Here is a 115,343-nt window from a genome sequence, read left to right as displayed (position 1 = left end):
GATTGCAAAAACCCTTAGCTTCAAGCTGGGGGACCGGGTGCTGCTGGTGGTCTGCGCGGGAGACGCCAAGGTAGATAACCGGCGTTATAAGGACCGGTTCGGAGGCAAGGCATCCATGCTGAGCCACGACGAAGCTGCCACGCTGGTGGGCCATGCCGTGGGCGGGGTGTGCCCTTTTGCTGTGAAGGAGGGCGTGGAGATTTATCTGGACGCGTCCATGCACCGCTTTGACACGATTTTTCCGGCGGCGGGCAGCAGCAACAGCGCTGTGGAGATGACCTGTGACGAGCTGGAGAAATACTCCTGCGGAACATGGGTGGATGTGTGCAAGGGCTGGCGGCCCGACGAGCAGTAAGGGCCTATGCTTCGATTTATTCATGCGGCGGATTTTCATCTGGACAGTGCGTTTCACGCACTGTCGCCCCAGCGGGCGGCGGAACGGCGGAGAGAGAGCCGGGAGCTTGGCGCGCGGCTGGCGGAGGAAGCCCTCCGCCGGGGCGCGGATTTGATGCTTCTCTCCGGCGATCTTTTCGATGGGACGAACAGCTTTCGCGAGACGCCGGAGGAGCTGGCCCGGGGCTTGGGCCGCGCGGGAATCAGCGTGTTCATCGCCCCCGGAAACCACGATTTTTACTCCGCCGACAGTCCCTATGCCACGGTTCACTGGCCGGAGAATGTGTACATATTCAAGTCTGGGGAGATAGAGAGCGTAGACCTGCCGGATTTGAACTGCACGGTCCACGGCGCGGCCTTTACCGCCCCGGAGCAGATGGCGGGCCTTTTGACCGGGTTTGCCGCCCCGCAGGACGGGCGAATTCATCTGATGGCGCTCCACGGGGACGTGGAACCGTCGGCCCCGCGTTACAACCCCGTCACGAAGGCGGAGATTGCCGACAGCGGCCTTGCGTATCTTGCGCTGGGGCACGTTCACGTTGCCTCCGGTCCCCAGAAAAGCGGGAAGACCCTGTGGGCTTATCCCGGCTGTCCGGAGGGTAGGGGCTTTGACGAGCTGGGGGACAAGGGCTTTTATTTCGGCACCGTGTCTGACGAGGGGGCGGTGACGCTGGAATTTGTACCATTTGCCCGCCACCGCTACGAAATTCTGACGGTGGACGTGACGGACGGGGATCCCCGGGAGGCGGTGGAAGCCGCCCTGCCAACGTGGACCACCTATGATTTGTACCGCATTCTTTTCACCGGGGAGACGGATGAGCGGGGGATTGACCTGACGGCGCTGGAGACGGTGCTTTCCGGTCGGTTTTACGCGCTGGAGCTGCGGGACGAAACCCGCGTCCGTCAGGACGTTTGGGCCAGAGCGGGAGAGGATTCCCTCCGGGGAGAATTTCTCCGCCGCCTGCGCCAGCGGTATGACGCCGGGGATGAGGAAGAACGGGCGCGCGTCAGCCGCGCGGTCCGGTTCGGCCTTGCGGCGCTGGACCACAGGGATATTTTATAAAGGTATAGCTTTTAAGGATATAAAATGAAAAAGATTTTAATGATCGGCACGGGTGGTACCATCGCCTCTCAGGTGACGGAAAACGGGCTGGCCCCGGAGCTTACCAGCACGCAGCTTTTGGCCCATATTCCCGCCATCTCCGGTATCTGCGAGGTGGAAAGCTTACAGCTTTTGAATCTGGACAGCACGAACATCGCGCCAAACCACTGGTTGGAGATGGTGGGCTGCATCCGGGAGCACTATGAGGACTATGACGGATTTGTGCTCACCCACGGGACGGACACCATGGCCTATTCCGCCGCAGCGCTGAGTTATCTCATTCAAAAAAGTCCCAAGCCCATTGTGTTTACCGGGGCGCAAAAGCCCATCGGCTTTGACGTGACGGATTCCAAGATCAACCTGACGGACGCATTCCGTACGGCGGCGTCGGGTCTGCCGGGCGTATCTCTCGTATTCAACGGGAAAGTGATTCTGGGGACCCGGGCGCAGAAAATCCGCTCCAAGAGCTTTGAGGCCTTTTCCAGCATCAATTATCCGTTTTTGGGGGTCCTGCGGGATGGGGTGCTGCTGCGCTATCTCCATGAGAGTTGCGAGGGCGGGCCGGTATTTTATGATCGGCTGGATACAAAGGTGGGGCTTTTGAAGCTGATTCCCGGCACGGAGCAGGCCTTGCTTGACTATTTGCTGGAGCGCTGTGACGCGCTGATGATCGAGTCCTTCGGTGTGGGCGGACTGCCGGATTACGAGGGCTCGGATTTCTGCGGCAGTCTCTGCCGCTGGACGGAGCGGGGCAAGCTGGTGGTGCTCACCACGCAGGTGCAGAACGAGGGCAGCGATCTTGGGATCTACCATGTGGGCCACCGGCTCAAGGGCGTTCCCGGGGTGCTGGAGGCGTTTGACATGACCACCGAGGCGGTGACGGCCAAGCTGATGTGGATTCTGGGACAGACCAAGGACCCGGCGGAGATTCAGCGCCTGTTTTATACCCCGGTTGCCCACGATATTTTATGGCCTGCGGAGTGCTGAGATGGTATTGATTTCAAAAGAGGACTTTGATGTGGGAAAAATTGCGGACAGCGGCCAGTGCTTCCGGCTGAAACAGCTGGAGGAGGGCCGCTTTCGTGCCGTGGCGGGGAACCGGTGGACGGAGCTTCAGGAGCGGGCCGACGCATGGGCGATGGACTGCTCCGAGGAGGAGTTTGCTGGTTTTTGGCGGGACTATTTCGACCTCAATACCGACTACGCCGCTTTTCGTGCCGCCGTTCCGGAAAAGGACGCGTATCTCACGGCGGCGGCCGCCTTTGGGTCGGGCATCCGCATTCTGCGGCAGGACCCGTGGGAGATGCTGGTGACCTTTATCATCTCTCAGCGGAAGAATATCCCCGCAATTCGGGCCTGCGTGGAGACGCTGTGCCGGCGGTACGGGGAAGACCTTGGACCGGAGTATGGGTTTCCCAGCGCGGCGGCGCTGGCCGCAGCAGGGGAGGAGGGCCTGCGTGCCTGTGCGCTTGGCTATCGTGCAGGCTATGTTCTTGCCGCGGCACGGATGGCGGAATCAGGAACGCTGAACCTTGCGGCACTGGTGGACCTTGACGACGAGGCGCTGCCGGAGATGCTGATGACTGTTCCGGGTGTGGGGGTAAAGGTGGCGAGCTGCGTGGCGTTGTTTGGCTATCACCGCATCGCCGCGTTTCCCCGTGACGTGTGGATTAACCGGGTGGTGCGGGAGCGCTACCGGGGCCGGTTCCCGCTGTACCGCTACAAGGGTTTTGCCGGGGTGATGCAGCAGTACCTCTTCTATTACGCGCGGTGTGGGGATGCGTGTGCAGCGATATAAAGAAACCGGGCGGAAGGATATTTCCTTCCGCCCGGTCTGTATATAAGATGGGTGCGCCCCTTCTCCAAAAATGAGCAGCGCTGATTATGCCCGGTTTGTTCCGCAAATTTGAATGGGCGGCAGACCTGCTTAGAGTCATCACTCCAGCTTTTGGCGGTTTATCAGCTGTGCTTGCTTTTACCGCCGCTGCGCAGGCAGATTTGCTCCGCCAGCACCCGATAGAGCTTCTCCGGCTCCACGGGCTTGTCCAGATGGTCGTCCATTCCAGCGGAGAGGCTGGCCTTTACGTCAAAGTCAAAAGCGTTGGCGGTCATGGCGATGATGGGAACCGTTTTCGCGTCACCCCTGCGGAGATTGCGAATGACCCGCGCGGCGCTCAGCCCGTCCATCACGGGCATCCGGATGTCCATCAGGATTGCGTCGTAATAGTCCCAGCCCCGCCGCATGAACAGGTCAACAGCCTGCTGCCCGTCCTCCGCCCGCTCAACCAGCACGCCCGCCTTGCTTAATAGCTTCGTGGCAATGGTGGCGTTGAGAGGATGGTCTTCACACAGCAAAACGCGCTTGCCCCGCAGCTCCAGAAAGGCGCTGGTTTCTCCCGGGGGCGGGGGCTGGTAGTGTTCCAATACCTCAATGGGCAGCTCCACGGTAATGGACGTGCCCTCGCTCAGCTTGCTGCGGATGGACACGGTTCCGCCCATCAAATGCACTAGATTCTGCACGATGGGCAGACCCAGCCCGCTGCCGGCGTAACGGTTGCTCTGGGAGTTGGGCTCCTGGGAAAACGGCTCGAAGGCATGCTGCTGAAATTCCTCGCTCATGCCCACGCCGTTGTCGCTGACGGTAATCCGGCTGAGGGAAATTCTGTGCTGTTGTTTCATACATTCAATGCGGAATTCAATTTTCCCGTGCTCGGGGGTAAATTTCACGGCGTTGGACAGAAGATTTGTGAAAATCTGCCGCATCCGCACCCGGTCTGCAAAAATGTATTCATTTTTAAAGCCCACAAATTTCGTAGTAATTTGAATGTCCTTCAATTGTGCGGACGGGTAAATCCCAGAAAGCGTGTGCTCAATCAGTTCGGAGGCCAGCACCGGCTCCCTGTGCAGCTCAATTTTCTGTCCCTCAATCCGGCTCATATCCAGCGTGTCGTTGATCAGGCTGAGAAGGTAGTTGCTGGAATCCCGAATGGCGGAGAGATTTTCCCGGGTCTCCTGAGAGAGATCGGGAAGGTCCATGGTCAGGGCGGTCATCCCCAGAATGCCGTTCATGGGGGTGCGCATGTCGTGGCTCATGCGGGAGAGAAAGTCGGTCTTCGCCGTGTTGGCACTCTGAAGGGCCAGATTCTGCTGGCTGATCCGGCGGGTGAATACCGTCAGCACTGCCAGCGCCCCCAACAGCCCGACAAGCGCTGCGAGCACAGCCAGACTTTCGGTCGGATGGCTGCGAAGCAGGTCCAGCGGGCCGTCGTACTGCGGCCTGTCCGTCTGGGCGCGGATAATCAGCTGATCAATTTCGTCGGCGGAGACTCTGCCCAGCGTTTTGCTGAGAACGGAGCTGAGGACACCGTTTCCCCGGGTGATTCCAAAGCAGACGCCATGGCTGTAATTATCCGTAAAAACGGAAACCAAATTTCCGTACCGATACACGCTGAGATAATACTCCGCGATGTAATTGTTTAAAATGGTAACGTCCGCCTTGCCGGAGGAGACTGCTCGGATACAGGCGTCCCAGTCGTCAAAATAGAGAAGCTGCTCCGCAGAGAAATCCCGCAAAAGAAGCCGGTTTGGAGAGCCTAAGCCGTTTACCACGGCCACTGTGCACGACGAAAAATCCACATCGGCATTCTTCTGCTGCACCCAGCAGTAGTTGGCGGTAAAAAATGTGTCGGTCACACTGACGCCGCTTTCCGCCGCATGAAGAAGATTATTGGAGTATCCCGGAAAAATCAGCGGTTCCTCCTGAGTACCGGGCGTTAACGCATCCCGGGAAATTGCTTCGTACTCCACACCCAGCTTTTCACACAGCAGCTCCGCCAGGGCGGGAAAGAAACCCTTATACACGCCGTTTTCCAGCCGTGAGAGATAGCCCTCGTCCTCGGAAAAAGCAAAGCGGAGACTGGCGATCCCCGCCACGTATTCCTCCTCGGCACGGGTCAGCGGCACGCAGACGCGCTCCGGGAACCATTTTTTATAAAGGCTGGACAGAAAAAACGGCTCGTTTATCTCCAATCGCTCCATGGCGCTGTCCAGAAGGGAGAGCGCAGGATCGTCCTGCCGCATGAGAATGTGGTTGGTGGTGTTGTCGAACCGGGCCAGAATTTTCATGTCGTCCGTCAGGTCCATCACATTGGAAATTACCGCATCTGCCATACCCGAATCCAGCATGGCGCGGGCCTCGCCATAGTCGTTGCAGACCAGAAGCCGCTCCTCGTCGATTCCAAATTCCGAAAGCCGACCGGCAATCACATCACGGCGCAGCAGCTCATCCGAAACCGCTACCCGCAGGTCGCCAAAGGCGTTGTAATCGCAATAGTAAAGCTCCTGATTGGAATTCAGAGTCATCAGTGCATGGTAGGTGCTCAAGATCGCGCGGGAGCTCATCCCAGGGGTGGAAGAGGGAATCAGGGGCATGGACACAGGCATCCGGATATCGGCCTTCCCCTCCGCCAGCATGTCCCGGGTGCTCTCCCAGCTATCGGCCGCCACATAGGAAAAGCTCACCCCGGTGTATTGGGACAGCTTGTCCAAGAGCTCCACACCGTAGCCCGTCTCATTGCCGCAAGCGTCGTATTGAAAAAAGCCGTCCAGAGGATAGAATGCTACCTTCAGCGCAGGAAAGCCATTCCCTGCGTTTTCTGTGGCAAGACAGGGAAGGGACCATCCTGCACTCAGAAAAAGCGCGCAAAGGGCAACCAGCGCCCCGCGAAGGAAACGGTTCTTCATACCCTCACTGCCTTTCAATCCGGTTGCGTGAAATACGCATGACTGCGTCTAAAACTGTAAAATTTTACATTATTTTATCATACGACACCGGCAGAAGCAATATGTTTGACAGATTCCGGCTTCATCTGCCCAAAAACGCGAAAAGCCGCCCACCAAAGCCTGCAAGCAGGCCCGGTGGGCGGCAAATGCCTATATGAGTACGGACCTGAAGCTTATTTGCACAGCGCGGCAGTGTCCCGCGCGATCATCAGCTCCTCGTCCGTGGGGATCAACAGCACCTTTACCTGAGAGTCGGCGGCGGAGATCACCTGCTCCTTGCCCCGGCACTTGTTGGCCTCGGCATCCATCTTTACACCCATGAATTCCAGATTGGACCCGATTTCCAGCCGCTGCTCGGCGGAGTTTTCACCCACGCCGGCGGTGAACACGATGGCGTCCACCCCGCCCATGGCGGCGGCGTATGCGCCGATGAGCTTTTTCACGCCATAGTTAAACATGTCGATGGCAAGGGCCGCCTGCTGGTTGCCCTTTTCAGCGGCCTCCTCCAGATCGCGGAAGTCGGAGGACACGCCGGACACGCCCATCACGCCGGACTTCTTGTTGAGAATGTCCAGCATTTCGTCAATCCCCAGCTTGTACTTGTTCATCAGGTACTGGAGGATGCCCGCGTCAATGTCGCCGACCCGGGTGCCCATGGGCAGGCCTGCCACAGGGGTGAAGCCCATGGAGGTGTCCACGCTCTTGCCGCCGTCCACTGCGGTGACGGAGGAGCCGTTTCCAAGATGGCAGGTGATGATTTTCAGCTCGCTGGCGGGCTTGTCCAGCATTTCCGCAGCGCGGGCAGACACATACATATGGGAGGTTCCGTGAAACCCATACCGCCGGACCTTGTCCGTTTTGTAATAGTCATAGGGTAGGGCATAGGTGAACGCCTTGGCGGGCATGGTCTGGTGGAAGGCGGTATCAAACACGGCGGCCATGGGCACGCCGGGCATGGCCTTTTCGCAGGCGCGGATGCCGGTGATGTTGGCAGGATTGTGGAGAGGGGCCAGGGGGATGCAATCCTCCACGGCCTTCATGACCTCCTCGGTGATCACCACGGACTTGTTGAAAGCCTCGCCGCCGTGAACCACGCGATGGCCCACCGCCTGAATTTCCTTCATGGAGCCGATAACGCCGTTCTTCTCGTCCACCAGCGCGCCCAGCACGGCCGCAATGGCCTCGGAATGGGTGGGCATGGCCACGTCTACGGCCTTCAGGGTTTCCTTGCCCTCAATCTGGGGCTTATAGGTGAACTTTCCGTCAAGTCCGATACGCTCGCAAAGGCCCTTGGCCAGAACCACGCCGGTATCCGGGTCCATCAGCTGGTATTTCAGGGAAGAACTTCCTGCGTTAATCACGAGAACATTCATGGTAACTCCTCTTTCCGCGGGCGGCCCTTGCAGACGGCCCTAAAATCATGTAAAATAGGTTTGCCCTTTTTCATAAAATGGCACACTACCTCTTTAGTATAACAAAAAAATCTCAGGATACAACTGCCAATTTAACCGAATTGTCACTTATTTGTAACGGGTTCGAGGTGAAATCTGTGGAAACCGCTGGTATTATTGTGGAGTATAATCCGGTTCATTCCGGGCATGTCTGGCAGATTGACCAGACCCGGCGGGCGCTGGGGGAGGATACGGCGATTGTTTGCTGCATGAGCGGCTGCTGGGTGCAGAGTGCGGCGCCCGCCATTGCCGACAAATGGCTGCGGGCGCGGTTAGCGGTGCTAAGTGGGGCGGATCTGGTTTTGGAGCTGCCTACCATGTGGGCTGTCTCCTCGGCGGAGACGTTTGCCATGGGCGGCGTGAGCCTGCTGGCGGCCACGGGCGTGGTGAAGCATCTGTCTTTCGGCAGCGAGTGCGGGCAGATTGAAAGTCTGCAATCTGTGGCCAAATGTCTGAATTCCGAAGAGTATGCAGCGGAGCTTCGCCGCTTTCTGGACAGGGGACTGCCCTTTGCTGTGTGCCGTCAGGCTGCGGTGACGGCGCTGGCGGGTCCTGAAGTGGGCGGGCTGCTGGCAACGCCCAACAACAATCTGGGGATCGAATATCTGCGGGCGATTCTCCGTCTGGAAGCCGATCTGCGGCCCATGACCGTGCGGCGGGAGGGCGCAGGCTATCACGATGCCACCGCCCCGCAGGGCAGCCGGTTTATCTCCGCCACGCAGGCCCGCCGATGGATGGCCGGAGGAGAATGGGAGAAGGCCGCGCCCTATCTGGTTCCGGGGGAGCGGGCGCTTTTGCAAAGCGCGGAGCTGGCGCTGCCGCCGCTTTCCGCGTCGGCGGAGCGGGCGTTTCTTGCCCGCCTGAGGACCATGACGGCGGCGGATTGGGCAGAGCTGCCCGACAGCGCCCCGGACGAGGGACTTCCCGATCGTTTGGTCCGGGCAGGGAGGCAGGCCCTGTCTCTGGAGGAATTTTACGAGCTTGCAAAGACGAAGCGCTATCCCCACGCCCGGCTGCGGCGGCTGGCCCTGTGGGCCTTTCTGGGCCTGCGGGCGCAGGACCGGCCAAAGACTCCGCCCTATCTGCGGGTGCTGGCGGCGGGAGAACGGGGGCGCGTTCTGCTGCGTAGGATGAGAGAAACCGCCATGTTACCTGTTTTGACGAAACCGGCCCATGCGCGGCGGCTGGAGGAACCCTGCCGCCGGAGCCTTGAACTGGAGGCCCGCTGTACCGATCTGTACGGGCTGTGTCTGCCCCATATTCCTCCCGGTGGACGGGAGTGGAGAGAGGGGCCGGCCATCCTCTGAAAAGGAGATTTTCTATGCGAAAACAAATTCTGTCCGCCCTGGGATTGTCGCTGATGCTGCTGGCGGGCTGTGCCAACGCCACCCCGGGCGGCCCGGCATCCACATCGGCGGATGAATCACTTGGCGCCATGGGGGCAACCAGCGTGCTGTCCTCCTCGTCGGAGATACTGGACTTTGCGCTGGAGAGCGAAAAGAAGAGCGACACACGCGTCGCGGAGGACGGTACCACGCTGGCCTCATACAGCTATGAGCTGCCCGTGCTCCGGGTGATGACGGAGGATGGTCAGGTTCTGGACTCTGCCGCCACAGCGGCGGAGAAGGCCGCGCTGGATGTGGCCGCCGCGTTCAACGGCAATTTTGCAGACTGGCTGGAGAGCACGGATTTTTCCAGTGTGCTTGACTGGGCGGAGGAAGATTACGCCCGTCGGGTGGAAAGCAACATGGACTGGTATAACAATTATGAGGAGGAGTTCACCTATACCTCCTGGCGGACGGATCGGCTGATCAGCATTGGCGGGGCATATTACAGCTATACCGGCGGGGCCCACCCCAATTCCGTTTTCTTGGGTTGGAATTTTGATTTGCAGACCGGGCGTTTTCTTCACCCCGCGGCGCTGGGAGAGGATTCCGAAAAGTTTCAGGCGGCGGTGACGGAGGAAATCATCCGTCAGGCCGACGCGCGGGCCGCCGAGAATGGTTTTGCATCGCCTGCGGAGATGTATTGGGAGGACTATCAGAGCATTGCCGCCCAGTGGCCCGATTATGCCGTGACATTTTCCGACGAGGGCATGACCGTGGTTTTTTCCGCCTATGGAATGGCCAGCTATGCTGCGGGAGAGCAGACCTTTGTCCTTGGCTGGGACTTTTTAGAGCCCTACCTCAGCGAGGACGGCAGACTGCTACTGAATATTTCCACAGATGCGGGCGATTCGGCAAAGGCCGCTTCGTGAGATCGAATGTAAAGCCTGCGCCGCCGGATTTCCGGCGGCGCAGGTTTTGTTTTACATGCATCTTCTAAGGTGTGAACGCGGTCTGCGCACCGACATGGGAATTGTGCGGTGGTATCAAAAGAATGAGCAGAGGTACTTTGTCATTCGGGAAGGTAACCCGCAAAAGACAAACGAAAGTTTGGAATTTGTGACCTGTTCTAGGCCGGGACTGGACCCGGAGGGACGGGAGATTGCCACCCAAAGGGTGGAAGCTCAAAAGATATTTCCTTACATCGGATAAAGAAAGCGGCGCGGGAATTGTCCCGCGCCGTGCTTTTTATTGTCTCAGACAGTTTGAAATGTTTGCTGCGAACCTGTCCAGCCGGTCCTCAATCCCCAGCAGACGAATGGCCGTGCCCGCGTCGTTGGCTGTTTCCAGCAGGCAGAAATCAGGCGGCAGGTAAAAACCCTTATTCATGCACAGGGAGGACACCAGCTGCCGTGCCACAAGGTCCCCGCCGGAGTATCCTGACACCACGATGCCGAAAATCGCCTTATCGGCAAAGGAAGTGGTGCGGTACAGTGCTGTCAGCCGGTTCACGGCGGCGGTGAGATTGGCGGAAAGGGCGTCGTTGTAGTTGGGACATAGGAAAATCACCGCGTCCGCTTTCCGGATGGCGGGATATACCTCCTTCACAATTACGCCGCCGTAAAAGCACTCTCCCCGCTCCCCAAAGTGGAGACAGGCGGGGTAAGGACAGCCCCGACAGTCTGTTACCGTGCCGTTGCGCAGGCCGATTTCCGTGACGGTGCAGGCGTCGCCCAGCCGCTCCCGCACGCTTTGCCAGAGGGCCAGCGTGTTGGATGTGCGGTGACTGGAGGCATGAAGTGCCAGCAGCTTGGGTTTTTCCGATTTCGGAGGGGCGAAGTGCAGAAGCCGCTCCGCCAAATCCCGGATGGCCAGACGGTAGGCCTCCTCCAACGTGCAGTCTGCGTTTTTTGCCTGCACGGTAAAGTTTGAAAGGGACCCCACCGCCTCTACCAGCGGGCGGCCGGGAAAGGCACAGCCCGCGCCGTTTGCCGCCAGCGCCAGCTCCCGGGCGGCGGCTTTGGTATAGAGGTTCCCCGCGCCATCCACCACGATACCGCCCACACATCCCGCAAGAATCCCCGGATGGGTTCGCAGAAAGGCCAGCAGGTCGTAGTACCCGTGGTTCACGCCGCTTTCATCCAACGGTACGGCGAAAAGAAGAAGACGGGTTGGAGGAGGGCCGGAAAGCGAGGTTACAACCTGACAGGGGATGCCCCGCAGTCCCTCCCGCAGGGCAGAAGCATATCGGTAGGAGGCGGTTTGACCGGGGCAGATCAATGTCAGCGCGCTCATAGGATCGCCTTCAGCGTGGCTTCTGTTTCTTTCAGGCGGGAAAACAGTTCATCCGGCAGGTCCACGGACTCCGTTTCCAGCCCCTTGGGGGTGAACCGGTTGCGCACACCGAACCACACGCCCCCAAGGCACACGGACCCGCAGTGCCACTGGCCCCGCAAGGTCAGCAAAAGCTGCATGGCCCCGGAGGACACGGCAGGGGCCACAAAGGGCTTGAAGCCCAAATCCCGGATGCGGAGGTTGGCGGTTTTCACCAGCTCCGTCAGCTCCCGAGAGATTTCGTCATCGTACTTTTTGAGGGAGTTGGCAATGACGAGCCCCTCCCCGTGGGGGCCGAAGCTGCGCCCTTCGGAGAGGAAGGAGAGAAATCGAAGGTCGCTCTGGGCCAGCGCGGCGGCCCGGGCGTTCATTACGCCAAGACCATAGCCCTGCACCTGCTCGGCCAAAAGCCCCATTCCGTCCCACTGTCCGTCAGGGCCGGTGTTGGAGGCCAGATACGCCGCTTTGCACAGGGGGTCCACAGGGTCGGAAAGGACAGCGAACAGCCCGTCAAACCGGGCCTCCCGCGCCTGCCGGGCGAAAGATTCCACCAGCGGTCGGTTGGCGGCAAATTGGGCCATCCGCACGTCCTGCACCTGACTGCCCACCGGGGGAATGGCTTTTGCCGCCGCAAACAAAAACACGTCGCAGTCAAACAGACGCCCGGGCTGCACGGCCTCCACCTTGGGCAGGGCTTCATAGTCCCAAGGCCAGGAAATCTGACCCATCTCGGAAACCCACCGGGCCACGGTGTTTTCATTCAGATCACAGATGCCGATGGTGCCGATACAGTCGCCGCCCAGCAGCTTCAATGCCGTAAGCAGCGTGCCTCCCACATCGCCCACCGCCAGCAGGTGTACCCTCCGGCGGTTGCGCTGGCGCTTTTCCGTCCGGTCTGCCGCCTGCTCCCAGCGGGGGTGGCGGAAGTTGACGGCCTGAAGCTCTCCCGCCTGCAGCCGCCGGGCAATGCCATTGGGAAGGTCCGGGACGGGCGCGTCAATGCGTCGGCTGTCCAGCCACTCCACGCCGTCGGCCTTGGCGGTGAGCTGGCGGGGGTCTGTGACGAGAAAGCCTGCCCGACGGTGCTCCGGTGGGCGGCTGATGAGAAACGTCACGTCCTCCCCCTCCCGGGGCTCGCCGCAGGCGAGGAGGGCCAGACTTTCCATGGATGCGTATTTTTTGCTCTGATAGGTATAGTAAAACATCGTTATCCATCCTCCCCATAGGTGAGCCGCGTCACAGGCATATTGTCCGCCCGGGAATACAGCTTGCCGTCTTCGGAATAAAAGGTCTGGTTATTTTCGTCGCAGTCCACCCAGTAGGTTACACGCCAGATGACGCCGTCTCCTTCCTGCTCCCGATAGAGCAGGGAAGCGGCGGCCAGCGGAATTTCGGAAACATACTGCCCCACGGACAGATGCACGGTCAAGTCCCGCTCGGGCACGGATGAATATCGCTCCTTCGCTGATTCCAGAGCATTGGAATCAGCGTAAATTACCTGCCCGGCCCTGCTGCCTACCGGCAGCAGGGGGCCGAACGCGCTGGGAATGTTTCTGTCCCAAAAGCCGCCCAACTTTGTAACGCGAAAGGTTCTGGAGGAGTTATGGAATTCCACCGTGTCGGGAATGACCACCGTGATCTCCTCCGTTTCCCCGTCCCAGTCAAAGCCGGAGGCGAACGCACGGCTATTTACAAAATTCGGAAGATATTGTAGACCCTCCACGCGCTGTGCGTTCTCAAGCCGGTAATTCAGGCTGTTGTCCCGGAAGTTGAAAAACCCCCAGATTCCGATAGCGACCATCACGGTCATCCAAACAGCCGCCGCCGTTTGCTTTCGCTTCACTGCCGGGGCCCCCTCTCCATCTCCTCCATCCGCAGTAGCAGCCGCAAATCGGTTTCAAGGCACTGGGAGGCGGACAGGTTCATGTCATAGTGCAGGCACCGGCCCTTGTCAGGGGCGAGAGGCAGAATCACGGCCTCGCTGAGCCGGGAAAGCGTCAGGTTCCGGGCGTAGGTGCGGCGGTATTCGCCCTCCAGCGTCAGCAGGATGTCCCGCGCGTTTTCAAGACAGGTGCGGGAGAAGTTGAACACCGCCTCCTGCGCGCAGCCCCGGTAAAACCGGGGATAGACATAGGGGAGAATCATGTTGATGGACGGGGTGAGCTGGGGCCGGTCCTCTCCGCTTTGGGCTACGGTGTCGCCCCCGATGAAGGGGTACATGGTGGACTCCACAAACCATGAGCGCATGTTGGGGACAAAGTACACACAGTCGATGTTCCGCCCCTTGGACAGAATCAAGTCCCGGCCCCTGCCCGATAAAAGTCCCACCAGTACACGGTCGATCTCCAGATTTTCCGCCCGGAACAATGGGTCCAGCGCGTTGATGCGGTTGCCGGTGTGGAGCAGGTCGTCCACCAGAATTACGGGGCGGTGAAACGCCTTGACCGTGCGAATCTGGCTCTCCAGCGGCGCGTACCGGGGGAAGGGGGCGATGGTAAAGGAGCTTAAATCCTGCGCGAACACCTTGTCGGTATGGATGGTTTTGGTGACCGTGTTGGGGATGGCGTTGCCCCGGAGAATTTTTCCGAAGGGGACGCACATGCTTTCTCCCAGCACCCGGGGGTGGGTAGGCTCCGAGGGAACGCCGTTCAGCTCCACAATGCGGCCCACCAGTCGGTGATAAATAACCTCCGCGTTTAAGGACAGTACCAGCACGCCGGGATACAGATTGCAGATGGCTCGCTGGAAATTCTCGTGGGCCTTCCGCACGGCAGAAAGCACCTGCGGGTTGGAGGCAAACGGCTCTTTCAGGGTGGTGGGAATGTTCTGAATCAGCACGGAGGGGGAGCGCATGTCCGTCAGCAGCAGCGGGCCGGCGTCGCTTGGGGGCGCCAGAACAAAACCCTGCCGCTGCAAGAGGTCCAGTGTCCCGGGATCAATTTTCCCTGAGGCGGGCCGCCACACGGCGTATCCGCAGTCGGACACCATGGCGCGGCTCAGCGCCTCGGTCAGCAGCAGCTGGCCCACGTCGTAGGCCGCTCCGCAGGACTTTACGATATACAGCCCCGTCAAAAGGGCGATGCGTCCGGCGGTCCGTTTGCGCACGTAGTCGGCAAGGCCCGCATCCCCCAGCGCATCGTATAAGGTGGCGGTGTTTACCGTCCGCAGGGTCAAAAAGCCCAGCACGCGGGGCCGTGGCCCCTGTAAGCGGAGAATCATCAGAGAATCGCCCCGCTCGGGATGGGTGAACAGGTGTGTTTCGGCTCCCACGGCGGCATACAGTTCCTCCAGCAGGTCGCGGTCGGGCCGTTCCGCGAAGGAGAAATCCAGGTCGCTCGCCCGCAAAACGTGCTTATACTGCGGTTCCCGGAGGTACAGGCTGTTGCGGTAGATATAATCCTGCACCGTGGGGTCCACCAGATTGGAGATGTCCCGGCCAAGGTCGATGTTCTCCCGGATACGGGTGGAGCTGATGTCCTCCAACTGGGTGGGCAGCTCCAATTGTAAAACCTTGCCCTGAATGCAGCTCAGATCCGGGTCGATTTCCAACCCCTCCGCGTCGCTGGAGCGGCGGAAGACAATGTGGTTGAGATGCTGGACAGACCCTTCCACGGGGGCCGTCCGGTAGGACGAGGCGTTGGCCACCACGTCGGACCCCACGGCCAAATACAGCTCTCGGCCGGAAAATACCTCCCGCAGGCGGTTCAGGCTCTGGGGGTCGGCCAGATTGACGGGGATGTCGTGAGGAAAGAGATACACGCCGAACTGATCCGCCACGGACATGGACACAATCTGCCGCCGGACCAGGGAGGGCTGTGCCTTTTTCGACCACGAAAACTCGTCGATGGCAAGATAGACCTCAAAGCCCAAGTCCCGGATGGCCTGCACAATTCCCTTGTGAGACAGGGAGAAAGGGTCAAAGGTGCCGGGAAAAAACGCCGCTGCGGGCGGGGGGGAAAAGCGGAAGGGACCGTCGTCCAGCTCGTGGGCCAGAATGAAGCGGTAAATGTGAGAGAGGGTGGCGGCGGCGTAAAAAAACGTCAGCTCCCGCTCCTGAATTTCGTTCATCAGGAAGAGAATTTTTTTGGACATCAGGACAAACAAGGATTCCTTGTCCTCATAGTCCAAGGCGTCGGAGGCAAACAGTCCGTCTCCCAGAATGTGAAGGGTGGTCTGGCGGACGGATTCCCGGCAGGAGGCAAGGCCCCGCAGCAGCAGGCCCGCCAGCCGGTCCCGCCGGGCGGAGACGGCGTATTGGTCCTCGTTGAAGCGCTGTTGGTATACTGCGTAGTATTCCAGCATGGAGCCGACGGTTCGTAGCGCCGCCGACACCACCCCCGCCAAGGGCGTGGAGAGCAGAAACTCCATCTGGCTCACCAGCTCATCCAACTCACCCGGCGGGAGCCAGAGGGAAAAACGGCCCAGATATTCGGGGATGTATTTCGAACTGTCCGCATCTCCGGTTTCCAGGGATTTAGAAAGCTCTACGGCAATTTCGTTTCGCCTCGCAGGCGTCAATACCGGGGCAAGGCTTAAAAGGGAGGAGCCCGCCGCCTGCCGGACCACCATGTTTTCGCTGACCTTCATTAGGTTTGAAAAATGAGTGGCGATGTGGAGCACGTTCTGGTGGTTGCCCAGTTCCACCTGCTCCAGCAGGTATTCCACGCCCACGGCCTTTAAAATCCATGGAGTGGCGGTTTTCAAATTATCCAGAAATACGCCGCTGACGGCGCTTTGGCGGCTCAAAAAGCTGTCCTGCTCCGCCGTGTCCAGCCCCAGGCGGCGGCCCAGCTGGCTCTGTAAAAACAAAAGGGGCGTGCTTACGCCGCAATCTGTCTCTGCCACGGCGGCGCGGATGCGCACCCGCGCTTCCGCACTATCCGGCAGGGCCTCCAGCAGGTGGCGCAAAAGGCGCATGGCGGAGGCCTTTTGCTTTTCTGCACCGTTTTCCAGCCAGTACAGGGCAAAATCGGAAAACATCCGCAGCTCGTCTCCTCCGCACTGGGACAGGGGGAAGCTCACCACCGTGTCCATAAGAGCAAAGGCAGCCCCCTCCTCCACAGCGCGGGGGTCCGCGTAGTGGCGAAACAGTTCGGCGGCAAAGACACATCGGTCTGCCCCGGAGGCGTGAGACAGCAGGGAATCCACCGTCAGCTTGGCGGCGTAGCGGATTTTGCTGATTTGAGCGGGGGTTAGCCGGTGGTCGGGATAAATCAGGCGGGAGAGATAGTCCTTCCAAAGGACAAGGGGGCGCCGGTCCGCCGGGTCAGGCTCCGCCCCGCCGGGCCGCTCCTTTTTATAGCCGGAGTTGAAGCCTGCCAAAACCCGGCCCAGCAAGGCGGCCGCCCGGCGGCGAACGCCTCCGTCGGGAATCAGCAGCAGGTCGTAGAGAAACTCCAAAGTCTGCTCTTTCTGGGAATGGGACCAATAGGTGAAGTACTCCTCGAAAATCCCGAGATACGCGCCCAGCCTTGCGGCGCTCTGCTCGCTGCGGGCGGATTCCAGAATGTTGGCAAACAGCCGCTCATGCCCCAGCCGGTGCATCAGGCGCAGATTGTGGTCCACTGCCGTCAGCCGCAGGGCCGAGGCCACCTGATCCGGGCGCATCAGCGCCGGGTCGGCTTTGGGCGGCGGCGGGGTGTCGTTTCCTGCAAGGTCCACGTCCGCGCCGAAGGAGCGGACATGGTTTTCAAAATCCAGAAGCTTTGCATAGACGTGGCGATAGCGCTGCTCCTTGGCATAGCTCACGTTGTCAAGCTTGTGAAGAATTACGTCAAAGGCTTCCTGAATGGAATAGATGCGGGCAATTTCCTGTCCGCTTTCATCACGGGACTGCTTCACCCGGAAGTCGGCGTACACCAGCGCCAGAGACTCTGAGGACAGGTTTTCAAGCTCTAAGTCCCATACGGAGTGGTTGGCGGCGATCAGCCCGATGGTCTCCATTCCCCGCTGGGAAAACCACTGGTCGGTATAGTGATAGTGGAGATAGGGCACCCGTTCGCCGGCCTTGCAGCCGAATTTGCCGATGTCGTGGCCCGCAGCCGCGCCGGAGAGCAAGGGCAGGTCCACGGACCCGCCCGCCGCGTGGTAGGGCCGCATAATGCTCATGGCAACATGGTGGACCCCGGCAATGTGCTCCAGCGTGCGAAAGGGCGTCACCTCCCGGCCAAGGCGCATGGCCTCGTATACATACTCACCCCGGAAACGCACCAAAAACTGGCGGTATTCCTCCGCCGTGCCGCTGTGGGAAAGCTCCTCCTCCGTGCAGAAGGCAAAGTCAAACTGGGGGTCGAAGGGAAGGGCTTCCCGCTCCGCGTCCAGAAGGACCTGCAAAATGTTGAGATAGCACAAAGCCCCGTCGCGCTGCTTGGCGGTGTGCTCCATGTCCGGCGAATCGTACAGCAAAGACACCGCCACGCGGTAAGCATAGTCCATCCAGCCCTCTTTTGGGGGAACCGTCAGCCGGTTCAGCAGGGGGAGGGCCAGCGCCAGCACATCTTCGCAGGTCAGCCGCTTTTCGAGGGTGCGCAGAGGGGCAAGCGCCTCGTCCCACTCCCGGGGCAGAATCAGCGCGGCGGCGTCTGCCCCGCTGATGGCCAGCTTGCGCAAAAAGGTCTGCGATGAAAAAGCACGGACTAATTTTTCTGTCAGCGGGTTGATACGCTCCATAAACTTCCTCCGATCCGCCCGTCCGGACGCGCTTGCGACCCGGCGGCGTGGGCGGAAACTTCGCCCATATTGGTTTGATGCTGCCCAAGGCGCAAAGCGCCCACGCGGCATATCATTTAAAAGCGCGTATGAATGTAATCATTTGACTATTATACAGCGATTTTGCCTCGCACAAAAGATAGCGGCGGCTTTTTCTTCACCTTTGGCGGAATTGCTGAATTTTTATGCGTGTTTTATGGAAAACAACAAAATCACACTGCCCCGTCCTTTCCCCGTAGGAATGCTTTTCCCCGGGAGGCATGTGCTCTGCGGGCAATCGGAGAGAAAGAGATAAACGCACAGGTCCCGGGGAAGTAAATTCCCCGGGACCTGTTGGCATCGCCCGCAGGCGATGAACGAAATTCTAAAAAATTGGATTACCAAAAATTTGCTTGCTGTCAGGAGGTGAAATGCTCGTGATTAAAAATGTGGTCCTCGCAGAAGCAGTGGTAACCCGTGCAACGGGAGCAGTACCGGAACTGGAGGTTGGGATACTCCGCGTCCGTCCGGCCGCAGACAGAGCACTTGTGGTGATAGCCCTGCTCCCGTGCCTTTTTTTCCTGCTTCTTGGCGGCGGACTTGAACTGAACGGTGCGGTGGGAATTCGCATGGGCGGCGTAACCCCGCTGGCGGGAAATCGCGCCGGTAAGTTCTGTCCAGAAGAAGACGAAAAAGTTCAGCATCGCCACCACCGGCAGCAGCGCGCCCAGCAGGTTCAATTGGAAGGCAGAGGAGACAATGCTCACCGCAAACAGTGCGGCATCCACCCAAGCCAGCCATTTCACCTTCACGGGAATGATGAAAAACAGAAGAATCTGAAGGTCCGGATACAGCACGGCAAAGGCAAAGAACATGGAGAGGTTAATATAGGAAGCGCCGTAAATAATGCCGCTGCCGCCGGAGAAATACACGATAAAGCCCGTCAGAACGGATAAAACCATACCCGAAAGATAGTACAGCGTGAATTTCGGCGTGCCCCACTCCCGCTCTAAAAGATTGCCGATCCAATAGTAAAAATAAAGGGACAGGATCAGAAAGAAAATGTTGCCGGCGTTAACGGGCATGAAAATAAAAGACACCAGCCGCCAGATTTCCCCGTGAAGCACGTGGTAAGGGGAAAAGACGAGGAAAGAGACGGCGGCACTGTTGCTGAACTGGAGCAGTAAAAACGCAATCACGTTGCCCGCCACAACATATTTCATCAGGTTGGGAATACCGAACCGGGGGTGCTTATAGGCGAACCGGTCCACGGCGCTGTTGAGCTTTTTCAATGCAGGACCCTCCAAGCATACAGGTAAAATTCAAAAGTCATTATAACCGGGTTGGGCGGAAAAGTCATGTATAATTTTTAAATTTCCATTTTCAGGCCATATTTTTCCGAAAATATCAAATTTTTTGAATTGCGGCTTGACAAGTGGGAAAAGATTTTATATGATATTTCCACAATTGAATCCCTTATCAAGAGTGGCGGAGGGAACGGCCCGATGAAACCACGGCAACCTGTCTTTGACAAGGTGCCAAATCCGGCGGAATCCGACAGATGAGGAGCAAAAGAACTTTTGCACACTTTCTTTGTTGGAAGGTGTGCGTTTTTATGCTTCGGCGGCGCCGCCAAACGGCGGCTGGAACAACAGAAAGGACGAATTGATCATGGCAAGACACTATTTATTCACCTCCGAATCCGTGACCGAGGGGCACCCGGATAAAATCTGCGACCAGATTTCCGACGCGGTGCTGGACGCGATTCTGGAGAAGGACCCGCAGGGCCGCGTGGCCTGCGAAACCACGGCCTGCACGGGCCTCATTCACGTGATGGGCGAGATTACCACCTCCTGCTACGTGGATATTCCCAAGATTGCACGGGAGGTGGTCCGGGAAATCGGCTACGACCGCGGCAAGTACGGTTTTGACTGCGACACCTGCGCCGTCATCACCTCCATCGACGAGCAGTCCGACGATATCGCCCTTGGCGTGGATAAGTCCTTGGAAAGCAAGGAGTCCGGCGACGGGGAGCTTTCCAATGGTGCGGGCGATCAGGGCATGATGTTCGGCTACGCCTGCGACGAGACGCCGGAGCTGATGCCCTTGCCCTTGGCGCTTGCGCAGAAGCTTGCCCTGCGGCTGACAGCGGTGCGCAAGAGTGGTCAGCTCCGCTATCTCCGGCCCGACGGAAAAAGTCAGGTCACGGTGGAATACGACGAAAACAACCGCCCCGTGCGGGTGGACACCGTGGTCATCTCTACCCAGCACGACCCTGACACGTCCCTCGACACCATTCGCGCAGACATGCTTGAACATGTCATCAAGTCCGTGATTCCCGCCGATATGCTGGACGGCGACACCAAGTATTACGTCAATCCCACGGGACGCTTTGTCAAGGGCGGTCCTGCGGCCGACACGGGTCTGACGGGCCGGAAGATTATCGTGGATACCTACGGCGGCAGCGCGCCCCACGGCGGTGGCTGCTTCTCCGGAAAGGACCCCACCAAGGTGGACCGCTCCGCGGCCTATGCCGCCCGGTATGTGGCGAAGAACATTGTGGCGGCGGGCCTTGCCCGGCGTTGCCAGGTGGAGCTGGCCTATGCCATTGGCGTGGCCCAGCCTGTAAGCATTCTGGTGGATACCTTTGGTACCGGCACGGTGGGAGACGATGTGTTGGAGGGGGCCGTTCGCAAGGTGTTTGACCTGCGGCCCACCGCCATTATTCGGGATCTGGACCTGCGCAGGCCCATCTACCGCAAGCTTGCGGCATACGGCCACATGGGCCGCACAGACCTTGGCGTGAAGTGGGAGGACACCGACCGGGTGGACGCACTGAAGGCCGCCGTGAAATAAGAAGCTGCAAAAAACGGGCGCACCGGGGAAAATTCTTCCCCGGTGCGTTTTCCGCGTGTAGGCACCTCCACGGAGAACCCTCAGCGGAGGAATCCGGGAAAGGTGGCAGGCCGTTGAAGGTCCCGGGGACTTTTATGGCTCGGCGCGCTTGTCCCGGCGAGGGAAGTGTGGTAAGATGGCCGTGTTGTCATCGGTGGAGAGAACCCAGGATCCGTGTCACAGCGGAAGAGCGTTCGCCGGGGGCATAATTGACTTTTTTAGAGAAACGGGGACACATGATGCTGAAAGCGGCAATATTTGATTTGGACGGCACACTGCTGAACACGCTGGACGATTTGACCGACGCGGCCAACCACGTCTGCCGGGAAAATGGCTGGCCGACCTTTACAAGCGGTGAAATCCGCCATATGGTGGGCAACGGAATCCCTAAGCTGGCGGAGCGCTTTATCCCGGAGGGGGAGCGCACGCTGGAAAGAATAGGGGAGTCCGCCCGCCGGTTCATGGACTATTACGATGCCCATAAAATGGACAAAACCGCGCCCTATCCCGGCGTTTTGAAGACGTTGGAAACCCTGCGGGGGGCGGGAATGAAGCTGGCTGTCTTCTCCAACAAGGCGGACGATTTCTGTCCCGCGCTGGTGCGGCATTACTTCGGAGATGTGTTTGACGCGGTGCGCGGCAAACGGGATGGGATTCCCGCAAAACCCGACCCCACGGGGGCGATTGACTTGCTTTCGGAGCTGGACGTTTCGGCGGCGGAGTCTATTTACGTGGGCGACAGCGACGTGGATGTTTTGACGGGGCACAACGCGGGACTTACCGTATGCGGCGTAACGTGGGGGTTTCGGGGCCGGGAGGAGCTGACATGTGCCGGGGCGGAACTGCTGGCAGATGACGCGGAGGCGCTGACGGCCCTGCTGCTGAGCTGAAGGCGGCGGTGTTTCCCGCGCGGTTGACCACCGGGGTGAAATGGGCTATACTATAACATTACGAACTGCGGATAAAGGAGTGGTGTGGGAACATGCCTGCAATCTCTGTAATTGTGCCTGTGTATCAGGCGGAGAAGTATATTGAAGCATGCGTGGAAAGCGTCAGAAAACAGACGTTTTCCGACTGGGAGCTGCTGCTGGTGGACGACGGCTGCACCGACGGTTCCCCGGCGCTGTGCGACCGATGTGCCGCCGGGGACGGGCGCATCCGGGCGATTCATAAAGAGAAAAACGGCGGTGTGAGCGCCGCCCGAAATCTGGCGATGGAGGAGGCCAAGGGCGATTACATCGCTTTTTTGGACGCGGACGACCGCTATGAGCCTCACTGCCTGGAAATTTTGTGGAATCTGCGGCTGGGGGCGGATGCGGACAGCGCCGCCTGTGCGCATCTCAACTGTTTGCCCGATGGGACCGAGACGCCTGAGCTGGTGCTCCCGGCAGGGGAGTATGACACGGAGGGCATCCGGCAGGGCGTCGTGGCCCCTTTGCTGGGGGACCGACTGGCCCAGCCCGTGTTCAACGGCTTCATCTGGCGGTTTTTATTTTCTCGTGAGATTCTCAGAAGCAAGGGCATCACCTTTGAGGGCGCGTATCTGGAGGACGAGTTGTTTTTAATGGAGTATTTCTGCCACGCGCAAAAACTTGCCGTGACGGAACAGCCCCTTTATCGCTATTATCTTAACCCCGCTTCTGCCACCCACAAGTATATGCCGGACTTTTTGCGGGTCTTCGGCCGCTTTATGGAGCGGAAGGAGGAGCTGGTAGGGCGGAACGGGCTGGAGGCCCTTCGTCCGCAGTGGCGGGAAAATTCCAACTGGGCGGGTCTGCTCATTGCCATCGGCAACGAGTATGCCAGGGGAAATCCCCGCTCCGCCCGGGAAAAGCAAAGGGCTGTGGAAGCGCTGTGCGCTCGGCCCGAGATGGTCCGGGCCATAGGGACGCTGACGCCGGAGGGCGTGTCGTCCAATAAGCGGCTGGTGGTCCGGCTGGTAAAGGGACGGCACTTCTTCACGCTGACCCAGCTTTACCGCCTGAAAAACCGCGGATAGAAACGGAGAGGGTGCATTTATGTTTTCCATTCGGGAGAGTTTTCTCTTTTTCCTCTGGGCCGCGCTGAGCGGGGCCTATGAGCAAAGCGCCCTCCACCGTCTGATGGCGGCGCTGGGCAGGGGCTGCGAACGTCTGATGGACGGGTCGCGTATTTGTGGCTTCTTCTTCCGGGAGGGGACCGTGGCCCGGGCGTGGGGCGACAGCCGGACCTGCCGCGCCCTGAGCGCCCTGGCCAATCTGCCGGGGGCGCTGCTTCATCGGCTGTATCGGGCGTTTCAAACCCAGTTTGACGGGAGCTTTTTCGCACGTCTTGCCTTTTCCATGGGAGACGAAACCGCCGTGGGAGAGTTTTGGGTGATTCTGGTGCTGTGGGTCATCCCCTTCGAGCGGTGGAACAATGCCTATAATTTTCTGGGCTTTTCGCTGCTGCTGGCGCTGTTTTACATGGGCTCCATGCGGCGGTTCAGCGATTTCCGCCTGGATGTGAAATCCGTCGGGCCATACGCCGCCGGAATGTTTCTGGCGGCGGCGCTGGGCGTGGTTTTGTCCGCGTATCCCGGCCTTTCGGCCCGGTTTTTGATGTACCACGCCACTTGTCTGCTCTGCGTGCTGGTGACAGTGAGCGCCGTGCGGAGCACGGGGGACCTCAAGCGCCTTGCCGCAGGCGGGAGTGGTGTGGTTCTGGTTTCGTCGCTGTATGCGGTCTACCAACGGATTCAGGGTGTGGAAGTAAACAAATCCTATGTGGATATGGACGTGAACTACGGAATGCCGGGACGGGTGGAGTCCTTTTTTGACAATCCCAATACTTTTGCGCAGGTGCTGATTCTGCTGCTGCCGCTGGTGCTGGGATTGGCGCTGTGCGCCAGACGGCCCATTTTCCGGCTGGCATCCTTCGGCATTTTTGCCGTGGGCGGAATGGCTTTGGCCATGACCTATTCCCGGGCAAGCTGGGTGGGCATTGCCGCTGCGATGGTTGCGGCGGTGTTTCTGTGGAAGCCGAAGCTGCTGCCCCTGTTTGCTGCCGGGTGCATTCTGGCTGTTCCGCTGCTGCCTGACAGTATTTTAAACCGCATACTGACCATTACCAACACGGAGGACAGCTCCACCTCCGGGCGGATTCCCCTCTACGAGGCGGCGTTTGCCACCATCAAGACCTCCCCTGTCACCGGGGCGGGCCTCGGCACCGCCGCTGTGCAGCAGTTTATCAAGGACAACAACCTTTATCATGCAAAGGCCCCCTTTGTCCATGCGCACAACATCTATTTGCAGGTTTGGATCGAGGCGGGGTTGCTGGGTGTGGTTTCCTTTGTGGGGGCCATGCTGCTGAGTATTAAAAACGCGGCCCGTGCCGTGCGCCACTGCGGCGATTCCGCCGCCCGCACCCTCACCTGTGCCGCTGCGTCCGCTCTGTGCGGCATCATGGTCTGCGGCCTTGCGGACTATCCGTGGAACTATCCCAGAGTGATGAGCGTATTCTGGTTCGTGTTTGCCCTGTGCGTCGCCGGGACGAAGCTGTGCGGACGGGAAGATAAGAAGGAGGTGCGCCGGTGAGCGAATTGCTGCCCTTTCTGATTGTCTGTCCGCTGGTGTTTCTGGCGGGATTTGTGGACGCCATCGCCGGGGGCGGGGGCCTGATTTCCCTGCCCGCGTATCTGTTGACCGGCTTGCCGGTACATAATGCCATCGCCACCAACAAGACCTCCTCCGCCATGGGCACCGCGATTGCTACCTTTCGCTATGCCCGCAGCGGCTATATCCCGTGGCGGGAGGCGTCTGCCGGGGTGGCGTTCGCGCTGATCGGCTCTACGCTGGGAGCGAAGCTGGCGCTCCTGCTGGACGACCGGGTATTCCGCATCGTCATGCTGGTGATTCTGCCCCTTACCGCCGTGTATGTCCTGCGGGGCAGGGCGTTGAAAGAGACGGAGGAGCGGGAGGAATTTCCTCTTCGCAAAACCGTTGCCATTGTGATTGCGGCGGCGCTGGTCATCGGCGTGTACGACGGGTTTTACGGCCCCGGAACCGGCACATTTTTGATTCTCATTCTCACCGGGGCGGCCCATATGGACCTGCGCAAGGCCAACGGCGTGACCAAGGCCATCAATCTGGCCACCAACGTGGCGGCTCTTGCAGTGTACCTGTTCAGCGGAAAGGTATTGCTGACGCTGGGGCTGACTGCGGGGCTATTCAGCATCGCGGGGAATTACGCCGGGGCGCGGTTTTTCTCCAGCAAGGGCGCAAAGTCGGTGAAGCCCGTGATTCTGACCGTGCTGACCATTTTCTTTGTCCGTGAGCTTTGGAAGCTGTTAACCTGATGCGCGGACTGCCGCGCGTGGAAGGATTGCCGCCGCAGGCGGAGAAGGGGCTTTATGAACGTTTACGATGGAATTGAGGACCTCATCGGACACACGCCGCTGGTGCGGCTCCATAGAATTGAACAGGAATACGGGCTGGACGCCGTGCTGCTGGCAAAGCTGGAGAGCTTCAACCCCGCGGGCAGCGCCAAGGACCGGGTGGCCGCGCGCATCATCGCGGAGGCGGAGCGGGACGGTCGGCTCCCGTCTGGAGGCACCATCATCGAGCCTACTTCCGGAAACACAGGCATTGGCCTTGCCGCTGTGGGTGGAGCGCGGGGCTACCGCGTGATTCTCACCATGCCCGAAACCATGAGCAAGGAGCGCCAGAGCCTGATTCGCGCCTACGGTGCGGAGATTGTCCTCACACCGGGAAGCGAGGGCATGGCGGGCGCGGTAAAAAAAGCCGAAGAGCTGCAAAAGGCCACGCCGGGAAGCATCTTAGGCGGTCAGTTTGACAATCCTGCCAACCCCGCGGCCCATTATGATACCACCGGTCCTGAAATCTGGACAGATACCGACGGGCGGGTGGATCTCTTTGTGGCGGGCGCAGGCACCGGCGGCACCATCAGCGGGGTTGGAAGATACCTCAAGGAACAAAAGCCCGGCGTGCAGGTAGTTGCCGTGGAGCCGTCGGCTTCGCCGCTTCTGAGCCTTGGAATTGCGGGCCCTCACGGACTTCAGGGCATCGGTGCGAATTTCGTGCCGAAAAATCTGGACCGGTCGGTGCTGGACGAAATTATTCCCGTCTCTGACGAGGCCGCTTATTCCTTAGGCCGTGAGTTGGCGCGGCGGGAAGGCCTGCTGGTGGGCATTACCTCCGGCGCGGCAGTCTGGGCTGCCATTCAACTGGCGAAGCGGCCGGAGAATCGTGGGAAAACTATTGTAGCCCTGCTGCCGGACACCGGGGAGCGCTATCTCTCCACACCCATGTTTTGAGACAGTCTTAAAATTTTCGTACATACACACGCCGGAGAGCGAATTTCCATTGCGTCTGTGGGCGCGGACTTTGGGAGCCGTTCGACCCGTGAGATGTCTGACCGTTTTATGAGGGTCCCGTTCCATTTGGAGCGGGACCCTCATTTTTAATTACCTTAAATCACCAATTTCTCCATTTTTTATTTCTTGTAACTTTTTGTAACTTCCTGTATGCTTTTTATGGGAAATTCACATAAATACGGAAGCACCGGCCCCTGCGAGCACCGTGCCGTCGGGGTGGGAGCGGAAAGGACGATGGAAAGTGAGACGCGTAATGACAGCGGCAATGCTGGCCGCGGCGCTGGCGGCGGGAGCTGCCGTTCCCGCCGCCGGATCGAACCGGACGGTGCGGGTGCAGGTGGACGGCGAGATATTGAATTCGATGAATTACATAAGGGACGGCGTGACCTACGTTCCACTGCGGACGCTGCTGGATGTGTTCGGCGGCTGGGAGCTTTCCTGGGATGGGACCCGGAAAGAGGCCGTGGCGGAGAGCGAAACCGGGCATCTGACGGCAAATCCCGCCCTTGACACTGTCACCGTGAACGGATATACATACGAGGGAACTGTGACCGTAGAGAACGGACGGACCTATGTTCCCCTGCGGCTTATGGCCACCGCCTGCGGCGGTTCTGCCGTATGGGACGGGATATTCGGCGGGGCGGCGGTAACGTCTCCGGACGCGGCCTACGACGCGGAGGAGCTGTATTGGCTTTCACGTATCATCAGCGCGGAGAGCAGGGGCGAATCACTGGAGGGCCAGGTCGCCGTGGGAAATGTGGTGCTGAACCGGGTGGCCTCTTCGGAGTTTCCGGATACCATCAGGCAGGTGGTGTTTGACAGCAAGGATGCCGTGCAGTTTGAGCCGGTGAGCAACGGAACGGTGTATGACACGCCCACCGGCGGCTCGGTGGCGGCGGCAAAGCTGGCCCTGGACGGGGTGAGCGTGGTGGGGAAAAGCCTGTATTTTTACGCACCTGCCCTGTCCCAAGGGCTGTGGATTAATGGAAACAGGGATTATTACACCACGATCGGCTGTCATCGCTTTTACCTCTGATTGACTTTTTTCCGCGAGAGGGCTATGATAAGGACAACGTTGAAAAAAGGAGCCTTTGTGCCATGCTGTTTTCGAAACATCCCAGAACGGTTTATGCCAATGCCCCCGCCCACGAGGTGATTTGCCAGTTTCGGTTTCCGGCGATTCTGACCATCAATGAGCGGGAGCCGGCGGCGCTTCAGGAGGCGATCCGGGAGGACTTTCCTCAGTTTGCCCGGAAGGAGGACACCGCGCCGCCTCAGGTGGAGGGTCTTGGCGGTCCCAACCCGCAGGTCCGGCAGCAGAAAGCCGTGAGCAACTATCATTTTGTGTCGGCGGACAACCTGTGGAAAATCAACCTGACCCAGAACTTTCTGGCGCTGTCCACCCTGCGCTATACCGGGTGGGAGGAGTTTGCGCGGGAGCTGGACCGGCCTCTGGCGGAATTTATCCGTATTTACAAGCCTGCCTATTTTGAACGGGTGGGCCTGCGGTACGTGAATATTCTCTCCCGGGAGAAGCTGGCTTTGCAGGGAACACCGTGGTCGGAGCTGATTACACCGCCCTATCTCGGCCCTCTCGCCGAGCCGGACGTGCGGGAGGAGGATGTGCTTAACTGCGGAGTGGACCTGCAATGCAAGCTGGATTCCAGTAGCGTGGCGAAAATCCACGCCGGTCCGGGCCGCCTGCGGGGCAACCGGCCCGACGGACAGCAGGACCCAGAAGTGAAATTTATCTTCGATATGGATTTGTCCATGAACGGGAAGATGGACTGCAAGCTTTCCGCAGGCGCGATGGAGACGCTTCACGCCCACGCCACGGAGTTGTTTGAGGGCGCTGTGACGGATGCGCTCCGCACCGCCATGCAGCCGGAGTAAGTCGGATTAGATTTATACAGACTGCCGAAAAAGCCCGGAGGGGAGAACACTTAGTTCTTCCCTCCGGGCTTTTATGAGGATGAACGGGAATTGACGAAAGAAAATGGAAGCCCGAAGAAGGAAAACGACAAAAAAGAACTGGGAGAAGGAACAGACCCTTCGGCTGATTTTCGTGATGCCACGGTCTGAGAAGGGGCGTTTGCTTGGAAGCACCAAAAAAGAGAAGACGGCCCATTCCGGGCCATCTCTCAGACGTATAATTTTATAGGCGCAATGGGATTGGTTTAACGCCGGTCGGCATCGTGCATTTTTTTAGCCAGCCGCGTTGCGATGGCCTCCAGTGATTCCTCGTAGTTGACAATCTGCCTGCAATGCTCCGGCTCCACCAAAACCGCAAGATCGCCGGTAAGGATGCCGTCCCGCATGGTTTCAAGGCAGGCGGCCTCCAGCTTTCCAGCGAAGGAAACCAAATCCGGCAGCCCGTCCAGCTCGCCCCGGCGGCGCAGAGCGCCGGTCCAGGCGAATATGGTGGCCGTGGCGTTGGTGGAGGGCTTTTCCCCGGCGCGATAGCGGTAAAAATGCCGGGTGACGGTGCCGTGGGACGCCTCGAACTCCACGGACCCGTCCGGGGCCATCAGTACGGAGGTCATCATGGCAAGAGAGCCAAAAGCGGCGGCGATCATATCGCTCATCACGTCACCATCGTAATTCTTCAGTGCCCAGACAAACCCGCCCTTGGAGCGCATGACACGGGACACTGCGTCGTCAATCAGCGTGTAAAAATACTGAAGGCCCAGCGCGTCGAATTTGACCTTGTAGGTATTGGCAAATTCCTCGTCAAACACCCGCCGAAACTCCCCGTCATACTCCTTGGAAATAGTATCCTTGGCGGAGAACCACAAATCCTGCTTTGTGTCCAGCGCGTACTGGAAGCAGGAGCGGACAAAAGCACGGATAGAACCCTCCGTATTGTGCTGCCCCTGAAACACGGCGGGGCCTTTTGTTTTGGCAACGGTGAGGCTTTGCGTCCTGCCGCTTTCGCCGGTGAACTCCAGCGTAGCCACACCCGGCTCGTTTGTCACCAGCTCCACGGCCTTGTACATGTCGCCGTAGGCGTGGCGGGCCACGGTGATGGGCTTTTCCCATCCCGGAACCGCCGGACGGAGGAAGGGCAGCAATATGGGCGCGCGGAAGGCCGTTCCGTCCAGCACGGCGCGGATGGTGCCGTTGGGCGAGGGCCAGATTTCTTTGAGGCCGTATTCCTCCTGCCGGTGGCGATTGGCAGTGATGGTGGCGCATTTCACCGCCACGCCCAGCCGCCGGGTGGCGTTGGCCGCGTCCAGCGTGACCTGATCCCCTGTCTCGTCCCGATGGGGCAGGCCCAGATCGTAATACTCCGTTTTCAAATCCACGTAGGGACAGATCAGTTCGTCCCGGATGATGCGCCAGAGCACGCGGGTCATCTCGTCTCCGTCCATTTCCACCAGAGGCGTTTTCATTTGAAGCGTTTCCATCTCAGCCGTTCTTCTTTCTGTAATAATTCATCAGGCATCCGTCCAGCAGAATCTCCCGCTCCTCCGCCGTCAGGTCCTGTAAGTGCAGCGTCAGGGGGACGGAGGTCCCGTCTCTGCGCAGCAGCACGGCAGGCAGGGCTTCCTGTTGATTGGAAAGTGCACTTCTCACGCCGGGGATAAAGACGCACTCGCCGTCCTCACCGGGAAAGTCCGCATCCATCGTAAAGGGGAAAATGCCCCAGTTAATGCAGTTAGAGCGGTAGCGCTTGGTGGCAAAGCTTTGGCACAGGTTGGCACAGCCCCCCAGCACCCGCTGGCAGGAGGCGGCCTGCTCCCGGGCCGAGCCATCTCCGGGCCGGTTGGCGTAGATGGCGGAGCCGAATTGGGTGGTTCGTAAAAGCGCCGCGCCGTCGCCCACGCGATTGAGAAGAGAAACCAGCTTTTCCGAGGGGGCTCCCGCCAATCGCTCCGATTCCTCGCCGGCAATCGCTTTGGCACGGGGAACGTATTGCGGCTCCCGGCGGGACAGGGTAAACTCCGCTAGCCGCAGGGGATTGGAGCGGTAGGACGAGGTTTCGCCGGAAGGAATCAGCTCGTCGGTGGTGGTGACCTCGTCCCGCAAAACCGCCGCCAGCTCCACCAGCAGATTTTCTGCCGGGGGCTGAATCACGGGCCAGTCGGCGATATTGGGGCCCATCACAAGCTCCGTCTCCGGCAGGGGATGACCTACGCCGTTATACACCCGCTTTTCATAGGGGGCGGGGTCAAATGCATAGGGAAGAGGGTGGAGGGTAAATGTTTCCTCGGTGGCAGGGGTGATTCTGCCGCCGTTCCGGGCGGTGGCGGCGATGGACCTTGCGTCCATCAGACACACGGCGGCGAACTGCCCCTCGCCGGGCTTACTGCCCTCCCGGTTGGGAAAGTTGCGGGTGGTGTGCCGCAGGCTGAGGGCGTTGTTGGTGGGCACATCCCCGGCGCCGAAGCAGGGGCCGCAGAAGCTGGGCTTTAAAACCGCCCCCGCCTCCAGCAGAGCGGCGGAAATTCCCGCCCGGGTCAGGGCAAGGCTCACCGGCACGCTGGTGGGATAGACGCTGAGGGAGAAATCGCCGCTCTCCGGGCCGCTGCCTAAAATATCCGCGGCGGCGGTGATGTTGTCGAACAGGCCCCCCGCGCAGCCTGCCACAATGCCCTGATCGGCCCACACGCCGCCGTCGTGGATTTTATCCAACAGCCGGGGGCTGGTCTTGGGCCAGCGCTGCTTTGCGTCTGACTCCACCGCCGAGAGAATGTCGGCGGCATTGTCCAGAAACTCCCGGATGGGATAGGCGTTGGAGGGGTGAAAGGGCAAGGCCAGCATGGGTTCCACTGTGTCAAGGTCGATGGAAACCATTCGGTCGTAGTAGGCCCCCTCGCCGGGGACAAGCGGCAGATATTCCCCGGCTCGTCCGTGGGCCTCGTAAAATTTCTGCACTGTGCCGTCCGTCACCCAGATGGAGGAAAGGCAGGCCGTTTCTGTGGTCATCACGTCCACGCCGTTGCGATAGTCCATGGGGAGGGACGCAATGCCCGGTCCCGCGAACTCCAACACCCGGTTGCGGACAAAGCCTTGTTCAAACGTGGCCTTGATCAGCGCAAGAGCCACGTCGTGGGGGCCGACCCCCGGCTTCGGCGCGCCGGTGAGCCAGACCAGAACGATTTCGGGGTAATCTCCGTCCCAGGTGTCCTTTAAAAGCTGCTTGCACAGCTCGGGGCCGCCCTCGCCCACGCCCATAGTGCCAAGCGCGCCATACCTTGTATGGGAATCGGAGCCGAGAATCATTTTTCCACAGCCCGCCAACTGCTCCCGGGCGTAAGAATGGATGACACTTTGGTTGGCAGGGACGTAGATGCCGCCGTATTTTTTCGCGGCAGAAAGACCGAAGGCGTGATCGTCGCCGTTGATGGTACCGCCCACGGCGCACAGGCTGTTGTGGCAGTTGGTGAGGGCATAGGGCAGGGGAAATTCCCGCATTCCGGAGGCCCGGGCCTGCTGGAGAATGCCCACATAAGTGATGTCGTGGGAAACCATCGCGTCAAAGCGGAGCCGCAGCTTGTTCTCGTCACCGGATCGATTGTGGCTTTGCAGGATGGACCAGGACAGAGTGCGTCTGCGCCCTTCCTCCGGGGAGACGGACGCGGTTTTACAGGGAACGCCTCCGGACAGAAACACGCCGGAGGAGTGCAGCGTAATCATAAAAAATCCCTCCCAGACCCACTGTTTTTGCAGCGGGCTTCTTTAAACTTGTGTTTTAATGTAGCACAAAACAGCCCGTATGAAAAGCTAAAAATGGTGGAAGAAAGGATTTGTCCTGCATTTTCGGCAAAATGACCGTTGGAACCCCGCGAAGCGGAGAAAATCTTGGCGCGGCTCACGGAGAGAAAAAGCCGCGCGGACAAAAGCTTGCGCCCTTGTCCGCGCGGCGGAATTGGTTTGTGTGCCGATGCACTTATACGTAGGTCTGGCGGCTCACGTCGAACACACCCCGGGTAGTGATGCGCAGGGACGGAATGACCGGCAGGGCCATGAAGCTGAGGGTCATGAAGGGGTCCACCCCGTTGGAGACGCCGAGAGCGGATGCCTTTTCCTTTGCGTCTTCCAGTTTCCGGTTCACCTCGGGCAAAGGCTCCTCACTCATGATACCTGCGATGGACAAGGGAACCTCTGCAACGGAGTGCCCGCCGTCCAGCACCACAATGCCGCCATTCAGCTCCACCACCCGGTTGACCGCCGCGGCCATGTCCGCTTCGTTGGTGCCAACCACAATGATGTTGTGGGAATCGTGGGAGATGGAGGTGGCCACCGCGCCGGATTTCAGGCCGTAGCCCTGAATATAGCCGATGCCGATATGGTGGGTGTTCTTGTGGCGCTCCACCACGGCAAGCTTCAGCACGTCGTACTCCGTGTCAATGCGGTCGGAGTAGCCCGCGTCCACCGTGGTGATCTCGCCGGGGACCATGCCGATGATGCCCCGGGGGCGCTTTTCCGCAAAGTCCTCCGCTGTCAGTGTTCCCACATGGAAGGTGTTGTGCGCCCGCTCTACCAGATACGGCTCGATGGACGGGGCGGGGAAGTCCCGCAGTTCGCCGTTTTCCACCATCAACTCGCCCCGTTTATAGACCTTCTCAATCTGGAAGGACTCGAAGCTGTCAATCACCACGAAGTCCCCAAGGTACCCCGGCGCGATGGCGCCCCGGTTGTTCAAAAGGAAGTACCGCGCGGCGTTGTGGCAGGCCACCTTCACCGCAGTGATGGGGTCCGCCCCCAGGGCGATGGCCCGCCGGACGATGTAGTCAATGTGGCCCTTTTCCAAAAGGTCGTTGGGGTGCTTGTCGTCGGTGCAAAACATGCAGCGCTCGGCGTATTTGTCGCACAGGAGGGGAACCAGCGCCTCCAGATTCCGGGCAGCGGTGCCCTCCCGAATCATAATGAACTGGCCCCGCTGGAGCTTGGCAACCGCATCGCTCAAATCGTGGCACTCGTGGTCGGAATAGACCCCGGCGGCGATGTAGGCGTTCAAATCGTTGCCCTGAAGGTCCGGTGCGTGGCCGTCGATCTTTTTGTGATGGGCCTGCGCCGCCACAATTTTTTCAACGGCCTGCTCGTCGCCGTTGATGATGCCCACAAAGTTCATCATCTCCGCAAGGCCCTGCACTCTGGGATGGTCGTAAAAGGAGTCAATGGCACGATAGTCCAGAATCGCCCCGGATTCGTCCAGCGGCGTGGCGGGGACGCAGGAGGGCAGCATGAACCGCACGTCCACCGGCAGCCCCTCTGTGGCCTGAAGCATGTACTCAATGCCGTCGGTTCCCATCACGTTGGCAATCTCATGGGGATCGGTGATGACCGTGGTGGTGCCGTGGGGCAGCACCGCTTTTACAAACTCGCGGGGACTGACCAGGGAGCTTTCCAGATGGATGTGCGCGTCCAGAAAGCCGGGCAGGACGATTTTGCCCGTCATGTCCGCCTCGATTACGCCCTCGTAGCTTCCCATGCCCACAATCAGCCCCTCGGCCACGGCGATGTCCGCCTGACACAGCTCGTTGGAAAACACGTTGACGTAGGTTGCATTTTTCAGCACCAGGTCCGCCTTTTCGCGGCCCGACGCGGCCTCGATGATACGCCGTTTTTTCAGCAGCTTTCGGTTGATTTTGCCCGCATAGCTCTCAGACATGGAACCACTCCTTTTCAATATTAAATTTACTTATCTCAAAAAGTAATAGAGATAATGATAATGATTTTAAGAAAGTATACGCGCAAAACGCGCGTTTGTCCATAGAGAAAACGGGAAAAGTTTTTTGTTGCATTCGCTACTTCCAAAAATATGAAGCTTCTGCTATATTAGTATCAATCAATATACGAATGGACCGCCGGGATCGGCAAAGGAAAGGAGCGTTTTTATGGCAAAAATAAACGCAAAAGCCTATGAGGCCATGGACTACGGCATGTATCTCATCTCCACCTCCGCAGACGGAAAGCGGCAGGGCTGCATCGTCACCTCGTTCGCGCAGGTAACTTCCTCCCGTCCGCCCCGCTTCACTGTCACGCTGAATAAGGATCACTCCACCACCGAGGCGATTCTCGCTTCCGGTGTTTTCTCCGTGACGCTTCTGGGGAAGGACTGCCCTGAGGAAATCATCAATACCTTCGGCTATAAATCCGGTCGTGTGGGGGACAAGTTCGCCGCCTTTGAGCCGAAGACGGACGAGAGTGGAAACCCCTATCTCACAGAGAATATGGTGTCTCGGGTGAGCTGCCGTGTGGTGGATAAGCTGGAAATCGGAAGCTATGTGCTGCTGGTTGGGGAGGCTGTGGACGCGGAGATTCTTGCCGGCGGAGAGATGATGACGCTGAAGGAGTTTTCCAACCGCGGCAAGAGCGCACCTCCGACGGCTACTGTGGTGCGTGAAATGGTGGGTAAGGGCTTCCGCTGCACCGTGTGCGGCTATATCTACGAGAGCGAGACACTGCCCCCGGACTATATCTGCCCCGTGTGCCACGCTCCGGCAAGTAAGTTTGTACCCAACGACTAAAAAGAGCTGAAAACCCGCCTTGCGGATTTTCTGAAATAAAGCCCGGCGTTCTTTGGCGCTGGAAAACAAGGGACTGAGGAAGTATCTTCCTCAGTCCCTTACATGTTGCGGTTTTTGGGGCGTGCGGGGCCCAATTCCCTCGAAAAAAATCCCTTTGCGTCGGAATTGGGCAGACTTAAAGCAGCGTATCCAGTACGGCCTTGAAGTCTGCGATAATGTCCTCCGGGTCCTCCAGCCCCACGCTGATGCGGACAAGCCCCTCGCTAATTCCGGCGGATTTCAGCTCCTCCGGGGTATAGGTGGAATGGGTCATGGAGGCGGGATGCTCCACCAGCGTCTCCGCGTCTCCCAGAGACACGGCAATGACGCACAGTTCCAATTGATTCAGGGCAGCAGCGGTTGCTGCGCGGTCGGCGTTCAGCTCAAAGGCCATCATGCCACCGGGCAGTTTCATCTGCTTCCGGACAATTTCCCGGCCTTCAAAATCCTCCAGGCCGGGATAATATACCTTAGAAACTGCGGGATGTCCCCGGAGGAACTCCGCCACCTTTTCAGCGTTTGCACAGTGGCGCTCCATGCGGAGGCTAAGCGTTTTCAGGCCTCGGTTGATTAAAAATGCGTCGAAGGGGCTCAGCACCGCGCCGGTCATGTCCTTCAATCCGAACATCCGGCATTGGCCGATAAAGTCCGCGCTGCCCACCACAAAGCCTGCAATCACATCCCCGTGTCCGTTGATGTATTTGGTGGCGCTGTGGACCACTGTGTCAGCGCCCAGCTCCAGCGGGCGCTGGAGATAGGGCGAGCAAAAGGTGTTGTCCACGATGACCCGGATGGAGGGATTGAACTCATGGGCAATCCTGGCGATTTCGGCAATGTCGATGACCTTCATGGTGGGGTTGCAGGGCGTTTCAAAATAGACTACCTTTGTGTTGCGGCTCAGGTGCTTTTTTAAGTTTTCCGGGCGGCTCAGATCGGTGAGAGTCACATGAATCCCGAATTTGCGCATCCCATGGCTTAAAAGGGCATAGGTACAGCCGTACAGTGTCTCATCCGCCAGAATCTCGTCCCCCGCCACAACGGAGGTCCACAGGGCGGTGGTGATGGCCCCCATGCCGGATGCGGCGGCAAGCGCCGCCTCGCCCCCCTCCAGGGAGGCCAGCTTTGTCTCCACCTGCGTCAGGGAGGGGTTGCCAAGGCGGGTGTATATGTAACCGCTTTCGTTCCCGGCAAACCGGGCTCCGCCCTGCTCCACGGAGGTGAAGGAAAAGGTGGAGGTCTGATAGATGGGTGCGCAGAGGGAACCGGCGCTGTTTACTTCCTTCCCCGTATGAATCTGGCGGGTGGAGAAACCGAGCCTTTGTTCATGTTTCATAATGACCATCCTTTCTGACGGCCCGCGAAGCGGGCAAGCTGGCGGCGGACAAAAAAGCGTTCCGCTGCGGCGGGACGGAGGAAATCGGCAACCGCCCCGCAAAGACGACAAATTTGCATAGAAATTGTAAAATATAGCTATATATTTCCTGAAGTAAGAAATTTTTTTATATTCCTTAACAACAATATAGCAGATTCTGGGAAAAGGCGTTAGCGCGTATTTCCGAAAATCAGTTGCCGGTTTTTCCGATAATGAATTGACAAGGTTGTCAAAAATTTTTATACTGGAAAGAGTAAGCTGATTGACGAGGAGGGAGTCTCATGACATTCCGGCAACTCTCTTATGTGGTAGAGGTCAGCAGGTGCGGCTCCATCAACAAGGCGGCCCAAAAGCTGTTTCTTTCCCAGTCCGGAATCTCCGCCGCCATCCGGGAGCTGGAGGAGGAGCTGGGTATTCAGTTTTTCAGCCGCAGCAACCGAGGCGTGGAATTCACGCCGGAGGGCGAGGAATTTATCACCCACGCCGTTTCCCTGATGGAGCAAAAGCGGCGGATCGAAAGCCTGTATACCGGTGCCCGGTTTGCGCCTGCTCCCGTGCGCTTTTCCGTGTCCACCCAGCGCTATCCTTTTGCGGAGGACGCTTTTTTGCGCCTGCTGAAGACCACGGATGCGCCGGGGTACAGTCTTTCAATCCGGGAGACGGGGATGGATGCGGTCATTCAGGACGTGTGCGAGCACCGGGCGGACGTGGGGGTGATTTTCCTGTCGGACCTGACGGAGAAAATTATCCGCCGCCGGATGGACGATCAGGATGTGGAGTTTCACGAGCTGGCGGCGGTGCCGCCCTGCGTCTATCTGCGCCGGGATCATCCGCTGGCCGCCTGCGAAGGCCTGACCGAAAAAAAGCTTCTCGAATATCCCTACGCCTGCTTTGAGCATGATCAGGGCGCGGCGGCGGATTTTTCCGAGGAATATCAGCTTTTTACCGATAAAAAGCCCGCCAAAACCGTGTGCGTCAACAGCCGCACGGCCATGATGGAGGTGCTGGCGCAAACCGACGCGTTTACCACCGGCAGCGGGCTTCTCACCGCGGGCTTGAGTGACGAGCGGGTGATTTCCGTTCCGTTGGAGGGGCGTGGATGTGTGCGCCTTGGCTGGATTCGGGCAAAAAACACCAAGACCACGCCGCAGGCAGAGGAGTTTTTGCGTCTGCTGGCGGAATCCGCGGCAGACGCGGCGCGCTATACTCGCGACCTTCAGGCACGGCGGGCATAAGCCTGCCGTGCAGTCGCCCCGAAGGGGAGTGCAGGAACCCTCGCCGATAAAGGTCGAGAGGTTTTCTTTAATCGATGGGGCAAGAAAGACAGACGGGGTGAAAGTCCCGCAAGTACAAAACGAGGAGGAACAGAACGTGGAGGACCGACAGGAGGAAAAATTTCACCGGATGACCACGGAGCCCGTGGGCCGGTTGATTGGCGAGCTGGCCGTGCCTTGCATTGTCAGTATGTTGGTGACGGCGGTTTACAATATGGCGGACACCTATTTCGTGGGAAAGCTGGGCAGCAACAGCGCCACCGCGGCAGTGGGCGTGGTGTTTTCCCTGATGGCGGTGATTCAGGCCGTGGGGTTTTTCTTCGGACACGGCTCCGGAAACTATATTTCCCGAAAGCTGGGCGCGCAGAATGGGGAGGAAGCCCACAAGATGTCCTCCACGGGGTTTGTCCTTTCGCTGCTGGCGGGCGGAGTGCTCTGCCTGCTGGGTGAGGTGTTCCTCACGCCTCTGGCGGACCTTTTGGGAGCCACGCCCACCATCCTGCCCTATGCAAAGGACTATATGCGTATCATTTTGATTGGCGCGCCTTGGATGACAGCGTCTCTGGTGCTGAATAACCAGCTTCGGTTTCAGGGCAGCGCGGCCTACGGCATGGTGGGAATCGCCTCTGGCGCGGTGCTGAACGTCATTCTGGACCCCGTGTTCATTTTTGTGCTGGATATGGGTGTGACAGGGGCGGCGCTGGCAACCGTATTGAGCCAGTTTGCCGGATTTTGCCTGCTGTTGTGGCAGAGCGGCCGGGGCAGTAACCAGAGGCCCCGCTTTACTCAGGCAAAATTTAAGCTGTTTTACCTGCGGGAAATTGCAAGGGGCGGACTGCCGTCCCTGATACGGCAGGGACTGATCAGTCTTGCGGTGGTCAGCCTGAATCGGGCGGCCCGGGGCTATGGCGACGCGGTGATCGCTGCTATGGCGGTGGTGACCCGGGTGATGGTGTTCGGCGGCTCCGCGCTGATTGGTTTTGGGCAGGGCTTTCAGCCTGTGTGCGGATTTAACTACGGGGCAAAGCTCTATCACCGGGTGCGGCAGGGCTTTTGGTTCTGCGTAAAGTGGGGCACCGGATTTTTGACGGTGATGGGCGCACTGGGAATCATTTTTGCGCCGGAGCTGATCGCCCTGTTCCGGAACGATCCGGAGGTGGTGGCTGTGGGGGCGCGGGCTTTACGGCTTCAATGCGCCACCTTTCCGCTGACCGGCTGGGTGGTGTTCAGCAATATGACGCTGCAAACCATTGGAGACACCGGACCTGCAACCCTTCTGGCCGGGGCGCGTCAGGGAGTGTTTTTTATTCCGGCGGTGCTGCTGCTGCCCCGGCTGATGGATCTTTGGGGCGTGATGCTGGCGCAGCCGCTGGCCGACGTGCTGACCTTTGCCGTGGCGGTGCCGCTGATGCTTCGCGTACTGCGGCAGATGAAGCGGGCGGAGGAAGCCGCCCAGTGACGTTTTCCGGGAAGCAGTTGACAATTTCCCCCGGACTGGATACAATAAGTATTCGGTGAAAATGCAATGTGCGGTTGCAATTATTACAAATATAAAGGAATGAAGAACATGGCACAGGACAAGAGACAGGTGGACGCCATCACGTCCCGGGACACGGATTTCGCTCAGTGGTACACCGATGTGTGCAAAAAGGCAGAACTGATCGACTATACCAGCACGAAGGGAATGTTCGTCCTGCGGCCATACGGGTACGCCATCTGGGAGAACATTCAGCGCATTTTGGACGGGGAATTTAAGAAGACGGGACATACCAACGTCTCCATGCCTATGCTGATTCCCGAGTCGCTGCTGCAAAAGGAAAAGGACCACGTCTCCGGCTTTGCGCCGGAGTGCGCGTGGGTCACCATGGGCGGAAGCGAGAAGCTGGAGGAAAAGCTGTGCATCCGCCCTACCTCCGAGACGCTGTTCTGCGACCACTGGAGTCGGGTAGTCCATTCTTGGCGGGATTTGCCCATGCTTTACAACCAGTGGTGCAGCGTGCTGCGGTGGGAGAAAACCTCCCGCCCCTTCCTGCGCCACCGGGAGTTTTTGTGGCAGGAGGGGCACACCCTCCACGCCACGGCGGAGGAAGCCGTGGAGGAGACGGAGCGTCAGCTTGAGTGCTATGCCGCCTTCTGCGAGGACGCGCTGGCCATGCCTGTCATCCGGGGCCGGAAGACGGAGAAGGAAAAGTTTGCCGGGGCGGAATCTACCTATACCATCGAGTGCATGATGCATGACCACAAGGCACTTCAGGGCGGCACCAGCCACTATTTCGGAGACGGCTTTGCCAAGGCGTTTGACATTACCTTTACGGATAAAAACAACCGTCTTACCAATCCCTTTGAGACTTCCTGGGGCCTGTCCACTCGCATTATCGGCGGACTCATCATGACCCACGGAGACGACAACGGCCTTGTGCTGCCGCCCAAGGTGGCCCCCATTCAGGCGGTGGTCATTCCCGTGGCCATGCATAAAGAGGGTGTTCTGGAAGCGGCGGAAGCCCTGCGCGCGCGTCTTGCGGACGCGGGCCTGCGGGTAAAGCTGGACGATTCCGACAACTCTCCCGGCTGGAAGTTTGCGGAATATGAGATGAAGGGCGTGCCCCTGCGGGTGGAAATCGGCCCCAAGGACATTGAAAAGGGCCAGTGTGTCGCCGCCCGGCGGGACACGGGGGAGAAGGTGTTCATTCCTCTTGCGGAACTGGAGACGGCGGCCCAGAAGCTGCTGGATGAAATTCACGATAACATGTATGCCATGGCCCTAAAAAACAGGGAGGACAACACCTTTGATATCAAGACCCCCGCCGAGGCAAAGACCATTGCCGAGGGTAAGGGCGGCTTCCTCCGCTCCAAATGGTGCGGTGATGAAGCCTGTGAGGTGGCGATGAAGGAGCAGGCGGGCGTTACCTCCCGCTGTATGCCGCTGGTTCAGTCTGGGACGGAGGGTTTGTGTCCCGTGTGCGGCAAGTCCTGCAAAACCGATATTTTCTGGGGTGTGGCCTATTGACGGTCAAGCGTCCCAACGGTTCAAAGAGTAAAAGGCCCCCATTGCGTGATACGCAATGGGGGCCTTTTTTGTACAATGGCTTACTCCGCCAGATGCAAAATGGCGGTCATTTCATCAGGGCCGATCTTCACAAATCCGCCGAAGGGGAAGCCGCCGGGTTTCTCCTCGCGGCGGGCGGTCATGACGGGGATGTCCTCCGCTTTTGCGCCCACCTCCGACAAGGTGAGGGGCATCCCGATGGACTTCAAAAACGCACGGAACCGGGCGATACCCGCTTTGGCGGTCACCTCGGGATGGGCAAAATCCATGTCGCAGCCCCAAACCCGGACGGCGAACTGGGCAAATCGGTTCACATCGTGGGGCAGGACGTGCTCCATCCACGCAGGCATGACGACTGCAAGGCCCGCGCCGTGGGCACAGTCGTAAAGTGCGGAAAGCTCGTGTTCAATCTGGTGGCTGGCCCAGTCCTGCGAACGGCCCGTGCCGCAGAGATTGTTGTGAGCCAGCATCCCGGACCACATCAGGTCTGCGCGGGCGGCGTAGTCGTCCGGATGTTCAAGGGCCTTGGGCGCGGCGGCGATGATGGTTTTCATCAGCGCTTCGCTCAGCCGGTCGGTTATATCCACATCCTTGGTGTTGGTGAAGTACCGTTCCATAATGTGGGCCAGCATGTCCGTGACGCCGCTGGCGGTCTGATACGCGGGGAGGGAACAGGTATAGCTGGGGTCCAAAATGGAAAATTTGGGCCGGATCACGTCCGTTTTCGGGCAGCCCCATTTCAGGTTGCCCTCCTCCAATGTGATGACACAGCTGTCGGACCCCTCGGACCCTGCCGCCGCGATGGTCAGTACCACGCCCACAGGCAAAACGGTTTCAATGGAATGCTTGCCGGCAAAGATGTCCCAGAAATCACCGTCGTAAGGCACGCCCATGGAGATGGCCTTGGCCGTATCGATGACAGAACCGCCGCCAATGGCCAGCAAAAAGTCGCATTCCTCCCGGCGGCAGAGGTCGATGCCCTCGTAGACCTTTCCGCTGCGGGGGTTGGCCTGAATGCCGGACAGCTCGCTGTAAGGAATTCCGGCCTCTTTTAACGAGGCTGTCACCGCATCGTAGGACCCGTTCCGCTTCACGGAGCCGCCGCCGATCACCAGCAGGACCTTATGACCGCCGAACCGACGCACCAATTCTCCGGAGCGCCGGGCTTCTCCGTCGCCAAAAGCAAACAGGGTGGGGGAGTAGAACGTAAAGTTTTCCATATCAATATCCTCTTTTCAAGTCAACAAGACGGGCAAGGGGCTTACCCGCCGCGTAATTTTCCAAATCGTCGCAGAACAGGGACACCGTTTTGTCGCAGGTATAGCCCAGCGTCATGTTGCCTGCTACGTGGGGGGTCAGCAGCAGATTTTTAGTGTCCCACAGGGGATGGTCTTCCGGCAGAGGCTCCGGCGTCATCACGTCCAGCGCCGCACCGGCAAGTTTCCCGGTATTCAAAGCGTCCATTAGGGCCTCCTGATCAATGGCGGAGCCCCGGCCCACATTTACCAGAATCGCGTCGGTGGGCAGCAGGGCAATGCGCTCTTTTGTCATAAAGCCGATGGTTTCCGGCGTGGAGGGCATGGCCATCACCAGAATGTCCGTCTCCGGAAGAACGGAGTCCACCTCCGTCATGGGAACCACCCGGTCGAACACTTCGTTGGGGCTGCGCCCACTGCGGTTTACGCCGGTGATGCCTGCGGGTTCCAGAGCCTTGGCTCGCTTTGCAAAGGTGGTGCCGATATCGCCGGTGCCAAGCATGGTGATGCGGCTGCCCTGAATGGAGCGGATGGAAAGGTCGTTGGTCCAGTCGTGCTCCCGGATAATGCGGGTATAGTCCGGCATTTTCCGCTGGAGCATCAGGGTCACCATCAGAATGTGCTCCGCAATGGTCACGCCGTAGGCCCCGGAGGAGTTGGTGAGCAGCACGCCCTCCGGAAACCGGAACGGCGGCTGATAAGGGTCCACCCCCGCATAAGAGCAGCAGTACCATTTCAGGCCGGGGGCCTCCGCAAGCAGGGAGCGCCAGTGCCCGAACAGCACCTCGCAGTCTTCAAGATGCCCGGCGGCGTCCTCTTTGGTGAGGTAATAGCGGGCGGAGAAGCCGTGCTTTTCCGCCGCAGCGTCGATTTGCCGCTTGTGGGCCTCGGTAATGAATTCATTGACGACACAGATGATTCGGCTCATTTTCATTCCTCCTTGAAAGGTTACAGTGTAGGGTGGTTCTCGGGTTTATGAGGGGCGCTGTCCCAGCGCTTCAATCATTTTTTCAGCGCACCGCAGTCCATCCACGGCAGCGGAGAGGATTCCGCCGGCGTAGCCCGCTCCCTCGCCGGAGGGGTACAGGCCGCGCAGCGCACTTTGAAGTGTCTCGTCCCGCAGGATGCGAACGGGAGACGAGCTGCGGCTCTCCACGGCGGTTAAAACCGCGTCGCCTGCGGCAAAGCCCGGAAGCTTTCGATCCAAAAGGGGCAGCGCCTGCGCCAGCGCGTCGCACACAAAGTCGGGAAGGCACTCCCGCAGGTTCGTCCACTTCACGCCGGGGCGGTAGGTGGGCTTCACCCGCCCGGGGCCTTGCGAGGGGCGATTTTCCAGAAAATCCTCTACCCGCTGGGCCGGAGCAAGGTATCCGCCCCCGCCTGCGGCAAAGGCGGCTTCTTCCAGCCTGCGCTGGAATGTAACGCCCGCAAGGGGTCCGTCTGCGCCGAAATCCTCCGGCGCGACGCTGGCAAGCAATCCGCCGTTGATGTTTTCCCCATCTCGTGCAAAGCGGCTCATGCCGTTTGTGACTAACCGGCCCGCCTCCGATGCGGCGGCCACCACCTGCCCGCCGGGGCAGACGCAGAAGGAGAAAACGCCCCGTCCCTCCGGTAGATGGCAGGAAAGCTTGTAGGAGGACACGGGAAGATCCGGATGGCCCGCATACTTCTTATATTGTACTCCATCCATGTCCGCCTGTAAATGCTCAATGCGCACACCCACGGCAAAGGGCTTTGCCTCCATGGGAATCTGCGCGGCAAGGAGTGTTTCAAAGGTGTCCCGGGCAGAGTGGCCGATTGCCAGAAGAAGCTGGCGGCAGGGAAGGGAATACGCGCCGTCGGGGCCCTCCACGGTGACGCCGGACAGGGCGCCGTTTTCTGTTTGCAGGCCCGTCAGCCGGGATGCAAACCGAATATCGGCCCCAAGGCTCAGCAGCTCCTGCCGCAGGTTTTTGAGAACAATGTGGAGCATGTCCGTGCCCACATGGGGCTTTGCGTCAATTAAAATATCCTCCGGCGCGCCGAAACGGACCAGCTCCTCCAAAATGAAGCGGTGGCGGACATCCTTTGTGCCGGTGCTCAGCTTTCCGTCGGAAAAAGCACCCGCGCCGCCCTCGCCAAACTGGACGTTAGACTGGAGATCCAGTGCCCCGGTTTGAAAAAGTCGCTCCACGTCCGCCTGCCGCTGTTCCACGGAGTTGCCCCGTTCCAGCAGGATGGGCCGCAGGCCTGCCCGGGCCAGCAGCAGCGCGGCAAACAGGCCCGCCGGTCCCGCACCCACCACCACTGGCGGAGTCGCCGACGGCGACATGGGCTCCGGGAGCGCATAGGGGGGGGAGGGGATATAGCGGGATATTTTCGCATTCCGGCTGCGGCGCAGGAGCTTCTCCTCCTCCGCCGTTTCCACCGCCACAGTGTAAACCAGCTCCGGGTCCTCCCGGGCGTCCACGCTGCGGCGCAGGATGTGGATGCTTTTGATTTCGTGCTCGCCGACGCGCAGAATGCGGGCAGCCTCCCGCACCAATTCTCTAAGGCCCCGTCCGGGCCTCTGTTTCAGTCCTTCTATTTTCAGCAAACTTTTCTGCGTCCTTTCATACTGTTTTAAGCTAAGCATACTATACTTCACTCAAAGGTGCAAGAAAGAAGTGCCGCAAGGACGCGGCGGATTGCTTGTTTACATTTTAAAAAATTTTTATATTCCGTTCATCTGCACGACATGTCTCTCCGTGATACTTGTTTTATAAAACAGGCAGGAGACGACGCCGAATATACATCAGGAGGAAATCATTATGTATAACGACGAAAAGAATCTGTATCATTACACTTATCGCAAAGACGGCAGCGAGCCGTGGGACGCCCGGACGGCGGTGGACGCTCCGTACCGGGAGAGCCGGGACGAGGGACCCGGAAAAAAAGCGAAAAAGAACCGCGGGGGCGCGAAAATTGTGGCTCTGGCCCTGAGCTGCGCGCTGCTTGGCGGCGCGGCGGGAGCGGGGGTAGCCGTGTGGGGCGGTTTCGGGGGCGGAAATTCCACCGATGTGTACATGTCCAACCGCACCGCAGCCACTGTCTCCGTCAAGGCAGTGGACGGGAAGAACGCCATGACCGACGCGGAGGTTTACGCCGCCAACGTCAACTCCGTTGTTTCCATCAGCACCACCGGCAGCTCGGGGACCAATTACTTTGGGCAGTCCGTGGAGACGGCCTCTGCCGGGTCCGGCTTTGTCCTGACCGCTGACGGCTATCTCGTCACCAACCAGCATGTAGTGGCCAATGCCAACACCGTAAAGGTGACGCTCTACAACGGTGACACCTATGACGCGAAGATTATTGGCAGCGATCAGCAATATGACATTGCGGTTTTGAAAATTGACGCTTCCGCACTCCAGCCAGTGACTATGGGCGACAGCGATACGCTGAATGTTGGCGACCATGTGCTGGCGGTGGGCAACCCGCTGGGCGACCTCACCTTCTCCATGAGCGGCGGCATGGTTTCCAGTGTGAACCGGGCCATCAACGTGGATGGCACTCCCTTTAACATGATTCAGACCGACGCATCCATCAATCCGGGCAACTCCGGCGGCCCCCTGTTCAACCAGTATGGCGAGGTGGTGGGCATCGTGTCCGCCAAGTACTCCTCTTATTCCAGTCAATCCGTGGAGGGTCTGGGCTTTGCGATTCCCATGAACGACGTGCTGGCCATGATTCAGGACATCATGACCAACGGTTATGTCACCAACAAGCCCTATCTCGGTATCAATCAGGGGACCATGACCGCACAGATGGCGGCGCAGTACCGTTATGACGTGACCGAGGGTGTGTTTGTCTACTCCGTGGAGGAGGGCAGTGCCGCCGACAAGGCGGGACTGAAGATGGGCGATGTGATTACTAAGGTGGACGACACCGACATTGCTACCTCGGAGGATCTGGTGGCTTTGAAAAAGTCTTATTCCGCCGGGGACACCTCCACCTTCACCATCTATCGGGCGGGAGGCTATCAGACGGTGAGCGTCACATGGGACAGCGTGCCCGCCGACAGCGAGGAAACCCAAGTCCCACAGCAGGAGGAGACACAGCAGCCGTCTCAGGACGGGGGCAACAGCTATGGCGGCAGCATGGAAGACCTCTTCAACTACTTCTTCAACGGCGGGTATAACCGCTAAGCAAATGAAAATAGATGGAGGGCGGAAGCATTGCTTCCGCCCTCCATCTTTGTGTGCCGGGCGGTCCGGAGGGGAGAAAGCAGAAAGGGCGCAGCCAACAGGCTGCGCCCTTTTTATTTTGAAGAACAGCGTCCCTCTTTATACGGCGGGCGTAAAGCCCAGATCCTCCAGCTCGCCGACGGCGGTCTTCACGGCGCTTTCGTCACCGTCCACCGTCACGTTCTTCTTCTCCAGAGAAACCTCAAATTTCAGGTGTTCCTTGGTCAGGGCCTCCGTAATACGGCGCACACAGTTTTCGCACATCATATCGGGTACGGAAATGGTTTTCATCATACATGTCTCCTTTTTATGATTTGGTTTGTTTTATCGCTTGCGGTCCGCCAAAGCGGGACCGTTCACTTCATCAGCTTTTGCAGGGTATTCATCAGTTCGTCCACCACCTCGGTGCGGCCCGACTGAATGTCCTCCACCACGCAGGTTTTTACGTGATTGCCCAGCAGCTCCCGGGCAAAGGCGTTCAGCGCGGCCTGCACCGCCGAAACCTGCGTGAGAATATCGGTGCAGTAGACCTCTTTTTCCACCATTCCCCGGATGCCCCGCACCTGACCCTCTATGCGGTTCAGGCGGCGGAGCAGCGCGTCCGCCTCGGCGGGCTCCCGGTGCTTGTGGCGGGTACAGCAGGCGCATTTTTCCCCGGTGTCGGGGCACTTCTTTTCCTCCATTTGCAATTCTCCTTACAGCAGCTTTCTGCGGCCCAGCCGCAGGGCGTTGCCCACCACGCTGATGGAGCTTAAAGACATGGCTGCGCCCGCCAGCATGGGGGTGAGCAGCAGTCCGTGGCTTAAATACAGCGCACCGGCGGCAATGGGGATGCCCACGGTGTTGTAGCAAAACGCCCAGAACAGGTTTTGCTTGATGTTTCGGATGGTCAGGCGGCTGAGCCGGATGGCCCGGGCCACATCCTTCAAATCGCCCCGCATGAGAATTACCTGAGCGGACTCAATGGCCACGTCGCTGCCGTTTCCAATGGCGCAGCCGATGTCCGCCTGAGCAAGAGCGGGCGCATCGTTGATGCCGTCGCCTACCATCATCACGGTCTGGCCCTCTTCCTGAAGACGGCGGATAATTCCTGCCTTCTCCTCGGGGAGCACCTCCGCTACCACCTCGTCCACGCCCACCTGCGCGGCAATGACCTCGGCGGCGGCCCGGTTGTCGCCGGTGAGGAGCACCGTGCGGATATTCTGGGCCTTGAGGGCGGCAATGGCCTCGGCGCTGGAGGGCTTTACCTGGTCCGCCACGGAAATCAGGCCCAGCAGCGTTCCGTTTTTTGCAAAGTACATGGGTGTCTGCGCCAGCGCGGACAGACGCGCCGCGTCTGCTTCCAGTGCCGTCAGATCCACGCCGGACTCCTCCATCAGCCTGCGGTTGCCCGCGAGGATGGTTCCATGGGCCGTCTCGGCCCGCAGGCCCCGGCCCGACAGGTTTTCAAATTTTTCCGGTGCGTCCTGCGCCGACAGCTCCCGGTGCTTGGCTTCCTCCACGATGGCGGAGGCCAGAGGGTGCTGGGACACTGACTCAACGCCCGCCGCCAGCGCCAGAAGCGCATTTTCTTCCATGCCGAGGGGAAGAATCTCCGTCACCGCCGGCTTTCCCTCCGTGACAGTGCCGGTTTTATCCAGAACCACAGCGGAGGTCTTATGGGTGATTTCCAGCGCCTCGCCGCTGCGGATCAAAATGCCGTTGGAAGCGCCGAGGCCGGTTCCCACCATGATGGCGGTGGGGGTTGCTAGGCCCAAAGCGCAGGGGCAGGCAATGACCAGCACGGTGGTGAACACGCGCAGGGCGAAGGGGAAATCCTGCCCCGCGATGAGCCAGGCGGCGGCGGCTAATATTGCAATCACGATAACCACGGGGACGAATACCCCGGCTACCTTGTCCGCCACCCGGGAGATGGGGGCCTTTTTCCCCTGCGCGTCTTCCACGAAGCGAATGATTTTAGACAGAGTGGAATCCTCGCCCACCCGGGTTACGGAGACGTACAGAACCCCGTCGCCATTGATGCTGCCGCCGATAACGGAGCTGCCCTCCGCCTTTTCAACCGGCAGGCTTTCTCCGGTAAGCATGGCCTCGTTGACGCTGCTCTCGCCCTTTGTTACGTTGCCGTCGGCAGCAATTTTTGCGCCGGGCTTCACGAGAATCAGGTCCCCGGCCTTCAGGGTGGCAGTGGGCACCTCTGTGCCGCTCTCCGCGAGAATCGCCACGTCGGGCCGCAGGTCCATCAGCCGGGTAATCGCACCCTTGGTCTTCTGCACATTGCGGCTCTCTAAGAATTTGCCCACCATGATCAGGGTCAGCACCACCGCTCCGGACTCATAGTAAAGATGATGGACGTGGTGGGGAACGTCGGAAATCAGGTAGGTCATGGCGAGAGAGTACAAAAACGAACAGCTGCTGCCGATGGCTACCAGAGAATCCATATTGGGATTGCGGTGCCACAAGGCTTTCAGTCCGCTGATCATGTAGCTCCGCCCGAACCACAGCACCGGGATGGTGAGAAGAATCTGCGTGATTGCGTAGTTCACCGGATGGGTTTTCATGGACAGGATATCCGGCAACGGAAGGGGGGTGGGCAGCATCTGGCCCATGGACGCGTACAGCAAAATCACCGTGGTGACGATTGCGCCTATGAGGTTTCGCTTAGTGCGCTGAAGCTCCAGCGCGCCTTCGTCAATCTCTTCCTTCGGCTTGGCCTGCCCGCGCTCCTCCTTGGGCTTGCAGCCAAAGCCCGCCTTTTCCACTTTTTTGACGATGTCCTCTGGCGCGGTTTGGCTCTCGTCGTATTCAATGGACAGCACGCCGGTGGTGAGGTTCACCTCGCTGCGGGAAACTCCCGGCAGCTTCCGGGTCACCCTTTCCACGGACGAGCTGCACGCCGCGCAGTGCATCCCGATGATATCATAAGCTTCCTTGCGCATAATTGGCTCCTTTCTCTGTTGAGAAATATACCCCTTGGGGGTATTTATTACACCCTTATAATATACCCTGTGGGGGTATGTGTCAAGGGCGTTTTTTGTTTTTGAGGAACTTTCTATGCGCAGTCTGCCCCGAAATAAAGCAGTTCACCCACTTTGCGGAAATTTGGAGAAAAGGCTGCTTGCCGGGGACGCTTTCGGGCGGCGTGGTCAATTGGTCACGGAACGGGCATGAGTGTGGGGCTGCTTGATATGGGATGGAGTTACAGCCTATTGCCGGTCAAACACAAAAAAGGCCGGAGCAAGGTTGCTCCGGCCTTTTCAATGCGCAATTTGGATGCCCGGTCAAAGCCAATGCTTTTTCGGGCAGGGAAATTTTAGTTTGCGGGCTTTATCAGCGTTCCTTCATCCGAATCAGTGTTTCAATCAGCTCCACGGTGCCCTCGTATCCGAAGATGCTGCTGTCCAGACAGAAGTCGTAGCTGTCCACAGCGCCCCACTTTTTGCCGGAGTAATACTCGTAGTAGCTAGCGCGGCGTTTGTCCGTCCTCAAAATCTGCTGGCGGGCCTGCTCTGTTTCCAGGTTCTGCCGCCGGGCCTCCACGGCGATCCGCCGCTCCAAAGGCGAATGGATAAACAGGTTCAGCACGTTGTCCCGGTCCTCCAGCGCATAGTCTGCGCAACGGCCGATGATGACGCAGGGACCGTCTCCCGCCGCGCGGCGGATGGCGCCAAAGGTGGCCTGATATACCTGCTGCTCCAGAGAATCGCTGACGCCCGCGCCCGGCAGGGCGAACATGTAGGAGTCCATGGCGATGGAATACAGCAGGCTTTTTGGACGCTCGTCAAAACTGTCGAACAGTTTTTCGCTCAGGCCGCTTTCTTCCGCTGCCTTGCGCAAAAGCTCCTTGTCGAAGAAGGGAATCCCCAGCTTTTTCGAAAGGCGCAGGCCAATTTCACGGCCACCGCTGCCAAGCTGGCGGCCGATGGTGACGACGGTTCTCATAAAGGTGATTCCCCTCTCTTGCGGCAACGCCTGGCCGGTTGGGTCAGTTTCCTTCGGGCATGGGCTTGCCCAGCCTGCGGTACATCGTCTTTTTCACTGCCCGCAGGATATTTTCATACCCCGTGCAGCGGCACAGGTGGCCCGAAAGCAGCTTACGCAGCTGGTCGTCGGTATATTCCTCGCCGGTTTCCAGAATCTCCACGGCGGTAAGAATGAATCCGGGGGAGCAGAAGCCACATTGAATAGCGGCCTCATCTACAAAGGCCTGCTGAATGTCGGCCAGCTCGCCGTTGGGGCCCAGCAGGCCCTCCAGCGTGCGGATGGATTTGCCATCCGCCCAGACCGCAAGGTAAATACAGGAGTTGAACGCCTCGCCGTCGATGAGGACGTTGCACGCGCCGCACTCGCCCACCTCGCAGCCTTTTTTTACAGAAGTCATGCGAAAGTCGTTGCGGAGCATATCCGTTAGGGACGCCCGTGTGTCCACCACCCGCTCGACCTCCTTGCCGTTGAGGATGAAACGGACGGTTTTGTACTGCATCACATGCTTTTCCATCACAGCGCACCTCCTGCCAGCCGAACGCTCTCAATGAATCCCCGCTTGGCGCTTTCCACGGCGATGTGCAGCCGGAAGTCCCGGCTGGCGCGCCAGCTGTCTCTGGGGTTGATATCCTCTTTCACTGCTTGGGCAAACCGCTCGGCCAATTCCTCGGATACCGGCTGGCCGTTTGCGGTTTCCTCCGCTGTTTCGGCCCGCAGGGGGATGGGGCCCGCTACGCCGAAGGCCACCCGCGCCCGCTCCACAGTCTTTTTGTCGGGGGACAGCCGCACGTTTACAGAAGTGCCAAGTGTGGCGATGTCCATGGCGTTGCGCATGGCGTATTTGATATAGTGGCCGTAGGCATTTTCATAGCTCTCCCGGGGAATCAAAACGGCGGTCTGGATTTCGCCTTCCCGGATGTCTACCTTACCGGCCTTGATATAAAACTCCTGAATGGGAAGGCGGCGCACGCCCTCCGGCCCGGTCAGCTCAATTACCGCGTCCCAGGCGAACAGCGTGGCGGCGGAGTCGGCGGAGGTCACGCCGTTGCAGGTGTTTCCCCCGATGGTGCCGATGTTGCGGATTTGCGGCCCTCCCACCTGATCCACCGCCTGACCCAGCACGTTGACGTATTGTTGAATCAGGGGGTGCTTGGTGATGTGGGAAAAGCTGGTGAGGGAGCCGATGCGCAGCGTAGCGTCCTCTTCCAGACAAACGCCCCGAAGCGCGTCGATGCCATAGATGGAAATCAGCTCCGCGCCTGCCCGCTTTCCCTCCCGCATCTGGACCAGCACGTCGGACCCGCCGGCGATAATCTGGGCCTCGGGATGTGCCATGCGGAGGGAGACGGCCTCTTCCACGGTGGCTGCCTCATAAAGGGCTTTCATATCATACATATCGTCTTCCTCCTCTCAGTCCTGAATCAGCCCCGCCGCGCGGAACTCCGCGTACAGCACATGGGGCGTGATAGGGCAGCGGTCAATGGATACGCCTGTGGCGTTTAAAATCGCGTTGCGGATGGCGGGTGCGCCGGAGCAGGCAGGCGGTTCGCCCAGCGACTTGGTTCCGTAAGGGGAGGTAGGCTCTGCATTCTCCACAAACTGCCCCTCCAGATGGGGATGGTCCAGGAAGGTGGACAGCTTGTAATCCAGCAAGTTGTCGTTCAGGGGTTTCCCCGTCTTCTCGTCAAATTTCAGTTCTTCCGACAATCCGTAGCCAATGGCCATGGACATGCCGCCGTGGACCTGCGCCTCCGCAAGCTGGGGGTTGATAAGAGTGCCGCAGTCGTGGACGTTCACCAGCTCCAAAAGCTTCACCTTGCACATGGGAATATCCACCTCCACCTCGGCAAAGGAACAGCCGAAGGAATAGGCGTTGCTGCGGATGCTGGCGGTGGTTTCCGCGGTGATGTGGTGGCTGTCGTTCACGGAGTACAGCGCCTCCATTGCCACGTCTCCCAGGGTTTTCAGAATCCGCCCGTCGGGCTTGCGGACGATGTTGCCGTCCACCAAATCCAGATTGGAAATAGGCATGCGGGTCTGGTCGTGGGCAATCTGCAAAATCCGCTCCCGCAGGGCAAGGCCGGTCTGCATGATGGAAAAGCCGCCGATATAGGTCTGGCGGGAGGCGTAGGCGCCCGTGCCGAAGGGGGTGATATCGGTGTCCTGCGTGGAGACGGCGTGAACGTTTTCCACGGGGATGCCCACCGCATCGGCCACCATCTGGGAATAGGCGGTGTCGCAGCCCTGACCGATTTCCGTCTCGCCGGTCTGGAACTGGAGGGACCCGTCCTGATTCAGCACCATCCGGCAGGAGGAGCTCTCCATAGAGATGGGCCACACGGCGGTGTTATACCAGAACACCGCGCAGCCGATGCCCCGGCGGAGGGGGCCGGTCTGGTTCTTATATTCCTCGTATTTGCGCTGGAAGTCAATGTAGGCCATGCCCTTGTCCATGCACTGGTTGAAGGTGTCGGTATACAGTTCGTTTTTGGAGAAGGCGTCCACATATCCGACGGGCATTAGATGCGCCCGGCGGTAAGCCACGGGGTTTTGGCCCAGCGCCTTTGCCACGTCCTCGATATGGCTCTCTCCGGCAAACATGGCCTGCGGAATGCCGTATCCCCGCATGGCGCCTGCGGCGGGCCGGTTGGTGTATACCGACCAGCAGTCGCATTCCAGATTGTCGCAGGGGTAAAGCTGGGGGAAAGCGCCCATGCCCTTGGCCACCACGCCGTGGCCGTGGGAGGCGTAGGACCCCTGATTGGAAAATGCCTCGAACTTCCGGGCCACAAGTGTTCCGTCGGAACGGACCCAGGAGATGATGTGGGTGCGGATGGCGTGGCGGACGCGATTGGAGACAAACGTCTCCTCCCGGGTGCAATCCAGCTTTACAAGCCGCCCGCCAACCATGGAGCTGAGCCACGCGCACAGGGGCTCGTACAGCGCGTCCTGCTTGTTGCCGAAGCCGCCGCCGATGTAGGGCTTGATGATGCGAACCTTTCCCCAGGGAATCCCCATGGCCTGCCCAACCACTCGGCGGACAATGTGCGGAATCTGGGTGGAGGAAACCACCACCATCCGGCCCGCCTCTTCATAGGCGAAGCAGCCGTGGTTTTCGATGTGGCAGTGCTGAACGGTGGGAGTGTCGTACCAGCCCTCGACCTTGATAAGGCCGGGTTCCTGAATGGCGGACTGATAGTCGCCCCGGCGAATCTCGGTGTGGGCAAGGACGTTGCCGGGATAGTTCTCATGAATCTGCGGCGCGTCCGGCTCCATGGCCTTCTGCGGGTCCAGCACAAAGGGAAGCTCCTCGTATTCCACTTTGATAGCACGGATGGCCTGCATGGCGGCAACCTCATCCTCCGCCACCACGGCGGCAACCTCGTCCCCGTAGTACCGCACATGCTGGTTCAGCAGCTTCCGGTCCGCTACGTCCTGATGAGACGGATCCATGGACCAGGGATGGCCCGCAGTGGGGAAGGGAATGTCTGGCACGTCAAAGCAGGTGAAGATTTTCACCACGCCGGGGATACCCTCCGCCTCACTGATATCGACGGACTTCACGTATCCGTGGGCGATGGAGCTGTGCTTGATTTTTGCGATCAGGGCCGAGCCGTCGCACAAATCATCCATGTACTTTGCCCGGCCTGTGGCCTTTTCGTATGCATCTACGCGTATGATGCTTCTGCCGACGCTTTTGCTCATGGTGTGGCCTCCTTTATATTGGCTGAACCTCTCCCGCACGCTTGACTGGACATGGGAAAAGTGGATATACTATGGGGGAATATGAAAAACCAAAACGAAGTTTGGGGGTTCCTGTATGAAAAAACCGGGCTGTGTGGTGCTGGCCGCCGGAAATGCCAGCCGCTTTGGCAAAAATAAGCTGGAGGCCGCGCTGGACGGACGTTCTTTGATTCTGCGCTCTTTGGAGACTGTTCCAACGGAGTGCTTTTCCTCCGTGGTGGTGGTCACCCAGTATCCGGACGTTTTAAAGCTGGCGGGGGAGTTTCACTTCGCCGCCCTGCTCAACGACAAGCCGGAATTGGGCCTGAGCCGCTCCCTTCAGTTGGGGCTTACAGCGCTGCGGGATTGCACCGCCGTGTGCTTTCAGGTGTCGGACCAGCCGCTTCTGCGAAGGGAATCCGTAGCCGCGCTGGTGAATTTCTGGCATGAGGAGCGGGAGAAGCTTGCCGCCCTTTCCCACGGGGGCGTTCGGGGAAACCCCTGTATCTTTCCCGAGAAATTTTATCCCGAGCTGATGGAGCTTTCCGGCGACGTGGGCGGCGCGGCGGTGATCCGCCGCCATGAGGATGAGCTGCGGCTTTTGGAGGTTCCTCCCGGAGAATTGTGGGACGTGGACACGCCGCAGGCGCTGCGCCGGGCGAAGGATTTGCTGGGGGAGGGGAATATCCTGTGAATTTTCTGGTTGTGGGCCTTGGCGGCGGCTTGGGAGCCGCCGCCCGGTATGGAATCGGGCTGCTCCCCTGGAGGGGGAGCTTTCCCGTCTCAACGCTTCTCATCAATCTCTTAGGAGCGGTGGTCATCGGCTTTCTCTCCGGCTTTGCGGTTCGTCGCCGGATGGATGACCGGCTTGTGCTGTTTTTAAAAACCGGGCTTTGCGGCGGCTTTACCACGTTCTCCACCTTTTCACTGGAGTCGGTGCAGCTGATCGCCGCGGGGGACCGCGGACAGGCCGCGTTTTACATATTCCTCAGTCTGGCGGGCTGCCTTCTGGGGGTTTGGCTGGGTCAGGCCTTGAGCCGGACCCTGCCGGAATAATTCCGGAAGTCCCGGCGGTCCTCCCTTGGGAGGGCCGCTTTATTTTTTAGCGTAAGGCGTGTTCTCCAGCGGCAGGCTGGTGCGGAACACCCCGTCGTAGCGGAAATAAGCGTCGGCGATGGCGGGCGCGGTGGGGATGGAGGTGATTTCTCCGATACCGATGGCCCCCAATGCCACGTTCAGGCCGGGTTTTTCCACAATCAGGGCCTTCACGTCGGGAATCTGGTTGGAGCGCAGCAGGCCCAGCGTGCCGTATCTGGCAAGGGGCTTGCAATCCTGAAGGGGATATTTCTCCGTCAGCGCATAGCCCATGGACATCACCACGCCGCCTTCAATCTGCCCTTCCACGGAGGTGGGGTTCACGGCCCTGCCCACGTCGTGGGCAGCCACAATTTGCTTCACTGTTCCGTCGTCGTTGAGAATGCAGATCTGCGTGGCGTAGCCGTACGCTACGTGGCTCACGGGATTGGGCACGTCGGCGCCCAGCGGGTCGGTCTTCGCCAGATATTCTCCGTAAAATTCCTGCCCCTCCAAATCCGCCAGCGTTTTTCCATTCAGCGCCGCACAAAGCTGGTCACAGGCACGAAGACATGCCTCGCCGGTAACCAGCGTCTGCCGGGAACCGGAAGTAGTGCCGGAATCGGGAGCGAGATAGGTGTTGGACCGCTCGTAAATAATATCGTCCCGCTTAAGGCCTGTTTTTTCCACCGTCATCTGGGTCAGGACTGTACCCAGTCCTTGCCCGATGCAGGAGGCACCGGCGAAAATGTGGAGCTTTCTGTCCGTTACCGTCAGCTTTACGCGTCCGGTATCCGGGATACCCACGCCCACGCCCGCGTTTTTCATGGCGCAGCCGATGCCCACGTATTTTGCGGCGTCATAATAGGGTTTCACCGCCTCCAGCGTTTCGGCAAAGCCGGTGGATTCGTCCACAAGCTGGCCGTTGGGCAGTTCCTGCCCCGGGCGGATGGCGTTGCGCCAGCGGATTTCCCATGGGGTGATACCCACTAAATCCGCCATCTGGTTTAAAAGGCTCTCCACGCAAAAACAGGTCTGGGTCACGCCGAAGCCCCGGAACGCGCCTGCGGGGGGGTTATTGGTGTAATAAGCCCAGCCGTCGATTTCAAAGTTCTGATAGTTATAAGGACCTGACGCATGAGTGCAGGCCCGCTCCAAGACAGGGCCGCCCAAGGACGCATAGGCCCCGGTGTCCGCGATGACCTCCGCCGCCACGCCCTGAATGATGCCGTTTTCGTCGCAGCCCATGGAAAACTCCATCTCCATAGGGTGGCGCTTAGGGTGGATGAGAAGGCTCTCCGCCCGGGAGAACTTCACTTTTACCGGACGCTTGGTGAGATACGCCACCAGCGCCGCATGGTGCTGGACGCTTACGTCCTCCTTGCCGCCAAAGCCGCCGCCCACCAGCAGGTTTTTCACCTTCACCTTTTCGGAGGGCAGGCCCAGCATCCCCAAAATCTCATGCTGCGTGTCATATGCGCCCTGATCCGTGGACCAGACCGTCACGCCGTCGCCCTCTGGAAAGGAAATGGCGCACTCCGGTTCCAGAAACGCGTGCTCAGTCCACGGTGTTGAAAAACGCTGGGTCAATATATGCTTCGATTTGGCGATGGCCTCCGCCGGGTTGCCCCGCTGGATGTGCTTGTGGGAGAGGAGATTGCCGCTTTTGTGGACCAGCGGCGCGTCGGGCAGCATGGCATCTCTGGGGCTGCGGACCATGGGAAGTTCCTCATAGTCCACTTTTACCAGCGCTTTGGCCTGCGCCAGAATTTCCTGTGTCTCAGCGGCCACCACGCAGATAGCATCCCCCAGATAATGGGTGATGTCGCCCACGGCAATCATGGTGTCCCAGTCCCGCACAAGGTGGCCAACTTTGTTATTTCCGGGGATATCCTCCGCCGTGAAAATGCCCACCACGCCGGAAAGGGCCTTTGCCTCCTCCGTGTGGATGGCCAGCACCCGCGCCCGGGGATAAGCGCTGCGTACCGCGCTGGCGTAAATCATTCCGTCCAGATACACGTCGTCGGGATAAATTCCCGTGCCCGTCACCTTTTCCCGCACGTCGACCCGCGGGACCCGGGCACCAAGGCCCCAATCCTCGGGCGGTGCGGGAATCTCTCCGGCGCGGAGTACCTCCGCCGCCAGCAAAATCCCGTCGATAATTTTCACATACCCGGTGCAGCGGCAGATGTTGTTGCGGATGGAAAATGCCGCCTCCTCCCGGGTGGGAGTGGGGTTGCCGTCTATCAGCGCCTTGGCCGAAATCACCATGCCCGGGATGCAGAACCCGCACTGCACGGCTCCCGCTGTTCCAAAGGCATAGGCAAACGCGTCCTTTTCAAAGTCGCTCAGGCCCTCCACCGTTATGATGGTTTTTCCCTCCAGTTTGTCTGTCTGGGGGATACAGGCCTTGGTGGGCTTTCCGTCCACCAGCACCGTGCAGGTGCCGCAGGCACCCTCGCTGCACCCGTCCTTTACGGAAGTCAAATGCAGCTCGTCCCTCAGGAACCGGATGAGCTTTTGGTTGTTCGGCACGGTTACAGCTTTGCCGTTTACGGTAAATGTTGCCATCGTGTACTCCTCCTTCAGCTCCGTGCCCGCCCCGGTCCCACGGCTTTCAATGGGCTGCACTTTCATTCCTGAAAGGTCAACCTTTTAGGCAATTATACAATACCTTTTTGCCCGGCGCAATCTTTGTTTATACAGTTCGTTATACCACTTATAGTATCACGAGTTTAGGGGATACAACTCCCATCCCACTAGCAGCGCGCCCCGGCGGACTGAGATCACGGCCTCCTGCTCCAATACATGATTGCTGACGCCCAGCGGAAATTCCGGTGTGAGCACGGCACTGCACAGGGGATACTGGAATCCCGTCTCGTCCACGCCCTCCGCCCGGTCGCCCAGACAAAACGCGGAAAACAGACCCCATTCCACCTCTTTTTGGACAGTGAGGGACTCGTTTTCGATGGCTGTCCAGAGAAAATCGTCGCCATACAGCCATCCCCGGGCCCCTCTGCGGCGAAGAAACAGAAGGGATTGAAGGTTTGCCAGAGTATGGTCCAGCCGTTTCCCGCCGGTAAATCCGTAGAGGTAAAACGCGTCGCAGCCCTTTTCAAGCCCGGTTTTCAGAGCCAGCATGGCGTCGGTGTCGTCCTTTTCGACAGGGGAACGGTGTACGGCCACGCCGGACGGTTCCTCCATGGAGTCGAAGTCACCCAGCACAAGGTCTGGCGCAATGCCAAGCTTTTGGCACAGAAGATAGCCTGCGTCGGCGGCGATGATCAGGTCGCCGGGGGCGGGCCGCTCCCGCAGGCCGTAAAAGCTGCCTGCGGCGAAAATAAAACAGCGTTTCATAGGTACTTCCTCTGTTTCTCCCGATTCCGGGCGGGCAAAGGATTTGCCTGCCGGTTTTTCCCGAATTGTATCACAATCTCCACCGATTGACAAACCCGGAGCGGACAAACGGACCCCGGCTCCGCCGAAAGCAGAGCCGGGGTTTTTCGGGGAAATTCCGCTTTTTCGGCGCGGGCAGGTATTACATAATGTGTTCTTCGCAGAAATTGTCCACTACCCGCACGCCCATTTCGCCCCGACTGGCCACGGGGAAGAGCGCGATGCTTGTCGGGTCAAAAGCCGGACAAAGCCGCTTTTCCGGTTCCAGGCGCAGGGCGGGTGCGTGCCTGACCGTTCCGTCAGGCCGCTGTTTTTTGTTCATAAAATCACCCTTTGGTAGTGTGTGAACGGGCGCAAAAAGTATTCCAGGTATTTTTTTAAAAAGGGGTTGACAAGTCCGGAATTTTTTGTATAATAATATCTGTTCGCTGCGCATCTCACTTGTGCTTCGGATGGCAGATAGCGGGTTTGTGTAATGGTAGCACGCCGGACTCTGACTCCGTCTGTGAGGGTTCGAATCCTTCACCCGCTGCCAAAGTAAAAAGCCGTCAAACTATTGGGAAACCAAGGTTTGACGGCTTTTTACTTTTTATTTATGTGATTTTGCGCAGGCGTTAAAAAGCATTAAAATGCGGCACGGTGGTTAAAAGTGGTTAAAAAGATTTTTGGCATTTACCCTTATCCGGTGGTTTTCCAAAATATTGGGCTATGCTGCTGGTGGCAAAAATAGCCTGTTCATCTCCTGTATGGGTGTAAACGGAGGATAGTATTAACCTGATACACAAGTAGGTGCGTACGCTGGTGTTTATGTACCGCGACGGCGGATTCGATCGAAAGCTGGCCGTTGGAGTGGAGACGGCAGTATCATATGGAGAACAAGCCCGGAGGACTGAACTCCTCCGGGCTTGTTCTGCTTTCACCGATGCTGACTGTTTTGCATTCTTTGCTCCGTTAAGAAAAAGCAAAGGTTCTGGATTGAAGGGAAATTAAGCCATTTGCTTAAAAATTAAGAGCGTATAGGACGAAATTTCTGTCAACTCATAATATAGCTTTGTGATATAATCATTTCAAAACGGCTATTATATCCACAAAAGCACATATCGGATACCCATATGCTATTTATAAGTATTGCGAATATTGAGAAGAGGTAAAATCATAATATGTCGGATTTAATTTATGAAGTAGAAAATCATTTGGCCCGCATTACACTAAATCGCCCAGAGCATCTCAATTGTTTCAGCGAAGAGATGATTCAGCTCTGGGCAAGCGCGTTGGAGGACATCCGGGATCGGGATGATATTTATGTTGTTCTTCTGTCGGGAAACGGAAAAGCGTTTTGCGCCGGAGGAGATGTAAAGGCCATGGCAACTGGAAATGGCTTCTTCGAAAGCGATGGGGATATTACTTCCACTGCGCTTGCCAGAAAAAACTCTCTTTGGGACGGAATCCAGCGGATCCCACTGATTCTGGAGGAAATCGACAAGCCGGTTATTGCAAAGGTTCACGGCGCAGCTGTGGGCGCGGGGCTGGATATGGCACTGATGTGTGATATCCGCATTGCTGCGGAAAGCGCATCGCTTTCCGAAAGCTATTTCAACGCGGGAATCGTACCCGGAGACGGCGGCGCTTACTTTTTACCTCGCCTTGTAGGGCGAGACAAGGCCCTTGATTTGTTTTTGACAACGCGGGTTTTAAAAGGCCCTGAAGCGGAAAGGATCGGCCTTGTCACACGCGTTGTACCGGATGACCAGTTGGATGATTATGTGGAACAATATGTCCAAAAACTGCTGGATGCGCCCCAGCAGGCCATGCGCCTGACGAAGCGTGCGATTGACCAGAGCGAACAAAGTACGCTGCGGGCCTCGCTGGATTTGGTTTCTTCCTTTATGGGCATTGTGACTGAGCTGGATGATTACCGGATACGGACAGCTGCGTTGGTTGAACGTTTAAATAAAAAATCCAAAGAAAAGGCTGAACGACAGTGAATAGAATGGCCGGACGTCATATGGCGTCCGGCCATTCTGTTTTTAAAATGCCTATATTAATGCGGCGGGGCTTTCCCGCAACAGGACCTCCAAGGCTGCAATCAGGCAGTTTATCGCCGAAGATGGAACGAAGAAGCAGACCCGAAGGGCGGTTCCTTCCCAGCGGTGCTTATCCCGAGTGCTTACAATGCCCCTATTCCGGCAGGCCCGCCCTCTTATCATTTTTGATATTGAGCTGCTTTGCCTTGCGTACCAGTGTGGATTGCGACATCCCCAAAACCTTGGCCGCCTTATACGTGCTTTTGTAATTGGACAACGCTTCGGAGATCATCTTTTTTTCCAGTTGGTCCACTGCCTCCTTCAGCGAAAATGCGGAGGCTGACTCTGTATTTGCATCCATATTCAGCTTCCCGCTGAACACGGTTAAAATCTGCTGGGGTGTGATGGCATTGCCGCTGGATATAATCACCAATCGCTCTACCACGTTTTCCAGTTCCCGCACATTTCCCAGCCAGTCGTGCTGCTCCAGCAGGATGACTGCCTGACTGAGAAAAAACTTGGACGTTTTATATTTTTTGTTAAACTGCATCAAAAAGCTGGAGGCCAGCAGAGCCACATCCTCTCTGCGCTGGCGCAGGGGGGGAATCAAAATGGGTACCACATTCAGCCGATAGTAGAGGTCACACCGGAATTTGCCCTCGTTAACCTGCTGAAGCAAGTCCCGGTTTGTGGCGGCAATAACCCGAACGTCAATTGGGATATTGTGTGTGCCGCCTACCCGGCGTATCTCCCGCTCCTGCAAAACGCGCAGCAATTTTGGTTGCAGGTGAATGGGGAATTCACCGATTTCGTCCAGCATAATGGTACCCCCGTCTGCCACCTCAAACAGGCCGATTTTTTGCTTAAACGCACCGGTAAAAGCCCCCTTTTCATAGCCGAACAGCTCTGACTCCAAAAGGTTTTCGGGGATTGCTGCGCAGTTGACCGAGATAAAGGGGCCATCTGAGCGGAGACTTTTATTATAGATTTCCTTTGCGACAACCTCTTTTCCCACGCCGCTTTCTCCTGTGATTAAGACGCTGGCATCGGATTTGGCGATGACCGCAATCAATTTGCGCAGGGCGATCATTTCCTTGGAGTTGCCAACCAGATTCGTTGCGGCCTGGTTGTCCCGCAGGTACTGTAATTCCTCCTGCATCCGATTGTTTTTTTCGATCTCCTGCTCCAGCTCGTCCTTCCACTTCGCCATCATGGTCAGGTCCTGTATCTGCGTAAATATCAGCACCAGCTCTTCGTCGTTGAAAATGGGAGTGCTGCGCACCACCACCTGACCGCCGTCCGGCATCTGAGAGACAACAACCACCTCTCGCTTTTTTTCAATTGCCTGCAGGCAGGCGGGGGTGTTGGTCGGCACCTTTAAATAATTATAGGCGAGGTCCACAATGCTGTCTGTTAATTCATGATGGATGTCGTCCAATGAAAGATAGTAGTTCATCGTTCTCGTCACTTCGTGAATACTGGAAATATGCCGATGAATGACTTCCTGTCTGGGCAGCTTATAAGTATTTTCCCATGCCCGGTTCACAAATTGCACGATTCCGTCCGGAGTGATGAAATGAACCGGCTGCCGGATCAGATCTGCAAGCTGAAGGATATCGATATAGGATGTATCCCAGTTGAAAGGCTCTTTACCCATGACGCAAGACTCTCCTTCATATTCCATTTGCGGAATTATTCAGACTCGACGCGCGAATACATTGGGAATCCCCAGGTCTAAGCGGTACTTGGCAATGGTCCGGCGGGAAATATTCAAACCGTTTGTGGCAAGCAAATCGGTGATCTGCTGGTCGCTCAGCGGCGCACAGTGATCCTCGGAAGCAATCAGCTCTTTGATTTTTCTGGTCAGCCCGTCGTTGGTGATATCTGAATTTCCAACGTTGAGTGACACAAATTTCCGCAGGGGAAACGTCCCGCGGGGACAGCTCAGATATTTTCCCCTCAAAGCCCGGCTGACCGTCGATTCATGACACGACAGCTCCTGCGCCAATTCCCCGAGGAGCAGCGGCTCAATGGGACCGCCGTTTTCAAAAAAGGCTCTTTGACGGTCCAGTATCAATTCACAGAGGTGCAGAAGTGTTTTCCGGCGCTGCTCAAGGGCCGTTTGCAGCACCTTGGCCTGCCGCAGCCGGTCATATAAATAGGTGGTACTTTCCTTATCATGGGCCCCCTTCAGCAGCTTTATGTAGTATTGACTGATGTGGATGCTGCCGCTCCATTTGTCGCAAAGGCAGACATCCCATCCGTTTTCTTTCGGTAGCATCAGAATATCCGGAATGACATAGGCCCTTTCAGCGGGGGCGAAACAGGCGCCGGGATATGGTTCCAGCCCGCGAAGGACCTGCAATGCCTGCTCCAACTCCGGAATCTTTACGCCGCACTTCCTTGCAAGGCGGCTCATAGACAGCGTGCCCGCTGATTCCAGACAGTTCTTTACAAAATATTCCGCAGTTTCACATGGTCGGGGCAGTCTGCGCAGTTGAACCAGCAAGCACTCCCGTACGGAGGGAGCGCAGACACCGACCGGTTCCAGCCCGCGCAAAAGGGCAAGGCAATATTCCGAGTCCTCGGCCGCGCCCTTGCAGCAGGCCGCCGCCTGCTCCGGGGTGATCTTCAGCCTCCCGTTGTCTTCGATGGAGCCGAGGAGAAAATTCATCATTCTCTGCTGCGCGTCCGTTAGCTTTAAAAAGTCGATTTGCAGGCGCAGGTACTGCTCTAAAGACATTGTGCGCCTGTCGGGGATTTCCGGCTCCGGCATGTCCTCCGCCACCGCTCGTTCATAAAAACCCCGGCTGTATACCGGCTGCTGGCTAAACCAATTGGCAAGCCTGAGGTCCTTTTCAATTTCGCTACGGTCCCGCTCAACATTGATTAAAGGATTTTCGTTTTCAGCCTGATTCAAAAATTCACTCAGCTCATCTCCGCTCATTTCAAGAACTTCCAGCCGCTGCAACTGATACTGGTGCAGCTCCTGGCCCTGTCGGACCGTTTGCTCGATTCCCGACACAGCGTTTTCTCCTTTCGATTTACTTTTGCATTATTTTGCGAGAAAACAAACCGCTTTTGCTGATATTAAATATAGCACAGCTTAAATTCATTTCGCAAATGCTGTCACGCCTTATTTTTAACGGAAAAAGTCAAAATTGAATTTTTGATTTATTTATAAGTTAATATCGACTTACTTTTTGAAGTGCCGGTGTTTGCCCCTAAATATCGCATACTGAGCCGCTTTCTACACTTCTCAGCGTGTCTTTATACAAAAAATATTTGATCATTAAACTCTTTAAATGCGCAAGTCATTTTTGACTTGCCTTTTTTTGCGTCATTGTGCTTGTCTTAGTCAACATGTCTATTTATTGACAGCTTTTTTTCCAAACTTGTAGATTCTATGAAATTTCAGAAATTTTTTAGTTTTTACGACTGTTGGCCTGAAAAATGCTTTACAAAGTAGGGTCATAACAGGAGGTTTTGCAATGAATCAAAATAGAAAAGCGTTTATTACGGCAGAAATAACAGGGACGGTGTATGGTTCAGGCATGAGTCCGTATCTCCCCGTCATGCCACAGCAGATGATCGATGAGGCAGTTCGTTCTTATGAAGCGGGTGCTTCCATTGCACATGTTCATACGCGGAGCCCAAGCACCGGCGAGCCGGATGCGGACATAGCCCGGACGCTGGAAATTGTGGGCGGAATTCAGCGGCGCTGCGATATGATTGTCTGCGTAGGCTCCTGTGGAAGTCAAACGGCGTCTTTTGAGGAGCGGTTGGCCCCCGTTTCAAAATTGCAGCCGGAAATGGCGGATTGCAATATTGATTCCATGAATTTTGCCATATCCGATGTTTCGGAAAGAATTCTGGACGGATACGGCTGGAGAAAGCCGTATCTCCGTGAAACCGGAGGATGTGCACTTACGAATGCGTGTGCCAATATGGAGATGTTTGTCCGCGCAATGAACACAAATGAAACGCGTCCCCAATTTGAAATTCATGATCCCAGTATGCTGAATACTGTGGCTTGTTTTGTAAAAAGCGGAATTGTCAGGCCACCTGTGTATTTGCAGTTTGTGCTGGGGGTTCAGGGGGGCATCTCCGCTTCCGTAAAAAACCTGCTGTTCTTAAAGGAAACTGCCGACCTGCTGCTGGGAGTCGACGGCTATATCTGGTGTGCCGCCGCTGTGGGCCGGCACCAACTGCCCATGGCGGCGACAGCGCTGGCAATGGGCGGCAATGTCCGCGTGGGACTGGGGGACAGCCTGTATCTCCGCGCCCATGTGCTGGCGCAGTCCAATGCTGAGCAGGTCACTGCCGTCCGGAGCATTGCCGACGCCATGGACATCGAGCTGGCAGTACCCTCCGAGGTCCGGAGTATGCTTGGCCTGAAGGGTTCCGATCGGGTGGTCCTGACATAATAGGGCATTGATTCACATTGTCAGTTTTATTAATTCGGGGTCGCCATGATGTTTAAGCAGGGCGGCCCCGGATACGTGCTCACTGCCTGCGATGGGTACGGCAAATAGATTGATGCCCGCTCATAGGCTCTTAGATAATTCTGGAGCAGAGCAGATAGATCAGGGGAATTGTCAAAACAGAAAGCATGGTGCTGGAAATCACGCAGGCTGCGGCCAGAAAGCCGTCCTTTTCATATTCCTTTGTGAACATTACCGTCATAGCGCCTGCCGGAAGGGCGGCCAGGACGACCGATACGCCCGCGACGGCTGCCTGTGTGATTCCGGATAGCTTGAGCAGTACCAGCACAATCAGCGGCATTCCAAGCAAGCGCCAAAAGCAAAGCTTCCAGATTTCCCTGTTCAAAAACATCTCGGGTTTTAAGTCGGAAATAACGCAGCCAATCAAAATCATGGACAGCGGGGTTGTACAGTTTCCTAAGGAAGAAATGGCATTTTCAAGCGGAACGGGCAGGGTGATCTCCAGCCAAGCGACCAGCAGGCCTAAAACAACCGCCCACAGGGGCGGTGATTTGAGCAGGCGTTTCATCCAGCCGCTTGATTTCCCAGCCACAAAATAGGCAATTCCAATCGTTAGAATAAAAATGCGTGCCGGAAGCAAGGCCACGGACAACAGCATAATTCCCTCCGCACCATAGATTCCGCCAATGACCGGCAGTCCCATAAAATTGCCGCTGGGACAAAGGATGGCAAAACGCAGCACCGGCTGCTGTGCGGCTGGCTTCTTCCGATAGAGCAGCACACCGGCAAGTATGTAAAGCAGATGTACCGCGATGGTAATCAGTATCATCAGAACGGAGCTTTTCAGAATGTCATTGGGAATGCGCTCGAAAAAAGCCGAAAATATGCTGCACGGCAAGATTAGATTAATCATCATTTTTGAAAGGCCGCTGCTGACTCCTTCCGTGATGATTCCGGTTTTTTTTCCCAGCGTCCCAACTAAAATCATGACCAGCAAAGAGCATTGCAGTTGCAGAATTGTAATTGTCATTTTTGTGATTCTCCCATCCGGTAATACAAGTCGCTTATAGTTCCCTTGGATATAAGAGCAATTTGCATACCAGCTGTTTGATTTTGCGTAAATCTATTTTTTCGGAGAGAGAAGCTGGCGCAATTCTGCCCCGGACACGAGAGTTGGCATGGAAAATGCTAGTCTTAAGGTTGAGATACCGGGCTGTTCGTCATCCGAGAAGAGTTCGGCAGACGTGCGGCCTGATTTGGCGGAGCGCTCCGCCAGGCAGCCCGTGCCATGCTCCCATTGCATGGCCTTGTTCCACTGGCTCCCGCCAAGTGCCTCGGGCGCTTTATGTTCAGCCGCTGGTTTCACAAATGAAAGGAGACATTATAATGCAGTATCCGTATCTTTTTTCTTCCATCGACATTGGGTCCATGCATGTAAAAAATCGTATTTTTATGGCGCCCATGTCCTCCCATCTTGCAAGTACCACCGGCCATTTGACGGACGAAATGCTTGCCTACTACGAGGCACGCGCCAGAGGAGGGGCAGGCTATATCACAATTGCCAGCGTTTTGATTGACCGGCTGTCCCGCTATGGCACCTTTCGAAACGTTGGCCTGTACGAGGACGCTCAAATTGAGGAACTTCACCGGCTGACCGACATAATGCACCGCCACGGGGCGGCAGTGGGCGCACAGCTGCTGCATCCCTCCACGGCGGCGCTGTCCCGATACAACGAGGGCCGCAGGCCTGTTGCCGCGTCTCCGGTGGAGGCAAGAGCTTATCAAGAGCTTCCCCGGGAACTGACGAAGGAAGAAATCCGGGAATTTGTTTTAAAGTTCGGTGCCGCCGCCCTCCGGGCGGAAAAGGCGGGCTTCGACGCAGTGGAAATTCACTGCTGTCACCGCCACGGGCTGCTGGGGAATTTTCTCTCTCCGCTGCACAATAAGCGGGTGGATGAATATGGCGGCGGGGTTGACGGGCGGCTGCGGATGCCACTGGAGGTTATTTCTGAAATTCGCAGGCAGGTAGGCCCGAATTTTCCTGTCATTGTACGGATGTCCGCCACGGACGGGGAGCCGGACGGACAGTCCCTCCTTGAGGGAATCTACATCGCGCGCCGCTTTGAAGCGGCCGGGGTGTCTATGATTCACTTGTCCAACGGCTCTCTGGATATTCCGTGGAAAACCACCGCACCGTCCGGTGTTCCTCAGGCATTCAACGCAGACCTTGCGGAAAAAATCCGAAATTCCATTCATATCCCTCTGGGGTTTATCGGCCGCATCAATGAACCGTGGGTTGCCGATATGGTGATTGAGCAGGGAAAAAGTGACGTGGCCTATATCGGCCGCGCGCTGATTGCAGACCCTGAATTTCCCAACAAGGCGCAGGAGGGAAGGGAAAACGAACTCTGTCCCTGTATCGGCTGCCTGCGGTGTCTTGCCACTGTGAATGCGGACGGCAGCGTCTGCTGCACCATAAATCCCGTAGCGGGGCACGAATTGAGGATGGAGAAGGCACAGGCGGCAAACGTACCTTCTAAAAAGGTATTGGTCATAGGAGGCGGACCGGCAGGACTGGCTGCTGCTGCCGAAGCGGCCCGGCAGGGCCATCAGGTGACGCTGGCGGAGCGTACCCACCGTCTGGGCGGGCAGATGTATCTGGCTGGATTCCCTCCCTGCAAGCATGACGTGGCAAAGGGGACACGTTACCTCATTGAGCAGGCCGAAGCCGCAGGAGTGCGCATACAGCTTGGGAAGAGCATCTCCGCCGGCGATATTTCCGCGCAGGAATACGACGGAGTGATTTTGGCAGCCGGTTCGGATCCCATTCTGCCCCGCTTCTTACAGGGAGCCGCACAATTGGTCAGTGCGCAGGACGCGCTGGAGGGCAACGTCACCGTCGGACGCAACGCCGTGGTCATCGGCGGGGGACCGGTGGGCTGCGAAACTGCAGATTTCCTTATCCATCCCCACAACGATCTCGGCCCCAACAGCAGACGTGTAAGCATTGTCGAAATGGACGACTATTTGGAGAAAAACGAAAGGACAGCCGCCCGGATGCTTTTGGTGGAGCGGCTTCTTGCCAAGGGCTGTCGAATTGTTACGGGCGCAACCGTGGAATCCGTCGATGGAGATACGTTGCATTACCTGAAGGACGGGCAGTCTGAGGTTATTGAACACATTGATACGGTGGTGGCCGCCATTGGGACCAGAGGCGATACGGAGCTTCTTTCTGCACTGAAAGAGCTGCCCGTGCCTGTGCAGGCCGTCACGGATACGGTCAACATCCTGCTGGCGATTTCCGGCGGACGGGATGCTGCCAGAGCGCTGTTCCGGTAATTAATTCAATAGAACCTTGAGAACGCGCAGAGAAGCGGGGCGAAATGAAAATTTCGCCCCGCTTTCTTGCGGTCTGTGGATCTATTTCAACGGAGATTATTGAGCCGCAAAGCCCGTGCGGACTGCTCCAAGGCACTTGGCGCTTTCCGTGCGGAAAAACACCTGGTCGTTCATGCAGGTGACAAGCTGAAAGCCCTGCTTCAGGCGCTTGATGGCCGCGTCCTGATTTCCGGTCACGATTCCTGCGGTAATGTCATATTTTTTGCAGGCATTCAGCACGGTTTCCACCGCTTCGATCACATCTGGGTGATTGACGTCTCCCGGGTGGCCCATGTCCTGAGAAAGGTCCGCCGTGCCGATAAAGATGCAGTCCAATCCCGGAGTTTGGCAGATTTCTTCGATGTTTTCAACGCCCAGCTTGGTTTCGCACTGCATAATGGTATAAAGATTCTCGTTGGACTGCTTGGTATAATCCTCGTACATGCCCCATCTGGGTCCGCGGCCGCCGTTTGCTCCCCGCTTGCCCAGAGGAGGATATTTGACGTAGCGGATGATTCCGTCCGCCTGCTCCCGGGTTTCCACCATGGGAACCATCAGGCCGTGAATGCCCACATCCAGCAGGCGGCTCATCATGGGCAGATCATTGGGATCATAAACCCTGACAAACGCGGCCATGCCGTATAACTCGCAGGCCCGGGCCATATCCACCATTGTTTCCGTATCGGTCTGAGCATGCTCTGCGTCGATGATGATAAAGTCCATTCCGTTGATGCCCAGGCACTCACAGTTCATTGCGGAGCCGGAGGCGACAAAGGCTCCCAGAACATATCCGTTTTTAGTCAGCTTTTCTTTCACAAAATTCCGCATTTTCATATGGCTGTTTCTCTCCTTCAAAGGTGTTCGGCCTTGATTTTTGGTTTTATTGAAAAAAGGTCCGGAAGAATACAATGTTCCTCCGGACCTTTCGCGCGGTTCTTATTTCTTCAGGGTTTCCAGAAACTCCATGTAATTCTTCTTGAACTCGGGCCGGGGAGTTCCGAAAATGTCCATCTGGAAGCAGGGGATATCCGTGTCGTGGACATCAATGTAATGCATCACGTTGGCGGGAACCACCACAAAGCTGCCGGGTGTCAGATGATAAGGGGTGCCGTCCACATAGTAGTCGCACTCGCCCTCAAGCACCAGAGCGACCTGCTCCTCCGGGTGAGAATGGGGACGCTTCTCGTGGCCGGCGGTGACCTGTCCGAGGGTGACGGTCATATCGTCGGCGCCCATGGCCAGCGTAACCTGCTTGATTCCTTCGCGAATGGGTCTCCAAGGCATTTTGTTCCAGTTTCCAGACATAATTTCACTCATGATTTTTACTCCTTTAATATTGTTTTTATCAGTAAATGGGGCTAACAAAGTTTTATCAGGCAAGCCCCATCATCTGCGGCACGAACATCACAAGCTGCGGGACATACGCCATCAGCAGCGTTGCGACAAGGGCTGAGATAATAAATGGGATCAGGGGCTTGGTCAATCGGTCCAGGGGAATTTTTGTAACGTTGGAGGTTACAAACAGGGTCATGCCGACAGGGGGGGTTACCAGGCCGATGGTCAGCATGATGCAGAACCAGACGCCGAAGTGAACCGGCTCCATCCCTGCGTAGGTAGCCAGCGGCATCATCACAGGCGTAAAGATGAGCATGGCAGCGGTAGCTTCCATAGCGCAGCCCACAAGAATCAGGATTGCAAACATCATCATGATGATGACCGCTCCGCTCTGCGTAATGCCGAGAACGGCGCTTTCAATCGTGGCGGGGACCTTTGCAATTGCCATGGTCCAGCCCATGATGTTACCGAATCCAATGATAATGAAGATACCTGCTGTGGTGCCGACGGAGTTCATCAGTACCTTGGGGAAGATTTTCAGATTCATTCTGCCATAGATCATGCCTGCGACAATTGCCGCAAACACGGCAACCGCACCGGATTCGGCGGGGGTGAAGATACCGGCTGTGATGCCGCCAACCAGAATTACGGGCACCAGCAGGGCGGGAATTGCCTTGACGAAGCTTTTAAGTGCCAGCTCTTTGTCAAAATGGTCAGTGCTCTTGGGAAGCCCGCGCTTCTTCACGTTGAGGCGAATCACGATAATGTAGGCCAGGCCGATCAGCAGGCCGGGGATGATTCCGCCCATAAACATCGCGTTGAGAGAAACGCCCGTCAACACGCTGAAGTAAACAAACGTGGTGCTGGGAGGGATAATGGGGCCCAGCACGCCGGAGGCGCAGACCAGAGACGCGGAGAAGTCGTCGGGGTATCCGTCGTGAATCATCTCCGGGACCACCACGGCACAGAGAATAGCCGCGACGGCGTTGGCGGAGCCGAGAATTGCCGATAGAATCATGGCCACGAGAATTACCACGTAGGCAAGGCCGCCGCGGAAATGCCCCACCAGTGTCCGAACAAAATCAATCAGCTTTTCAGTGACGCCGCTGGCATTCATCAGCTCGCCTGCCATAATAAAAAACGGAATGCAGGTCAGGCTGCTGACGTTCATGCCCGCGAAAATCTTTTGTGTGAGAATGTTGAAGTAGGAGTCAACGCCCATCGTCATTACGTGGGCGAAACCAGCCAGTCCGAGAACAAAACAAATGGGAACGCCAAGAACCAGCGTCACCAGAAAAACGGTAAGTACTGCTATCACTGTGCCTTGTCCTCCTCTACCTTGTTTCGATACGCGCCGCGCTGCCAGCCGGTAAAAATGTTGTAAAACTTCTCCAGTGTAAATATGAAGATGATCCCCAGACCCAGTGCAATCGGCAGATAGGGCCAGAACATCGAAACCTTCAGGCCGATGCTCACCTGCCTGACAATGGAGGGGGTTTGCAGCGTTTGCAGGGCATTCATAAACATATAGCCCGAAAACAGCAGACAGATTGTGTTAATTACAAGTGACAGAATCAGATTAACGGTTCCCCGCACGTGAGCGGAAATGAGGTCAAACGCCACCAATCCGCCTTCTTCGCGATAGACTGCCGCACCGCCCAGCATTGCCACACACACAACGCCGTCGCGTATCAATTCATCGGCCCAGGAGAAGGATAGTCCGAACATATAGCGGCGCACAATTTCCGCCAGTGATACAACCAGCATAATTCCCAGGGTCAAAGCGGCCATAGCCTTTGCTATAAAGGCGATTGCATCAAGAATGCGCTGAATTTTTCCCATGTTTTACCCTCTTTCAACAGATTGCGCGTTTACTGCAAGCTCTGTGCCATATCAATCAGGTTGGCGATTTTGGGATCTTTTTCACGGTATGCATCCCACGTTTTGGTGGCAATATCAACAAACTCCTGACGTGCATCGCCCTCGATCGTATTAAACTGAACGCCCTTATCCTGACAGGCAGCCACGGCCTGAATCTCATAATTGGGCAGGTATTTGCTGAAGAGATTCTGGGCGCCCAGATCCATGCCGGTCAAAATGGCGTCCTGCTGGTCGGCGCTCAGACTGTTCCAGAAATCCAGGTTCATCACCAGCATGGAGGGGAAGGGATACAAACCGATTTCAGAGACGTATTTCAGCACCTCGTAATGGTTCATGGCGTAAATGGAGGTCATGTTGATTTCCTCGCCGTCAACAACGTTGTTCTGCAAAGCGGTGAAGACCTCGCTGTAAGGCACGGTGACGGGGCTGGCGCCCAGATCTTTCATAACGCCTTCCAGCATGTTGGAGCTGGCAATGCGCAGCTTCAGTCCCTTCAGATCGGCAACGCTGGTGATGGGACGCACGTTGTTTGCAAACAGCCGCATGCCGTTTTCGCCCACGCCGACAATCTTCAGCCCCAGATCCTCACCCACCTGGTCAAAAATCGCCTGAGCGGCATCGCTGGTCAGGACCTGATATTCCTTTTCGTAGTCACTGATCAGGAAGGGGAGCTGAAAAGCCTCAAACAGGTTTGTGTAAGTATTAAAGGAACTGGTGGTAACCGTCACGCACTGGATGGTACCGTCCATAATCTGCTGCATCATGTCGGCTTCGCCGCCCAAGACGCCGTCGGCCTGATAGTCAATGGTGATGTTGCTGTTTTTCTGCATGTAGTCAATTGCATCTTGGTCGGCGGAATACTGGGGCATGGAGCTGCTGCCGTAGTTGCCCCAGACGATGCTGACGGGCTCGCCGTCACCTTGGGTGGCGCTGCCGGAAGCAGAAGCTGCACCGGAAGAGGAATTGCCTCCGCAGGCAGTCAGAAAGAGCATAGATAGTGCCATAGCTGCCGACAGCAAGGGTTTTACACGATTCTTCTTCATAATTTCCTCCATAAAGTGTTTTATTTACACATTCAACAGTAGCGCGGGATTCTTCTTGGTAATCAGATTAATGTCCTCTTCGCTGAGACCAAACTTGTCCATCAGCACACGGATGAAGCGGTACATGCCCTCCACCGGGGAGCCGTTGCCGTTTTGCCCCATGTCGGAGTCCAGAATCATGCGGTCCAGCGGAACTGCCTTGAGCATTTCACCAATCACTTCGTCGCCCAGAGTGCCCAGCTTGGAGCCGCAGGTGAAGACGCAGACATTGATTTCGATGAATGCACCCAGATTGGCCCACTTGGTCATCTGCTCGTAGCTTGCGCCAATGTGGAACTGGGGATGGTTGACCAGAATATACTTTACGCCAAGCTCCGTGGCCTTTTCCACCAGATGATCGATTTCCCAGGCGGTTCCGTGGCCGGTGCCGAGAACCACGTCCTTTTCCGCAAGCAGCTTGAGGACTTCCACGGCCTTGTCGTCCATGTTTCCGTTCTCATCCACATAGGTAACCGGCGTCTCGGGGACAGACATCTTGCCCGCGCCCACAAAGGTGCCCTTGTGGTGGTCGATGTGATTTTTTGAAGATACCGTGGGGAAATAGATAATCTTTGCGCCCATATTAATTGCCGCGTCCACTGCCAGCGTGTTGAAAAGACCGATGGAATTGTTCAGTGCCATAGAGCTGTAAATCTCAACGCCCCGGGCGTCGCAGTGCTCCTGAACCATCTTGACACCCATGCAGCTGGGGAAGTAATGGTCCTTGACCAGAAATCCGCGATAACCGGCCACAACGGCCTCCTTCAGCATATCGGCGGCATCCACCGCGCGATTAGCCACAGAGGGGCCCGCATGGACATGAATATCCAGAATCCCCTTGAGAATCTCTCTTTCGTCTGTCATAATTCTCCTCCTCAAATTTCATGTGATTTTGTTTGTTGGCTGATTAGACTCCCTGTAAGGTGTCATCCCACGTTTGTAAGTATAGCAATATTTGTGCCATCTTTCCAAATAATATCTGGTGAAAAACTCACAACAACTTTTCAGGGGCAGTAAGAGCAAATAAAGCCAACAATTGCAGGCGGTTTAAAGACTTGTCCCATTGTTCGGACATGAGCCGCTCTGTCCCCCGAAAAAAAGGGACTGCCAACGCAAGTTGTTTTCAACTCGTTTTTTAAGGGCGTGATATAAAAATGACTTATCGGACAGCCCCGCAAGGTTCATCCGCAGCGTGGAAAAGGCAGTGTCTTAGGAAAGCAGCTCTTTTGAGTTTGGCGTATTAGGCCCCCAGCATCGGTTGCAGGTTGTCCGCCACATGAAGCGGGGCGTCGGTGGCTGCACAGACTTCTTCCACCGTGTATTCCGGATTGATTTCCATCAGTAGCAATCCTCCGTCCGTGACTTTCATAACGCCCATTTCCGTGATGATGGTGGTGACACACTTTACCGCCGTGTAGGGCAGTGTGCACTTTTTCAGAATCTTGGGCTTCCCCTTGGCCGTGTGCTCCATAGCGACAATGCACTGCTTAGCCCCCACGCACAGATCCATGGCGCCGCCCATTCCCGGCATCTTTTTGCCGGGAATAATCCAGTTTGCCAGACTGCCTTCCTCGTCAACCTCCAGCGCGCCCAAAATGCAGGCGTCCACATGGCCGCCGCGAATCAGTGCAAAGTTGGTGGCAGAATCCGTAAAGGCGCCGCCGGTAAGGACGGAAGAGGGGGCTCCGCCCGCGTCCGTCACATGATAAGGCGCATAGTGTCCCTCTTCTTCACCGGGCCGCCCGCCGGCCCCGACGATGCCAAGCTCCGCGTGAATCGTCACCTCAATGTCCTTTGGCAGAAAGGTGGGAATCATGGTCGGAAGGCCGATGCCCAGATTCACAATGTCCCCGTTCTTCAATTCCTTTGCCGCCCGTGCGGCAATTACTTCCTTTGCGTTCACTGCGCTGCGCCCCCCTCCACGATATAGTCCACCAAAATTCCCATGGTCATCACATCTTCCGGCTGAATTTCGCCGATGTTCACCAACTGCTCCGTCTCCACAATTACCAGTTTGGCGGCGCCTGCCATGGGGACGTTAAAGTTGCGCATGGTTCCCTTATACCAGACGTTGCCGCTCAAGTCGGTTTTGTAGCCGCCAAGCAGCGCCACGTCGGCTTTCAGCGCCTTCATCAGAAGATAGTCCCTGCCGTCAATCGAGAGCTTACGGTCAGTGAGAGGACTTTCCTCTACAACGGTACCTACGCCCACCGGCGTCAGGATGCCGCCCAGTCCCGCGCCCCCGGCGCGAATCATTTCCGCAAGGGACCCCTGAGGGACCAAATCCACCTCCAGCGTTCCCTCCATGGACTGCTGGCCCACCTCGGGCGACATGCCCACGTGAGTGGCAATGACCCGCTTCACCTTGCGCCAGTGAATCAGGCCGGCCACGCCGTAATAGGGCTCGCCCCCGGGGCCGACTTCCCGGCCCATGTCGTTTCCAATCAGGGTAAAGTCGCCCTTGTCCGATTTAATCAGCTCGTCGATAATTGCATGGGCCTGCCCGCAGCCCAGAAAGCCGCCGATCATAATAGTTGCGCCGCTGGGTATTAACGCCGCCGCTTCCTTTGCGGAAATCACCTGTTTATTTGCCACGCATGCTCCTCCATTTCGTAAATGTATCTTAGAAATTCACCTGATCGGCGCCCTTGAGATTCAAAATCGCCCGGGCTTCTTCCGCTGTGGCAACCTCCCGGCCGAGAATGTGCGCCGCTGCGGCAGCGGCCTGAATCTGCTCCGCGTTGGATTTGGCGAGTACACGGGGGCGGATGTACAGGTTATCCTCAAGGCCCACACGGGCATTGCCCCCCATGGCCATTGCCGCCGTAATCATAGGGAACTGATGTCTTCCGGCAGCCGCGCAGGACCAGTTGAATTCGTCAAGCTGCTTTTCGGCGGTGTTGCGCAGGAACACCAGATTGTCCACCGATGCGGGGAGCCCGCCCTGAATGCCCATAACAAATTGCAGATAAATGGGGCACTTCAAAATTCCCTGCTTTTTGAAATAGGCAATGTTGTTGATCATGCCTGCGTCATAGACTTCAAACTCTGGAATGGTGCCGTTTTCCTGCATGGTGTGAATGTAGGTGTCCAGCCCCTGATAGGTATTGGCAAATACGTTGTCGTAAGTGCCCGCCAGATATGTTTTCTCCCACGCGGGGGCGTCGTCCGTCAACTGCGGGACAAGTCCCGCCAGAACAAAATTCATGGAGCCCGCGTTGCAGGAGGCCAGCTCCGGCTTCATATCGGGGACCACAGACAAACGCTCCTGCACCGTCATCATCTGGCTTGCTCCGGTGGTAATGCAGATGATCACGTCGCACTCTGCCTTGATAGCGCTCACCATCTGACGCATCAGCTTGAGATCGGAGGACGGCTCCCCGGTTTTGGGATCTCTTGCGTGGAGATGGACCACAGCGGCGCCTGCACGGGCCGCGCCAACCGCCTGAGCGACGATATCCTCCGGCGTAATGGGCAGGTATGGGCTCATGCTGGACACGTGGACCGCGCCGGTGATGGCGGCAGTCAAAATTACCTTATTGTTTTTCATAAAAATGCTCCTTTCCCTTATTCCTTCACAAGCTTTCTGACCTCTTGAAAGTGCTGCTTGGTGCGGCTGTGGAAAAAGCCGAGATCGTTCATGCAGGTGACAAGCTGAAAGCCCTGACGGATGCGTCTGGCCGCGTCGTCGGCGCTGGCGGTCACAATGCCGGGAATCACGCCGTTTTTCTTGCAGGCCGCCAAAATCCGATCAATTGCCGCCACCATCTCCGGCGCTTCCACCTGATGATTGGCGGAGGAATCGGCCTTAAACTGAATGCCCATTTCCAGAGACAAGTCGCCTGTTCCGATAAAAATTGCGTCCAGACCCGGCGTTGCGGCAATTTTTTCAATATTGTTCAGGCCCTCGAGGGACTCGCACTGAACAATGCACAGGGTATTGTCGTTGGCGTTTTTCACATAGTCGTCGTATGCGCCCCAGCGGGGACCGCGTCCGCCGTTGGCCCCGCGCTTACCAAGGGGAGGATATTTTAAGTACTGCACTGCGTGCTGTGCCTGTGCGGGAGTTCCCACCAGCGGGGCCATCACGCCGTGGACACCCACGTCCAGCATTCGGCTCATCATGGGCGCGTCGTCCGGGTCATAAACCCGGACCAGCGGCGCCATGCCGTACAGCTCCGAGGCGCGGCACATCTGGACGATGCTTTCCGCATCCGTCTCTGCGTGCTCACAGTCAATCATTACGAAGTCCAGTCCGCCAAGGCCGAGAATCTCGCAGTTTACCGCCGAACCGGAAGCCACAAAAGCACCCAGCGCATAGCCGTTTTCCGCAATTTTTTCCCGGACCAAATTACGCATTTTCATATCGTATCTATCCTTTCCATGCCCGCCTGACGCACCTTTTTTGGCGGCAGACGGGCCGCGGTGTTTTTAATTAAGTACAGAGGCCGGTTTTCACAGGCCTCCGTACGTAAATGTTCTTCATTGAAAATTCCTGCGGAGGGTGAAAAAGTTATCCTCTGACCTCAGCGCCGGTATCCTGCGGCTCAGTCAGGTCGGGAACCTCCCGGCCGCCTGCATCCCAGTCGATATCATATTCGGATTTCAGCCACGCCTTGTACTCGTCGCAGCTTGAGGAGCGCTTGGGAGACATGATATCCATCTGGTAGCACGGACCCTGAGAGCGATAGACCTGTGCGTAGTGCACATAGTGAGGGGGAACGTTGACCCAGCAGCCGGGGGACAGGCGATAAGGAACGCCGTCCACCCAGTAGTCGCACTCGCCCTTGACGACGGTTGCAATCTGCTCGTTGGGATGGGTATGGGGGCCGATGGGCATTCCGTTGAACATCTGACCCAGACACATATGCATGTTGGCGGCCTCCATAGCAAAGCACTTCATGTAGCACATGACCTTGCCGTCGACATCCTTTCTGTGGTTGGGCATCCAGGGGAGATCGTTGTAGTTGCCGTACATAATTTTAGCCATGATTCAGTTTCCTTTCCGATTCGTTTATTTGCCTTTTCAGCGCAGAGATTTTCTTTGAAGAACAGGGGATCGCGTCAAAACTCCAGATAGCTCTGGGGAAGGCCCTCCAGAATGTCGGAGGTCAGGCTGTAAGATGCAATGGGATAGCGCAGGCCGTTTTTACTCAGCCCTTCCAAACCGTTTACCGCACGCACCAAATCCTGAGGGGAAAAGGTCAGCCGCAATTCGTTTTCCCCCATACCGGCAAACTTTTTATCCGCATAGCACGGCAGGCTCATGGACGGCTCTCCCGTCAAAAAAGTCTTTCCCCAGGAGTCCGAGCAGGTGGACTCGCCCACAAAGGTGAAATTCAGCTTTTTATAGTCCTCAAACTGATAGCCCGACAGCAGCATAAATGCCTGCGCGGGGCTCATGTACAGCACGCATACGTCCGGCTCGATCCGCCCTGCCGTCAGAGGCGACGCTACCACGGCGATGTACTCCGGCGGTACGCAGTTTAGCGCCAGATTGTGCGCTTTCGCTGCTTCAAGATTGTTAAACCAGACGCCGTTGAAGATTTCACCGGAATACCACTTTTCATCACGTTCAAACATTCCGTTGATTCCGCGGCAATAATTTGCGTGCACATTTTCAGACTTGCAGGCGCTGGTCCAGTTATACTGAGCGGCATGACCCACAATGGTGCACGGCGGCAGATGCTTCTTATGAATCCGCACCTTTGGAATGCTTTGAAGCTCCTCCTCCGTTTTAATCCATTTCATGGCAACAGGAGGCGTTTGCAGGCGCAGCAGCTTTGTCAGCCGCTCAACAATACTTTCCCAGTCATAGTTTTCCATGATGTCACTGTCCCTTCCTCTCAATGACAGGACTTTCTTGCCGGGCTGATTCGGCCCGATAAATCCTGTCCGCTTTTTGTAATAGCATTTTGGATGCCAAGTCGCGGATATTTTAATTTTTTTATTTTTCTTTCCGATATGGCGGCTGGCATCTGTTTTGCTTCTCTTAACGTCAGATGAAATTTTCAGAATAAAGACTTTGAATCAGAAAGGATTGAAAGATATGGAGCAGAGCATAAAAGAGATCCCGTTCGGCGTGACGGCGGACGGGCAGGCGGTGCAGCTTTTCCGCATTCCTAACAACACCAATGACTACGTTGAGGTTTCCACATACGGGTGTTTTCTCAAAGGAATTTTCATTCATAATCGCCGGGGCGTTCTTCAAAATCTGCTGGATGGCTTTGAGACGCTGGCCGAGTACGAGCAGGCTCCCGCGACCATGTGGGGGATTGCCGCTGGCGCGGCTACCGGTGACTATGCGCGGCTGCTGGCCCACAAGGTCTGGAAGGTGGAGGAGCTTGGCGACAACTACGTTTTGCTGTCCTGCGCCACCTCCGCAGAGGAGAGCGGCTGCGCCATGACCGCGGGGGTCCGCATCATGTGGGTCAATTTGAATCGTCTGGTGGTGGATTTATATGTGACGCCCGAAAAACAGGCGGCAGTCAATTTCACCTGCCAGCTTCCATTCCGAATGCTGGAGGGCGGTGGGCTGGAAGGCTACGTTACGCGGACCTTCTGCCCCACGGTGCTGGTGGAAGGGGAGGTCTGTCCCATCAGCGATACGCCTTATGCCGACATGGCGTTTCAGCCTGTGGACGGGTCTTCCTTCACCTTTATTTCAGGGGACGATGAGGTAAAGCCCATGGCAGAGCTGGCCAATATTCAGGCGGGGCTTGCGGTTTCGGCCTACGGAAATCTGTCTTCTCTTTGCGTGGAGCCGCAGATGGGGTCTGTCCTCGTGCGTCAGTCCATGATGAGGGCGGTCACGCTGGGCGGGGGAGAAACCCTATCGGGGAGAGTCATTTACGGATTCGACAAGCTGCTTACAAACGAGGAGCTGGAAAACCCGGAGCCCTCCATCTTCGGCGCTTTTTGCTGACTACTAAAATGAACTGAATCCGGTTCGCTTTTAGCACGGGATTTCATAGGTGACTTAAATAGGGGCGTTTGGCAGGGCGCGGCGGGTACAATTAAATTCCCGCCGCGCCCATAAGAAATGAATAGGCATTTTATTTCGTTCCGCCTGTGCAATCCGCCTATAAAAAATCGGGATAAGCGCTGAAATTTTGTGCCGAAGCGATATTCGGTGAAAAATAAAAAGTTTTTTATTGACTTCTCACCGGGCCTTTGCTAAGATACGTTCAAACATGAAGATGTGAAGTAGTAAGCAGCATTGTCCTTTCAGAGAGTTGCCGTCTGGTGCGAGGCAACAGGGCGCAATCTGCCGAACTGGTCACGGAATGGCCGCGCCGAACACATAAGTAGGCGCGGACGGAAGCCCCCGTTATTGAAGGCAGAGGTATGTCAGTACCTCGTAAAGTGCATTCGCAAGAATGAAGAAGAGTGGTACCGCGTAAGGATTTTATCCTTTCGTCTCTTTGCTAAACCGCAAGGAGACGGAAGGATTTTTTGCGTCTTCTTGGACAGTATTTGGGAGGTCAACATGAAAACAGCAGCGACAACACCGACGGCAATTCCAAATCCCGATATGAAATCCAGAAAGAGCACGTTTTTCCTCGCCTTTTCCGTGGGCTCGGTCCTGTTCTCGGCCCACGCCGGAGGCGGCTTTGCCACCGGAAATCAGGCCAACACCTATTACGTGGGCCTTGGCTGGCTGGGCCCCGTGGCCGCCATCCTGGCGGTGCTCCTCATGTCCTTGACTATGCGGGAGGCCATGTTCTTCTACAATTCCCGGAACCTCAAATCCTACAAAGAGCTGTTTGAGGCCATTTTCAGCCCCTTCAAAAAGATTGAATGGCTTTTCGAGGTGTTTTTCTACATCATGGTGGTCATGGCCATTGCCGCCGCCATTTCGGGAGCGGCCTCGGCGCTGAACGCTTACTTTGGGATTCCCTATGCCCTCAGCGTCATGGCGGTGGGCGTACTGGTGCTGACGCTTACCATTTTCGGAGCGAATCTGGTTCGTCTGGCCTCTACCTATATGGGCATGGCCATTCTGGTCACTGCCATCAGCATCTACGCTATCGGCATTACCAAGGGGGAGAGCGTTTCCGCCGTGATGTCCGCCAGCTTCCAAAGCACCGGCTTTTCCATGCTTCCCAAGGCGATTTTGAACGCCTTCGTCTACGCGGGTTTCCAGTGTGTCACGCTGCCCACTATGCTGGCCTGCGGCAAGCCGCTTTCAGATAAGCGGGGCTGCAACAAATCCATGAACATCGCCTTCGTCATGAATGCCGCCGCTTTGACCCTGTCGGTTTTCATGCTGCTGTCCTGGCAGGGGTTTTATACCGCTGCGGAGGGCGGGACCGTCATTCCTACGCTCACCGTCTGCCGCGAGATCGGCATTCCGTGGCTCACAGTGGCCTATGCCGCCTGCCTGCTGCTGTGCCTGATTTCCACCGGCGTCACCACCACCTTCGGGTTTGTGGCAAAGTTTGAAAATGTCTCTGTTTTCAAGGGCATTCAAAATCCTGCGATAAAGAACGGCATTATCGCCGCGTCCATCATCGCCGTGTCCATGGGCATCTCCTTCGCGGGGTTGACCAACATCATCAAATACGGCTATGGATACTGCGGGTATCTTGGCATTGCGGTGGTCATCATCCCCATGCTGACTGTGGGAATCTACAAAAACCGCAAATTCCTGGCGGAAAATCCGGGCTATAAGGGTTAAGGAGAGATAAAAAATGGAAAGAACATTCATTCCAAGCTATACCATTGGCGCAGATGCGTATGATGGCATTTCCGCCGTCTGCGCCGCCTACGGCACAAAGGCGGTGATGATCGGGGGAAAAAAGGCCATGGCGGCGGCGCAGGAGAAAATTATTTCCGCGCTGAAGGGTTCCTCTGTGGAGGTTGTCCGCTGCCTGTGGAACGGGGGAGAGGCCTCTGTTGAAAATATTGAACGCCTCACCCCCGACACGGAGGACGCGGACATGATTTTCGCCGTGGGCGGCGGAAAGGCCATCGACACCGCCAAGGTGCTGGCCCAGCGGGCAGGGAAGCCCTTCTTCACCTTCCCCACCATCGCCTCCACCTGCGCGGCATATACCAGCCTCGGCATTCTCTACCATCCGGACGGAAGCCTGCGGGAATACTCTTTCTCCAAGGTCCCGGCAAACCATGTGTTCATCAACACCCAGATTATCGCGGAGGCCCCCGTCAAATATCTTTGGGCCGGAATTGGAGACACCATGGCGAAGCACTATGAGTGCACCGTCTCCTCCCGGGGGCACACGCCCCGCCACTCCGACGGTATGGGCATCGCCCTGAGCACCATGTGCGCAAAGCCCCTGAAAATTTTCGGAAAGCAGGCGCTTAATGACTGCGAAGCAAACACCGTGACCCCCGACCTGACGGAGACAGTGCTTGGCATCATCGTTTCCACCGGCATGGTTTCCAACTTTGTGCAGGTGGACTACACCACGGGCCTTGCCCACGCGGTGTACAACGGCTTTACGATTCTGCCCTCCACAGAGGAGTTTCACCATCTCCACGGCGAGGTGGTGGCCTATGGAATTCTGGTGCTGCTCACCGTTGACAAGCAGTATGAGGAGCGGGACGAGGTGTTTCGGTTCAGCAAATCCATCGGTTTGCCCACAAAGCTTGCAGATATCCATGCCACGGAGGACGACCTGCAAAAGGTGGCAGACAAGGCCCTGAAGGGCATTGACGTGCGAGTCTATCCCTATGAGGTGACCGACGCGACGATTATCAACGGCATCCGGGAACTGGAAGAGTACAACCGTGAGCAGGAGCAGGGCCGATAAAGGAAGCTGCCCCGGTGCCGGCAGGGATTGTGAGGAAACGCCACCCACCTATCCATCCGCTGACCTGACTGCTGTGCTGCAAGACTGTCCACGTCAGGGGGGCGGTGCAGATTCCTGAAAGGGAAATTCCACAGCGGGGCGGGGTATAAAAAGACAAAAAATCCGCCCCGCCGAATTTCGGCGGGGCGGAGAGGACGGCTCTCAGCCGCCCAACTTGGCGTTGCACTTTGCGAGGAATCGGGCGTTGTCGATGACGGCGCGGGTGTGGGTTCCTTTTCCAATGGGGCCTTTTTCGTCCCAGGCCGTGACCTTGAAGTCCACCATTTTTCCGTTTTCGGAAATGGCGGTGACTTCGGCCTCCGCCCAGACCTTCATGCCCACGGGGGTGGGCCCGTCGTGGCTGATTTCAAGACGGATGCCGACGCTGCCCTTGCCCTCTTCAAGACCCTGCTGCAAGCAGTTGAGGGCTGCGGTTTCCATCAGGGCCACCATAAACGGCGTGCCAAACACCGGCAGCGCGCCGGACCCGGCGGCGGAAGCGGTCAGCGCGTCCGTGACCACCTGCTCTCGGCGGTAGGTTGTTCCGATTGTTACCATTTTTGCATTCTCCTTTGTGTGTTGAATTGTGTGTGTTCATTATACCGATAAGCCCTTTGCCTTACAAGGGCAAAAACGAAAAAACCGGATGGGACCGGATTTTTTGGAGAATGCAGGCGGCGGGGAAACCGGATCCCGGTTTCCCCGCCGCTTTAAAATGATCATTTTAGGCTTTCAACCGCAGCCACTCGGAGTCGTAGAGCTTCAACGTGGCCTCGGGCAAATTCAAAAACGCCTCGCAGCCTGCCAGCACCTCGTCGGAAGGATAAGCAACCGGGTCGGCGGTGATTTCCGCGTCCAGCGCTTCCTTAACGCTCATCAGCGGAGTGGAATAGCCGATGGCCTCGCAGTTGGCGACGCCCACCTCGGTGGAGCACATGAAGTTGATGAACTTCTCCGCGTTCTCCTGATTGGCGGCGCCCACGGGGATGCACATGGCGTCGGTGAAGATATTGGTCCCCTCGGAGGGAAGTACGAAGGCAAGGTCCTCGTTGTTGTCGTGCATGGAAAGGTAGTCTCCTGCGTAATACACGCCCATGGCGGCTTCGCCGCCCTCCAGCTTGTCAAAAATCTCATCCATGACATAGGCCTGAACGATGCCGTCCTTCTTCTGCTGAATCAGAAGGTCTGTGGCTTCGGCAATCTGGGCGGGGTCGGTAGTGTTGTAAGAGTAGCCAAGGGTTTTCAGTGCCACGCCGATGGCGTCCCGGGAGTTGTTGATCATCAAAACCTGTCCCGCGTATTTTGCGTCAAACAGAGCACGCCAGCTGGTGATAGCCTCGTTCACCATGGACGTATTGTAAATGATGCCCACGGTGCCCCACATATAGGGGACGGAGTAGGTGCTCTCCGGGTCATAGGCGGGGTTTAAAAAGTTGGGGTCCACGTCCGCCGCGTTGGGAATGTTGTCAAAGTTCAGCGGCAGGAGCATCTCCTCGGCAATCAGGCGGGAGATCATATAGTCGGAAGGGATGATTACGTCATAGGAGTCTCCCTGCTTCAGGTTGGCATACAGCGTTTCGTTGTCGGGGCAAACGGTGTAGTTCACCTTGATGCCGGTATCTTCCTGGAATTTTTCAATCACGTCCAGCGTCTCGTCCTGTCCGTCGGAGATATACTCACCCCAGTTGAGAACGTTAATCTCGCCGTTGGGATATTTGCCGGCGGAGCCGCCGCAGGCGGTGAGCAGGGGGCAGACCATAAGGGCCGCCAAAGCCAGAGAGAGGATCTTTTTCAATTCTTCATATTCTCCTTTGCAATTGTAGTATGTGAGCAAACGGCGCAATGCGCCGGAGCTTCAGGTTTTCGGAGTCAGTGCGGCGCGCTGGCGCCGCATGGCGGAATTCTGCCGGGTTTGACGTAGGTTCACGATCACCAGCAGCGCCAGCACCGAAATAAATAAAAGCGTGGAAATGGCGTTGATTTCCGGACTGATTTTCCGCCTAGCCATGGAGTAAACCTCCATCGCAAGGGTAGAAACCTTGTTGCCCGCTGTAAAATAGGAAATCACGAAGTCGTCCACCGACATGGTGAAGGCGATAATGGTCCCGTTGACGATGCCGGGCATCAGGTCGGGCAGGATGACCTTGCGGAAGGCGTAAAAGCCCCGGGCGCCCAAATCCTGCGCCGCTTCGTAGATATGGGGGTCCAATTGCCGCAAGCGGGGCATGACGGAGAGAATCACATAGGGGATATCGAAGGTCACGTGGGCGATCAGCATGGTGCCAAAGCCCTTGGCCAGCGTGATGCCCGCAGCCTTGCCGATAGTGGCGTTGAACGCGCCGATGGCCAGCATGAACAAAAGGGACAACGACACGCCGGTGACGATATCCGCGTTAGTCAGGGGAATGTTGTTAATGGACATCAACGTGTGGCGGCTGCGCCGCTTCATAGCCGCGAAGCCCATGGCTGCCGCGGTCCCCGCCACCATGGCGATGAGAGAGGCCAAAACGCTCACCAGCAGCGTGGTGCGCAGGGCGCTGAGAATCGCGTCATCCTGAAACAGGCGGACGTACCATTGCAGGGAAAATCCTCCCCACACTGTCCGGCTTTTCGTGGCGTTGAAGGAAAAGAAAATCAGCACGAAAATCGGCGCGTAGAGAAACACAAAGGTCAGCGCAAGAAGCAGACGGTTGCCAAAATGGTTTTTTCTCACAGCAGCATCGCCTCCTCCTCGCCCTCGCCGAAGCGGTTCATCACGGCCATGGAGATCAGCACAATGGCCATCATTACAAGGGAGATGGCGGAGCCGAGATAGGGATTGTACGACCCGCCCAGAAACTGTGTTTCAATCAGGTCGCCCAGCAGTGTCACCATGCCGCCGCCAAGCAGGCGGGAGATGGCAAAGGTGGCAACTGAGGGGACAAATACCATCGTCACGCCGGAGAGAATCCCGGGGACCGACAGAGGAAAAATCAGCCTGCGGAAGACGACGGCGCTGCTTGCGCCCAAGTCCTGCGCTGCCTCAATCAGCCGGGGATCAATTTTTTCAATTACCGTGAAAATGGGCAGAATCATAAAGGGCAGGTAGTTATACACCATGCCCAGCACGATGGCCCCGCGGGTATTGATCATGGGGAAATAGGTGAAATCCGTCCCGAACAGGCCATTTACCAGAGCAATCAGGCCGATTTTCTGGAACAGGGTGTTTAAAAGCCCTGTGTTTTCCAAAATGGACATCCAGGAGTAGGTTTGGAGCAGAAAGTTCATCCACATGGGGAGCATAATCACAATTGTTGCGATGCGTCGCAGGCCGGGGCCTTCCCGGGCCAGGAACCAGGCCACGGGATAGCCGATCAGAATGCAGATCAGCGTAGCGATGGCCGCCAGCAGAAAGGATCGGCCAAACACGGCGGCATAGGTCCCCATAGCGCGGAAGTTTTCCAGCGTAAAGCTGGAACCATTATGAAAGGCGTAAATCAGCACCAGAATCAAAGGTGCCACCACGAAAATCGCCATCCATGCCACATACGGCATGGCCAGCCCCTTATTCCTCATGGCCGCCGCCCTCCGGGGAATCCTCCTCCTCGTCCAGCGCCTCCGCGTCGGACAGCTCGTCGTATTCCTCACTGTAAGAGCTGTAATCACCGAATTTTCCGGAGTACGCGCTCTTTTTCATAATGTGGAACCCCTCCGGGTCGATTTTCACGCCGATTTTCGCGCCGACAGGGGAGTGGTCCGTGGTTTGAATCAGCCATTTGAAGCCGCGGAAATCCACGATGATGTCATACTGCATTCCCTTGAAGGTCACGTTGGTGACGGTGCCTACAATCTGGCCCTGCTCCACGGGAACAATGTCGATATCCTCCGGCCGGACCACCACGTCTACCGGCTCGTTCGGTGCAAAGCCCCCGTCCACGCAGGGGAAGGTCTTGCCGTACAGCTTTACCAAATTGTCTTCCAGCATCATGCCGTCGATAATGTTGGATTCGCCGATAAAGTCCGCCACAAAGGCGTTTTTCGGCTCGTTATAGATGTCCTCCGGCGTGCCGATCTGCTGAATGGAGCCCTTGTCCATCACCACGATGGTGTCGGACATGGTGAGGGCCTCCTCCTGATCGTGGGTAACATATATAAAGGTAATGCCCACTTGCTGCTGAATCTTTTTCAGCTCGATCTGCATGTCCTTGCGCAGCTTCAAATCCAGCGCGCCCAGAGGCTCGTCCAAAAGCAGCACCTTGGGCCGGTTCACCAGCGCCCGGGCGATGGCAACCCGCTGTTGCTGGCCGCCGGAAAGGGCGTCCGGCTTGCGGTGTTCAAAGCCAAGGAGGCTGACGGTTTCCAGCATTTCCAGAACCTGCCGCTTGATTTCCGTCTCCGAGAGCTTCACCGTCCGCTTGCCGGAGGGGTCCGCAGGGTCGGGAACGCGTTTCATCCGCAGCCCAAAGGCCACGTTTTCAAATACGTTCATGTTGGGAAACAGGGCGTATTTCTGGAACACCGTGTTAATTTGCCGCTGATAGGGCGGAACGTCATTAATCCTCACACCGTCGAACAGGACATCTCCCGACGTTGGCGTCGTGAAACCCCCGATGATACGCAGCGTCGTGGTCTTGCCACAGCCGCTGGGTCCAAGCAGTGTGAGGAATTCTTTGTCATTGATGTAGAGATTTAAGTGATCGAGAACAAGCTCGTCGTCAAACGCCATGCAGAGATCTCGCAGGCGAATCAACTCTTTGGACATTTATCCTCCCCCGTTTCTACAATTGATAGAATAAAAACGCCTCTTTTCTCTGTTGAGGGGGAACCTTTCTCGTTGAAATTCGGCAATTACAAACTATATCGAAAAGGCGCTGAAAAGTCAAGGAAAATAGCGATTTTTGAATGGAATATTTTCTACCCGCAAAACCTTGCCCCGCAAGTACTCGAGAATTCCTGCGTCCGACTGAAAATCAAACGCCAACTGATAGGACCAAAGGCACTGCTTCTGCTCTCCATAGCGCCGGTTGATCTCGCCCCGTCCATATTTGCCGTCCCCCAGCAAGGGACAGCCAATTTCCGCCATGGAGACGCGGATTTGATGGGTTCTGCCTGTCAAAAGCTCGCACTCCACAAGAGCCAGCTCGCCCTTCTTCTGCAAGGTTTTATAATAGGTAACGGCGCTGCGCCCCCCGGGGATGGGATGACGGTAGAAGGAAACCTCTTTTTTTCGCTCATCCTTTAAAAGAAAGCCTTCGATTTTCCCGGAAGACGGCCTGGGATTTCCCACCGCCACGCATAGATAAGTCTTGCGCAGCTCGTGGGTGCGGATTTTGTCATTGGTAATCCGCAGCGTCTCCGCGTTTTTTGCGGCGATGACGATGCCGCCGGTGTTGCGGTCGATGCGGTTACAAAGGGCCGGGGCGAAGGAATTTTCCGCCGCCGGGTCCCACTCGTGCTGCTGATAAAGGTATGCCTGAATGTGGTGGACCAGCGTGTTCACCTTTTCCGTTTCATCGGCGTGGACCACAAGGCCCGGGCGCTTGTTCACGAGCAGGAGGTTTTCGTCCTCATATATTATGTCGAGCTGGGGCCGGAACGCGGCAAGAAACTTGTCCTCCTCCGTGTCCAGCTCCTGAAAAAATTCGTCGTTGACGTACATCTGCACGATATCGCCCAACTCCAGCCGGACCTCCCGCTTTGCGCCTTTGCCGTTGACCTTCACCCGCTTGAGCCGGATATATTTCTGCACCAGAGCGGGGGGCAGAGTGGGTGCGGCCTTGGCTGTGAACCGGTCCAGCCGCTGTCCGGCATCATTTTTGTTGATGGTAAATTCCCGCATAGGACCCTCCAAATATCGGTATAGGCACATTGTAGCCGATTTTGGGAAAAAAGCAAGGAAATCCGAAAAAGTATTTGACAAGTCTTAGAATATCCATTATAATACTGCTCGTGTCATTGCGAGGTGTGCTATGCGTTTAGACCTAAAACCCATTCTGAATTTCCCCGGAAAATCTCTGGATTTTCAATTTTCCATGGACCTGTCCGACGCGGAACTGAACGGTCAGTATCCCGTGGGGGAGCCGGTTTCGGTGGAAGGGGCCGTGCGCAACAGCGCGGGGGCGCTGGAGCTTTCCATGACTGCCTCCACCACGCTGGACGCCGTCTGTGACCGCTGCACGAAGCCTGTCCGGGTTCCCAAGGAAGTGGAGTTCTCCTGCCTGCTGGCGGAGGAGCTGGAAAACGGGGAAAACGACGAGATCGTTTTGCTGGAAAACGGCGAGGTGGATGTGGGCGAGTTGGCCCGCACCGCGTTCATTCTTGAGATGGACGCCAAATTTTTGTGTTCTGAAGATTGCAAAGGACTTTGCTCCCGTTGCGGCGCCGACCTGAACCTCGGTCCCTGCGGCTGCAAGAAGGACGCGGACCCGCGTTTTGCGGCCCTTGCAAAGCTTTTGGAGAGCAACCAATAAATATGTAACCAGAGCGGAGCGGTCAAGGCCCCCCGCTGATCTGAAGGAGGTGTCATCATGGCAGTACCCAAGACAAAAGTATCCAAGGCAAGACGGGATAAGCGCCGCAGCTCCACGTGGAAGCTGGCGACCCCCGGCCTCGTTGCCTGTTCCAAATGCGGTGCTCTGCACCTGCCTCACAGAATGTGCAAGGAGTGCGGCACTTACAACGGCCGGACCATCAAGGTCGTCAAGTCCGCGGCCGTGAACGCTGCGAAATAAGGTTTGCATCATAAATGGGGAGGAAAGAGTGCGCTCTTTCCTCCTTATTTTGTGTCCGGCGAGGGATTGACCGCGCCGGTGGATTTGCTGTGCGCTGTTGGCGGAAATCAAAACGCTGTACTTTTTTGATATGTATGGTATGATTAGCTTGAAAATGAGAATTTTACCATAGTATCTTTGCGGACGCCAGCGTTTCCGTTTTGTGCGCCGGACTGGCTGTTATGCCATCTGAATTGATCGAAAACGGAAATGAAAACATTGCTTGTTTTGCCCGGCTTTTGGGCATGAATATATAGAAACGGGAGGTAACCCATGAAACCCATTGTTGCCATTGTGGGCCGGCCCAATGTGGGCAAGTCCATGCTGTTCAATAAACTCATCGGCCGTCGGCTCTCCATTGTGGAGGACACGCCGGGGGTCACCCGCGACCGGGTCTACGGTGAGACTGACTGGAACGGCCGCACCTTTACACTGATTGACACCGGCGGCATTGAGCCCCGGACGGACGACCAGATTCTCACCTTCATGCGCCAGCAGGCGCAGCTTGCCATCGACCATGCCACAGTCATCGTCTTTTTAACGGACGTGAAGACCGGACTTACCGCCTCGGACCACGAGGTGGCGAATATGCTGCTCAAAAGCGGTAAGCCCATCGTTTTGGCGGTGAATAAGATGGACTCTACCGGCGCTATGAACCCGGACTTTTACGAGTTCTATAATCTGGGAATGGGCGACCCCGTTGCCGTCTCCGCGGTTCACGGCCACGGCACCGGCGACCTGTTGGACGCCTGTGTAGCTCATTTCTCTCCCGAGGAGGAAGAGGAGGAGGGGGCCGACGCCATCAAGGTGGCGCTGATCGGCAAGCCCAACGTGGGGAAGTCCTCTCTCTTGAACCGGATTCTTGGGGAGGAGCGGAGCATCGTCAGCGATGTGGCGGGCACCACGCGGGACGCCATTGACTCTCCCTTTGAAAACGAGCAGGGGAAATTCCTGTTCATCGACACGGCGGGCATGCGGAAAAGGTCCAAGGTGGAGGAGGACATCGAGCGGTACAGCGTTTTGCGGGCCACCATGGCTATTGAGCGCAGCGACGTGTGCCTGATCCTCATTGACGGACGGGAAGGCGTAACCGAGCAGGACACCAAGGTGGCGGGTCTTGCCCACGAGGCGGGAAAAGCCGCTGTCATCGTGGTGAATAAGTGGGACCTTGTGGACAAGGACGACAAGACTATGGACCGTCTCACCGCTGACATCCGGCGGGATTTGGGCTATATGACCTACGCCCCGATTCTGTTCATCTCCGCCCTGACGGGGCAGCGAGTGAACAAGCTCTTCGAGATGATTGTGGCCGTGAGCAATCAGGCGTCCCTGCGGATTACTACGGGCATGCTAAATAACGTCCTTGCGGACGCGCAGACCCGGGTGCAGCCCCCCTCCGACAAAGGCCGCCGCCTGAAAATCTACTATATGACGCAGGTGGGTATCCGTCCGCCCCACTTTGTGGTGTTCTGCAACGATGCAAGCTTATTCCATTTTTCCTATCAGCGGTATCTGGAAAATCAAATCCGCGCCGTATTCGGACTGACGGGGACGCCCATCATCCTCTCCATCCGGCAAAAGGGCGACAGGGAGGAATGACGCGATGGCAAGCTATGTGTTGGCTGCGGTAATCGCTTATTTTCTGGGCTGCTTTAACGGCGCGGTGATCGTCTCCAAGTATATTCTGAAGGACGATATCCGTACCCATGGCAGCGGCAACGCGGGCCTGACCAATTTTTACCGCACCTTTGGGGGGGCGCTGACCTTCGTCGTCATTCTGACGGACGTACTCAAGGCGGTGCTTGCCGTGCTGATCGGCAGCTGGCTCTTTGTGCACTTTCAGGCGCAGACGGCGCTGTTCGGCAAGTATTATGCGGGCCTGTTCTGCCTGATCGGACATATGTTTCCCTGCATGTTCCACTTTAAGGGTGGCAAGGGCATCCTTTCCGGCGGTACGGTGGCCATTATGATCGACTGGCGGCTGGCGCTGATTGCCTGGGGCGCGTTTCTTTTGATGACGGCGCTGACGCGGTATGTCTCTCTCGGCTCTGTCTGTGCCGCCGCCGCCTTCCCCACGGTTACGATTTTTTTATATCAGGATTTAGTGCTGACAATTCTGAGCGCGGCCATCGGCGGGCTGATTCTCTACATGCATCGGGCCAACATCCGACGGCTGCTTCGGGGCGAGGAGAGCAAGTTCAGCTTCCATCGAAAGGAATAACGGGCAGTTCAAAGGGGCTTTGCCCCGGAAAATTTCCACAGAAAGCGGGATTTGGATATGAAGGCAGTGGTTTTAGGCAGCGGCGGCTGGGGCACGGCTCTGGCCATGGTGCTGTGCGATAACGGGCACGACGTAACTCTCTGGTCCCACAGCCCGGGAAAAGCGGAGCTGATGGCGGGGAATCGGAAGAATCCGGCGCTGCCTGACGCGGAGCTTCCCGCTGCGCTGAAATTCAGCGGAGAGATCCGCTGCGTGGAGGGAGCGGAAATTGTGGTGTCCGCTTCGCCGTCCTATGCCGTGCGGAGCAATCTTCGCCCCGCCGCGCCGTTTTTGAAGGAGGGCACGGTGCTGGTCAGCGTGTCCAAGGGCATTGAGCGGGACACCAACCTGCGCATGAGCCAGCTTGTGCGGGAGGAAACGGGGGACCTCTTCCCCGTGACGGCCCTGTCCGGCCCCTCCCACGCGGAGGAGGTGAGCCTTCGCCTGCCCACCGGCTGCGTGGCGGCGGGGGAGAACGGCGAGGCCGTGAAGCTGGTGCAGGACGCGTTTATGAACCGGAATTTCCGTGTGTATACCAGCCCGGACATTGTGGGCGTGGAGCTGGGCGGCGCGCTGAAAAACGTGGTGGCCCTGAGCTGCGGCATCTGCGACGGAATGGGCTATCAGGACAATACCAAGGCTCTTTTAATGACCCGGGCCATGGCGGAAATCGCCCGGCTGGGCGAGACGCTGGGCGGGCATCGTCAGACCTTCGCGGGCCTTGCGGGGATGGGGGATTTGATTGTCACCTGCACCTCCATGCACTCCCGAAACCGCCGGGCGGGCATCCTTATCGGACAGGGAAAGACTGCGCAGGAGGCCATGGAAGAGGTGGGCGCAGTGGTAGAGGGCTATTACGCCGCGGAAAGCGTCCATCAACTAAGCCTGAAGGCGGGGGTGGAAATGCCTATCTGCGCCTGTGCCTATCAGGTGCTTTACCGAGGCAGGGCTGTCCGGGACGTAGTGGCGGAGCTGATGGGGCGCTCTAAAAAAGACGAACTGGGCTACGACTGGATGTAAGCAATATTTTTTAATGCGGATTGAAATGGATTTGTGCTGGGCTTTGCGCCCCAACGCCCGCTCTTGGCGGATGTTGGGGCGCGCGTTCCGTTGCGGCAGACATAAAAATAACTCCCGAACCACTTGGCTCGGGAGCTAATTCTCATATCAGACCGCTCTGGTAACTTTGCCGGAACGCAGACACCGGGTACAAACATATACATGGCGCGGCGTACCGTTCACAACTGCTTTGACACGCTTTACGTTGGGCTTCCAGGGACGATTGGAACGTCTGTGGGAGTGAGACACCTGAATCCCGAAGGTGACACCCTTATCGCAAAATTCGCACTTAGCCATCCGTTGCACCTCCTTGCTGTTGGGAAATCAAACCTGCTTTTCACAGGCACAAACGATATTTTAACAGATGAAAACATAAAAAGCAAGGGGAAATCTTAAAAAATATTCAAAAATATTAAAGAGGGGTGGGCGGGGTGAAACAGTTGCGAAAAATAAGAGCATACGTTATAATAATAACCAAAAAGCGGTTATGATAAAAATACCAATTCATGCCGCAGCGGCGCTGTGCGTCTGCGAACTGAAAACACCGCAGGGCGGCAGGCAAAAGGCCGCCCCGGAAGGAGACTGGCGCTTATGACGGCGAACGGACTGAAAATGACAGAGTTTGCGGCTGCCTTTGATTTGCAGCTACTCAATCGGGGGAGCGATTATGAGGAGGCGGTTCTTACCATCACGGACGTAAACCGGCCGGGGCTTCAGTTTTTGGGATTTTATGATTATTTTGATCCCCGCCGCCTTCAGGTGATCGGCAAGGCGGAGGTCATGTATTTAAAGGGGCTGAACGCACAGGAGCGGAAAAAGGCTTTTGACGACCTGTTTCTCTACGATATCCCGGCGCTGGTGGTCTCCCGGAATCTGGATTGCTTTCCCGAGTGTCTTGAAAGCGCCCGGGAATACGAGCGGACGCTGCTGCGCACCTCGGAAACCACTGTGGAGTTCACCTCCCACGCCATTGAATTTCTCAATCGCCGGCTGGCCCCCTGCATAGGGCGGCATGGCGTGTTAATGGATGTGTACGGCGAGGGGATTCTCCTTACCGGGGACTCCGGAATCGGAAAGAGCGAGACGGCCATCGAGCTGATTATGCGGGGCCACCGGTTGGTGGCGGACGACTCTGTGGATATTCGGCGCATCTCCAACGAGCTGATTGGGACGGCGCCGGAGATGATCCGGCATTACATTGAACTGCGGGGCATCGGCGTAATCGACGTGCGGCAGCTGTTTGGAATGCGGGCCATCAAGGAAGAGGCCCAGATTGATTTGGTGGTGGAACTGGAGCAGTGGGACAGCAGCCGGGTTTACGACCGGCTGGGGCTGGAGGATCACTATTTGGAAATTCTGGATTTGCAGGTGCCCTGCGTCAACATCCCCGTACGGCCCGGACGGAACCTGGCCAGCATCGTGGAGGTGGCCGCCATGAACAACCGCCACCGCCGCTTTGGCTACAACGCCGCAGAGGAACTGGTCCGGCGGGTAGACGAACGTGCGGATCGGGGAGCGCAGTAAGATGTACGTTGGTCTGGACGTGGGCGGCACGAACCTGCGGGCCGGTCTTGTGGACGAAGCGGGCCGCCTGCTGGCGGTACGGAAAATTCCGCTGGGCGAATTTCGGGGAGCGGAGCCTTTTGCAAAAACACTTGCGTCCCTTGCCGCCCAGGCGGCCCGGGACGGGGGCATATCCCCGGAGCGCCTTGAATACGTGGGCATGGGCATTCCCGGTGCGGCGGCAAAGGGAGAGGTGCTTTACACCTGCAATATTCCCATGAAAAACGTCCCCCTTGCGCGACTGTTTAGAAACTATCTGGATGTTCCCGTGCTGCTGGAGAACGACGCCAACTGCGCCGCCGTGGGCGAATATTTTTGCGGGGCGGGACGGGGAACGAAAAACTTTGCCATGGTGACCCTTGGAACCGGCATCGGGGGAGGCTTTATTCTGAACGGAAAGCTCTACTCTGCCGGAGGAATGGCCGGCGAGGTGGGGCATATGGTAGTGGAGAAGGGCGGCGTGCCCTGCGCCTGCGGGCGGCGGGGCTGCTGGGAGGCCTATGCTTCCGCCACGGGCCTAATCCGCATGACGAGAGAAGCCATGGAACGGGACAAAACCAGTCGTTTGTGGGAGGAATCCGGCGGCGGGACCGCCATCACCGGCAGGACGGCCTTTGCGGCGGCCCTGCGGGGGGACGAGACGGCGAAGGCGCTGTGCGGGACCTTTGTTGCGTATCTGGCGGCGGGGGTTGTAAACCTTTTGAACATTTTCCAGCCGGAGGTGCTTGCCATCGGCGGCGGAATCGGAGAGGCGGAGGAGGGGCTGTTGCTTGCTCCTCTGCGGGAAATTGCGGACCGGGAGAGCTATGCCGCCCGCTGTGGCGGAAAAGTATCGGTGGTCCGGGCCGCGCTTGGCGGCGACGCGGGAATGATCGGCGCGGCGCTGCTGGGGCGGATAATCTGAATTTTGAGGGGGAGCCGTATGGATTGGGCGGAGGAGCTGGACAAATGGGCGGCAGACTATCTGCCGGACCTTTCAATGAAAACCGATGAGGCCATGAGCCGCCACACTTCCTTTCACGTCGGCGGACCGGCAAGACGCATGGCCTTTCCCCGCAGCGGGGAGCAGGTGGTGCTGCTGACGGACTTTGCCCGAAGCTGCGGCGCACGGCCGCTGGTGATGGGAAACGGAACAAATCTGCTGGTGCCCGACGAGGGGCTGGACCGGCTGGTGATTGATACCACCGCCGGGCTGAATCGACTGGAGCCGGGAGAGGGAGAAAACGAGCTGAGGGCTGAGGCCGGAGCGTCTCTAGCGCGGTTGGCGGATTTTGCCCAAAAGCGGGGCCTTACAGGACTGGAATTTGCCCACGGTATTCCCGGTGCGGTAGGGGGTGCCCTGTGTATGAACGCCGGGGCCTACGGCGGGGAGATGAAGCAGGTGGTGGCCGGGGCTTCCCTGCTGGACCCGGAGGAGGGCGTGAAGTACCTCTCGGCGGAGGAAATGAGCTTTGGCTATCGCCGCAGTGTGCTGACCGACCACCCGGACTGGGTGGTTTTATATGCCGTCTTCCGCCTGACACCCGGCGACCCGGTCCAAATCCGGGCGAGGATGGACGACTTGAAAGCAAGGCGCAGGGCAAGCCAGCCCTTGGAGCTGCCCAGCGCGGGCAGTACCTTCAAGCGCCCGGTGGGCGCCTATGCAGGGACCCTGATCGACCAATGCGGACTGAAAGGGCTGCGGGTAGGCGGCGCGCAGGTAAGCGAGAAGCACGCGGGCTTTGTGGTCAACCGGGGCGGGGCTACCTTTGCCGATGTGACGGAGCTGATTCGCCAGATTCAGCAGCGGGTGGAGGAACTTTCCGGCATCCGGCTGGAGCCGGAGGTCAAAATCGTGCGGTGAGCGCCGCGCGGGAGAGAGAAGCGGGTGATTGCATGGAAATTTTGATTATTTCCGGTCTGTCCGGGGCCGGAAAGAGCAAGGCCGCCTCCTTTTTGGAGGATTTGGGCTTTTATATCGTGGACAATATGCCCGCGGCGATGATTCTGAAATTTGCGGAGTTCTGCGCCGGGGGCAACGGACGGTATGACCGGGTGGCGCTGGTGTACGATGTGCGGACATCGGATTCCTTCACGGAGCTGTTCGACGTGTTGGAAAAGCTGCGGGGCATGGGCGGCGTGTGCCGGATGCTGTTTTTACAGGCCTCGCCGGAGACGGTGATCAAGCGGTATAAGGAGACGCGCCGCCGCCATCCGCTCAGCGGCGGGACGGATACTCTGGAGGAGGCTGTCCGCCGGGAGATCGAGGTGATGAGCCCCGTGAAGGAGCAGGCGGACTATGTAATCGACACCAGCAGCCTGTCCACCGCGCAGCTTCGGGCGGAGCTGTTGCGCCTTTTCAGCGAAAAGGACGAGAAGACGGGCATGACTGTGGCGGTGACCTCCTTCGGCTTTAAGTATGGCCTGCCGCTGGAGGCCGATCTGGTACTGGACGTGCGGTTTTTGCCAAACCCGTTTTATATCGAGGAGCTGCGGGAAAAAACGGGACTGGACAAGGATGTGTCTGGCTATGTGTTCTCCTTCCGTCAGGCGCGGGAATTTCTCGACAAGCTCAAGGATTTGCTGGCGCTGACGCTGCCGCTGTACGCCGAGGAGGGGAAAACCAGCCTCACCGTGTCGGTGGGCTGCACCGGCGGACGACACCGCTCCGTGGCCGTGGCCCATGCGCTGACAGGCTATATCCGTCAGCTGGGCTACCCCGTGACGGAGTATCACCGGGACATGCCCAAGGGCTGACAGGCCCGGGGGCGAAAGGAAAGTCATGGAAAATCAACACACGCTCTACCGTCCCCCAAGAGCGCGGGGGCCGAAAATTGCCGTCATCGGCGGCGGACACGGCCTTTCCAACATGCTGCGGGGACTGAAGCAGCATACGGAAAATATTACCGCCATTGTCACGGTGGCGGATGACGGCGGAGGTTCCGGGGCACTGCGCAGCGACCTGCGGATGCCGCCCCCCGGAGATATCCGCAACTGCCTTGAGGCGCTGGCCAACACGGAGCCGCTGATGGCGGAGCTGCTGCACTATCGCTTTTTGGAGGGCGTGCTTGCCGGGCAGAGCTTTGGAAACCTGTTTCTGGCGGCGCTGAACGGCATTTCCCCCTCCTTTGACGCGGCGGTGAGCCGCATGAGCGAGGTGCTGGCTATCACGGGACGGGTTCTGCCCGTCACCAACGCCAATGTGCAGCTGGAGGCGGAGTTTGAAAACGGTGTGCGGGTGGTGGGGGAGTCGAAAATTTTCTACTGCAAAAAGGAGCAGGACTGCCGCATCCGCCGGGTCCGGCTTCTGCCGGAAAATCCCCCGGCGCTGCCGGAGGCGATGGAGGCCATTTTGCGGGCGGACATGGTGGTGCTGGGTCCGGGCAGCCTGTATACCAGCATCATTCCAAACCTGCTGGTGGACGGCATTGTGGACGCCGTTCGGAAGGCCGACGGACTGAAGGTCTATGTCTGCAACGTGATGACGCAGGAGGGGGAGACGGAGGGCTATACCGCTGCGGACCACATCGCGGCTCTGTTCAAGCACTCCGCGCCGGGGCTGTTCGATTTGTGCCTCACCAACGCTTCGCCCATTCCCCGAAGCGTCGCCCGGCGGTACGAGCAGGAGGGAGCGGAGCCTATTTGCAGGGACAGGGAGCGGTGCGCCGCCCTTGGCGTGGAGCTTGTCAACCGGCCTGTTGCCACGGTGGAGGACGGCTTTGTGCGACACGACCCCGCAAGCCTTGCGCGGGAGCTGATTCTGCTCCACGCGGAGCGCAGCGTCCGCATTGCCGGGGACCGGTTTACCACAGGGGGAGATTTTTATCGGACGGAACACAAAAAAGAGTGAGGAGGTGAGCGGGATGTCCTTTTCTTACGATGCAAAAAACGAGCTGTGCCGGGTGGAGGTGCAAAAGCATTGCTGCGCTTTGGCGGAGGCCTATGGCGTCCTGCTCTACTGCAACACCTTTCATTCCGGCGAAATCCGCATCGTCACGGAGAACCCCAACCTTGCCGCAAGGCTGCCCCGGCTGTTTCACAGGGCTTTTCGCCTCCGGTTTGACAGAAAGCCGGAGCCGGACGCGCAGGGGAAGCTGGTGTTTCAAATGACCGACCGCAGCAAACTGGATGGGATTATTGACGCGCTGGGCTTTTCCCCGGAGCAGAACATGGTGCTGCACATCAATTTCGGTCTGCTGGAGGAGGAGTGCTGCCGGGCCTCGTTTCTGCGGGGCGTATTTTTCGCAGGGGGGAGCGTCACGGATCCGCTGAAGCGGTATCATCTGGAGCTGGCAACCTCTCATTTGCAGGTGAGCCGGGAACTGGAAGCGCTTCTGAGGGACAACGGCTTTCCACCCAAGAGCCTGAGCCGGAACGGGAGCTACATCACCTATTTCAAGCAGAGCGACCAAATCGAGGACTTTTTGACGCTGATCGGCGCGCCGGTGGCGGCCATGAACGTGATGAGCGCGAAAATGGAAAAGGACCTGCGCAACAGCGTGAACCGCCGTATCAACTGCGACAATGCAAATCTTGACAAGGCGGTGGACGCTGCGCTGGAGCAGGCGGAGGCCATCCGACGCCTGATGGACGCGGGACTGCTGGAGCAGCTTCCGGACAAGCTACGCGATACGGCAATGGCCCGGCTGGAAAAGCCGGAGCTGAGCCTTTCGGAGCTGGCGGACAGCTTAGACCCGCCCGTGACAAAATCCTGCCTGAACCACCGTCTGCGTAAGCTGACGGGGCTGGCGAGGGAGCTGCGGGGCGAGCCGCCTAAGTAATCGAGACGGCCCGCTGTGTTGACGGCGGCCTTAACAACAGAGGAGAACAAGATGGATAAGCGTATCGTGGATATGACCGGGGATCCCCGGAGGGAGCAGTTTGCCTATTTTTCAGCCATGGCGGACCCCTATGTGGGAGTGACCTGCCAGGTGGATATCACTGCCCTTGTGGAAAGAATCCGGACGGACGGCACACCTTTTTTCCTCTCGCTGACCTATGAGGTGATGGCGGCGGCCAACGCCGTGCCGGAGCTCCGGCGGCGGATTGAAGAGGGACAGGTGGTGGAATATGAAAGCTGCCGCTGCTCCTGCACTGTGGCAAAGTCCGACGGGGCCTATGCCTATTGCACGCTGGATACGGCGCTGCCCTTTGAGGAGTTTCTAGAGACGGGCCGCTCGGCACTGGAGACGGCGAAATACGGCGGAACCATTGCTGAGGAGCAGGACCACGAGGAGTTCTTTTTTGTCTCCTGCGTGCCCTGGCTCCGCTATACGGACATGGTTATGCCGGTGCCCAGCCCCGCGTACAGCAACGTGCGGATTTCCTGGGGGAAATGGACGGAGGAAGACGGGCGGACGAGCCTGCCCGTGACGATGTTGGCCCATCACGCGCTGGTGGACGGCATTCATCTGGGGCGGTTTTACGAGGAATTGGAGCGTCGGGTGTCAAAAGCCCGATAACACAGGATAAAGGGGAGCTTTTACAATGGATCGGTGTGAGGCGGCTTTTCAATATCATAAAGCGGGCTATAACTGCGCGCAGGCGGTGGCGCTGGCGTTTGAGGACTTGCTGGATGTTCCGGAGACGGTGATTGCCGCCGCAGGGGGCGGGTTTGGCGGCGGCGTGGGCGGCAGCCGCGGGGAGTTGTGCGGCGCGGTCAGCGGCGGCGTACTGGTGCTGGGATGGCTCACGCCCCATACGAACGGCGCGGACGCAGAGGGAAAAAAGCGGACCTATGCCGCCGTGAAGGAGTTTCGCCGCCGGTTTGAGGAGGTTTTCGGACTGACCTGCTGCGCCGACCTGCTGGCGGCGCATCCCCAGCCTGACGAGAAAAATCCCGCCGCCCTGCGTCTGGGTGTTACTGCCCACTGCGACAACATGATTGTCACGGCGGTGGAGATTCTTGAAACAATGCTTGCGGAGCGGACGGCAGACTGAGCCGAACGTGCCGAAAATAAGATACGATTTTGGCGGGCGGGCACGGCCCTGCTGCCGGAAAAGCTGATAGGAAAGAACAGGAGCGACCTATGTCCTTTGCCCATTTACATGTTCATACGGAGTTCAGCCTGCTGGACGGGGCCTGCCGCATCAAGGAGCTGCCGGGCGTTCTGAAGGAGATGGGCCAGTCCGCCTGCGCCATCACGGACCACGGGGTGATGTACGGTGCGATTGACTTTTACCGATCCTGTAAGGACGCGGGCATCAAGCCCATCATCGGCTGCGAGGTTTACGTGGCGCCCAGAGGCCGGACCCGGCTTCAAAAGCAGCACGAGTTTGACGCCGAGAGCCGCCATCTGGTGCTGTTGTGCGAAAACGAGGAGGGGTATCGCAACCTGTCCTACATGGTGTCCATGGCGTGGACCGAGGGGTTTTACATCAAGCCCCGGGTGGATCTGGAACTGCTGCGGGAGCATCACGGGGGCCTGATTGCCCTGTCTGCCTGCCTTGCAGGGGAAATTCCCCGGCGGATTCGCAACGGAGAATATGAAACCGCCAAAGCCGTGGCGCTGGAAATGGCGGAGCTTTTCGGGCCGGACCGCTTTTATCTGGAGATTCAGGATCACGGCATTCCCGACCAGCAGACGGTAAACCGGGGGATTTTGAAGCTTCATAGGGAGACGGGCCTGCCCATGGTCTGCACCAACGACGCACACTATCTCCGCAAAGAGGACGCGGAGGCTCACGATGTGCTGCTGTGCATCCAGACGGGAAAGCTTTTGTCCGATGAGAACCGGATGCGCTATGAGCCGCGGAATTTCTATCTCCGGTCCGAGGAGGAGATGCGTGCCCTGTTTGAGGGATATGAGGACGCGGTGGACAATACCGGGAAAATCGCCGAGCGGTGCAATCTGGAATTTGAATTCGGGAAATATCAGCTCCCGGAATTTCATCTTCCGGAGGGCTATGACGCGTATACTTACATCAAGGAGCTGTGCGACACGGGCTTTGCCCAGCGGTACGGCGGAGAGCACCCCGAGTTCCGGGAGCAACTCGACTACGAGCTGGAAATGATTGAGAAGATGGGATTTACGGACTATTTCCTCATCGTCTCCGACTTTGTGCGCTATGCTCGGGAGGTTGGAATCCCCGTGGGGCCGGGGCGCGGCAGTGCCGCCGGAAGTCTTGTGAGCTACTGCCTTGGCATCACGGACGTGGAGCCCATGCGCTTCGGCCTGTATTTCGAGCGGTTTTTGAACCCGGAGCGGGTCAGCATGCCGGATATCGACATGGACTTCGGCGATGTGCGCCGGGGCGAGGTGGTGGACTACGTCCGCCGGAAGTACGGCGACGACCACGTGGCCCAGATCGTCACCTTCGGTACCATGGCGGCACGGGGCGTGATCCGGGACGTGGGGCGGGTGCTTGGCATGCCCTATGCCGAGGTGGACAACATCGCCAAGCAAGTGCCTTTTACGCTGCACATCACCCTCAAGGATGCGCTGCGGCTTTCAAAGCCCCTCAGCGACCTGTACGAGGGCGACGACAACGTGAAAACCCTCATTGACACGGCGAAAAAGCTGGAGGGAATGCCCCGCAACGCCTCTACCCATGCGGCGGGCGTGGTGATCACAAAGCGGCCCGTGTACGAATACGTCCCTCTTGCGAAAAACGACGACGCGGTGGTCTGCCAGTACATTATGACCACGCTGGAGGAGCTGGGCCTTCTCAAAATGGACTTTCTGGGCCTGCGGAACCTGACGGTGTTGGACGACGCGGTGAAAATGGTGCAGTCAGAGCGGCCGGGCTTTCGGTTGGAAGATATCCCGGAGGACGACGCGGCCACCTATGAAATGCTGGGGCAGGGGAAGACCATCGGTGTATTCCAGATGGAATCCGCCGGGATGACCGGCGTGTGCGTGGGTCTGAAGCCCCACAATATGGAGGACATTTCCTCCATCATCGCCCTGTATCGGCCCGGTCCCATGGACTCCATCCCGAAATTTATCGCCTGTGCGCAGAATCCCAAGCTGATTTCCTATCTTCATCCGTCCCTGGAACCGATTCTCTCCATTACCTACGGCTGCATTCTCTATCAGGAGCAGGTGATTGAGATTTTCCGCCGTCTGGCGGGATATTCTCTGGGGCAGGCGGACATGGTGCGCCGGGCGATTTCCAAGAAAAAAGCCGCCCAGATAGCCCGGGAAAAGGACGCGTTTATCCACGGCGAAAAGGAGCGGAATATTTCCGGCTGCGTGGCAAACGGGATTCCGGAGGCCGCGGCAGAGGCGATTTATCAGGATATCTACGACTTTGCGAACTACGCCTTTAACAAGGCCCATTCCGTGTCCTATGCAGTGGTGGCCTATCAGACGGCGTACTTCAAGCGGCACTTTACCAAGGAGTATATGGCGGCCCTGCTCACAAGCGTGCTGGACAACTCTGCCAAAATCGCAGGCTATATCACCGAATGCCGGGACTGGGGCATTAAGCTTCTGCCCCCGGATATCAATCGGCCCTGTGATACGTTCACTGTGGAGGAAGAGGGAATCCGCTTTGGCCTGGCTGCCGTGAAAAATATCGGGCGGGGCTTTATTCAGGCTGTTATGCGGGAGCGGGAGGAGCGGCCTTTTACCTCTCTCAGCGATTTCTGCGGACGGATGAACGGAAGCGACATGAACAAACGAGCGGTGGAAAATCTCATCCGCTCCGGTGCGTTCGACGGGTTTGATGCAAGGCGCTCCCAATTGCTCAAGGTTTATGAAACGGTGATGGACTCCGTGGCCAGCGCCAGCCGCCAGAATGTGGAGGGGCAGATTGATTTCTTTTCCATGGCGGCAGGGAATGATGATAAACCAAAACCTGTAAAGGAAATGCACCTGCCTGATATTCCGGAGTTTACCCGGCAGGAGCTGATGAACATGGAGAAGGAGACGACCGGCCTTTACCTCTCCGGACACCCCATGGACCAGTACCGGGACGAGGTGAAGCGACTCCGGGCCCCCTCCGTCGCCGCGATTCTGGACGATTTTTCGCAGGAGGGCGGACCCACCCGCTTTGCGGATGGGCAGCGGGTGTGTATCGCAGGGGTGGTGACTTCCAGCAAGACGAAAACTACGAAAAATAACTCTCTCATGGCCTATGTCACGGTGGAGGACGACACTGCCGCCATTGAGCTTTTGTGCTTTGCACGGACCTTGGAAAGCTGCGGTCCCTGCTTGCAGGAAAATCAGGCGGTGGTGGTGCGGGGGCGGCTCTCCGTTCGGGATGAAAAGGCTCCGCAGCTCATGTGCGATTCCGTGGCCCCGCTGAGTGGCGGCGCGTTGCCGCCGGACCCGGTGCCGGAGCGCAGGGAGGGAAAGGTGGCCGAGGGCGGGGTCCTCTACCTGAAATTCTCTGGAAAGGACAGCCCGGAGCTGCACCACATGAAGCTGGTGTTTCAGATGTTCCCCGGCAGCACGCCGGTAAAGCTGGTGATGGCGGACACCCGGAAGGTGTTTGGTACGCAGGTGCTGCTCCACCGGGCGCTGTTGCAGGAGGCAAAGGAGACGCTGGGCGAAGAAAACGTGGTTGTGAAATAAAAAAACCGCCCCGCCGTTTATCGGCGGGGCGGTTTGGTCTTTTCAAGCCTCACAGAGTTTTGCCGCTGGGCGGCAAAATAAGCTCAACTTCTCGGGCGGCGTGTACGGTAGGGGAAAATACATCAGATTTCGTTTTCCTGCGTCCGCTTGCCCAGCCGGATGTCCCGGATGTCGTAGGGCACGGTCTGGTACACGTTGTAATTCAGCCAGTTGGTGTACAGCAGATTGGCGCAGGAACGCCACGTGACCACCGGGAATTGAGTCGGGTCGTCGTTGGGAAAATAGTGTTTGGGAAGATGGATGGAGGAGCCTGTGGACACGTCCCGGTCGTATTCGTTTTTCAGGGTGTCCCGGTCGTACTCCGCGTGGCCCATCAGGAAAATCTGACGGCCCCCATCGGTTTTCACAGCGTAGATTCCCGCCTCCGGCGACGAGGCCAGAATTTTCAGCGCGGGCACCGCCTCGATATCGGCCCGGTCCACGGTGGTATGGCGGGAGTGGGGGACCCAGAACACATCGTCAAAGCCCCGGAAAAGGATGAAGCCCTGCTCCTCCACGGTGTGGGGGAACACGCCGAAAAGCTTTTCCGGCAGAGGGCGCTTGGGGATTCCGTAGTGATAATAAAGCCCCGCCTGCGCGCCCCAGCAGATGTGGAGCGTGGAATGAACGTGCTCCTTGCTCCACTCCATGATTTCGCACAGCTCCGGCCAGTAGTTCACCTCTTCAAAGGGCTTGTTTTCAACAGGTGCGCCGGTGATAACCAGGCCGTCGAAGTCCCGGTCCCGCACCTCGTCAAAGGTCTTGTAAAAGGACAGCATATGCTCCTGCGGCGTGTTTTTGGGCACATGGCCCGACGGGGCAATCAGTTCCAACTCAATCTGGAGCGGCGTATTGCCCAAAACACGGGCCAACTGCGTTTCCGTCGCCACCTTGTTGGGCATCAGATTCAGCAAGAGAAGTTGCAGGGGGCGGATATCCTGCGTGATGGCGCGTTTTTCCGTCATGACAAAAATGTTTTCCCGCGTCAGCGTACTGGTGGCGGGCAATTCGTTGGGTATTTTAATAGGCAAAGCGGTGTCTCCTTTCAAAGCGGGGGAGTGCTTACGCGTCCACCTGCTCCAGCGCCTGTGCGATATCTCCGATCAGGTCTTCTTTACTCTCAAGGCCGCAGCTGATCCGCACAAGTCCGGCGGGAACGCCAGCCGCCTGAAGCTGCGCGTCGGTCATCTGGCGGTGAGTGGAGCTGGCGGGGTTGAGACAGCAGGTGCGGGCGTCCGCCACATGGGTTTCGATGGCGGCAAGCTTCAAATGCTTCATAAATTCCCCGGCGGCGGCGCGTCCGCCCTTCAGCTCGAAAGAAACCACGCCGCAAGAGCCGTGGGGCAGATATTTTTCTGCCAAGGTATGGTACTTGTCATCAGATAGGCCGCAATAGCTGACGGAAGCAACCTTGGAGTGCTTCACCAGATATTCCGCCACAGCCTGCCCGTTCTCACAGTGGCGTGCCATGCGGACGTGGAGGCTTTCAAGGCCCAAATTCAAATAAAATGCATGCTGAGGAGACTGGATGGAGCCCAAATCCCGCATGAGCTGGGCGGTGCATTTGGTGATAAACGCACCTCCAATGCCGAACTTCTCGGCATAGGTGATGCCGTGGTAGCTCTCGTCCGGGGTGCACAGGCCGGGGAATTTCTCGGCGTGGGCCAGCCAGTCGAACTTGCCGGAGTCCACAATAGCCCCGCCCACGGCTGCGCCGTGTCCATCCATATACTTGGTGGTGGAGTGGGTCACGATATCTGCGCCCCACTCAAAGGGACGGCAGTTAATGGGGGTGGGGAAGGTATTGTCCACAATCAGGGGAACTCCGTGGCTGTGGGCCGCCAGCGCAAATTTTTCGATGTCCAGCACCGTCAGGGCCGGGTTTGCAATGGTTTCTCCGAACACGCACTTGGTGTTGGGCTGAAAGGCGGCATTCAACTCCTCCTCCGTGCAGTCAGGGGAGACAAAGGTGCATTCCACGCCCATTTTCGCCATGGTGACGGAAATGAGGTTGAAGGTGCCGCCGTAAATGCTGGAAGAGGAAACGATATGGTCCCCGCAGGAGGCGATGTTGAACAGGGCGTAGAAATTGGCCGCCTGACCGGAGGAGGTGAGCATTGCGGCCGAGCCGCCCTCCAGCGCGGCGATTTTGGCCGCCACATAATCGTTGGTGGGGTTTTGCAGGCGGGAATAAAAATAGCCATTGGCTTCCAGATCAAAAAGCTTGCCCATGTCCTCGGAGGTGGCATATTTAAAGGTGGTGGACTGGACGATGGGAATTTGCCGGGGCTCGCCGTTGCCGGGAGTGTAGCCCCCCTGGACGCAGACGGTTTCGATGTTCTGCTTGCTCATACTGTTGAACTCCTTTCAGTGTGACGCTCTGGGCAAAAGAAAAAGACCCCCGCCTCAAAGCATCCTTTGAGACGAAAGCCACTCACTTCCGCGGTACCACTCAAATTGCGCGCCGTAAAACGCGCCTCTCACAGGCTCAAGCAAGCCCTCTGCCTTAACGCGGCGACACGGAAAGACCTGTCCCTCTGCGGGTTCGCCCTTTCGGCTCGGGAGCCATAGACACTGAAAACGGTTTCCCACCGGCTCGCACCAGCCGCCGGCTCTCTGAAAGGTCCACGTTTTCGTCCTCTCCGTCACTGCCTTTTATATATTACAGTATATATTGGAGATAATTTTAACATGATTTTTTGAAAAGTCAAGGCCCTTTTCCTGCATCCAAAGCGCCAAAGCTGGCTGCGCCGGGGTGAAATCCTTGATTGACGGGGCGGCGCTTTTTGAAGTATAATAAAACGATTGAGTACTAAAGGAAAAAACGGAGGAACCACCATGTGGATTGCGGAGAGCTGGCGGGATTATGAATTGCTGGACTGCGGCGGCGGCGAAAAGCTGGAGCGCTGGGACAGGCAGCTCTTGGTGCGCCCGGACCCCCAGGCCATCTGGGAGACGGATCGCGCCTATCCCGGCTGGAAAAAGGCCGACGGGCGGTATCTCCGCTCCCAGACCGGCGGCGGGCATTGGGAAAAGGAGAAGCTTCCGGAGAGCTGGCAGGTGCATTACGGGGAGTTGACCTTTCAGGTGAAGCCCATGAACTTTAAGCACACGGGCCTGTTTCCGGAGCAGGCGGTGAACTGGGACTTTGCCATGGAAAAAATTAAAAATGCGGGGCGGCCCATCCGGGTTTTGAACCTGTTTGCCTATACCGGCGGGGCCACGGTGGCCTGCGCCAAGGCGGGGGCCGAGGTGTGCCATGTGGACGCGGCGAAGGGAATGGTGGCATGGGCGAAGGAAAATGCCCGGCTCTCCGGCCTTGCGGACGCGCCCATCCGCTGGATTGTGGACGACTGTGCCAAGTTTGTGGAGCGGGAAATCCGGCGGGGAAAAACCTATGACGCCATTATCATGGACCCCCCCAGCTACGGCCGGGGTCCCGGCGGCGAGGTTTGGAAGCTGGAGGAAAACCTGTACGAGTTTGTAAAGCTGTGCGCCGGGGCGCTGTCGGACAAGCCGTTGTTCGTGCTGATTAACTCCTATACCACGGGGCTTGCCCCATCGGTGCTGGGGTATTTATTGGGCATTCTGGTGAAGGAAAAATATGGCGGCAAGTGCGCATGGGATGAGCTGGGTCTTCCCGTGACCAGAACTGGGCTGTATCTTCCCTGCGGCGCCACCGGGCGCTGGTGCAGCGAATAAGGATTGGAAGTAGAAATAATGTCTACGATTCTTGAGACGGAGCGGCTTCAATACCTCTATCCCGCGGTGGAGGAGGGGGAGCAGGCAATGCAGGCCCTGCGGGGCGTGGACCTGAACATTGAAAAGGGCTCTTTCGTGGTGATTCTGGGGCACAACGGCTCCGGAAAATCCACGCTGGCCAAGACCTTCAACGCCATCCTCCTGCCCTCTGCGGGGCGGGTGCTGGTGGAGGGGATGGACACCGCCGATGAGGATCGGCTGCTGGATATCCGACGCCGGGTGGGGATGGTGTTTCAAAACCCGGACAACCAGCTCGTGTCCAACGTGGTGGAGGAGGACGTGGCGTTCGCCCCAGAAAATCTGGGCGTTCCAACGGCTGAAATCCGCAGTCGCGTGGACGAGGCTTTGGGCGCCGTGGGTATGGCAGACTTTGCCCAGCACGCGCCCCATCTTCTTTCCGGCGGGCAGAAGCAGCGCATTGCCATCGCGGGGGTCATCGCCATGGAGCCGGACTGTATCGTTTTGGATGAGGCCACGGCCATGCTGGACCCCACGGGTCGGCGGGAGGTGATCGCTACCGCTCATCGGCTGAACCGGGAAAAGGGCATCACCGTGGTGCTCATCACGCACCACATGAACGAGGCGGAGGATGCGGACAGGGTGGTGGTGATGAACGAGGGAGAGCTTGTCATGGACGGCCCACCCCGGGAAATTTTTGCCCGGGTGGCGGAGCTGAGAAATGTTGGGCTGACCGCACCGGATACCGTGGACCTGCTGGATCGGCTGCGGCAGGACGGGTTGAATCTGCCGCTGGACGCGATCACCGTGGAGGAATGCGCGGACGCGGTGGCGGCGGCGCTGCGATAAACAGGACAGGAAGGAACAGAGCATTGGAACCGATTTTAAAGGTCATCAATCTGACCCATACCTATGGGATTGGCACGCCCTTTGAGCGAAGCGCCGTGGAAAATATGAGCTTTGACGTGGCGGACGGCGAATTTCTGGGCGTCATCGGGCACACCGGCTCGGGAAAGTCCACCCTGATCCAGCACCTCAACGGGCTTCTGCGGCCCACCTCCGGGCAGATTTTGCTGGAGGGGAAGGACATCTGGGCCCAGCCGAAGAAAATCCGGGACGTGCGGTTCCGGGTGGGACTGGTGTTTCAGTATCCGGAGTATCAGTTGTTTGAGGAGACGGTTTATAAGGACATCGCATTCGGTCCCGCAAACATGGGCAGGACCGGGGACGCGCTGGACCGCTGTGTGCGGGAGGCCGCGCGGCTGGTGGGCATCCGGGACGACCAGTTGGAAAAGTCCCCCTTTGAGCTTTCCGGCGGACAGAAGCGACGGGTGGCGCTGGCGGGCGTGCTGGCCATGGAGCCGAGGGTGCTGATTCTGGACGAACCTACGGCGGGGCTGGACCCTGCCGGGCGGGAAAATCTGCTGGCCAACATCCGGGACTATCACCGGAACAAAAACGGCACGGTCATCATGGTGAGCCACAGCATGGACGAGGTCGCCCGCACGGCGGACCGGGTGCTGGTTTTAAAATCCGCCCGGGTGCTGATGGAGGGAACGCCGAAGGAAGTCTTTGGCCGGGCGGACGAGTTGCTCTCTGCCGGACTGGACGTGCCCCAGATCACTAGGGTGGCTATGGCATTGAAGGCCCGTGGCCTTGCGGTGGACCCTGCGGTTTACACCGTGGAGGACTTGGAGAAGCAGCTTTTGGCCCTGCGAAAGGGGGCGAAGGGATGCTGAAGGATATCACGCTCGGGCAGTATTTCCCGGGAAACACCGTGGCCCACCGGCTGGACCCCAGAACCAAGCTGCTTTTGACGCTTTTTTATATCGTGGGCCTATTTGCCGCGGACTCTGTGCTGACCTACGGAATCATGATTCTCGTGTTTGTGGGCTGTGCCCGCGTTTCCCGGGTAGGTGCCCGGGCGCTGGTGCGGGGCTTGAAGCCGGTGCTGTTCATCATTCTGTTCACCGGCATTTTAAATCTGTTTTTTACCCCGGGCGACGATCTGTTCCGGTTTGGCGTGCTTCACGTCTCCCGGGAGGGACTTGCCATGGCGGTGCGGATGGTGCTGCGCATCATGCTGCTGATTATGGGGACGTTTCTTTTGACCTACACCACCAGTCCCATCCGCCTGACGGACGGGCTGGAGCGGCTGATGGGCGGATTGAAAAAGGTAAAGGTGCCGGTTCATGAGCTGGCGATGATGATGTCCATTGCCCTGCGCTTTATTCCTACGCTGATTGAGGAGACGGACAAAATTATGTCTGCCCAGAAGGCTCGGGGTGCAGACTTTGAAAGCGGAAACCTGTTTCACAAGGCCAAGGCCCTGATTCCGATTCTGGTGCCGCTGTTTATCAGCGCTTTTCGCCGCGCGGACGAACTGGCGGTGGCGATGGAGTGCCGCTGTTATCACGGCGGGGAGGGACGGACGAAGCTGAACCCCCTGAAATACGCCGCGCGGGATGTTTGGGCGTTGCTCTTGGGTGGCGCGGTGACGGCAGGTGTGATTGTGCTGGGCCGGATTGGGTTTTAAGACAATCCGGTGCCTTGTGGAACAAACCCAGGGAGAGCCGAAATGAAGAAAGGAGAGGCCGCCCATGAGAGAAAAAAAGCTGACCCTCTGGATGCTGGGGCTGGCGCTTGCGCTGTGCGCCGCGCTGGCGGGCCTCGTCCTTTTGCAGGGCATCCGCTTGCGGGCTTTGCGTGATAGCGCCCCAGCGGCGATTTCCGCCCCACAGGAGGAAGTGCCCTCAGCCACCGCGCAGGAGAATTCCGCCCACCTGACGCAAGCGTTTGAACTGACACCTGCCGGGACGGACGAGACGAAGGGGACGGCCACGGCAGAGGTGTCTTTGCGGTTGTGGGAGGACCAAATGGACGCGGCGGTGAAGTTGCTGATTGAAGCGGGAGAGGAAACGGTTTCCGTCCCGCTGGAGAAAAGCGCTGACGGGGCCTATACCGCGCCTGTGACGCTGGGACTTCCCAGCAGGCAGAGCGGAGAGAATGCGCCCATATCCCTGACGGTAGAGATGGAGGCCGACGGCGTCTTTTCCCGGGAGCGGCTGGGGGAGTATCCCAATACGCTGTTTATGACCACGACGCTGCGCGCGGATTTAAAAGAGGGCGGCATGACCTATGTGCGCAAATCTCTTCCCACGCCGGGGGTGGGCCTGATACGGATCAACCCGGAGTGCCGCCTTTCTGTGCTGGATGGGGCTGAAAGCGTGGCTGTAAGGGAGCCGACCTTTCGGCTGTATTGTAACGGTAAGTTGGAAAAGACACTGCCCGCCGTGGAGGATGAGACGGGGTGGAATCTGTATGGCCCGCAAGCGTGGGACAACGCGCTGGTGTGCCGCAACGGGGACCGGATACTCCTGACCTTTTCCTGCACAGGGGAAGATGGGCGCTTCTACGAATTCCAACTGGAAACCGCCCGCATTGCCCACGAGCAGGGAGAAGTGACCTCCCGGCTCATGCCCCCGGCCGTTTCGTGAGCGGGAAGGGATATGCGGAGCGCAGGCCGCTTAAAAGCTGAGGAGGAGAGGTTATGCGAAATATTGCGCTGAAGCTGATGTATAACGGGGCCGCCTACCACGGGTGGCAGGTGCAGAAAAATGCCGTCTCCGTCTGCGGGACGCTGGAAAAGGCGCTGGCGGAGGTTTGCGGCGGTCCGGTGCACCTCACCGGCTGCGGACGCACCGACGCGGGGGTTCACGCCGAGCGGTATGTGGCCAATTTCCGCACGGAAAGCCGCATTCCAACGGACCGGCTCCCCTTTGCCGTGAACACCCACACGCCGCAGGACATCGCCGTGCGGGAGGCGATGGAAGTGGATATGGACTTTAACGCCATCGGTTCCTGCATCAAAAAGGAATATACTTACCGTATTTACAATTCTACCTTTAAGAACCCGTTTTATGTAAATCGGGCATATTTTTATCCCAAACGGCTGGACGAGGAATTTTTAGGCCGCGCTGCCGGCATGTTCGTGGGGACACACGATTTTGCGGCGGTGCGCAGTGTGGGGACGGAGACAAAGTCCACCGTCCGCACGATTTACTACTGCGACGTATCCCGCAGCGGGGACCTTTTGGAATTAAAGGTCTGCGCCGACGGGTTTTTGTATAATATGGTGCGTGCCATTACGGGGACGGTGCTTTATGCGGCGGAGGGAAAATTTGCCCCGGAGGATATCCCGGCCATTCTTAAAAGCCGGGACCGCAGCGCGGCGGGGCCTACCGTCCCGCCGGGCGGACTGTACCTGACAAAACTTTGGTATGGGGATGAGCGGCTCAATGGCTGATAAACGGAACGACATCTGGAATGATGACGACGAGGAGGACCGCCCGCCCAGGCACCGCCTGCGGGGCGTTCTGGCGTTTTTTTTGCTGCTTGTGGCGGTGCTGGGCGTGGTGCTGGCCGCGGCATGGAGAGACGGCACGGGGCTGGACGTTCTGCGGCGCTATGTTGCCTATGGCAAAAGCGAAGGGGACGGTTCCACGGGCTATACCTATGACGCGTCCCACAAAAACCGCTATGCAAAGCTGGGGAATACCCTCGCGGTTCTGTCCGACACGGCCCTTTCCCTGGTGGACGGGAATGGAAAGACCATCTGGTCCGCGTCGGTGAAAATGGAAGCCCCAGCGCTGAGCGCGGCGGGGGACCGGGCCGTGGCCTATGACGTGGGGGGCACGGAGCTGTACGTATTGGATAAGACCGGGCTGGTTTATCAGCTTACCGCGGGCGAGACGGAGCCGTACATTGCCGCCGCGCTGAATCAGAGCGGAGAGCTGGCAGTGACCGCCAAAAAGCAAAGCTTCAAGGCTTCCGTCGTCGTCTATGACACGGCGGGAAACGAGCTGTTTGAATTCAGGTCGTCGGAGCGCTTCATCTCCGGGGCTTATGCCACCGACGACGGAAAGTATCTGGCGGCTGTGACGCTGGGCCAGTCCGGCGGAGCCTTCGCCTCGGGCGTTGTGCTCTATGACCTGACGGCACAGGACCCTGTTGGGTCCTGGACCGTGGGAGAGGGTATGTGCTATGACATGGGGACGGTGAGCCGAAGTCTGGCGCTGGTGTGCGACGACGGAGTGTATTTCAGCGCCGACGCGCAGGCGCTTTCCGCCTCCTATTCTTATGGAGGTGCTTATCTGAGGGAGTATGACCTCCATGGGGAGGGCTATGCGGTGCTGCTTCTGAACCGCTACCAATCCGGCAGCGTGGGCCGCCTTGTAACGGTGGGGTCAGACGGACAGGAGCTTGCATCGCTGAACGTCAGCGACGAAATTTTGAGTGTTTCTGCCGCCGGGCGGTACATCGCGGTGCTGTACGCCGACAAGCTGGTGATTTACACGCCGCAGCTTGAGCAATATGCATCTCTTAACGGTACGGATTACGCCCGGGAGGCGCTGATGGGCGACGACGGCTCGGCGCTGTTGCTGGCGGCGGAGCGTGCGGTGCGCTTTTTGCCATGAACGTGCAGTTTTGGTCGATATTTCAGCACGGTTCACAAATTATTTACGAGTGGAGAGGTAGGCAAAGTTGAAAACTGCTGTTATAATAGACTGTATTCTCGCGGCTTTGCTGCTGGGCTTTTTGATTTACGGCGCGTGGCGAGGCCTGTTTCGCTCTGTGGTGGGGCTGGTAATCGTGATTCTCGCTTTGACGGGAGCCACCTTTGCGGCCCGGGAGCTGACGCCCATGGCTGTGGATCTGCTTCGGCCTGTGATTGAGTCCACCATTTCAAAAAGGGTGGACGACGCCATGAGCGGCGGCGTATCCTCTCAGGCGGAAGAAGTGACCCCGGTGCAGCCAGAGCTTCCCACACAGAGCACCGGCAGCGGGTCGTCTGCCGCCGGAAGCGGCGGGGAGGACAGCTCCCTGCTTCGCATACAGGCGGGGGAGCTGCTGCGACTGATGGGCTGGGACGACACGCTGACAAAGTCCCTGTCGGATAAGGCGGCGGAAAAGGTTCGGGAAACCGGCGTCTCGCTGGCCATGGCAGTGGCGGACAGTGTGACGGAATCCTTCGTATACATGCTCATCTTCGCCCTGTCCTTCGTGGCGCTGCTGTTGCTGCTCCATTTGGTGGCAAAGGCGCTGGATGTGGCGACGAAGCTGCCGGGCATCCATTTTATCAACGGGCTGGGCGGCGCGCTCATCGGTCTTCTTCAGGGGGCGCTGCTGATTTTCCTGATTGTCTGGCTGCTGCGCAGCACCCGCATTTCCTTTGACGCGGAGACGGTGAACCAAACCTATCTATTGCGCTTTTTTGTTTCCAACGGTCCGCTGGACCTGCTTTTCTATTAAAGTTTCCCGGTTTCCCCCACCCCGGCGCGGCCGGCACGGCGTTCCGGACGCCCACTGTAATTCTGGAGGTATACAATGCAACCGAAACTTTGCTCAAGATGCAAAAAAAATGTGGCCGTGGTGTTCATCTCTCGCCTGGACGGGGACAACACGGTGAACGAGGGCCTGTGCCTGCGCTGCGCCAAGGACTTGGGGCTGCCGCAGGTGGATGATATGATGAAGCGGATGGGGATTTCCGACGACGATCTGGAAACCCTGAACAACGAGATGCTTCAGGCCTTTGACGGCGTGGAGAACGTGGAGGACCTGCCCAAGGGCGAAACGGCCGAACCCGAGGAGGAAGAGGGGAAAACCGCAACCTTCCCGTTTTTGAACCGGCTGTTTAACAACGGCGAGTCCTCCCGAAACGACGAGCAGCCCTCCGGCGGCTCCGCCCGGGCGGACCGGGACCGGGAGCACAAGGGCGATAAAAAGCGCAAATTTCTGGAGAGCTACTGCCTGAACCTGACGGAGCGTGCCAAGTCCGGCAAGCTGGATCCTGTCATCGGGCGGGAGCAGGAGATCGAGCGGGTGATCCAGATTCTCAATCGCCGACAGAAAAACAACCCCTGCCTGATCGGCGAACCGGGCGTTGGCAAAACCGCCATTGCCGAGGGGCTTTCCCAGCGCATCGCGGATGGGAAGGTGCCCTTCAAGCTGCGGGAGAAGGAGGTTTATCTTCTGGATTTGACCGCGCTGGTGGCGGGGACCCAGTTCCGGGGCCAGTTCGAGTCCCGGATGAAGGGCCTCATTGACGAGGTGAAGCGGCTGGGCAACATTATCCTCATGATTGACGAGGTCCACACCATCGTGGGTGCGGGGGATGCAGAAGGCAGCATGAACGCCGCCAATATTCTGAAGCCCGCCCTGTCCCGGGGCGAGATCCAGGTCATCGGTGCCACCACCTTCACCGAATATCGCAAGTCCATTGAAAAAGACACCGCGCTGGAACGGCGCTTTCAGCCTGTAACGGTGAGCGAGCCGTCTTTGGAGGATTCCATTCAGATTTTGAAGGGACTGGCCCCCAAGTACGAGACGTTCCACGGCGTGAAGCTCTCCGACGGGATTCTGCGTCAGGCGGTGCTGCTCTCCGAGCGGTACATTACCGACCGCTTTTTGCCGGACAAGGCCATCGACCTCATCGACGAGGCCTGCTCCGACCTGAATCTGAAAGACCCGGACATCTCCCGCCGCATGGAAATTCAGCGGGAGCTGGACGATTATGAAAAGGAAACTGCCATGCTGGAAGAGCTGGCCGCCGAGGAGGGGGCCGAGCCGGACTACGCCCGGATGGCCCTTTTGAAAAGCAAGCAGGCCAAGCTTGGAACGGAGCTGCAAGTTCTTTTGGACAAGGGGGACCCGCAGCTGGCCATGGAAAATCTGGCCCACGTCATTGAGCTGTGGACGAAAATTCCCGCCTCCCGCATTCGGGAGCAGGAGTTCCAGCGCCTGAGCCAGCTTTCCAGCCGCCTGAAAACCCACATCGTGGGGCAGGACGAGGCTGTAGAGGCAGTCACTGCCGCCGTGCGGCGGAACCGCGTGGGCATCAGCCCCAAGCGCAAGCCCGTCAGCTTCATTTTCGTCGGCCCCACCGGCGTGGGTAAAACGGAGCTGGTGAAGCAGTTGGCTACGGATTTGTTCAACACACCGGATTCTCTGATTCGGCTGGACATGTCCGAGTTTATGGAAAAGCATTCCGTCTCCCGCATTGTGGGGTCTCCACCCGGCTATGTGGGCTATGACGAGGCGGGCCAGCTGACGGAGAAAATTCGCCGGAAGCCCTATGCCGTGGTTCTCTTCGACGAAATTGAAAAGGCCCATCCCGATGTGCTGAACATCCTGCTGCAAATTTTGGACGACGGAGAAATCACCGACGCCCACGGGCGGAAGGTCAACTTTGAAAATACCGTTATCGTCATGACCTCCAACGCGGGCAGCGCCACCAAGGAGGGAACGGTGGGCTTTGACCGCACCGCCGGG

The 115,343-nt window shown here is 57.8% G+C and carries 98 protein-coding genes, 1 tRNA gene, 1 riboswitch and 1 other annotated feature (2 of these 101 only partly in view); of the genes, 51 read left to right on the top strand and 48 right to left on the bottom strand.

The genetic code is table 11. The annotated features are described in order from the left end of the window. The 4 genes in view from ABVS15_RS04375 to ABVS15_RS04360 are tightly spaced (at most 24 nt apart) and all read left to right on the top strand, a layout consistent with a single transcriptional unit that may run on beyond the window. Positions 1-355, top strand: the 3' portion of a protein-coding gene (locus ABVS15_RS04375) for a YbaK/EbsC family protein (protein WP_369282530.1). The gene continues 125 nt to the left of window position 1, outside the view; 355 of the gene's 480 nt are visible here — the last part of the coding sequence; its start codon lies off the left edge, out of view; it ends in the stop codon at positions 353-355. A gap of 6 nt (positions 356-361) precedes the next feature. Then, positions 362-1,456, top strand: a complete 1,095-nt coding sequence (locus ABVS15_RS04370) for an exonuclease SbcCD subunit D (protein ID WP_369282529.1) — start codon at positions 362-364, stop codon at positions 1,454-1,456. A gap of 24 nt (positions 1,457-1,480) precedes the next feature. Next, complete coding sequence (locus ABVS15_RS04365; RefSeq protein ID WP_369282528.1) at positions 1,481-2,482, top strand: asparaginase; 1,002 nt, start codon at positions 1,481-1,483, stop codon at positions 2,480-2,482. A gap of 1 nt (position 2,483) precedes the next feature. Next, positions 2,484-3,293 (top strand): DNA-3-methyladenine glycosylase, encoded by an 810-nt coding sequence (locus ABVS15_RS04360; protein ID WP_369282527.1) that lies wholly within the window; start codon positions 2,484-2,486, stop codon positions 3,291-3,293. A gap of 161 nt (positions 3,294-3,454) precedes the next feature. On the opposite strand, the gene ABVS15_RS04355 is transcribed toward ABVS15_RS04360, so the two are convergent. Then, the gene (locus ABVS15_RS04355; RefSeq protein ID WP_369282526.1) at positions 3,455-6,238 is read right to left on the bottom strand and encodes an ATP-binding protein; all 2,784 of its coding nucleotides are present in this window, start codon (positions 6,236-6,238) and stop codon (positions 3,455-3,457) included. A gap of 212 nt (positions 6,239-6,450) precedes the next feature. Beyond that, positions 6,451-7,650 carry an acetate/propionate family kinase gene (locus tag ABVS15_RS04350; RefSeq protein WP_369282525.1) on the bottom strand — a complete coding sequence of 400 codons (1,200 nt, stop codon included), beginning with the start codon at positions 7,648-7,650 and terminating at the stop codon, positions 6,451-6,453. Positions 7,651-7,826: 176 nt separating this feature from the next. On the opposite strand from ABVS15_RS04350, the gene ABVS15_RS04345 reads away from it, so the two are divergent. Continuing rightward, entirely contained in the window at positions 7,827-9,035 is a 1,209-nt protein-coding gene (locus ABVS15_RS04345) for a nucleotidyltransferase family protein (protein ID WP_369282524.1), read from the top strand. A gap of 14 nt (positions 9,036-9,049) precedes the next feature. Further along, the gene (locus tag ABVS15_RS04340; RefSeq protein ID WP_369282523.1) at positions 9,050-9,985 is read left to right on the top strand and encodes a DUF3298 domain-containing protein; all 936 of its coding nucleotides are present in this window, start codon (positions 9,050-9,052) and stop codon (positions 9,983-9,985) included. Positions 9,986-10,301: 316 nt separating this feature from the next. Here the strand turns inward: ABVS15_RS04340 and ABVS15_RS04335 are convergent, their stop codons facing one another. From ABVS15_RS04335 to ABVS15_RS04315, 5 genes are all read right to left on the bottom strand, one after another. After that, positions 10,302-11,348, bottom strand: a complete 1,047-nt coding sequence (locus ABVS15_RS04335) for an NAD(P)H-dependent oxidoreductase (RefSeq protein ID WP_369282522.1) — start codon at positions 11,346-11,348, stop codon at positions 10,302-10,304. Then, a complete protein-coding gene (locus ABVS15_RS04330; protein WP_369282521.1) occupies positions 11,345-12,592 on the bottom strand; it encodes a lactate dehydrogenase in 1,248 nt (415 codons plus the stop codon). Before ABVS15_RS04330 ends, ABVS15_RS04335 begins: the two co-directional genes overlap by 4 nt. Before the next feature lie 2 nt (positions 12,593-12,594). Next, the gene (locus ABVS15_RS04325; RefSeq protein WP_369282520.1) at positions 12,595-13,230 is read right to left on the bottom strand and encodes a hypothetical protein; all 636 of its coding nucleotides are present in this window, start codon (positions 13,228-13,230) and stop codon (positions 12,595-12,597) included. Next, entirely contained in the window at positions 13,227-18,056 is a 4,830-nt protein-coding gene (locus tag ABVS15_RS04320; protein ID WP_369282519.1) for a nicotinate-nicotinamide nucleotide adenylyltransferase, read from the bottom strand. The genes ABVS15_RS04325 and ABVS15_RS04320 overlap by 4 nt, the downstream gene beginning before the upstream one ends. A gap of 437 nt (positions 18,057-18,493) precedes the next feature. After that, complete coding sequence (locus ABVS15_RS04315; protein WP_369282518.1) at positions 18,494-19,366, bottom strand: rhomboid family intramembrane serine protease; 873 nt, start codon at positions 19,364-19,366, stop codon at positions 18,494-18,496. 181 nt (positions 19,367-19,547) lie between these two features. Then, positions 19,548-19,642: riboswitch (SAM riboswitch) on the top strand. A gap of 103 nt (positions 19,643-19,745) precedes the next feature. On the opposite strand from ABVS15_RS04315, the gene metK reads away from it, so the two are divergent. From metK to ABVS15_RS04275, 8 genes are all read left to right on the top strand, one after another. Then, a complete protein-coding gene (gene metK, locus ABVS15_RS04310; RefSeq protein WP_369282517.1) occupies positions 19,746-20,930 on the top strand; it encodes a methionine adenosyltransferase in 1,185 nt (394 codons plus the stop codon). A gap of 275 nt (positions 20,931-21,205) precedes the next feature. Further along, entirely contained in the window at positions 21,206-21,859 is a 654-nt protein-coding gene (locus ABVS15_RS04305) for an HAD family hydrolase (protein WP_369282516.1), read from the top strand. A gap of 92 nt (positions 21,860-21,951) precedes the next feature. After that, the gene (locus ABVS15_RS04300; protein WP_369282515.1) at positions 21,952-22,968 is read left to right on the top strand and encodes a glycosyltransferase family 2 protein; all 1,017 of its coding nucleotides are present in this window, start codon (positions 21,952-21,954) and stop codon (positions 22,966-22,968) included. A gap of 19 nt (positions 22,969-22,987) precedes the next feature. Further along, the gene (locus tag ABVS15_RS04295; protein ID WP_369282514.1) at positions 22,988-24,523 is read left to right on the top strand and encodes an O-antigen ligase family protein; all 1,536 of its coding nucleotides are present in this window, start codon (positions 22,988-22,990) and stop codon (positions 24,521-24,523) included. Positions 24,524-24,528: 5 nt separating this feature from the next. Further along, positions 24,529-25,284, top strand: coding sequence for a sulfite exporter TauE/SafE family protein (locus tag ABVS15_RS04290; protein WP_369282539.1), 756 nt, complete (start codon positions 24,529-24,531; stop codon positions 25,282-25,284). Between the two features lie 54 nt (positions 25,285-25,338). Continuing rightward, positions 25,339-26,262, top strand: a complete 924-nt coding sequence (gene cysK / locus ABVS15_RS04285) for a cysteine synthase A (RefSeq protein WP_369282513.1) — start codon at positions 25,339-25,341, stop codon at positions 26,260-26,262. Between the two features lie 301 nt (positions 26,263-26,563). After that, entirely contained in the window at positions 26,564-27,358 is a 795-nt protein-coding gene (locus tag ABVS15_RS04280) for a cell wall hydrolase (protein ID WP_369282512.1), read from the top strand. 62 nt (positions 27,359-27,420) lie between these two features. Further along, positions 27,421-28,215 carry a TIGR04255 family protein gene (locus ABVS15_RS04275; protein ID WP_369282511.1) on the top strand — a complete coding sequence of 265 codons (795 nt, stop codon included), beginning with the start codon at positions 27,421-27,423 and terminating at the stop codon, positions 28,213-28,215. A 284-nt stretch (positions 28,216-28,499) separates the two neighbouring features. Here the strand turns inward: ABVS15_RS04275 and ABVS15_RS04270 are convergent, their stop codons facing one another. From ABVS15_RS04270 to ade, 3 genes are all read right to left on the bottom strand, one after another. Continuing rightward, positions 28,500-29,729, bottom strand: coding sequence for an NADP-dependent isocitrate dehydrogenase (locus ABVS15_RS04270; protein WP_369282510.1), 1,230 nt, complete (start codon positions 29,727-29,729; stop codon positions 28,500-28,502). Between the two features lies 1 nt (position 29,730). Beyond that, positions 29,731-31,962: a hydratase gene (locus ABVS15_RS04265; RefSeq protein ID WP_369282509.1), complete on the bottom strand. Its 2,232-nt coding sequence runs from the start codon at positions 31,960-31,962 to the stop codon at positions 29,731-29,733. A 253-nt stretch (positions 31,963-32,215) separates the two neighbouring features. Beyond that, positions 32,216-33,940, bottom strand: coding sequence for an adenine deaminase (gene ade, locus ABVS15_RS04260; RefSeq protein ID WP_369282508.1), 1,725 nt, complete (start codon positions 33,938-33,940; stop codon positions 32,216-32,218). 226 nt (positions 33,941-34,166) lie between these two features. Here ade and ABVS15_RS04255 point away from each other — a divergent pair, with 226 nt between their 5' ends. Continuing rightward, on the top strand, positions 34,167-34,799 hold the full coding sequence (locus ABVS15_RS04255) for a flavin reductase (RefSeq protein ID WP_369282507.1): 633 nt from the start codon (positions 34,167-34,169) through the stop codon (positions 34,797-34,799). A gap of 175 nt (positions 34,800-34,974) precedes the next feature. Here ABVS15_RS04255 and megL read toward each other — a convergent pair whose 3' ends face one another. After that, positions 34,975-36,171: a methionine gamma-lyase gene (megL, locus tag ABVS15_RS04250; protein WP_369282506.1), complete on the bottom strand. Its 1,197-nt coding sequence runs from the start codon at positions 36,169-36,171 to the stop codon at positions 34,975-34,977. Positions 36,172-36,491: 320 nt separating this feature from the next. On the opposite strand from megL, the gene ABVS15_RS04245 reads away from it, so the two are divergent. From ABVS15_RS04245 to proS, 3 genes are all read left to right on the top strand, one after another. Continuing rightward, complete coding sequence (locus tag ABVS15_RS04245; protein ID WP_369282505.1) at positions 36,492-37,445, top strand: LysR family transcriptional regulator; 954 nt, start codon at positions 36,492-36,494, stop codon at positions 37,443-37,445. Positions 37,446-37,581: 136 nt separating this feature from the next. After that, a complete protein-coding gene (locus ABVS15_RS04240) occupies positions 37,582-38,943 on the top strand; it encodes an MATE family efflux transporter (protein ID WP_369282504.1) in 1,362 nt (453 codons plus the stop codon). A 108-nt stretch (positions 38,944-39,051) separates the two neighbouring features. Continuing rightward, positions 39,052-40,491 (top strand): proline--tRNA ligase, encoded by a 1,440-nt coding sequence (gene proS / locus ABVS15_RS04235; protein ID WP_369282503.1) that lies wholly within the window; start codon positions 39,052-39,054, stop codon positions 40,489-40,491. Between the two features lie 80 nt (positions 40,492-40,571). On the opposite strand, the gene ABVS15_RS04230 is transcribed toward proS, so the two are convergent. The 3 genes from ABVS15_RS04230 to ABVS15_RS04220 are packed head-to-tail and all read right to left on the bottom strand — an operon-like array spanning position 40,572 to position 44,361. Continuing rightward, on the bottom strand, positions 40,572-41,750 hold the full coding sequence (locus ABVS15_RS04230) for an iron-containing alcohol dehydrogenase (protein WP_369282502.1): 1,179 nt from the start codon (positions 41,748-41,750) through the stop codon (positions 40,572-40,574). Between the two features lies 1 nt (position 41,751). After that, positions 41,752-42,714, bottom strand: a complete 963-nt coding sequence (locus tag ABVS15_RS04225; RefSeq protein ID WP_369282501.1) for a D-2-hydroxyacid dehydrogenase — start codon at positions 42,712-42,714, stop codon at positions 41,752-41,754. A 45-nt stretch (positions 42,715-42,759) separates the two neighbouring features. Then, positions 42,760-44,361, bottom strand: a complete 1,602-nt coding sequence (locus ABVS15_RS04220) for an NAD(P)/FAD-dependent oxidoreductase (protein WP_369282500.1) — start codon at positions 44,359-44,361, stop codon at positions 42,760-42,762. 214 nt (positions 44,362-44,575) lie between these two features. Between ABVS15_RS04220 and ABVS15_RS04215 the strand changes: the two genes are divergently transcribed. Then, entirely contained in the window at positions 44,576-45,949 is a 1,374-nt protein-coding gene (locus ABVS15_RS04215) for a S1C family serine protease (protein WP_369282499.1), read from the top strand. A 138-nt stretch (positions 45,950-46,087) separates the two neighbouring features. On the opposite strand, the gene ABVS15_RS04210 is transcribed toward ABVS15_RS04215, so the two are convergent. From ABVS15_RS04210 to xdhA, 7 genes are all read right to left on the bottom strand, one after another. Continuing rightward, entirely contained in the window at positions 46,088-46,282 is a 195-nt protein-coding gene (locus tag ABVS15_RS04210; protein WP_369282498.1) for a heavy-metal-associated domain-containing protein, read from the bottom strand. Positions 46,283-46,344: 62 nt separating this feature from the next. After that, positions 46,345-46,671: a metal-sensing transcriptional repressor gene (locus ABVS15_RS04205; RefSeq protein WP_369282497.1), complete on the bottom strand. Its 327-nt coding sequence runs from the start codon at positions 46,669-46,671 to the stop codon at positions 46,345-46,347. A 12-nt stretch (positions 46,672-46,683) separates the two neighbouring features. Next, the gene (locus tag ABVS15_RS04200) at positions 46,684-48,924 is read right to left on the bottom strand and encodes a heavy metal translocating P-type ATPase (protein ID WP_369282496.1); all 2,241 of its coding nucleotides are present in this window, start codon (positions 48,922-48,924) and stop codon (positions 46,684-46,686) included. A 391-nt stretch (positions 48,925-49,315) separates the two neighbouring features. Then, the gene (locus ABVS15_RS04195; protein ID WP_369282495.1) at positions 49,316-49,927 is read right to left on the bottom strand and encodes an AAA family ATPase; all 612 of its coding nucleotides are present in this window, start codon (positions 49,925-49,927) and stop codon (positions 49,316-49,318) included. Between the two features lie 43 nt (positions 49,928-49,970). Further along, positions 49,971-50,483, bottom strand: a complete 513-nt coding sequence (xdhC, locus tag ABVS15_RS04190) for a xanthine dehydrogenase subunit XdhC (protein ID WP_369282494.1) — start codon at positions 50,481-50,483, stop codon at positions 49,971-49,973. After that, positions 50,483-51,364 (bottom strand): xanthine dehydrogenase subunit XdhB, encoded by an 882-nt coding sequence (xdhB, locus tag ABVS15_RS04185; protein WP_369282493.1) that lies wholly within the window; start codon positions 51,362-51,364, stop codon positions 50,483-50,485. The genes xdhC and xdhB overlap by 1 nt, the downstream gene beginning before the upstream one ends. 15 nt (positions 51,365-51,379) lie before the next feature. Continuing rightward, positions 51,380-53,674, bottom strand: coding sequence for a xanthine dehydrogenase subunit XdhA (gene xdhA, locus ABVS15_RS04180; protein WP_369282492.1), 2,295 nt, complete (start codon positions 53,672-53,674; stop codon positions 51,380-51,382). A gap of 115 nt (positions 53,675-53,789) precedes the next feature. On the opposite strand from xdhA, the gene ABVS15_RS04175 reads away from it, so the two are divergent. Both ABVS15_RS04175 and crcB read left to right on the top strand, forming a co-directional pair. After that, positions 53,790-54,386 carry an NTP transferase domain-containing protein gene (locus tag ABVS15_RS04175; RefSeq protein ID WP_369282491.1) on the top strand — a complete coding sequence of 199 codons (597 nt, stop codon included), beginning with the start codon at positions 53,790-53,792 and terminating at the stop codon, positions 54,384-54,386. Continuing rightward, the gene (gene crcB / locus ABVS15_RS04170) at positions 54,383-54,748 is read left to right on the top strand and encodes a fluoride efflux transporter CrcB (protein ID WP_369282490.1); all 366 of its coding nucleotides are present in this window, start codon (positions 54,383-54,385) and stop codon (positions 54,746-54,748) included. The genes ABVS15_RS04175 and crcB overlap by 4 nt, the downstream gene beginning before the upstream one ends. 39 nt (positions 54,749-54,787) lie before the next feature. On the opposite strand, the gene xdh is transcribed toward crcB, so the two are convergent. From xdh to ABVS15_RS04155, 3 genes are all read right to left on the bottom strand, one after another. Next, the gene (xdh, locus tag ABVS15_RS04165) at positions 54,788-57,337 is read right to left on the bottom strand and encodes a selenium-dependent xanthine dehydrogenase (RefSeq protein WP_369282489.1); all 2,550 of its coding nucleotides are present in this window, start codon (positions 57,335-57,337) and stop codon (positions 54,788-54,790) included. A 156-nt stretch (positions 57,338-57,493) separates the two neighbouring features. Then, positions 57,494-58,123, bottom strand: a complete 630-nt coding sequence (locus tag ABVS15_RS04160) for a thiamine diphosphokinase (RefSeq protein ID WP_369282488.1) — start codon at positions 58,121-58,123, stop codon at positions 57,494-57,496. 181 nt (positions 58,124-58,304) lie between these two features. Then, complete coding sequence (locus ABVS15_RS04155) at positions 58,305-58,484, bottom strand: hypothetical protein (protein WP_369282487.1); 180 nt, start codon at positions 58,482-58,484, stop codon at positions 58,305-58,307. Between the two features lie 139 nt (positions 58,485-58,623). Here ABVS15_RS04155 and ABVS15_RS04150 point away from each other — a divergent pair. Together ABVS15_RS04150 and ABVS15_RS04145 are read left to right on the top strand one after the other, a co-directional pair. After that, positions 58,624-58,697, top strand: a tRNA-Gln gene (locus ABVS15_RS04150). Positions 58,698-59,322: 625 nt separating this feature from the next. Then, a complete protein-coding gene (locus ABVS15_RS04145) occupies positions 59,323-60,147 on the top strand; it encodes an enoyl-CoA hydratase/isomerase family protein (protein WP_369282486.1) in 825 nt (274 codons plus the stop codon). A gap of 193 nt (positions 60,148-60,340) precedes the next feature. On the opposite strand, the gene ABVS15_RS04140 is transcribed toward ABVS15_RS04145, so the two are convergent. Continuing rightward, positions 60,341-61,843, bottom strand: coding sequence for a sigma-54 interaction domain-containing protein (locus ABVS15_RS04140; RefSeq protein WP_369282485.1), 1,503 nt, complete (start codon positions 61,841-61,843; stop codon positions 60,341-60,343). A 39-nt stretch (positions 61,844-61,882) separates the two neighbouring features. Beyond that, the gene (rpoN, locus tag ABVS15_RS04135) at positions 61,883-63,211 is read right to left on the bottom strand and encodes an RNA polymerase factor sigma-54 (RefSeq protein WP_369282484.1); all 1,329 of its coding nucleotides are present in this window, start codon (positions 63,209-63,211) and stop codon (positions 61,883-61,885) included. Positions 63,212-63,677: 466 nt separating this feature from the next. Between rpoN and ABVS15_RS04130 the strand changes: the two genes are divergently transcribed. Next, positions 63,678-64,613, top strand: a complete 936-nt coding sequence (locus tag ABVS15_RS04130) for a 3-keto-5-aminohexanoate cleavage protein (protein ID WP_369282483.1) — start codon at positions 63,678-63,680, stop codon at positions 64,611-64,613. 130 nt (positions 64,614-64,743) lie between these two features. Here ABVS15_RS04130 and ABVS15_RS04125 read toward each other — a convergent pair whose 3' ends face one another. Next, the gene (locus ABVS15_RS04125; RefSeq protein WP_369282482.1) at positions 64,744-65,661 is read right to left on the bottom strand and encodes an AEC family transporter; all 918 of its coding nucleotides are present in this window, start codon (positions 65,659-65,661) and stop codon (positions 64,744-64,746) included. Positions 65,662-66,017: 356 nt separating this feature from the next. On the opposite strand from ABVS15_RS04125, the gene ABVS15_RS04120 reads away from it, so the two are divergent. Continuing rightward, positions 66,018-67,970, top strand: coding sequence for an FAD-dependent oxidoreductase (locus ABVS15_RS04120; protein ID WP_369282481.1), 1,953 nt, complete (start codon positions 66,018-66,020; stop codon positions 67,968-67,970). A gap of 96 nt (positions 67,971-68,066) precedes the next feature. Here the strand turns inward: ABVS15_RS04120 and ABVS15_RS04115 are convergent, their stop codons facing one another. The 12 genes from ABVS15_RS04115 to ABVS15_RS04060 all read right to left on the bottom strand — a co-directional run bounded on the left by ABVS15_RS04115 (position 68,067) and on the right by ABVS15_RS04060 (position 78,133). Next, the gene (locus ABVS15_RS04115) at positions 68,067-68,843 is read right to left on the bottom strand and encodes an HpcH/HpaI aldolase/citrate lyase family protein (protein WP_369282480.1); all 777 of its coding nucleotides are present in this window, start codon (positions 68,841-68,843) and stop codon (positions 68,067-68,069) included. A 102-nt stretch (positions 68,844-68,945) separates the two neighbouring features. Further along, on the bottom strand, positions 68,946-69,326 hold the full coding sequence (locus tag ABVS15_RS04110; protein WP_369282479.1) for a cupin domain-containing protein: 381 nt from the start codon (positions 69,324-69,326) through the stop codon (positions 68,946-68,948). 55 nt (positions 69,327-69,381) lie between these two features. After that, on the bottom strand, positions 69,382-70,662 hold the full coding sequence (locus ABVS15_RS04105; protein WP_369282478.1) for a TRAP transporter large permease: 1,281 nt from the start codon (positions 70,660-70,662) through the stop codon (positions 69,382-69,384). Then, positions 70,659-71,186 carry a TRAP transporter small permease gene (locus ABVS15_RS04100; RefSeq protein WP_369282477.1) on the bottom strand — a complete coding sequence of 176 codons (528 nt, stop codon included), beginning with the start codon at positions 71,184-71,186 and terminating at the stop codon, positions 70,659-70,661. The genes ABVS15_RS04105 and ABVS15_RS04100 overlap by 4 nt, the downstream gene beginning before the upstream one ends. A gap of 29 nt (positions 71,187-71,215) precedes the next feature. Next, positions 71,216-72,268 carry a TRAP transporter substrate-binding protein DctP gene (gene dctP / locus ABVS15_RS04095; protein WP_369282476.1) on the bottom strand — a complete coding sequence of 351 codons (1,053 nt, stop codon included), beginning with the start codon at positions 72,266-72,268 and terminating at the stop codon, positions 71,216-71,218. Positions 72,269-72,292: 24 nt separating this feature from the next. Next, complete coding sequence (locus ABVS15_RS04090; RefSeq protein WP_369282475.1) at positions 72,293-73,171, bottom strand: DUF6282 family protein; 879 nt, start codon at positions 73,169-73,171, stop codon at positions 72,293-72,295. 376 nt (positions 73,172-73,547) lie between these two features. Continuing rightward, positions 73,548-74,210, bottom strand: coding sequence for a 3-oxoacid CoA-transferase subunit B (locus ABVS15_RS04085; RefSeq protein WP_369282474.1), 663 nt, complete (start codon positions 74,208-74,210; stop codon positions 73,548-73,550). After that, entirely contained in the window at positions 74,207-74,902 is a 696-nt protein-coding gene (locus tag ABVS15_RS04080) for a CoA transferase subunit A (protein ID WP_369282473.1), read from the bottom strand. Before ABVS15_RS04080 ends, ABVS15_RS04085 begins: the two co-directional genes overlap by 4 nt. 28 nt (positions 74,903-74,930) lie before the next feature. After that, positions 74,931-75,857 (bottom strand): 3-keto-5-aminohexanoate cleavage protein, encoded by a 927-nt coding sequence (locus ABVS15_RS04075; protein ID WP_369282472.1) that lies wholly within the window; start codon positions 75,855-75,857, stop codon positions 74,931-74,933. A gap of 17 nt (positions 75,858-75,874) precedes the next feature. After that, the gene (locus tag ABVS15_RS04070; protein WP_369282471.1) at positions 75,875-76,672 is read right to left on the bottom strand and encodes an HpcH/HpaI aldolase/citrate lyase family protein; all 798 of its coding nucleotides are present in this window, start codon (positions 76,670-76,672) and stop codon (positions 75,875-75,877) included. A 148-nt stretch (positions 76,673-76,820) separates the two neighbouring features. Next, on the bottom strand, positions 76,821-77,297 hold the full coding sequence (locus ABVS15_RS04065; RefSeq protein ID WP_312280220.1) for a cupin domain-containing protein: 477 nt from the start codon (positions 77,295-77,297) through the stop codon (positions 76,821-76,823). A 74-nt stretch (positions 77,298-77,371) separates the two neighbouring features. Then, positions 77,372-78,133 carry a DUF169 domain-containing protein gene (locus tag ABVS15_RS04060; RefSeq protein WP_369282470.1) on the bottom strand — a complete coding sequence of 254 codons (762 nt, stop codon included), beginning with the start codon at positions 78,131-78,133 and terminating at the stop codon, positions 77,372-77,374. A 223-nt stretch (positions 78,134-78,356) separates the two neighbouring features. Between ABVS15_RS04060 and ABVS15_RS04055 the strand changes: the two genes are divergently transcribed. From ABVS15_RS04055 to ABVS15_RS04045, 3 genes are all read left to right on the top strand, one after another. Beyond that, a complete protein-coding gene (locus ABVS15_RS04055; RefSeq protein WP_369282469.1) occupies positions 78,357-79,232 on the top strand; it encodes a hypothetical protein in 876 nt (291 codons plus the stop codon). Positions 79,233-79,494: 262 nt separating this feature from the next. Continuing rightward, positions 79,495-79,734, top strand: a binding site (T-box leader). Positions 79,735-79,796: 62 nt separating this feature from the next. Then, positions 79,797-80,987, top strand: a complete 1,191-nt coding sequence (locus ABVS15_RS04050; protein ID WP_369282468.1) for a hypothetical protein — start codon at positions 79,797-79,799, stop codon at positions 80,985-80,987. 13 nt (positions 80,988-81,000) lie between these two features. Further along, positions 81,001-82,083 carry an iron-containing alcohol dehydrogenase family protein gene (locus ABVS15_RS04045; protein WP_369282467.1) on the top strand — a complete coding sequence of 361 codons (1,083 nt, stop codon included), beginning with the start codon at positions 81,001-81,003 and terminating at the stop codon, positions 82,081-82,083. A gap of 201 nt (positions 82,084-82,284) precedes the next feature. Here the strand turns inward: ABVS15_RS04045 and ABVS15_RS04040 are convergent, their stop codons facing one another. The 6 genes from ABVS15_RS04040 to ABVS15_RS04015 form a co-directional block, all read right to left on the bottom strand. Continuing rightward, complete coding sequence (locus ABVS15_RS04040; RefSeq protein WP_369282466.1) at positions 82,285-82,680, bottom strand: thioesterase family protein; 396 nt, start codon at positions 82,678-82,680, stop codon at positions 82,285-82,287. 166 nt (positions 82,681-82,846) lie between these two features. Beyond that, a complete protein-coding gene (locus tag ABVS15_RS04035; RefSeq protein ID WP_369282465.1) occupies positions 82,847-83,917 on the bottom strand; it encodes a PotD/PotF family extracellular solute-binding protein in 1,071 nt (356 codons plus the stop codon). Between the two features lie 60 nt (positions 83,918-83,977). Next, positions 83,978-84,835: an ABC transporter permease gene (locus ABVS15_RS04030; RefSeq protein ID WP_369282464.1), complete on the bottom strand. Its 858-nt coding sequence runs from the start codon at positions 84,833-84,835 to the stop codon at positions 83,978-83,980. Further along, positions 84,832-85,677, bottom strand: a complete 846-nt coding sequence (locus ABVS15_RS04025) for an ABC transporter permease (RefSeq protein ID WP_369282463.1) — start codon at positions 85,675-85,677, stop codon at positions 84,832-84,834. Before ABVS15_RS04025 ends, ABVS15_RS04030 begins: the two co-directional genes overlap by 4 nt. After that, on the bottom strand, positions 85,667-86,863 hold the full coding sequence (locus ABVS15_RS04020; RefSeq protein WP_369282462.1) for an ABC transporter ATP-binding protein: 1,197 nt from the start codon (positions 86,861-86,863) through the stop codon (positions 85,667-85,669). The genes ABVS15_RS04025 and ABVS15_RS04020 overlap by 11 nt, the downstream gene beginning before the upstream one ends. A 117-nt stretch (positions 86,864-86,980) precedes the next feature. Beyond that, the gene (locus tag ABVS15_RS04015; protein ID WP_369282461.1) at positions 86,981-87,940 is read right to left on the bottom strand and encodes an RluA family pseudouridine synthase; all 960 of its coding nucleotides are present in this window, start codon (positions 87,938-87,940) and stop codon (positions 86,981-86,983) included. Positions 87,941-88,070: 130 nt separating this feature from the next. On the opposite strand from ABVS15_RS04015, the gene ABVS15_RS04010 reads away from it, so the two are divergent. The 5 genes from ABVS15_RS04010 (at position 88,071) to ABVS15_RS03990 (ending at position 92,151) form a co-directional block, all read left to right on the top strand. Next, positions 88,071-88,571 carry a DUF177 domain-containing protein gene (locus tag ABVS15_RS04010; RefSeq protein WP_369282460.1) on the top strand — a complete coding sequence of 167 codons (501 nt, stop codon included), beginning with the start codon at positions 88,071-88,073 and terminating at the stop codon, positions 88,569-88,571. 57 nt (positions 88,572-88,628) lie between these two features. After that, a complete protein-coding gene (gene rpmF, locus ABVS15_RS04005; protein ID WP_293010272.1) occupies positions 88,629-88,832 on the top strand; it encodes a 50S ribosomal protein L32 in 204 nt (67 codons plus the stop codon). 312 nt (positions 88,833-89,144) lie between these two features. After that, positions 89,145-90,470, top strand: coding sequence for a ribosome biogenesis GTPase Der (gene der, locus ABVS15_RS04000; RefSeq protein WP_369282459.1), 1,326 nt, complete (start codon positions 89,145-89,147; stop codon positions 90,468-90,470). Positions 90,471-90,474: 4 nt separating this feature from the next. Next, a complete protein-coding gene (gene plsY, locus ABVS15_RS03995; RefSeq protein ID WP_369282458.1) occupies positions 90,475-91,092 on the top strand; it encodes a glycerol-3-phosphate 1-O-acyltransferase PlsY in 618 nt (205 codons plus the stop codon). A 57-nt stretch (positions 91,093-91,149) separates the two neighbouring features. Beyond that, positions 91,150-92,151, top strand: a complete 1,002-nt coding sequence (locus tag ABVS15_RS03990; protein ID WP_369282538.1) for an NAD(P)H-dependent glycerol-3-phosphate dehydrogenase — start codon at positions 91,150-91,152, stop codon at positions 92,149-92,151. A 147-nt stretch (positions 92,152-92,298) separates the two neighbouring features. Here ABVS15_RS03990 and rpmB read toward each other — a convergent pair whose 3' ends face one another. Next, complete coding sequence (gene rpmB / locus ABVS15_RS03985) at positions 92,299-92,487, bottom strand: 50S ribosomal protein L28 (protein WP_293010275.1); 189 nt, start codon at positions 92,485-92,487, stop codon at positions 92,299-92,301. Positions 92,488-92,781: 294 nt separating this feature from the next. Between rpmB and hprK the strand changes: the two genes are divergently transcribed. The 9 genes from hprK (at position 92,782) to ABVS15_RS03940 (ending at position 103,253) form a co-directional block, all read left to right on the top strand. Continuing rightward, positions 92,782-93,714 (top strand): HPr(Ser) kinase/phosphatase, encoded by a 933-nt coding sequence (hprK, locus tag ABVS15_RS03980; protein ID WP_293010276.1) that lies wholly within the window; start codon positions 92,782-92,784, stop codon positions 93,712-93,714. Between the two features lies 1 nt (position 93,715). Then, positions 93,716-94,657 (top strand): ROK family protein, encoded by a 942-nt coding sequence (locus tag ABVS15_RS03975; protein ID WP_369282457.1) that lies wholly within the window; start codon positions 93,716-93,718, stop codon positions 94,655-94,657. Between the two features lie 18 nt (positions 94,658-94,675). Continuing rightward, positions 94,676-95,596 (top strand): UDP-N-acetylmuramate dehydrogenase, encoded by a 921-nt coding sequence (murB, locus tag ABVS15_RS03970; RefSeq protein ID WP_369282456.1) that lies wholly within the window; start codon positions 94,676-94,678, stop codon positions 95,594-95,596. Between the two features lie 32 nt (positions 95,597-95,628). Continuing rightward, positions 95,629-96,489 (top strand): RNase adapter RapZ, encoded by an 861-nt coding sequence (rapZ, locus tag ABVS15_RS03965; protein ID WP_369282455.1) that lies wholly within the window; start codon positions 95,629-95,631, stop codon positions 96,487-96,489. Positions 96,490-96,514: 25 nt separating this feature from the next. Continuing rightward, positions 96,515-97,582, top strand: a complete 1,068-nt coding sequence (gene yvcK / locus ABVS15_RS03960) for a uridine diphosphate-N-acetylglucosamine-binding protein YvcK (RefSeq protein WP_369282454.1) — start codon at positions 96,515-96,517, stop codon at positions 97,580-97,582. A 13-nt stretch (positions 97,583-97,595) separates the two neighbouring features. Next, a complete protein-coding gene (whiA, locus tag ABVS15_RS03955) occupies positions 97,596-98,513 on the top strand; it encodes a DNA-binding protein WhiA (RefSeq protein ID WP_369282453.1) in 918 nt (305 codons plus the stop codon). Between the two features lie 51 nt (positions 98,514-98,564). Further along, complete coding sequence (locus ABVS15_RS03950) at positions 98,565-99,194, top strand: CatA-like O-acetyltransferase (protein ID WP_369282452.1); 630 nt, start codon at positions 98,565-98,567, stop codon at positions 99,192-99,194. Positions 99,195-99,219: 25 nt separating this feature from the next. Beyond that, positions 99,220-99,672, top strand: a complete 453-nt coding sequence (locus ABVS15_RS03945; RefSeq protein ID WP_369282451.1) for a C-GCAxxG-C-C family protein — start codon at positions 99,220-99,222, stop codon at positions 99,670-99,672. An 89-nt stretch (positions 99,673-99,761) separates the two neighbouring features. Continuing rightward, entirely contained in the window at positions 99,762-103,253 is a 3,492-nt protein-coding gene (locus ABVS15_RS03940; RefSeq protein WP_369282450.1) for a DNA polymerase III subunit alpha, read from the top strand. Positions 103,254-103,375: 122 nt separating this feature from the next. Here ABVS15_RS03940 and metA read toward each other — a convergent pair whose 3' ends face one another. After that, positions 103,376-104,323 carry a homoserine O-succinyltransferase gene (gene metA / locus ABVS15_RS03935; RefSeq protein WP_369282449.1) on the bottom strand — a complete coding sequence of 316 codons (948 nt, stop codon included), beginning with the start codon at positions 104,321-104,323 and terminating at the stop codon, positions 103,376-103,378. Between the two features lie 31 nt (positions 104,324-104,354). Continuing rightward, positions 104,355-105,644, bottom strand: coding sequence for an O-acetylhomoserine aminocarboxypropyltransferase/cysteine synthase family protein (locus tag ABVS15_RS03930; protein WP_369282448.1), 1,290 nt, complete (start codon positions 105,642-105,644; stop codon positions 104,355-104,357). A 486-nt stretch (positions 105,645-106,130) separates the two neighbouring features. Here ABVS15_RS03930 and ABVS15_RS03925 point away from each other — a divergent pair, with 486 nt between their 5' ends. The 9 genes from ABVS15_RS03925 to ABVS15_RS03885 form a co-directional block, all read left to right on the top strand. After that, positions 106,131-106,994, top strand: coding sequence for a class I SAM-dependent methyltransferase (locus tag ABVS15_RS03925; RefSeq protein ID WP_369282447.1), 864 nt, complete (start codon positions 106,131-106,133; stop codon positions 106,992-106,994). Between the two features lie 18 nt (positions 106,995-107,012). Continuing rightward, a complete protein-coding gene (locus ABVS15_RS03920; RefSeq protein ID WP_369282446.1) occupies positions 107,013-107,861 on the top strand; it encodes an energy-coupling factor transporter ATPase in 849 nt (282 codons plus the stop codon). 23 nt (positions 107,862-107,884) lie between these two features. Then, positions 107,885-108,751, top strand: a complete 867-nt coding sequence (locus ABVS15_RS03915; protein WP_369282445.1) for an energy-coupling factor transporter ATPase — start codon at positions 107,885-107,887, stop codon at positions 108,749-108,751. Continuing rightward, a complete protein-coding gene (locus tag ABVS15_RS03910; RefSeq protein WP_369282444.1) occupies positions 108,745-109,548 on the top strand; it encodes an energy-coupling factor transporter transmembrane protein EcfT in 804 nt (267 codons plus the stop codon). The genes ABVS15_RS03915 and ABVS15_RS03910 overlap by 7 nt, the downstream gene beginning before the upstream one ends. Positions 109,549-109,612: 64 nt before the next feature. Beyond that, a complete protein-coding gene (locus ABVS15_RS03905; RefSeq protein ID WP_369282443.1) occupies positions 109,613-110,509 on the top strand; it encodes a hypothetical protein in 897 nt (298 codons plus the stop codon). Between the two features lie 53 nt (positions 110,510-110,562). Continuing rightward, positions 110,563-111,318, top strand: a complete 756-nt coding sequence (gene truA, locus ABVS15_RS03900) for a tRNA pseudouridine(38-40) synthase TruA (protein ID WP_369282442.1) — start codon at positions 110,563-110,565, stop codon at positions 111,316-111,318. Then, positions 111,311-112,489 carry a DUF5711 family protein gene (locus ABVS15_RS03895; protein WP_369282441.1) on the top strand — a complete coding sequence of 393 codons (1,179 nt, stop codon included), beginning with the start codon at positions 111,311-111,313 and terminating at the stop codon, positions 112,487-112,489. Before truA ends, ABVS15_RS03895 begins: the two co-directional genes overlap by 8 nt. Positions 112,490-112,556: 67 nt before the next feature. Further along, entirely contained in the window at positions 112,557-113,324 is a 768-nt protein-coding gene (locus ABVS15_RS03890) for a CvpA family protein (protein ID WP_369282440.1), read from the top strand. A 75-nt stretch (positions 113,325-113,399) separates the two neighbouring features. Then, a protein-coding gene (locus ABVS15_RS03885) for an ATP-dependent Clp protease ATP-binding subunit (RefSeq protein WP_369282439.1) crosses the window boundary here: on the top strand, positions 113,400-115,343 show its 5' portion. It continues 375 nt past the right edge of the window; only the first 1,944 of its 2,319 coding nucleotides appear in the window; it begins with the start codon at positions 113,400-113,402; the stop codon falls past the right edge of the window.

The organism is Oscillibacter sp. GMB15532 (assembly GCF_041020825.1).
In the GTDB taxonomy this organism is placed as follows: domain Bacteria; phylum Bacillota; class Clostridia; order Oscillospirales; family Oscillospiraceae; genus Oscillibacter.
This window is presented reverse-complemented; position numbering and strand designations above follow the sequence as displayed.

Excerpts from the sequence above, each read along its gene's own strand:
- ABVS15_RS04370 (WP_369282529.1), top strand. The coding sequence starts at position 362 with ATGCTTCGATTTATTCATGCGGCGGATTTTCATCTGGACAGTGCGTTT.
- ABVS15_RS04365 (WP_369282528.1), top strand. The coding sequence starts at position 1,481 with ATGAAAAAGATTTTAATGATCGGCACGGGTGGTACCATCGCCTCTCAG.
- ABVS15_RS04360 (WP_369282527.1), top strand. The coding sequence starts at position 2,484 with ATGGTATTGATTTCAAAAGAGGACTTTGATGTGGGAAAAATTGCGGAC.
- ABVS15_RS04355 (WP_369282526.1), bottom strand. The coding sequence starts at position 6,238 with ATGAAGAACCGTTTCCTTCGCGGGGCGCTGGTTGCCCTTTGCGCGCTT.
- ABVS15_RS04350 (WP_369282525.1), bottom strand. The coding sequence starts at position 7,650 with ATGAATGTTCTCGTGATTAACGCAGGAAGTTCTTCCCTGAAATACCAG.
- ABVS15_RS04340 (WP_369282523.1), top strand. The coding sequence starts at position 9,050 with ATGCGAAAACAAATTCTGTCCGCCCTGGGATTGTCGCTGATGCTGCTG.
- ABVS15_RS04335 (WP_369282522.1), bottom strand. The coding sequence starts at position 11,348 with ATGAGCGCGCTGACATTGATCTGCCCCGGTCAAACCGCCTCCTACCGA.
- ABVS15_RS04330 (WP_369282521.1), bottom strand. The coding sequence starts at position 12,592 with ATGTTTTACTATACCTATCAGAGCAAAAAATACGCATCCATGGAAAGT.
- ABVS15_RS04320 (WP_369282519.1), bottom strand. The coding sequence starts at position 18,056 with ATGGAGCGTATCAACCCGCTGACAGAAAAATTAGTCCGTGCTTTTTCA.
- metK (WP_369282517.1), top strand. The coding sequence starts at position 19,746 with ATGGCAAGACACTATTTATTCACCTCCGAATCCGTGACCGAGGGGCAC.
- ABVS15_RS04305 (WP_369282516.1), top strand. The coding sequence starts at position 21,206 with ATGATGCTGAAAGCGGCAATATTTGATTTGGACGGCACACTGCTGAAC.
- ABVS15_RS04300 (WP_369282515.1), top strand. The coding sequence starts at position 21,952 with ATGCCTGCAATCTCTGTAATTGTGCCTGTGTATCAGGCGGAGAAGTAT.
- ABVS15_RS04295 (WP_369282514.1), top strand. The coding sequence starts at position 22,988 with ATGTTTTCCATTCGGGAGAGTTTTCTCTTTTTCCTCTGGGCCGCGCTG.
- cysK (WP_369282513.1), top strand. The coding sequence starts at position 25,339 with ATGAACGTTTACGATGGAATTGAGGACCTCATCGGACACACGCCGCTG.
- ABVS15_RS04275 (WP_369282511.1), top strand. The coding sequence starts at position 27,421 with ATGCTGTTTTCGAAACATCCCAGAACGGTTTATGCCAATGCCCCCGCC.
- ABVS15_RS04270 (WP_369282510.1), bottom strand. The coding sequence starts at position 29,729 with ATGGAAACGCTTCAAATGAAAACGCCTCTGGTGGAAATGGACGGAGAC.
- ABVS15_RS04265 (WP_369282509.1), bottom strand. The coding sequence starts at position 31,962 with ATGATTACGCTGCACTCCTCCGGCGTGTTTCTGTCCGGAGGCGTTCCC.
- ade (WP_369282508.1), bottom strand. The coding sequence starts at position 33,940 with ATGTCTGAGAGCTATGCGGGCAAAATCAACCGAAAGCTGCTGAAAAAA.
- ABVS15_RS04255 (WP_369282507.1), top strand. The coding sequence starts at position 34,167 with ATGGCAAAAATAAACGCAAAAGCCTATGAGGCCATGGACTACGGCATG.
- megL (WP_369282506.1), bottom strand. The coding sequence starts at position 36,171 with ATGAAACATGAACAAAGGCTCGGTTTCTCCACCCGCCAGATTCATACG.
- ABVS15_RS04245 (WP_369282505.1), top strand. The coding sequence starts at position 36,492 with ATGACATTCCGGCAACTCTCTTATGTGGTAGAGGTCAGCAGGTGCGGC.
- proS (WP_369282503.1), top strand. The coding sequence starts at position 39,052 with ATGGCACAGGACAAGAGACAGGTGGACGCCATCACGTCCCGGGACACG.
- ABVS15_RS04230 (WP_369282502.1), bottom strand. The coding sequence starts at position 41,750 with ATGGAAAACTTTACGTTCTACTCCCCCACCCTGTTTGCTTTTGGCGAC.
- ABVS15_RS04225 (WP_369282501.1), bottom strand. The coding sequence starts at position 42,714 with ATGAGCCGAATCATCTGTGTCGTCAATGAATTCATTACCGAGGCCCAC.
- ABVS15_RS04215 (WP_369282499.1), top strand. The coding sequence starts at position 44,576 with ATGTATAACGACGAAAAGAATCTGTATCATTACACTTATCGCAAAGAC.
- ABVS15_RS04210 (WP_369282498.1), bottom strand. The coding sequence starts at position 46,282 with ATGATGAAAACCATTTCCGTACCCGATATGATGTGCGAAAACTGTGTG.
- ABVS15_RS04205 (WP_369282497.1), bottom strand. The coding sequence starts at position 46,671 with ATGGAGGAAAAGAAGTGCCCCGACACCGGGGAAAAATGCGCCTGCTGT.
- ABVS15_RS04200 (WP_369282496.1), bottom strand. The coding sequence starts at position 48,924 with ATGCGCAAGGAAGCTTATGATATCATCGGGATGCACTGCGCGGCGTGC.
- ABVS15_RS04195 (WP_369282495.1), bottom strand. The coding sequence starts at position 49,927 with ATGAGAACCGTCGTCACCATCGGCCGCCAGCTTGGCAGCGGTGGCCGT.
- xdhC (WP_369282494.1), bottom strand. The coding sequence starts at position 50,483 with ATGGAAAAGCATGTGATGCAGTACAAAACCGTCCGTTTCATCCTCAAC.
- xdhB (WP_369282493.1), bottom strand. The coding sequence starts at position 51,364 with ATGTATGATATGAAAGCCCTTTATGAGGCAGCCACCGTGGAAGAGGCC.
- xdhA (WP_369282492.1), bottom strand. The coding sequence starts at position 53,674 with ATGAGCAAAAGCGTCGGCAGAAGCATCATACGCGTAGATGCATACGAA.
- ABVS15_RS04175 (WP_369282491.1), top strand. The coding sequence starts at position 53,790 with ATGAAAAAACCGGGCTGTGTGGTGCTGGCCGCCGGAAATGCCAGCCGC.
- xdh (WP_369282489.1), bottom strand. The coding sequence starts at position 57,337 with ATGGCAACATTTACCGTAAACGGCAAAGCTGTAACCGTGCCGAACAAC.
- ABVS15_RS04160 (WP_369282488.1), bottom strand. The coding sequence starts at position 58,123 with ATGAAACGCTGTTTTATTTTCGCCGCAGGCAGCTTTTACGGCCTGCGG.
- ABVS15_RS04155 (WP_369282487.1), bottom strand. The coding sequence starts at position 58,484 with ATGAACAAAAAACAGCGGCCTGACGGAACGGTCAGGCACGCACCCGCC.
- ABVS15_RS04145 (WP_369282486.1), top strand. The coding sequence starts at position 59,323 with ATGTCGGATTTAATTTATGAAGTAGAAAATCATTTGGCCCGCATTACA.
- ABVS15_RS04140 (WP_369282485.1), bottom strand. The coding sequence starts at position 61,843 with ATGGGTAAAGAGCCTTTCAACTGGGATACATCCTATATCGATATCCTT.
- ABVS15_RS04130 (WP_369282483.1), top strand. The coding sequence starts at position 63,678 with ATGAATCAAAATAGAAAAGCGTTTATTACGGCAGAAATAACAGGGACG.
- ABVS15_RS04125 (WP_369282482.1), bottom strand. The coding sequence starts at position 65,661 with ATGACAATTACAATTCTGCAACTGCAATGCTCTTTGCTGGTCATGATT.
- ABVS15_RS04120 (WP_369282481.1), top strand. The coding sequence starts at position 66,018 with ATGCAGTATCCGTATCTTTTTTCTTCCATCGACATTGGGTCCATGCAT.
- ABVS15_RS04115 (WP_369282480.1), bottom strand. The coding sequence starts at position 68,843 with ATGAAAATGCGGAATTTTGTGAAAGAAAAGCTGACTAAAAACGGATAT.
- ABVS15_RS04110 (WP_369282479.1), bottom strand. The coding sequence starts at position 69,326 with ATGAGTGAAATTATGTCTGGAAACTGGAACAAAATGCCTTGGAGACCC.
- ABVS15_RS04100 (WP_369282477.1), bottom strand. The coding sequence starts at position 71,186 with ATGGGAAAAATTCAGCGCATTCTTGATGCAATCGCCTTTATAGCAAAG.
- dctP (WP_369282476.1), bottom strand. The coding sequence starts at position 72,268 with ATGAAGAAGAATCGTGTAAAACCCTTGCTGTCGGCAGCTATGGCACTA.
- ABVS15_RS04090 (WP_369282475.1), bottom strand. The coding sequence starts at position 73,171 with ATGACAGACGAAAGAGAGATTCTCAAGGGGATTCTGGATATTCATGTC.
- ABVS15_RS04075 (WP_369282472.1), bottom strand. The coding sequence starts at position 75,857 with ATGAAAAACAATAAGGTAATTTTGACTGCCGCCATCACCGGCGCGGTC.
- ABVS15_RS04070 (WP_369282471.1), bottom strand. The coding sequence starts at position 76,672 with ATGAAAATGCGTAATTTGGTCCGGGAAAAAATTGCGGAAAACGGCTAT.
- ABVS15_RS04065 (WP_312280220.1), bottom strand. The coding sequence starts at position 77,297 with ATGGCTAAAATTATGTACGGCAACTACAACGATCTCCCCTGGATGCCC.
- ABVS15_RS04060 (WP_369282470.1), bottom strand. The coding sequence starts at position 78,133 with ATGGAAAACTATGACTGGGAAAGTATTGTTGAGCGGCTGACAAAGCTG.
- ABVS15_RS04055 (WP_369282469.1), top strand. The coding sequence starts at position 78,357 with ATGGAGCAGAGCATAAAAGAGATCCCGTTCGGCGTGACGGCGGACGGG.
- ABVS15_RS04050 (WP_369282468.1), top strand. The coding sequence starts at position 79,797 with ATGAAAACAGCAGCGACAACACCGACGGCAATTCCAAATCCCGATATG.
- ABVS15_RS04045 (WP_369282467.1), top strand. The coding sequence starts at position 81,001 with ATGGAAAGAACATTCATTCCAAGCTATACCATTGGCGCAGATGCGTAT.
- ABVS15_RS04040 (WP_369282466.1), bottom strand. The coding sequence starts at position 82,680 with ATGGTAACAATCGGAACAACCTACCGCCGAGAGCAGGTGGTCACGGAC.
- ABVS15_RS04025 (WP_369282463.1), bottom strand. The coding sequence starts at position 85,677 with ATGAGGAATAAGGGGCTGGCCATGCCGTATGTGGCATGGATGGCGATT.
- ABVS15_RS04020 (WP_369282462.1), bottom strand. The coding sequence starts at position 86,863 with ATGTCCAAAGAGTTGATTCGCCTGCGAGATCTCTGCATGGCGTTTGAC.
- ABVS15_RS04015 (WP_369282461.1), bottom strand. The coding sequence starts at position 87,940 with ATGCGGGAATTTACCATCAACAAAAATGATGCCGGACAGCGGCTGGAC.
- ABVS15_RS04010 (WP_369282460.1), top strand. The coding sequence starts at position 88,071 with ATGCGTTTAGACCTAAAACCCATTCTGAATTTCCCCGGAAAATCTCTG.
- rpmF (WP_293010272.1), top strand. The coding sequence starts at position 88,629 with ATGGCAGTACCCAAGACAAAAGTATCCAAGGCAAGACGGGATAAGCGC.
- der (WP_369282459.1), top strand. The coding sequence starts at position 89,145 with ATGAAACCCATTGTTGCCATTGTGGGCCGGCCCAATGTGGGCAAGTCC.
- plsY (WP_369282458.1), top strand. The coding sequence starts at position 90,475 with ATGGCAAGCTATGTGTTGGCTGCGGTAATCGCTTATTTTCTGGGCTGC.
- ABVS15_RS03990 (WP_369282538.1), top strand. The coding sequence starts at position 91,150 with ATGAAGGCAGTGGTTTTAGGCAGCGGCGGCTGGGGCACGGCTCTGGCC.
- rpmB (WP_293010275.1), bottom strand. The coding sequence starts at position 92,487 with ATGGCTAAGTGCGAATTTTGCGATAAGGGTGTCACCTTCGGGATTCAG.
- hprK (WP_293010276.1), top strand. The coding sequence starts at position 92,782 with ATGACGGCGAACGGACTGAAAATGACAGAGTTTGCGGCTGCCTTTGAT.
- ABVS15_RS03975 (WP_369282457.1), top strand. The coding sequence starts at position 93,716 with ATGTACGTTGGTCTGGACGTGGGCGGCACGAACCTGCGGGCCGGTCTT.
- murB (WP_369282456.1), top strand. The coding sequence starts at position 94,676 with ATGGATTGGGCGGAGGAGCTGGACAAATGGGCGGCAGACTATCTGCCG.
- rapZ (WP_369282455.1), top strand. The coding sequence starts at position 95,629 with ATGGAAATTTTGATTATTTCCGGTCTGTCCGGGGCCGGAAAGAGCAAG.
- yvcK (WP_369282454.1), top strand. The coding sequence starts at position 96,515 with ATGGAAAATCAACACACGCTCTACCGTCCCCCAAGAGCGCGGGGGCCG.
- whiA (WP_369282453.1), top strand. The coding sequence starts at position 97,596 with ATGTCCTTTTCTTACGATGCAAAAAACGAGCTGTGCCGGGTGGAGGTG.
- ABVS15_RS03950 (WP_369282452.1), top strand. The coding sequence starts at position 98,565 with ATGGATAAGCGTATCGTGGATATGACCGGGGATCCCCGGAGGGAGCAG.
- ABVS15_RS03945 (WP_369282451.1), top strand. The coding sequence starts at position 99,220 with ATGGATCGGTGTGAGGCGGCTTTTCAATATCATAAAGCGGGCTATAAC.
- ABVS15_RS03940 (WP_369282450.1), top strand. The coding sequence starts at position 99,762 with ATGTCCTTTGCCCATTTACATGTTCATACGGAGTTCAGCCTGCTGGAC.
- ABVS15_RS03930 (WP_369282448.1), bottom strand. The coding sequence starts at position 105,644 with ATGAGCAAGCAGAACATCGAAACCGTCTGCGTCCAGGGGGGCTACACT.
- ABVS15_RS03925 (WP_369282447.1), top strand. The coding sequence starts at position 106,131 with ATGTGGATTGCGGAGAGCTGGCGGGATTATGAATTGCTGGACTGCGGC.
- ABVS15_RS03920 (WP_369282446.1), top strand. The coding sequence starts at position 107,013 with ATGTCTACGATTCTTGAGACGGAGCGGCTTCAATACCTCTATCCCGCG.
- ABVS15_RS03910 (WP_369282444.1), top strand. The coding sequence starts at position 108,745 with ATGCTGAAGGATATCACGCTCGGGCAGTATTTCCCGGGAAACACCGTG.
- ABVS15_RS03905 (WP_369282443.1), top strand. The coding sequence starts at position 109,613 with ATGAGAGAAAAAAAGCTGACCCTCTGGATGCTGGGGCTGGCGCTTGCG.
- truA (WP_369282442.1), top strand. The coding sequence starts at position 110,563 with ATGCGAAATATTGCGCTGAAGCTGATGTATAACGGGGCCGCCTACCAC.
- ABVS15_RS03895 (WP_369282441.1), top strand. The coding sequence starts at position 111,311 with ATGGCTGATAAACGGAACGACATCTGGAATGATGACGACGAGGAGGAC.